The sequence below is a fragment of the Glutamicibacter sp. NPDC087344 genome, assembly GCF_044744225.1.
Classification (GTDB): domain Bacteria; phylum Actinomycetota; class Actinomycetes; order Actinomycetales; family Micrococcaceae; genus Glutamicibacter.
Genome location: NZ_JBIUXY010000001.1, coordinates 514,453 through 625,342, shown reverse-complemented (window position 1 = coordinate 625,342; position 110,890 = coordinate 514,453). Strand labels below are relative to the sequence as shown.

Annotated in this window: 125 protein-coding genes and 1 other RNA gene (1 of these 126 cut by a window edge); 94 read left to right on the top strand and 32 right to left on the bottom strand. The window is 58.8% G+C overall.

What is annotated here, in order from left to right; translation table 11 throughout:
* Positions 1 to 31: 31 nt before the first annotated feature.
* From ACIOWL_RS02880 to ACIOWL_RS02865, 4 genes are all read left to right on the top strand, one after another.
* Positions 32 to 484, top strand: a complete 453-nt coding sequence (locus ACIOWL_RS02880; RefSeq protein ID WP_400381437.1) for an FHA domain-containing protein — start codon at positions 32 to 34, stop codon at positions 482 to 484.
* Positions 485 to 558: 74 nt separating this feature from the next.
* On the top strand, positions 559 to 1,314 hold the full coding sequence (locus ACIOWL_RS02875; RefSeq protein WP_400381435.1) for a MerR family transcriptional regulator: 756 nt from the start codon (positions 559 to 561) through the stop codon (positions 1,312 to 1,314).
* Between the two features lie 41 nt (positions 1,315 to 1,355).
* Entirely contained in the window at positions 1,356 to 1,838 is a 483-nt protein-coding gene (locus ACIOWL_RS02870) for a bifunctional nuclease family protein (RefSeq protein ID WP_400381432.1), read from the top strand.
* A gap of 250 nt (positions 1,839 to 2,088) precedes the next feature.
* Positions 2,089 to 2,679 carry a MerR family transcriptional regulator gene (locus ACIOWL_RS02865; protein WP_400381429.1) on the top strand — a complete coding sequence of 197 codons (591 nt, stop codon included), beginning with the start codon at positions 2,089 to 2,091 and terminating at the stop codon, positions 2,677 to 2,679.
* A 128-nt stretch (positions 2,680 to 2,807) separates the two neighbouring features.
* Here the strand turns inward: ACIOWL_RS02865 and ACIOWL_RS02860 are convergent, their stop codons facing one another.
* Positions 2,808 to 3,623: a ParA family protein gene (locus tag ACIOWL_RS02860; RefSeq protein ID WP_400381426.1), complete on the bottom strand. Its 816-nt coding sequence runs from the start codon at positions 3,621 to 3,623 to the stop codon at positions 2,808 to 2,810.
* 354 nt (positions 3,624 to 3,977) lie between these two features.
* On the opposite strand from ACIOWL_RS02860, the gene ACIOWL_RS02855 reads away from it, so the two are divergent.
* Entirely contained in the window at positions 3,978 to 7,430 is a 3,453-nt protein-coding gene (locus tag ACIOWL_RS02855; RefSeq protein WP_400381423.1) for a pyruvate carboxylase, read from the top strand.
* A gap of 136 nt (positions 7,431 to 7,566) precedes the next feature.
* Entirely contained in the window at positions 7,567 to 8,112 is a 546-nt protein-coding gene (locus tag ACIOWL_RS02850) for a hypothetical protein (protein WP_400381421.1), read from the top strand.
* On the opposite strand, the gene ACIOWL_RS02845 is transcribed toward ACIOWL_RS02850, so the two are convergent.
* The 3 genes from ACIOWL_RS02845 to ACIOWL_RS02835 all read right to left on the bottom strand — a co-directional run bounded on the left by ACIOWL_RS02845 (position 8,085) and on the right by ACIOWL_RS02835 (position 11,210).
* A complete protein-coding gene (locus ACIOWL_RS02845; protein WP_400381420.1) occupies positions 8,085 to 9,896 on the bottom strand; it encodes an AMP-dependent synthetase/ligase in 1,812 nt (603 codons plus the stop codon). The genes ACIOWL_RS02850 and ACIOWL_RS02845 overlap by 28 nt on opposite strands.
* Positions 9,897 to 10,005: 109 nt before the next feature.
* Positions 10,006 to 10,440, bottom strand: a complete 435-nt coding sequence (locus ACIOWL_RS02840; protein WP_400381418.1) for a hypothetical protein — start codon at positions 10,438 to 10,440, stop codon at positions 10,006 to 10,008.
* The gene (locus ACIOWL_RS02835) at positions 10,437 to 11,210 is read right to left on the bottom strand and encodes an alpha/beta hydrolase (protein WP_400381416.1); all 774 of its coding nucleotides are present in this window, start codon (positions 11,208 to 11,210) and stop codon (positions 10,437 to 10,439) included. The genes ACIOWL_RS02840 and ACIOWL_RS02835 overlap by 4 nt, the downstream gene beginning before the upstream one ends.
* Positions 11,211 to 11,354: 144 nt before the next feature.
* Between ACIOWL_RS02835 and ACIOWL_RS02830 the strand changes: the two genes are divergently transcribed.
* Complete coding sequence (locus ACIOWL_RS02830; RefSeq protein ID WP_400381414.1) at positions 11,355 to 12,029, top strand: lysophospholipid acyltransferase family protein; 675 nt, start codon at positions 11,355 to 11,357, stop codon at positions 12,027 to 12,029.
* A 105-nt stretch (positions 12,030 to 12,134) separates the two neighbouring features.
* Entirely contained in the window at positions 12,135 to 13,526 is a 1,392-nt protein-coding gene (locus tag ACIOWL_RS02825; protein WP_400381411.1) for a class II 3-deoxy-7-phosphoheptulonate synthase, read from the top strand.
* Between the two features lie 89 nt (positions 13,527 to 13,615).
* On the opposite strand, the gene ACIOWL_RS02820 is transcribed toward ACIOWL_RS02825, so the two are convergent.
* A complete protein-coding gene (locus tag ACIOWL_RS02820; protein ID WP_400381409.1) occupies positions 13,616 to 15,835 on the bottom strand; it encodes a PASTA domain-containing protein in 2,220 nt (739 codons plus the stop codon).
* 204 nt (positions 15,836 to 16,039) lie between these two features.
* On the bottom strand, positions 16,040 to 16,288 hold the full coding sequence (locus ACIOWL_RS02815) for a WhiB family transcriptional regulator (protein WP_047118688.1): 249 nt from the start codon (positions 16,286 to 16,288) through the stop codon (positions 16,040 to 16,042).
* Positions 16,289 to 16,634: 346 nt separating this feature from the next.
* Here ACIOWL_RS02815 and ACIOWL_RS02810 point away from each other — a divergent pair, with 346 nt between their 5' ends.
* Entirely contained in the window at positions 16,635 to 17,048 is a 414-nt protein-coding gene (locus ACIOWL_RS02810; RefSeq protein WP_400381408.1) for a hypothetical protein, read from the top strand.
* Here the strand turns inward: ACIOWL_RS02810 and ACIOWL_RS02805 are convergent, their stop codons facing one another.
* Positions 17,049 to 20,798 carry an FtsK/SpoIIIE domain-containing protein gene (locus ACIOWL_RS02805; RefSeq protein ID WP_400381406.1) on the bottom strand — a complete coding sequence of 1,250 codons (3,750 nt, stop codon included), beginning with the start codon at positions 20,796 to 20,798 and terminating at the stop codon, positions 17,049 to 17,051. It abuts the gene before it with no gap.
* Between the two features lie 284 nt (positions 20,799 to 21,082).
* Here ACIOWL_RS02805 and ACIOWL_RS02800 point away from each other — a divergent pair, with 284 nt between their 5' ends.
* The 4 genes from ACIOWL_RS02800 to ACIOWL_RS02785 are packed head-to-tail and all read left to right on the top strand — an operon-like array spanning position 21,083 to position 24,284.
* Entirely contained in the window at positions 21,083 to 22,309 is a 1,227-nt protein-coding gene (locus ACIOWL_RS02800) for a CpaF family protein (RefSeq protein WP_400381405.1), read from the top strand.
* Positions 22,306 to 23,157, top strand: coding sequence for a type II secretion system F family protein (locus tag ACIOWL_RS02795; RefSeq protein ID WP_400381403.1), 852 nt, complete (start codon positions 22,306 to 22,308; stop codon positions 23,155 to 23,157). Before ACIOWL_RS02800 ends, ACIOWL_RS02795 begins: the two co-directional genes overlap by 4 nt.
* Positions 23,154 to 24,095 carry a type II secretion system F family protein gene (locus tag ACIOWL_RS02790; RefSeq protein ID WP_400381402.1) on the top strand — a complete coding sequence of 314 codons (942 nt, stop codon included), beginning with the start codon at positions 23,154 to 23,156 and terminating at the stop codon, positions 24,093 to 24,095. The genes ACIOWL_RS02795 and ACIOWL_RS02790 overlap by 4 nt, the downstream gene beginning before the upstream one ends.
* A gap of 57 nt (positions 24,096 to 24,152) precedes the next feature.
* On the top strand, positions 24,153 to 24,284 hold the full coding sequence (locus tag ACIOWL_RS02785; protein WP_400381400.1) for a hypothetical protein: 132 nt from the start codon (positions 24,153 to 24,155) through the stop codon (positions 24,282 to 24,284).
* A gap of 82 nt (positions 24,285 to 24,366) precedes the next feature.
* Here ACIOWL_RS02785 and ACIOWL_RS02780 read toward each other — a convergent pair whose 3' ends face one another.
* Complete coding sequence (locus tag ACIOWL_RS02780) at positions 24,367 to 24,504, bottom strand: SHOCT domain-containing protein (protein ID WP_400381398.1); 138 nt, start codon at positions 24,502 to 24,504, stop codon at positions 24,367 to 24,369.
* 515 nt (positions 24,505 to 25,019) lie between these two features.
* Between ACIOWL_RS02780 and ACIOWL_RS02775 the strand changes: the two genes are divergently transcribed.
* The 3 genes from ACIOWL_RS02775 (at position 25,020) to ACIOWL_RS02765 (ending at position 28,394) form a co-directional block, all read left to right on the top strand.
* Positions 25,020 to 25,565 carry a hypothetical protein gene (locus ACIOWL_RS02775; protein ID WP_400381397.1) on the top strand — a complete coding sequence of 182 codons (546 nt, stop codon included), beginning with the start codon at positions 25,020 to 25,022 and terminating at the stop codon, positions 25,563 to 25,565.
* Positions 25,566 to 26,020: 455 nt separating this feature from the next.
* Positions 26,021 to 27,859, top strand: a complete 1,839-nt coding sequence (locus tag ACIOWL_RS02770) for a class I SAM-dependent DNA methyltransferase (protein ID WP_400381395.1) — start codon at positions 26,021 to 26,023, stop codon at positions 27,857 to 27,859.
* Between the two features lies 1 nt (position 27,860).
* On the top strand, positions 27,861 to 28,394 hold the full coding sequence (locus tag ACIOWL_RS02765) for a restriction endonuclease subunit S (protein WP_400381393.1): 534 nt from the start codon (positions 27,861 to 27,863) through the stop codon (positions 28,392 to 28,394).
* A gap of 118 nt (positions 28,395 to 28,512) precedes the next feature.
* Here ACIOWL_RS02765 and ACIOWL_RS02760 read toward each other — a convergent pair whose 3' ends face one another.
* The 11 genes from ACIOWL_RS02760 to ACIOWL_RS02710 form a co-directional block, all read right to left on the bottom strand.
* Positions 28,513 to 29,169, bottom strand: a complete 657-nt coding sequence (locus ACIOWL_RS02760) for a recombinase family protein (RefSeq protein ID WP_400381391.1) — start codon at positions 29,167 to 29,169, stop codon at positions 28,513 to 28,515.
* Positions 29,170 to 29,445: 276 nt separating this feature from the next.
* Positions 29,446 to 29,700 (bottom strand): hypothetical protein, encoded by a 255-nt coding sequence (locus ACIOWL_RS02755; protein WP_400381390.1) that lies wholly within the window; start codon positions 29,698 to 29,700, stop codon positions 29,446 to 29,448.
* Entirely contained in the window at positions 29,697 to 30,170 is a 474-nt protein-coding gene (locus ACIOWL_RS02750) for a hypothetical protein (RefSeq protein ID WP_400381387.1), read from the bottom strand. Before ACIOWL_RS02750 ends, ACIOWL_RS02755 begins: the two co-directional genes overlap by 4 nt.
* A gap of 442 nt (positions 30,171 to 30,612) precedes the next feature.
* A complete protein-coding gene (locus tag ACIOWL_RS02745) occupies positions 30,613 to 32,193 on the bottom strand; it encodes a hypothetical protein (protein WP_400381385.1) in 1,581 nt (526 codons plus the stop codon).
* On the bottom strand, positions 32,165 to 33,382 hold the full coding sequence (locus ACIOWL_RS02740; protein ID WP_400381384.1) for a hypothetical protein: 1,218 nt from the start codon (positions 33,380 to 33,382) through the stop codon (positions 32,165 to 32,167). The genes ACIOWL_RS02745 and ACIOWL_RS02740 overlap by 29 nt, the downstream gene beginning before the upstream one ends.
* A 444-nt stretch (positions 33,383 to 33,826) precedes the next feature.
* Positions 33,827 to 35,497: a recombinase family protein gene (locus tag ACIOWL_RS02735; RefSeq protein ID WP_400381382.1), complete on the bottom strand. Its 1,671-nt coding sequence runs from the start codon at positions 35,495 to 35,497 to the stop codon at positions 33,827 to 33,829.
* 85 nt (positions 35,498 to 35,582) lie between these two features.
* Entirely contained in the window at positions 35,583 to 37,007 is a 1,425-nt protein-coding gene (locus ACIOWL_RS02730) for a recombinase family protein (RefSeq protein WP_400381379.1), read from the bottom strand.
* 91 nt (positions 37,008 to 37,098) lie between these two features.
* A complete protein-coding gene (locus ACIOWL_RS02725) occupies positions 37,099 to 37,509 on the bottom strand; it encodes an ImmA/IrrE family metallo-endopeptidase (RefSeq protein WP_400381377.1) in 411 nt (136 codons plus the stop codon).
* Positions 37,510 to 37,650: 141 nt separating this feature from the next.
* On the bottom strand, positions 37,651 to 38,412 hold the full coding sequence (locus ACIOWL_RS02720; RefSeq protein ID WP_400381375.1) for a hypothetical protein: 762 nt from the start codon (positions 38,410 to 38,412) through the stop codon (positions 37,651 to 37,653).
* A 56-nt stretch (positions 38,413 to 38,468) separates the two neighbouring features.
* Entirely contained in the window at positions 38,469 to 39,152 is a 684-nt protein-coding gene (locus ACIOWL_RS02715) for a HipA family kinase (RefSeq protein ID WP_400381373.1), read from the bottom strand.
* Positions 39,153 to 39,219: 67 nt separating this feature from the next.
* Entirely contained in the window at positions 39,220 to 39,861 is a 642-nt protein-coding gene (locus ACIOWL_RS02710; RefSeq protein ID WP_400381370.1) for a hypothetical protein, read from the bottom strand.
* A 298-nt stretch (positions 39,862 to 40,159) separates the two neighbouring features.
* Here ACIOWL_RS02710 and ACIOWL_RS02705 point away from each other — a divergent pair, with 298 nt between their 5' ends.
* The 57 genes from ACIOWL_RS02705 to ACIOWL_RS02425 all read left to right on the top strand — a co-directional run bounded on the left by ACIOWL_RS02705 (position 40,160) and on the right by ACIOWL_RS02425 (position 81,127).
* Complete coding sequence (locus tag ACIOWL_RS02705; protein WP_400381369.1) at positions 40,160 to 40,462, top strand: hypothetical protein; 303 nt, start codon at positions 40,160 to 40,162, stop codon at positions 40,460 to 40,462.
* On the top strand, positions 40,459 to 40,644 hold the full coding sequence (locus ACIOWL_RS02700) for a hypothetical protein (RefSeq protein ID WP_400381366.1): 186 nt from the start codon (positions 40,459 to 40,461) through the stop codon (positions 40,642 to 40,644). The genes ACIOWL_RS02705 and ACIOWL_RS02700 overlap by 4 nt, the downstream gene beginning before the upstream one ends.
* Positions 40,641 to 40,958, top strand: a complete 318-nt coding sequence (locus ACIOWL_RS02695) for a hypothetical protein (protein ID WP_400381363.1) — start codon at positions 40,641 to 40,643, stop codon at positions 40,956 to 40,958. Before ACIOWL_RS02700 ends, ACIOWL_RS02695 begins: the two co-directional genes overlap by 4 nt.
* 12 nt (positions 40,959 to 40,970) lie before the next feature.
* Complete coding sequence (locus ACIOWL_RS02690; protein ID WP_400381362.1) at positions 40,971 to 42,272, top strand: hypothetical protein; 1,302 nt, start codon at positions 40,971 to 40,973, stop codon at positions 42,270 to 42,272.
* 59 nt (positions 42,273 to 42,331) lie between these two features.
* Entirely contained in the window at positions 42,332 to 42,520 is a 189-nt protein-coding gene (locus ACIOWL_RS02685) for a hypothetical protein (RefSeq protein ID WP_400381359.1), read from the top strand.
* Positions 42,520 to 42,804 (top strand): hypothetical protein, encoded by a 285-nt coding sequence (locus tag ACIOWL_RS02680; protein WP_400381357.1) that lies wholly within the window; start codon positions 42,520 to 42,522, stop codon positions 42,802 to 42,804. The genes ACIOWL_RS02685 and ACIOWL_RS02680 overlap by 1 nt, the downstream gene beginning before the upstream one ends.
* Positions 42,804 to 43,022 (top strand): hypothetical protein, encoded by a 219-nt coding sequence (locus tag ACIOWL_RS02675; protein WP_400381355.1) that lies wholly within the window; start codon positions 42,804 to 42,806, stop codon positions 43,020 to 43,022. The genes ACIOWL_RS02680 and ACIOWL_RS02675 overlap by 1 nt, the downstream gene beginning before the upstream one ends.
* Before the next feature lie 63 nt (positions 43,023 to 43,085).
* Complete coding sequence (locus tag ACIOWL_RS02670) at positions 43,086 to 44,591, top strand: ParB/RepB/Spo0J family partition protein (RefSeq protein ID WP_400381352.1); 1,506 nt, start codon at positions 43,086 to 43,088, stop codon at positions 44,589 to 44,591.
* 11 nt (positions 44,592 to 44,602) lie between these two features.
* Positions 44,603 to 45,001: a hypothetical protein gene (locus tag ACIOWL_RS02665; RefSeq protein WP_400381350.1), complete on the top strand. Its 399-nt coding sequence runs from the start codon at positions 44,603 to 44,605 to the stop codon at positions 44,999 to 45,001.
* A gap of 17 nt (positions 45,002 to 45,018) precedes the next feature.
* A complete protein-coding gene (locus ACIOWL_RS02660) occupies positions 45,019 to 45,345 on the top strand; it encodes a WhiB family transcriptional regulator (protein ID WP_400381348.1) in 327 nt (108 codons plus the stop codon).
* The gene (locus tag ACIOWL_RS02655) at positions 45,342 to 46,604 is read left to right on the top strand and encodes a hypothetical protein (protein ID WP_400381346.1); all 1,263 of its coding nucleotides are present in this window, start codon (positions 45,342 to 45,344) and stop codon (positions 46,602 to 46,604) included. The genes ACIOWL_RS02660 and ACIOWL_RS02655 overlap by 4 nt, the downstream gene beginning before the upstream one ends.
* Before the next feature lie 55 nt (positions 46,605 to 46,659).
* Positions 46,660 to 47,448, top strand: coding sequence for a BRO family protein (locus ACIOWL_RS02650; RefSeq protein WP_400381345.1), 789 nt, complete (start codon positions 46,660 to 46,662; stop codon positions 47,446 to 47,448).
* The gene (locus tag ACIOWL_RS02645) at positions 47,448 to 47,648 is read left to right on the top strand and encodes a hypothetical protein (protein ID WP_400381343.1); all 201 of its coding nucleotides are present in this window, start codon (positions 47,448 to 47,450) and stop codon (positions 47,646 to 47,648) included. The genes ACIOWL_RS02650 and ACIOWL_RS02645 overlap by 1 nt, the downstream gene beginning before the upstream one ends.
* On the top strand, positions 47,636 to 47,935 hold the full coding sequence (locus tag ACIOWL_RS02640) for a glutaredoxin family protein (RefSeq protein ID WP_400381342.1): 300 nt from the start codon (positions 47,636 to 47,638) through the stop codon (positions 47,933 to 47,935). Before ACIOWL_RS02645 ends, ACIOWL_RS02640 begins: the two co-directional genes overlap by 13 nt.
* 271 nt (positions 47,936 to 48,206) lie before the next feature.
* Positions 48,207 to 48,509 (top strand): hypothetical protein, encoded by a 303-nt coding sequence (locus ACIOWL_RS02635; RefSeq protein WP_400381340.1) that lies wholly within the window; start codon positions 48,207 to 48,209, stop codon positions 48,507 to 48,509.
* Between the two features lie 28 nt (positions 48,510 to 48,537).
* On the top strand, positions 48,538 to 48,861 hold the full coding sequence (locus tag ACIOWL_RS02630; RefSeq protein WP_400381337.1) for a hypothetical protein: 324 nt from the start codon (positions 48,538 to 48,540) through the stop codon (positions 48,859 to 48,861).
* Positions 48,858 to 49,229 (top strand): hypothetical protein, encoded by a 372-nt coding sequence (locus ACIOWL_RS02625; protein WP_400381335.1) that lies wholly within the window; start codon positions 48,858 to 48,860, stop codon positions 49,227 to 49,229. Before ACIOWL_RS02630 ends, ACIOWL_RS02625 begins: the two co-directional genes overlap by 4 nt.
* 19 nt (positions 49,230 to 49,248) lie before the next feature.
* On the top strand, positions 49,249 to 49,455 hold the full coding sequence (locus tag ACIOWL_RS02620; protein WP_400381333.1) for a hypothetical protein: 207 nt from the start codon (positions 49,249 to 49,251) through the stop codon (positions 49,453 to 49,455).
* 291 nt (positions 49,456 to 49,746) lie between these two features.
* Positions 49,747 to 50,061 (top strand): hypothetical protein, encoded by a 315-nt coding sequence (locus ACIOWL_RS02615; protein ID WP_400381330.1) that lies wholly within the window; start codon positions 49,747 to 49,749, stop codon positions 50,059 to 50,061.
* Positions 50,054 to 50,368: a hypothetical protein gene (locus tag ACIOWL_RS02610; RefSeq protein ID WP_400381327.1), complete on the top strand. Its 315-nt coding sequence runs from the start codon at positions 50,054 to 50,056 to the stop codon at positions 50,366 to 50,368. Before ACIOWL_RS02615 ends, ACIOWL_RS02610 begins: the two co-directional genes overlap by 8 nt.
* Positions 50,361 to 50,789, top strand: a complete 429-nt coding sequence (locus tag ACIOWL_RS02605; protein ID WP_400381324.1) for a hypothetical protein — start codon at positions 50,361 to 50,363, stop codon at positions 50,787 to 50,789. Before ACIOWL_RS02610 ends, ACIOWL_RS02605 begins: the two co-directional genes overlap by 8 nt.
* Before the next feature lie 208 nt (positions 50,790 to 50,997).
* A complete protein-coding gene (locus ACIOWL_RS02600; protein WP_400381322.1) occupies positions 50,998 to 51,597 on the top strand; it encodes a hypothetical protein in 600 nt (199 codons plus the stop codon).
* Between the two features lie 460 nt (positions 51,598 to 52,057).
* Complete coding sequence (locus ACIOWL_RS02595; protein WP_400381320.1) at positions 52,058 to 52,441, top strand: hypothetical protein; 384 nt, start codon at positions 52,058 to 52,060, stop codon at positions 52,439 to 52,441.
* Between the two features lie 45 nt (positions 52,442 to 52,486).
* Positions 52,487 to 53,956: a hypothetical protein gene (locus ACIOWL_RS02590; protein WP_400381317.1), complete on the top strand. Its 1,470-nt coding sequence runs from the start codon at positions 52,487 to 52,489 to the stop codon at positions 53,954 to 53,956.
* Positions 53,957 to 54,034: 78 nt separating this feature from the next.
* Positions 54,035 to 54,685, top strand: coding sequence for a hypothetical protein (locus tag ACIOWL_RS02585; RefSeq protein ID WP_400381314.1), 651 nt, complete (start codon positions 54,035 to 54,037; stop codon positions 54,683 to 54,685).
* 157 nt (positions 54,686 to 54,842) lie between these two features.
* Positions 54,843 to 55,145: an HNH endonuclease gene (locus ACIOWL_RS02580; protein ID WP_400381311.1), complete on the top strand. Its 303-nt coding sequence runs from the start codon at positions 54,843 to 54,845 to the stop codon at positions 55,143 to 55,145.
* Between the two features lie 264 nt (positions 55,146 to 55,409).
* Positions 55,410 to 55,967 (top strand): hypothetical protein, encoded by a 558-nt coding sequence (locus ACIOWL_RS02575; protein WP_400381308.1) that lies wholly within the window; start codon positions 55,410 to 55,412, stop codon positions 55,965 to 55,967.
* Positions 55,968 to 56,009: 42 nt separating this feature from the next.
* Positions 56,010 to 56,441: a hypothetical protein gene (locus ACIOWL_RS02570; protein ID WP_400381306.1), complete on the top strand. Its 432-nt coding sequence runs from the start codon at positions 56,010 to 56,012 to the stop codon at positions 56,439 to 56,441.
* Positions 56,435 to 56,884 (top strand): hypothetical protein, encoded by a 450-nt coding sequence (locus ACIOWL_RS02565; RefSeq protein ID WP_400381303.1) that lies wholly within the window; start codon positions 56,435 to 56,437, stop codon positions 56,882 to 56,884. Before ACIOWL_RS02570 ends, ACIOWL_RS02565 begins: the two co-directional genes overlap by 7 nt.
* 10 nt (positions 56,885 to 56,894) lie before the next feature.
* Positions 56,895 to 58,430 (top strand): hypothetical protein, encoded by a 1,536-nt coding sequence (locus tag ACIOWL_RS02560; protein WP_400381301.1) that lies wholly within the window; start codon positions 56,895 to 56,897, stop codon positions 58,428 to 58,430.
* Positions 58,431 to 58,550: 120 nt separating this feature from the next.
* Entirely contained in the window at positions 58,551 to 60,002 is a 1,452-nt protein-coding gene (locus ACIOWL_RS02555; RefSeq protein WP_400381299.1) for a hypothetical protein, read from the top strand.
* Entirely contained in the window at positions 60,003 to 60,743 is a 741-nt protein-coding gene (locus ACIOWL_RS02550; RefSeq protein ID WP_400381296.1) for a hypothetical protein, read from the top strand.
* Between the two features lie 69 nt (positions 60,744 to 60,812).
* Positions 60,813 to 61,493 carry a hypothetical protein gene (locus ACIOWL_RS02545; RefSeq protein ID WP_400381294.1) on the top strand — a complete coding sequence of 227 codons (681 nt, stop codon included), beginning with the start codon at positions 60,813 to 60,815 and terminating at the stop codon, positions 61,491 to 61,493.
* Between the two features lie 11 nt (positions 61,494 to 61,504).
* Positions 61,505 to 61,897: a head decoration protein gene (locus ACIOWL_RS02540; RefSeq protein ID WP_400381291.1), complete on the top strand. Its 393-nt coding sequence runs from the start codon at positions 61,505 to 61,507 to the stop codon at positions 61,895 to 61,897.
* A 15-nt stretch (positions 61,898 to 61,912) separates the two neighbouring features.
* On the top strand, positions 61,913 to 62,932 hold the full coding sequence (locus ACIOWL_RS02535) for a major capsid protein (protein WP_400381288.1): 1,020 nt from the start codon (positions 61,913 to 61,915) through the stop codon (positions 62,930 to 62,932).
* 72 nt (positions 62,933 to 63,004) lie between these two features.
* Positions 63,005 to 63,310 (top strand): hypothetical protein, encoded by a 306-nt coding sequence (locus ACIOWL_RS02530; RefSeq protein WP_400381285.1) that lies wholly within the window; start codon positions 63,005 to 63,007, stop codon positions 63,308 to 63,310.
* Positions 63,311 to 63,319: 9 nt separating this feature from the next.
* Entirely contained in the window at positions 63,320 to 63,709 is a 390-nt protein-coding gene (locus ACIOWL_RS02525; protein ID WP_400381283.1) for a Gp19/Gp15/Gp42 family protein, read from the top strand.
* 4 nt (positions 63,710 to 63,713) lie between these two features.
* Positions 63,714 to 64,052 carry a hypothetical protein gene (locus tag ACIOWL_RS02520; protein WP_400381280.1) on the top strand — a complete coding sequence of 113 codons (339 nt, stop codon included), beginning with the start codon at positions 63,714 to 63,716 and terminating at the stop codon, positions 64,050 to 64,052.
* Positions 64,052 to 64,309 carry a hypothetical protein gene (locus tag ACIOWL_RS02515; protein WP_400381277.1) on the top strand — a complete coding sequence of 86 codons (258 nt, stop codon included), beginning with the start codon at positions 64,052 to 64,054 and terminating at the stop codon, positions 64,307 to 64,309. Before ACIOWL_RS02520 ends, ACIOWL_RS02515 begins: the two co-directional genes overlap by 1 nt.
* Before the next feature lie 119 nt (positions 64,310 to 64,428).
* The gene (locus ACIOWL_RS02510; RefSeq protein WP_400381274.1) at positions 64,429 to 64,719 is read left to right on the top strand and encodes a hypothetical protein; all 291 of its coding nucleotides are present in this window, start codon (positions 64,429 to 64,431) and stop codon (positions 64,717 to 64,719) included.
* Positions 64,720 to 64,728: 9 nt separating this feature from the next.
* Positions 64,729 to 65,301 (top strand): hypothetical protein, encoded by a 573-nt coding sequence (locus tag ACIOWL_RS02505; RefSeq protein ID WP_400381271.1) that lies wholly within the window; start codon positions 64,729 to 64,731, stop codon positions 65,299 to 65,301.
* A gap of 89 nt (positions 65,302 to 65,390) precedes the next feature.
* On the top strand, positions 65,391 to 65,621 hold the full coding sequence (locus ACIOWL_RS02500) for a hypothetical protein (RefSeq protein ID WP_400381268.1): 231 nt from the start codon (positions 65,391 to 65,393) through the stop codon (positions 65,619 to 65,621).
* Positions 65,622 to 65,659: 38 nt separating this feature from the next.
* Positions 65,660 to 65,953, top strand: a complete 294-nt coding sequence (locus tag ACIOWL_RS02495) for a hypothetical protein (RefSeq protein ID WP_400381266.1) — start codon at positions 65,660 to 65,662, stop codon at positions 65,951 to 65,953.
* Between the two features lie 122 nt (positions 65,954 to 66,075).
* Entirely contained in the window at positions 66,076 to 66,342 is a 267-nt protein-coding gene (locus ACIOWL_RS02490; RefSeq protein ID WP_400381264.1) for a hypothetical protein, read from the top strand.
* Positions 66,343 to 66,402: 60 nt separating this feature from the next.
* The gene (locus ACIOWL_RS02485) at positions 66,403 to 70,200 is read left to right on the top strand and encodes a peptidoglycan DD-metalloendopeptidase family protein (RefSeq protein WP_400381261.1); all 3,798 of its coding nucleotides are present in this window, start codon (positions 66,403 to 66,405) and stop codon (positions 70,198 to 70,200) included.
* Positions 70,197 to 70,958 carry a hypothetical protein gene (locus ACIOWL_RS02480; RefSeq protein ID WP_400381258.1) on the top strand — a complete coding sequence of 254 codons (762 nt, stop codon included), beginning with the start codon at positions 70,197 to 70,199 and terminating at the stop codon, positions 70,956 to 70,958. Before ACIOWL_RS02485 ends, ACIOWL_RS02480 begins: the two co-directional genes overlap by 4 nt.
* A 9-nt stretch (positions 70,959 to 70,967) precedes the next feature.
* Positions 70,968 to 73,616 (top strand): phage tail spike protein, encoded by a 2,649-nt coding sequence (locus ACIOWL_RS02475; RefSeq protein ID WP_400381256.1) that lies wholly within the window; start codon positions 70,968 to 70,970, stop codon positions 73,614 to 73,616.
* 225 nt (positions 73,617 to 73,841) lie between these two features.
* Positions 73,842 to 74,348 carry a hypothetical protein gene (locus tag ACIOWL_RS02470; RefSeq protein WP_400381254.1) on the top strand — a complete coding sequence of 169 codons (507 nt, stop codon included), beginning with the start codon at positions 73,842 to 73,844 and terminating at the stop codon, positions 74,346 to 74,348.
* The gene (locus tag ACIOWL_RS02465) at positions 74,348 to 74,728 is read left to right on the top strand and encodes a hypothetical protein (RefSeq protein WP_400381253.1); all 381 of its coding nucleotides are present in this window, start codon (positions 74,348 to 74,350) and stop codon (positions 74,726 to 74,728) included. Before ACIOWL_RS02470 ends, ACIOWL_RS02465 begins: the two co-directional genes overlap by 1 nt.
* Before the next feature lie 2 nt (positions 74,729 to 74,730).
* The gene (locus ACIOWL_RS02460; protein ID WP_400381251.1) at positions 74,731 to 75,093 is read left to right on the top strand and encodes a hypothetical protein; all 363 of its coding nucleotides are present in this window, start codon (positions 74,731 to 74,733) and stop codon (positions 75,091 to 75,093) included.
* Between the two features lies 1 nt (position 75,094).
* Entirely contained in the window at positions 75,095 to 75,487 is a 393-nt protein-coding gene (locus tag ACIOWL_RS02455) for a hypothetical protein (RefSeq protein ID WP_400381249.1), read from the top strand.
* A 440-nt stretch (positions 75,488 to 75,927) separates the two neighbouring features.
* A complete protein-coding gene (locus ACIOWL_RS02450) occupies positions 75,928 to 76,395 on the top strand; it encodes a hypothetical protein (RefSeq protein ID WP_400381246.1) in 468 nt (155 codons plus the stop codon).
* On the top strand, positions 76,395 to 78,485 hold the full coding sequence (locus ACIOWL_RS02445; RefSeq protein ID WP_400381244.1) for a glycosyl hydrolase family 18 protein: 2,091 nt from the start codon (positions 76,395 to 76,397) through the stop codon (positions 78,483 to 78,485). The genes ACIOWL_RS02450 and ACIOWL_RS02445 overlap by 1 nt, the downstream gene beginning before the upstream one ends.
* Positions 78,485 to 78,820, top strand: a complete 336-nt coding sequence (locus tag ACIOWL_RS02440) for a hypothetical protein (protein ID WP_400381242.1) — start codon at positions 78,485 to 78,487, stop codon at positions 78,818 to 78,820. Before ACIOWL_RS02445 ends, ACIOWL_RS02440 begins: the two co-directional genes overlap by 1 nt.
* Before the next feature lie 45 nt (positions 78,821 to 78,865).
* Positions 78,866 to 80,077, top strand: coding sequence for a peptidoglycan DD-metalloendopeptidase family protein (locus ACIOWL_RS02435; RefSeq protein WP_400381240.1), 1,212 nt, complete (start codon positions 78,866 to 78,868; stop codon positions 80,075 to 80,077).
* A gap of 46 nt (positions 80,078 to 80,123) precedes the next feature.
* Entirely contained in the window at positions 80,124 to 80,561 is a 438-nt protein-coding gene (locus tag ACIOWL_RS02430; RefSeq protein ID WP_400381238.1) for a hypothetical protein, read from the top strand.
* 167 nt (positions 80,562 to 80,728) lie between these two features.
* Positions 80,729 to 81,127, top strand: coding sequence for a hypothetical protein (locus ACIOWL_RS02425; protein ID WP_400381237.1), 399 nt, complete (start codon positions 80,729 to 80,731; stop codon positions 81,125 to 81,127).
* Positions 81,128 to 81,169: 42 nt separating this feature from the next.
* Here the strand turns inward: ACIOWL_RS02425 and ACIOWL_RS02420 are convergent, their stop codons facing one another.
* On the bottom strand, positions 81,170 to 81,757 hold the full coding sequence (locus ACIOWL_RS02420) for a hypothetical protein (RefSeq protein WP_400381235.1): 588 nt from the start codon (positions 81,755 to 81,757) through the stop codon (positions 81,170 to 81,172).
* A 42-nt stretch (positions 81,758 to 81,799) separates the two neighbouring features.
* Positions 81,800 to 82,027 carry a helix-turn-helix transcriptional regulator gene (locus tag ACIOWL_RS02415; RefSeq protein ID WP_400381233.1) on the bottom strand — a complete coding sequence of 76 codons (228 nt, stop codon included), beginning with the start codon at positions 82,025 to 82,027 and terminating at the stop codon, positions 81,800 to 81,802.
* A gap of 473 nt (positions 82,028 to 82,500) precedes the next feature.
* Between ACIOWL_RS02415 and ACIOWL_RS02410 the strand changes: the two genes are divergently transcribed.
* The 11 genes from ACIOWL_RS02410 to ACIOWL_RS02360 all read left to right on the top strand — a co-directional run bounded on the left by ACIOWL_RS02410 (position 82,501) and on the right by ACIOWL_RS02360 (position 90,481).
* Entirely contained in the window at positions 82,501 to 82,635 is a 135-nt protein-coding gene (locus tag ACIOWL_RS02410; RefSeq protein WP_400381230.1) for a hypothetical protein, read from the top strand.
* A gap of 6 nt (positions 82,636 to 82,641) precedes the next feature.
* Positions 82,642 to 83,061, top strand: coding sequence for a TadE family protein (locus ACIOWL_RS02405; RefSeq protein ID WP_400381228.1), 420 nt, complete (start codon positions 82,642 to 82,644; stop codon positions 83,059 to 83,061).
* Positions 83,054 to 83,503: a hypothetical protein gene (locus ACIOWL_RS02400; protein ID WP_400381225.1), complete on the top strand. Its 450-nt coding sequence runs from the start codon at positions 83,054 to 83,056 to the stop codon at positions 83,501 to 83,503. Before ACIOWL_RS02405 ends, ACIOWL_RS02400 begins: the two co-directional genes overlap by 8 nt.
* Positions 83,496 to 83,957: a hypothetical protein gene (locus ACIOWL_RS02395; protein WP_400381222.1), complete on the top strand. Its 462-nt coding sequence runs from the start codon at positions 83,496 to 83,498 to the stop codon at positions 83,955 to 83,957. Before ACIOWL_RS02400 ends, ACIOWL_RS02395 begins: the two co-directional genes overlap by 8 nt.
* 49 nt (positions 83,958 to 84,006) lie before the next feature.
* Complete coding sequence (gene prfB / locus ACIOWL_RS02390; protein ID WP_400381219.1) at positions 84,007 to 85,122, top strand: peptide chain release factor 2; 1,116 nt, start codon at positions 84,007 to 84,009, stop codon at positions 85,120 to 85,122.
* 326 nt (positions 85,123 to 85,448) lie between these two features.
* Positions 85,449 to 86,255, top strand: coding sequence for a cell division ATP-binding protein FtsE (ftsE, locus tag ACIOWL_RS02385; RefSeq protein WP_400381216.1), 807 nt, complete (start codon positions 85,449 to 85,451; stop codon positions 86,253 to 86,255).
* Positions 86,252 to 87,166 (top strand): permease-like cell division protein FtsX, encoded by a 915-nt coding sequence (gene ftsX / locus ACIOWL_RS02380; RefSeq protein WP_400381213.1) that lies wholly within the window; start codon positions 86,252 to 86,254, stop codon positions 87,164 to 87,166. The genes ftsE and ftsX overlap by 4 nt, the downstream gene beginning before the upstream one ends.
* Positions 87,167 to 87,223: 57 nt before the next feature.
* Positions 87,224 to 88,657 carry a peptidoglycan DD-metalloendopeptidase family protein gene (locus tag ACIOWL_RS02375; protein WP_400381210.1) on the top strand — a complete coding sequence of 478 codons (1,434 nt, stop codon included), beginning with the start codon at positions 87,224 to 87,226 and terminating at the stop codon, positions 88,655 to 88,657.
* Positions 88,658 to 88,711: 54 nt separating this feature from the next.
* Positions 88,712 to 89,191 (top strand): SsrA-binding protein SmpB, encoded by a 480-nt coding sequence (smpB, locus tag ACIOWL_RS02370; protein ID WP_400381207.1) that lies wholly within the window; start codon positions 88,712 to 88,714, stop codon positions 89,189 to 89,191.
* Positions 89,192 to 89,321: 130 nt separating this feature from the next.
* Positions 89,322 to 89,690: a transfer-messenger RNA gene (gene ssrA, locus ACIOWL_RS02365) on the top strand.
* 329 nt (positions 89,691 to 90,019) lie between these two features.
* Positions 90,020 to 90,481 carry a DUF2568 domain-containing protein gene (locus ACIOWL_RS02360; protein WP_400381204.1) on the top strand — a complete coding sequence of 154 codons (462 nt, stop codon included), beginning with the start codon at positions 90,020 to 90,022 and terminating at the stop codon, positions 90,479 to 90,481.
* 72 nt (positions 90,482 to 90,553) lie between these two features.
* Here the strand turns inward: ACIOWL_RS02360 and crcB are convergent, their stop codons facing one another.
* The 6 genes from crcB to aroA form a co-directional block, all read right to left on the bottom strand.
* The gene (gene crcB / locus ACIOWL_RS02355) at positions 90,554 to 90,931 is read right to left on the bottom strand and encodes a fluoride efflux transporter CrcB (protein WP_400381201.1); all 378 of its coding nucleotides are present in this window, start codon (positions 90,929 to 90,931) and stop codon (positions 90,554 to 90,556) included.
* On the bottom strand, positions 90,928 to 91,404 hold the full coding sequence (locus ACIOWL_RS02350; RefSeq protein WP_400381198.1) for a fluoride efflux transporter FluC: 477 nt from the start codon (positions 91,402 to 91,404) through the stop codon (positions 90,928 to 90,930). Before ACIOWL_RS02350 ends, crcB begins: the two co-directional genes overlap by 4 nt.
* Before the next feature lie 132 nt (positions 91,405 to 91,536).
* Positions 91,537 to 92,163 carry a metal-dependent transcriptional regulator gene (locus ACIOWL_RS02345; RefSeq protein WP_400381195.1) on the bottom strand — a complete coding sequence of 209 codons (627 nt, stop codon included), beginning with the start codon at positions 92,161 to 92,163 and terminating at the stop codon, positions 91,537 to 91,539.
* 5 nt (positions 92,164 to 92,168) lie between these two features.
* Positions 92,169 to 92,972 (bottom strand): inositol monophosphatase family protein, encoded by an 804-nt coding sequence (locus tag ACIOWL_RS02340; protein ID WP_400381193.1) that lies wholly within the window; start codon positions 92,970 to 92,972, stop codon positions 92,169 to 92,171.
* A gap of 14 nt (positions 92,973 to 92,986) precedes the next feature.
* A complete protein-coding gene (locus ACIOWL_RS02335) occupies positions 92,987 to 94,081 on the bottom strand; it encodes a ribosome small subunit-dependent GTPase A (protein WP_400381190.1) in 1,095 nt (364 codons plus the stop codon).
* Positions 94,081 to 95,388, bottom strand: coding sequence for a 3-phosphoshikimate 1-carboxyvinyltransferase (gene aroA / locus ACIOWL_RS02330; RefSeq protein ID WP_400381536.1), 1,308 nt, complete (start codon positions 95,386 to 95,388; stop codon positions 94,081 to 94,083). Before aroA ends, ACIOWL_RS02335 begins: the two co-directional genes overlap by 1 nt.
* 321 nt (positions 95,389 to 95,709) lie before the next feature.
* On the opposite strand from aroA, the gene ACIOWL_RS02325 reads away from it, so the two are divergent.
* Both ACIOWL_RS02325 and rsrA read left to right on the top strand, forming a co-directional pair.
* Complete coding sequence (locus ACIOWL_RS02325; RefSeq protein ID WP_400381534.1) at positions 95,710 to 96,357, top strand: sigma-70 family RNA polymerase sigma factor; 648 nt, start codon at positions 95,710 to 95,712, stop codon at positions 96,355 to 96,357.
* A 1-nt stretch (position 96,358) separates the two neighbouring features.
* Positions 96,359 to 96,619: a mycothiol system anti-sigma-R factor gene (rsrA, locus tag ACIOWL_RS02320; protein WP_400381187.1), complete on the top strand. Its 261-nt coding sequence runs from the start codon at positions 96,359 to 96,361 to the stop codon at positions 96,617 to 96,619.
* A gap of 133 nt (positions 96,620 to 96,752) precedes the next feature.
* Here rsrA and ACIOWL_RS02315 read toward each other — a convergent pair whose 3' ends face one another.
* From ACIOWL_RS02315 to ACIOWL_RS02305, 3 genes are all read right to left on the bottom strand, one after another.
* Positions 96,753 to 96,827 (bottom strand): 50S ribosomal protein bL37, encoded by a 75-nt coding sequence (locus tag ACIOWL_RS02315; protein ID WP_369299107.1) that lies wholly within the window; start codon positions 96,825 to 96,827, stop codon positions 96,753 to 96,755.
* A gap of 124 nt (positions 96,828 to 96,951) precedes the next feature.
* A complete protein-coding gene (locus ACIOWL_RS02310) occupies positions 96,952 to 97,557 on the bottom strand; it encodes a GDSL-type esterase/lipase family protein (RefSeq protein ID WP_400381184.1) in 606 nt (201 codons plus the stop codon).
* Positions 97,558 to 97,724: 167 nt separating this feature from the next.
* Entirely contained in the window at positions 97,725 to 101,468 is a 3,744-nt protein-coding gene (locus ACIOWL_RS02305) for a multifunctional oxoglutarate decarboxylase/oxoglutarate dehydrogenase thiamine pyrophosphate-binding subunit/dihydrolipoyllysine-residue succinyltransferase subunit (RefSeq protein ID WP_400381182.1), read from the bottom strand.
* A 431-nt stretch (positions 101,469 to 101,899) separates the two neighbouring features.
* Between ACIOWL_RS02305 and ACIOWL_RS02300 the strand changes: the two genes are divergently transcribed.
* The 5 genes from ACIOWL_RS02300 to ACIOWL_RS02280 all read left to right on the top strand — a co-directional run bounded on the left by ACIOWL_RS02300 (position 101,900) and on the right by ACIOWL_RS02280 (position 107,061).
* Entirely contained in the window at positions 101,900 to 103,219 is a 1,320-nt protein-coding gene (locus ACIOWL_RS02300) for a hemolysin family protein (protein WP_400381179.1), read from the top strand.
* Entirely contained in the window at positions 103,216 to 104,286 is a 1,071-nt protein-coding gene (locus ACIOWL_RS02295) for a hemolysin family protein (RefSeq protein ID WP_400381176.1), read from the top strand. Before ACIOWL_RS02300 ends, ACIOWL_RS02295 begins: the two co-directional genes overlap by 4 nt.
* Before the next feature lie 196 nt (positions 104,287 to 104,482).
* Positions 104,483 to 105,340: a metal ABC transporter ATP-binding protein gene (locus ACIOWL_RS02290; protein WP_400381173.1), complete on the top strand. Its 858-nt coding sequence runs from the start codon at positions 104,483 to 104,485 to the stop codon at positions 105,338 to 105,340.
* Between the two features lie 2 nt (positions 105,341 to 105,342).
* Complete coding sequence (locus ACIOWL_RS02285; RefSeq protein ID WP_400381170.1) at positions 105,343 to 106,200, top strand: metal ABC transporter permease; 858 nt, start codon at positions 105,343 to 105,345, stop codon at positions 106,198 to 106,200.
* 207 nt (positions 106,201 to 106,407) lie between these two features.
* Positions 106,408 to 107,061 (top strand): maleylpyruvate isomerase family mycothiol-dependent enzyme, encoded by a 654-nt coding sequence (locus tag ACIOWL_RS02280; protein WP_400381167.1) that lies wholly within the window; start codon positions 106,408 to 106,410, stop codon positions 107,059 to 107,061.
* 34 nt (positions 107,062 to 107,095) lie between these two features.
* On the opposite strand, the gene ACIOWL_RS02275 is transcribed toward ACIOWL_RS02280, so the two are convergent.
* A complete protein-coding gene (locus ACIOWL_RS02275; protein ID WP_400381532.1) occupies positions 107,096 to 107,494 on the bottom strand; it encodes a Fur family transcriptional regulator in 399 nt (132 codons plus the stop codon).
* 168 nt (positions 107,495 to 107,662) lie between these two features.
* Here ACIOWL_RS02275 and ACIOWL_RS02270 point away from each other — a divergent pair, with 168 nt between their 5' ends.
* The 3 genes from ACIOWL_RS02270 (at position 107,663) to ACIOWL_RS02260 (ending at position 109,741) form a co-directional block, all read left to right on the top strand.
* Positions 107,663 to 108,403 carry an MBL fold metallo-hydrolase gene (locus ACIOWL_RS02270; RefSeq protein WP_400381165.1) on the top strand — a complete coding sequence of 247 codons (741 nt, stop codon included), beginning with the start codon at positions 107,663 to 107,665 and terminating at the stop codon, positions 108,401 to 108,403.
* On the top strand, positions 108,400 to 109,242 hold the full coding sequence (locus ACIOWL_RS02265) for a sulfurtransferase (RefSeq protein WP_400381163.1): 843 nt from the start codon (positions 108,400 to 108,402) through the stop codon (positions 109,240 to 109,242). The genes ACIOWL_RS02270 and ACIOWL_RS02265 overlap by 4 nt, the downstream gene beginning before the upstream one ends.
* A 70-nt stretch (positions 109,243 to 109,312) precedes the next feature.
* Positions 109,313 to 109,741 carry an HIT family protein gene (locus ACIOWL_RS02260; protein ID WP_400381161.1) on the top strand — a complete coding sequence of 143 codons (429 nt, stop codon included), beginning with the start codon at positions 109,313 to 109,315 and terminating at the stop codon, positions 109,739 to 109,741.
* A 100-nt stretch (positions 109,742 to 109,841) separates the two neighbouring features.
* Here the strand turns inward: ACIOWL_RS02260 and hrpA are convergent, their stop codons facing one another.
* A protein-coding gene (gene hrpA, locus ACIOWL_RS02255; RefSeq protein WP_400381158.1) for an ATP-dependent RNA helicase HrpA crosses the window boundary here: on the bottom strand, positions 109,842 to 110,890 show its final stretch. It continues 2,938 nt past the right edge of the window; only the last 1,049 of its 3,987 coding nucleotides appear in the window; the start codon falls outside the window, past its right edge — the gene reads right to left on this strand; its stop codon occupies positions 109,842 to 109,844.

Sequence of the window (110,890 nt, the reverse complement as noted above, 5' to 3'; positions counted from 1 at the left end):
ACTTAACGCAGAACCTTCTGGAGGACCACAAATGTCGGAAAATGGGCCGGTAACCCCGCACAACGAGTCTGCGTCCGAGACGACGAATATTTCTCTACCCTCATTCCAAAGCTCGGCGGAACCTTCCGTCATCTACACGCTGAATGAAGATGAGAAGAACGCGGTCGCTGCGCTACCAGCTGGTTCAGCCCTTCTGGTTGCCCACACCGGACCCAACAAGGGTGCACGGTTCCTGTTGGATACCGATGAGAGTATTGCAGGACGCCATCCGAATGCCGATATTTTCCTGGATGACGTGACGGTGTCGCGTCGCCATGCGAAGTTCGTTCGTACCGACAACGGATTCACGCTCAGCGACATCGGTTCGCTGAACGGTACCTACATCAACGGTGATCGTATCGATTCCATCTCGTTGACCAACGGTGTTCAGGTGCAGATCGGAAAGTTCCGACTTAATTTCTACCAGAGCGTACCTAACCTTTAAACTTGTTCAGTTAGAGGTTTTACGGCTGGCACTGTTTGTGCCGGCCACCATGTAGTCACCGAGGTGTTTGTTCTTTGCCGATGTTTAACGCAGCCAGTAGCCCACGACTCGAGACGGTACGTCACGAGGGCGTGCGGCAGGCTGCGCTTAACATCGGCGAGGTCCTCGCGGAACTGAAGGATGAATTTCCACGGGTAACCGCGTCGAAAATCCGTTTCCTTGAGGACAAGGGACTGATTATTCCGCAACGCACCTCGGCCGGCTACCGCAAATATAGCGCTACGGACGTGAGCCGGCTACGTTTTATCCTTTCCGTTCAACGAGACCAGTATCTGCCGTTGAAGGTCATCAAGGACCATCTGGATGCGGTGGACCGTGGCGAGTCGCCAGCGGCATTGCCAGGCGGAGCCCCGGTCGCTCCCGTGGCTGTTGGCACGGAGCTTACCGAAGCCGTGGAGAATCATTCGCGGTCCGTGTCGATTTCTGAGCTCCAGGGCATCACCGGTGCCAGTGAATCGTTGATTCACGACCTGATGAAGTTCGGATTGATCGAACCGCTCGGCGGACTATTCGACGCCAACGGCATTCGGATTACAACTTCGGCCGTTCAACTCGCCAACCACGGCATCGAGCCTCGCCACTTGCGTCAGTTTCGCACCGCGGCAGAGCGAGAGTTCTCGTTGATCGAATCCATCGTGGGCAATGAGTTGCGCAAACCCGAGGTCTCTGCCCGGGCGCGCGCTGCCGAGGAAGCCCAAGAGATTTCCCGTCAATGCCTGGAATTGCATGATGCTCTGGTGCAGCGTGCTATTTCGCAGATCGATCGCTAAGCTGTAGTCAGCGACGAGTTTTCAACCCTCAGGGGGCTATTATGCTGGATCTGGAGTTTGCGGGAATTCGCATTCAACTACCGGCGAATCAACCGCTGCTGTTGCTGAAGCAACAAGAAAAAGATCTATATCTGCCGTTATGGATCGGTGCACCCGAAGCCTCGGCCATCGCCATGTCTGAACAAGGATTAACCCCTCCGCGTCCAATGACCCACGACTTGATGATCAATGTTTTCGAAGCCCTGGGTATCACCTTGGAACGTGTGGAGATCGTGTCCGTGCAGAATGCGGTGTTTGCTGCAGAACTTGTCCTGTCCAACGGCAAGCGGGTGGACTCCCGTTCTTCCGATGCGGTGGCGCTCGCGGTTCGTGTGCAGTGCCCCATCCGGTGCACCGATGAAGTGATGCAGGAAGCTGGCATCATCATTGAGAGTGCCTCCGCCGATGAGGAAGCACCGGAAGAGCAGATGCGGGAATTTCGTGAGTTCCTGGACACGATCGACCCCGAAGACTTCTCTTCGTAGCGTCCAATCACCCGGTTTCCGCCCGCCGGCTTCACCATGATTTTCTGCCGGTGGACTTAGGTAAATTCCGACACGGCTTAAAGTTAAGCTTGAAGGTCTTTGACCCTTGTTGAATATCGCCGTACCGTCAGTGTATGGGGATATTTTCCGTTCACCCGATCATGTGAACGTTCACCACTCATAAGCAAGGCAGCGGTGAATATTCTCGACACTCGCAAACGGTACGTGCTTACACGCAAGGAGCAATTGGATGGAGACAAGCCAGACAGGCCCACATCACGGGGCTCACGGCGCAGTTCAAAGATCCAATGTCCAGGGTTTGCTCTTCACCGACGACCTGCCAAAGTTGGATGAGTACGCGGGGTATCGCGGTCCGGTTGTCTGCAAGGCGGCCGGAATCACCTATCGGCAACTCGACTATTGGGCACGTACCGGTTTGGTTGAGCCAGCGGTTCGTGGGGCTCAGGGATCGGGCAGTCATCGGCTGTACTCGTTCCGCGACATTTTGGTCCTCAAAGTTGTCAAGCGCCTGCTGGATACCGGTGTATCGCTGCAGCAGATCCGTACGGCCGTCCTGCACCTGCGTGAACGCGGTGTTGAAGACCTGGCCCAGATCACCTTGATGAGCGACGGGGCGTCCGTTTACGAATGCACCAGCGCGGACGAGGTTATCGATCTGGTCCAAAAGGGCCAAGGGGTATTCGGTATCGCCGTTGGCCGTGTCTGGCGCGAGGTCGAAGGCTCGCTGGCCCAGCTTCCCTCGGAAAGCTCATTGGAGCAGTCTCCGGACGACGAACTCGCGGCGCGTCGCGCAGCCAAGGCCGCCCGCCAGGTGGGATAGCCGCAGCTCTTGAGCCCTGGCTCAATTATTTAGTCTTAAAAGGTTTGGTCCGAACTTCCCTGATGAAGTTCGGACCAAACCTTTTGTGTCTCGGTGTCGCAGCCCAGCGGCGCTTCAGACGGGAACCCCTAGGAGTTCGGCAGTCCGGCCTTATCCATGACGTCCTTGAGCAGACCGTCGAATTGCGCCAGCATGGGCGCGGTGCCCTTGGAAGGCCACAGGTGCACGGCGTAGGCCGCGCCTTGGATCTGCTGCCATTCTGGATGTTCGGGAATCTCGGGCTTGACCATTGAGTCGCCGAACATTTGACGCATTTCCGACAAGCGGAAGACATGCTCGGCCGAATCCTTGCGGACACGGTTGGCGACAACGCTGACGGGCCCCAAAGATGGAGCGAATTCGCGGCGGAATAGTTCCAAAGCGCGCTGCGTGCGCTCGGTGCCGGCGACAGAGAACAGGCTCGGTTCAGCAACGAGGAGCAGCTGATCGGAAGCGCTCCAGGCCATACGCGTCAAACCGTTAAGCGACGGCGGGCAGTCGATGAGCACCAGCTGGTATCCGCTGGTGCGGCTGAGCAGCTGGGTGAGGCGGCGCAGGTCCCTGGTGCGCAGATCCGGGCGATCGTAAATTCCGGTGAAGGCGTCGCCAACGGCTACATCGAGAACGGGAATACGCGTGCGTGATTTCTTCTCGGCCGCTTTGGTTTGCCATGCGGAGGCAACCACATTATCCTGCAGTTTCACCCGCCGGGCATTCTTCAACATTTGACCAATGGGTTGTTTGCCGTTGGCGCGCACACCCAGGCCGGTACTTGCGTCGGCATGGGGGTCGAGATCGATGACGAGGGTCGGAATCCCTGCGGCCAGTGCTGCTGAAGCCAAACCGAGTGTTACGGAAGTTTTCCCTACCCCACCCTTGAGGCTGCTGATGCTCACTACGTGCACGGACCAGACCACGCCTTTCAGTGTTCGAAGCTTGAACGTCCCGCCGAATATTTTAGTCTCTCCTCATCATAGTGTGCCCGCGGCTGAAACCCTGCCTTTGCAACGGCGGTTTTCGTGGTTTGAGCCAACTTAGTGATTAAAACTTCAAGAACGGCGAATATTTCTTGTGGTCTGACCACAGGAAGAAATGTTTGGGTGATCTGCGCCTCGTCCGTGTAGGGTGTTTGAAGAACGTGCTCGAACGAGCATTTTTGAGAGACCCGACACACTGGTCTGAGATGGTCGATACTCGCCGGAGCCGCATTGGCGAGTTGCCGCCTGAGGCCTTGTGTGCTGATTCGATGTAGGGACACTATGTTTGAAAAAATCTTGGTCGCCAACCGCGGTGAAATCGCAATCCGCGCTTTCCGTGCTGGCTACGAACTAGGCGCAAAAACTGTTGCAGTCTACCCGCACGAAGACCGCAACTCGGTTCACCGTCAGAAGGCCGATGAGGCCTACCAGATCGGCGAAGAGGGCCATCCGGTCCGCGCCTACCTGAACATTGAGGAAATCATCCGCGTTGCCAAGGAAGCCGGCGCCGATGCGATTTACCCAGGCTACGGTTTTATGTCGGAAAACCCCGACCTGGCCCGTGCCGCCGCCGAAAACGGCATTAAGTTTGTTGGCCCGAAGGCCGAAATCCTTGAACTTGCAGGCAATAAGGTTGCCGCACTGAAGGCGGCCAAGGCCGCTGGTATCCCAGTGCTGGCATCCTCCGAGCCCAGCGACGATGCTGAGACGCTCATTGCCGAAGCCGATAAGATCGGTTTCCCAATTTTCGTGAAGGCTGTTGCCGGTGGCGGCGGTCGGGGCATGCGCCGCGTGGACAAGCGTGAAGACCTGCCCGAAGCACTTGGCGCCGCGATGCGTGAAGCGGGAACGGCTTTTGGCGATTCCACGGTTTTCCTTGAGCAGGCGGTCTTGCGTCCACGCCATATCGAGGTGCAGATCCTGGCCGATGAGCAGGGGAACATTGTCCACCTGCACGAGCGCGACTGCTCCTTGCAGCGCCGCCACCAGAAGGTGGTGGAGATCGCTCCGGCCCCGAACCTGGATGAAAACATCCGCCAGGCACTGTTCCGCGACGCGGTGAAGTTCGCGCAGGCTCTGGGGTACCAGAACGCCGGTACCGTCGAGTTTTTGGTCGACACCGTCGGCGAGCGTGCCGGACAGCACGTGTTCATCGAAATGAACCCGCGTATCCAGGTCGAGCACACGGTGACCGAAGAAGTTACCGACATCGACCTGGTGCAGGCTCAGATGCGCATCGCCTCCGGTGAATCGCTGGCCGACCTGGGCATCAGCCAGGACACCATCCAGGTGCGCGGCTGGGCCCTGCAGTCCCGCATCACCACCGAGGATCCGGCCAACGGCTTCCGCCCGGATGTTGGAACCATCACGGTGTACCGTTCAGCCGGCGGTTCGGGTGTCCGCCTGGACGGCGGCACCATCTACACCGGCGCCGAGGTTTCTCCGCACTTCGACTCGATGCTGGTCAAGCTCACCTGCCGCGGTCGCGACTACGCTACCGCCGTGGCGCGCGCCCGCCGTGCGCTGGCCGAGTTCCGTGTTCGCGGTGTCGCCACCAACATCCCATTCATCCAGAATGTGCTCAACGACCCGCAATTCATCGCCGGCGACGTGGCCACCGACTTCATTGATTCACGTCCGGATCTGCTCACCGGCAACGAATCCCAGGACCGTGGCACCAAGGCGCTGAACTACCTGGCCCACGTGACGGTGAACCAGCCAAACGGCGAGCGGATCGAGGGCATCGACCCGCGCAAGAAGCTGCCGACCTTCCCCGGGGACAAGGCAGACGAGCCTGAGCGTTCACCATTCGACGGCCCCTCGAAGACCGCGCACCCGGCCGACGGCTGGCGCCAGAAGCTCCTGGAACTAGGCCCGGAAGGCTTCTCCAAGGCACTGCGCGATGCAAATGCCGTAGGGATCACCGACACCACCTTCCGCGATGCACACCAGTCGTTGCTGGCCACCCGTGTACGTACCCGGGATCTGCTGGCCGCGGCCCCGGCTTACGCGCACACCGTGCCGCAGCTGTTCTCCATGGAAGTCTGGGGCGGGGCGACCTACGACGTGTCGCTGCGATTCCTGGGCGAAGATCCGTGGAAGCGTTTGGAACTGCTGCGCGCCGAATTGCCGAACATTCCGCTGCAGATGCTGTTGCGCGGTCGGAACACCGTGGGTTACACCCCGTACCCCACCGAGGTCACCGACGCGTTTGTGAAGCAGGCGGCCTCCGCCGGCATCGATATCTTCCGTATCTTCGATGCGTTGAACGACGTCTCGCAGATGGCGCCGGCCATCAAGGCCGTGCGTGAAACCGGCACCGCAGTCGCCGAGGTGGCCCTGTGCTACACCGGCAACCTGCTGGATTCCAACGAGAAGCTGTACACGCTGGATTACTACCTGAATCTGGCACAGCAGATTGTTGATGCCGGCGCGCACATCATCGCGATCAAGGACATGGCAGGCCTGCTGCGCCCAGCCGCGGCCGCCAAGCTGGTCACCGCGCTGCGTGAGCGTTTCGACCTTCCGGTGCACCTGCACACCCACGACACCGCCGGCGGCCAGCTGGCCACGCTGATGGCCGCCATCAACGCCGGGGTGGACGCGGTGGACGTGGCCAGCGCGGCCATGGCCGGCACCACCTCGCAGCCTTCGGCCTCCGCCCTGGTGGCGGCGCTGGAGAATACCGAACGCGATCCGGGTCTGTCCCTGGACGCCGTGGCCTCGCTGGAGCCGTACTGGGAAGCGGTGCGTGCCATGTACAAGCCGTTCGAGTCCGGGCTTCCAGCGCCAACCGGCCGGGTATACCAGCACGAGATCCCTGGCGGCCAGCTCTCCAACCTGCGCCAGCAGGCCATCGCCTTGGGACTGGGTGAGCGCTTCGAGGCGATCGAGTCGATGTACGCCGCGGTAAACGACATGCTGGGCAACGTGGTGAAGGTGACCCCGTCCTCCAAGGTGGTCGGCGACCTCGCGCTGCAGCTGGTCGGTTCCGGTGTTCCTGCCGCTGATTTTGAAGCGAACCCGCAGAATTACGACATCCCGGATTCGGTCATCCAGTTCCTCTCCGGAGAGCTGGGCAACCCTCCTGGCGGCTGGCCGGAACCGTTCCGCACCAAGGCGTTGCAGGGCCGTAACGTGAAGGCTCACATGGAAGAGCTGAGCGAAGAGGACGCCGCGGCGTTGACCTCCGACTCGGACACCATCCGGGCAACCCTGAACCGGTTGCTGTTCGCCGGTCCAACCCGGGACTTCGCCGCCTCGGTCGAAAATTACGGCGACCTCTCGGTGCTGCACACCCGCGACTACCTGTTCGGTTTGGTCCGTGGCCAGGAGCACGTGATCTCGCTGGGCACCGGTGTGCGCTTGCTGGTGAAGCTGGTTTCGGTGTCCGATGCCGATGAGAAGGGCTTGCGCACCGTGGTGGTCAACCTCAACGGCCAGTCCCGCCAGATCAAGGTCCGCGACGAATCGGTGGAATCCACCGTGAAGTCCGCGCCAAAGGCAGACCCGAACAACGCCGGTCACGTAGCAGCACCGTTCGCCGGGGCCGTGACGGTCAACGTCCAGGTCGGAGACCTGATCGAGGCCGGACAGTCGGTGGCAACCATCGAAGCGATGAAGATGGAAGCCGGCATCACCGCCAACGCCTCGGGTGTCGTCACCCAGGTGACTCTCAGCGGCACCAGCCAGGTGCAAGGCGGAGACCTGCTGCTGGTGATCGATCCGAAGTAACCTTCACGGGGTGAGTCCCCACCGCATCAATAGGCCGTGGCCCGCGACGCAAGTCGTGGGCCACGGCCTATTGATGACATGATTTATGTGGTGCGCCATTCGAATGCATCGGCACCGCAACAACCCAGGAGATCAGATGAAAGCTGGCCGGAATACCTCCGACGGCCTCCCCACCGGGCTTCAAGAGCAGGCCAAGGCGATTACCGCGGTTCACGCAGAACTGGGGGTGCTGCTGTTCAGCCTGTCGGCCGGGCTTCCGCAGGGGCCCGTTGCCGAACGCTTGGCCGAACAGTTTGCCGAACTTGAGTTGAGCTCCCGTGTGGTCTCTGCCGGACCGGCACGTGTAGGCGCGGTCCTGGACGGCAAATTCACCGGGATTCACGTGCTGGTGGTCCTGGGGGACTCCGGTAGCGATACCGAAGACCAGCTGATGGACTTGGTGCACTGGCTCCTGGCCAATGGGCGCCAGCAGCTTGCCGAGAACCTGATTTTCGCCCAGACCGGCAAGCAGAAGGCCAGCGGCTCCACGGCACCGGCCTTTGCCCGGGTCATGCTTGAGCAGAATTTTGTGAGCGCAACACGAAAAAGCGGCCTCAGGTTTCCCTGGGCCGCCTCATCGGATAAGTCATGGGCACTAGCTGGTGCTGTCTTGGACTATGCCACCGGCTTAGCCGCCGAATAGATCTCCTCGATCATTGAGCTGTAGTCGCTGAGCACGACGGCCCGTTTGATCTTCATCGAAGGGGTCAAGTGGCCCGAGGACTCGGTGAAGTCTTCGGGCACCACACGGAATGCACGAATGGATTCCGCCCGGCTGACCGAGGTATTGGCCTTGTCGATGATTTTCTGGATCGTCTCCAAAACGACCGGATGCGCCGACAGCTCACCGATCGAAAGGTTCTTGGTCAGGTGGTGGCGTTCCAGCCAGCCTGGCACGGCTTCTGGATCCAAGGTGACCAAGGCTGAGATGAAGGGGCGCCCCTCGCCGACAACCACACACTGTGAAACCAGGGCGTCGGCGCGAATCTGATCTTCGAGCATGGCCGGGATCACGTTCTTGCCACTGGCGGTGACGATGATTTCCTTTTTGCGGCCGGTGATCTTCAAAAAACCGTCGGCGTCCAACTCGCCAATGTCGCCGGTACGCAGCCAGCCGTCGACGAAGGTTTCCTCGGCCAGGTCCGGGCGATTGTGGTAGCCACGCATCACGCAGACTCCCTTGGCGAGGATTTCTCCGTCGTCGGCAATCCGCACGGCGTTGCCTGGCAATGGTTTGCCCACGGTGCCGATCTTGATGCGCTCCAGGGTGTTCACGGTGACCGGGGCGGTGGTCTCGGTGAGGCCGTAGCCTTCCAAGACCGTGACGCCGATGCCGTTGAAGAAATGGCCGAGCCGTTCGCCCAGCGGGCCGCCGCCGGAGACCGCATGACGGATATTTCCACCCATGGCGTTGCGAAGCTTTTTGTAGAGCAGGACATCAAAAAGTTTGTGTTTCAGGCTCAGTCCCAGCGGGACTTTCCCGTCCTGCTCGGCGCGCGAGTACTTCACCGCAACATCAACACCGGCATGGAAAATTTTTGACTTGCCGCCGTCTTCGGCCTTGAGCATTGCCGAGTTGTAGACCTTCTCGAAAACGCGAGGGACCGCCAGAATGAAGTTCGGCTTAAACGACTGCAGGTCTTCCAGGAGATGTTTGACATCGGGGGTGTGTCCGGTGCGGCAGCCCGCGGCCACATTGAGCACCGAAATAAAGCGGGCGAAAACGTGGGCCAGGGGTAGGAACATGATCGTTGAGGCGCCCGGATACACGGCCTCGGGGAGTTCAGCGGCGGCGTTCTCTGCCAGCTCTACAAAGTTCGAGTGTGTCAGCTCGCAGCCCTTGGGCCGTCCGGTCGTGCCGGAGGTGTAGATGATGGTGGCGATGTCGTTCAGGCTGGCGGAACTGCGACGCTCTTCAAGCTGCTCATCGCTGACGTCTTGGCCGTCCTTGGCCAACTGGGCTAGGCCTTCGTCGAACTGCCACACATGGTTGAGGCCTTCGAGCTGTTCTTGGTGAGCGGCCTGTCTCACGACGGCTTCGTGGGCGGGGGTTTCGACCACGATGGCCACCGTGTTGGAGTCTGCGGCAATCCATGCGACCTGGCTGGGGGAGGACGTCTCATAGATCGGAACCGTGACACAGCCGGCATACCAAATCGCGAAATCAACCAGCGTCCACTCGTAGCGGGTCCGCGCCATGAGTGCGATGCGCTCGCCTGCCTTGATGCCATTGGCGATAAATCCCTTGGCGATGGCTGACGCTTCGGCGGCAAACTGCGAGGCAGTCACGTCCTGCCAGGTTCCTCCTGCCGAGGGTTTGGAGAAAAGCGCCGGATTGGCAGCGGAATTTGCATGGCGCAGCAGCAAATCGGTGATGTTCGACTCTGCCGGCGAGTGGATGCGTAGCGGTGTGCTGTATTCGCGCATCTGTGTCTCATCTCCTGAACTCGGTGTGACCGGGTTGGCAATGCGAGGTAATCCGCATCACATTGTTATTACTCTACAGTAACCTAGTGATCCTCGGGTACAAAGTCGATCAGACCCTTGCTCCATCATCTCCCGGATCGCGCTCGGTCGGTAGCCTTCGAAGCAGGTAAATCACCCCGGCAATGGACAAAGCCACCAGGGCTACATAAACAAACGTCGGTGCCGAGCGGAAAAAGATCACACACAGCAACAGGCCGATGGGACCGCCCACGGCCGTGGTCCATGCCAGGTTGAGCATCGGATTGCCCGAGCCAAGAGCCGCCGGCTCCTGCGGAACAAATTCTTCCTCGGTATCCTCAACCTCGTAATCGCGTGGGCCGGTGACGGCGCCAGGCCCGGTAGAGAACAGGTGGCGCAGCTGAGCCTCGCGTTCGGCGGCGCTTGGTTCACGCGGGGTGCCTTGATCCAGGGTGCGGAAGTTTTCCACCAGCTCGTCCCACCGCGGATCATCGGCCCCCGAGGGTTTGTCATCTGCTGGGGTCATGGCCTGCCCTTCGGTGACTCGGCGACCTGCGCGGCCACCTGGTGAAAGAAGCGTGCGGATTCCTCAAAAATCTGCGCGGCGTCATAGTCAAGGGTCGCCACATGCTTTGAATGCAGCAACTGGTGGTGCTCAACCAGGGTTCCGGGGGTAAGGCCGGCGGTTAACGCCCGCACCGAGGCATCGGAAACGACGTTGTCCACCGTCGAGCGGAACAGCTGTACCGGCGCGGTGACCAGCGCGAGCCGGCGTCGGGTTTGAGCGAAAAGTTGATGCAACTGGTGAACGGCCGCCACCGGGGTGCGCTCGTAGGCGTTTTCATCCGCGCCGCGCTTGGCGATGTCATTGCTGATGGGGGCGACCGAACGCACAACGTGCCGAAGCCACTTGGTGTAGGGGGCAAGTGAGCTGTCGACCACCAGTCCGGGATTAACCAAGGACACGGCGGCGACATTGCGGCGGGTGGCAAGGTGCAGCGCCAGCGCGCCGCCCATGGAGAGCCCCGCAACAAATACCTGATGATGGGTATCAGCGAGCTTGTCGAATGCCTGCTCGGTGGCGTGGATCCATTCGGCGTACGGTCGATTGATCATGTCGTGCCACGTGGTTTCGTGCCCGGGCAACACCGGGGTGAGGGTGTCGAAGCCCGCAGACTCCAGCGCTTGCGCCCACGGTCGCATGGCCGTTGTTGATCCGGTGAATCCGTGGATCAGCAGTACGGCTGGTTTGTCGGCCGGACGACCGGTTGCCTCGGACTGTCCTTCGTGGCTCATCACGTCCCCCTTGAGGTGCTGCGTTGTACTGCATTCTTATTCGAGCGTAGTGCACAATTGAAGGGTGTGGACCCACACCGGGCATCAGGGGTGTGGGTGTGTCCGCCGGCACCACCTGAAGACAAGAAGAAGGAACCACCCATCGTGCTGTATGACTTTCTGAAACGTTTTGCGGTCAGACCGCTGCTGCGGATCTTCTTCAAGATTGACATCCAGGGCATCAATAATATTCCCGCCCAGGGTGGAGCAATCCTGGCCTCCAACCACCTCTCGGTCAGCGATTCGGTGTTCCTGCCGGCGATGCTTGAACGTCCGGTGGTGTTTTTGGCCAAGGACGACTACTTCAACGGCAAAGGACTCAAGGGCCGCATCGTCGCGTGGTTCTTCCGAAATATCAACCAACTGCCTATGGACCGTTCCGGCGGTCGGGGCTCCGCCGCCTCGCTGGCAAGCGCCAATTCAGCCCTGGCCGAAGGAAAACTGCTGGGAATCTATCCCGAGGGCACTCGTTCTCCCGACGGCCGGCTGTACCGCGCGAAACTCGGGGTGGCCAAACTGGCCCTGGAATCCCGGGTGCCGGTGATTCCGATCGCCATGATCAACACCGATCAGGTGCAGCCAATTGGCCAGCGGCTGCCGCACCCGGGACGCATCGGAATCAAGATCGGCAAAGCCCTTGACTTCAGCCACCTGGCCGAGCGCTCCGATGATCCCGAGGTATTGCGCCGGGTTGCCGATGACATCCGCAAGGCCATCAACGTGCTCTCCGGGCAGATCTACGTGGATGTCTACGCGCCGAGCAAGGCCAAAAAGAAGTAGCCGGCCTTCCGCGTCCGGAGGTCGGGCCGGCGAGCTGGCCTGTGTTACGCCCGGTTGTTACATTTCACGCGGTGCTTTCCGCGCCGGGCACGTAGACTTGTCAAGGTGAGCGAAGTAAAACGAACCCCATTGCCAGGCTCCTCTGTAGCCGGCCCCGCCACCGACCCCCAACTTGATCTGTGGCGTGATCTGCCTATTGCCCAACAGCCCACCTGGAGTGAGCACCCGGACTATAGCGCTTCCATTGCTGAACTGGGTTCGCGTCCGCCACTGGTTTTTGCTGGCGAAGTCGACGTTCTGCGTGAACGTTTGGCCGCCGCGGCCCAGGGCAAGGCCTTCCTCCTTCAGGGCGGAGACTGCGCCGAGACCTTTGCCGACGCGACCGCGGACAAGATTTCTGCCCGTGTGCGGACCATCTTGCAGATGGCCGTGGTACTGACCTATGGCGCTTCGATGCCGGTCATCAAGATGGGGCGCATGGCCGGGCAGTTCGCCAAGCCGCGTTCCTCGAACGATGAAACGCGCGACGGAGTGACCTTGCCGGCCTTCCGCGGCGACATTGTCAACGGCTACGAATTCACCCCCGAGTCCCGCGCCCATGATCCCAAGCGTATGGTCGAGGCATACAACACCTCGTCGGCAACGTTGAACCTGATCCGTGCGTTCACCCAGGGAGGCTTCGCCGACCTGCGCAGCGTGCATTCGTGGAACCAGGGGTTCATGGCCAACCCGGCGCACTCGGCCTACGAGCAGCTCGCCGGTGAAATCGATTCCGCCATCCGCTTCATGGACGCCTGCGGGGCCGGTTTCGAGGGTCTGACCCGTACCGAGTTCTTCGCTTCCCACGAGGCGCTGCTGCTGGACTACGAGCGCGCATTGACCCGTACCGACTCGCGTACCGGGTTGCCGTACGACACCAGCGGCCACTTCCTGTGGATCGGTGAGCGTACCCGCCAGTTGGAGAACGCCCACGTTGATTTCCTCTCACGGGTGCGCAACCCCATCGGCGTGAAGCTCGGCCCGAACACCTCGGTCGAAGACACCTTGGCTTTGATCGAGAAACTGGATCCAAACCGCGAACCTGGCCGCCTGACGTTCATCACCCGCATGGGTGCGCAGAACATCCGCGAAAAGCTGCCGAACCTGGTGGAGAAGGTGACCGCCACCGGTGCTCAGGTGCTGTGGGTGACCGATCCGATGCACGGCAACACCGTGACCAGCAAAAACGGCTACAAAACCCGCAACTTCGATGACGTGATGGATGAAGTCCGCGGCTTCTTCGAGGTCCATGATTCGCTGGGAACCAACCCCGGCGGTCTGCACGTGGAAATGACCGGCGACGACGTGGCTGAGTGCCTCGGTGGTGCCGATCCGATCCGCGAAGAGGACTTCGACGAACTTTACGAGTCCGTCTGCGACCCGCGTTTGAACCATCGGCAGTCGCTGGAAATGGCCTTCCTGGTCTCTTCCGCGCTGCAGAGCCGCGCACGCCGCTAGCCGCTGTACTCGCAGCTGAAAAATCTCTGGCCCAGCATCCCGTTGTGGGACGCTGGGCCAGAGATTTTTTGTTGTTCTACCCAGGCTGCCTAGAATGCGTAGATGCTGATCTGGGTGCCCAGCTCAGCTTGTTGGTTCAGCGGCGATTGCATCCGCACGGTTTGTGAAAAACCACCGAGCACATTATGTGTTTTGACGGTGAATCCGGCTTCTTCCAAAATCCTGCTCGCCTCCTCAACACCGAGTCCGATCACCGATGGAATCTCAACAAATTCTGGACCTTGAGAAAGATTCACGGTGACAGCGCTTCCAACCTCGGCGGTGTTGTTGTGCGGTGACTGAGCGGCAACACGCCCCTGTGGTACATCGCTTGAATGCACCGGATCCGCGATCTCCAGGCGCAACCCGACAGATTCAAGCGCGGCGGCGGCCTCCTCCTGGCTCAAACCCAGTAGTTGGGGAACCTCCACCGGTGCCGGCCCCTGAGAAACCGTCAAGGTGATGGTGTCCTTGCGTGCCGCGCTCTTTCCGGCCGCGGGGGAGGACGAAATCACTTTCCCCTTCTCGATGTCGGACGAGTATTCGCTGGTGTTTTTGACCTTGGTTAGTTCGTGCTGCGCCAGTACCTCGGTGGCGGCTTCAAGGCTCTTGCCCTTGAGCTCCGGGATTTCGAACTGCTCCGGGCCCTGGGAGACGATGAGTTCGACCCCCTGGAACTTCATGATGTTCTCACCGGTGGCCGGGTGCGAATTGACGACCCGGCCGATGGCAATGTCGTCGTCGAAAGCTGAACCCAACCGAACCGGTATACCCTGCTCGGACATTTGAGTCACCGCCTGATCCTGCAGCAGGCCGTTTAACGACGGGATGCGGATGACCGTTCCCGGCCCGCGCCCGAAGAACCAACCGGCACCAGCCAATAGTCCTACGATAAGGATCCAGGCCACCACCACCCCGGCCTTCTGCGCCGTGGTTTTCGGTTTGTGCAGGAGGTGGGTTGGCACCTGAGCTTCTTTGCGCCACTGTTTTTGCGCGGCCTTCTCCGCCCGCTTCTGACCGCGATGGGACAGTTCGGATGGTGCTCGCTCTGGCTGTCCGTGGTTACCCTGTCCAAAAGAATCCAGATCACTGCGTGAGTACGCGGCGGTAGCCTCCGGTGCGCCCGAGCTGGCGCCGGAATGGGGAGAATGCACTACCGTGGCCTGCGAATCTCGCAGGTCCAGTACCTCGGTCGCTTCCGAAGCGGCAATGACCGTGGTGGCTTCGGGGTCGACGTCGGTATCCAGAGAATAGTCCTGGACCCCGGCCGAGGCCCCGCGCAGCTGCCATTGGCGTTCGCGTTCCTCTTCGCGCTCGCGCTGCATCGCATCCAGGCGCTGCTGGAGAGTCGTCGGCATGTGTGTGATTGCCCCGGGAGTCAGGTCATCGATCCCACCGAGGGTCTCGGCATCAAAGTCCAACTGCTCGTCACTGAGCGTGGAACGGATCTGGATCACTTCATCAAGAAGCAGCCCTGCATTCTGCGGGCGCTTTTCCGGATCCTTCTCGGTGCACCACTGCACCAGTTCGTCCAGATCCGTGGCGAGACCGGGCACGACGTCGGAGGGCAACGGCATGGGGGAGTCCAGATGGTGTTTCATCAGTGCCGCCGCGTTGGTTTCCGAATAGGGCAGGCGGCCGGTGAGCATCTGATAAATCATGATGCCGACCGCGTAGATGTCGCTGCGCGAATCGGCAGGGGCCCCGGAGACCAGCTCCGGGGACACATGGGAGAGGGTCGCGACGAGCGTCGCCGACTGGGTGTGGGCGCTGGCTGCCCGGGCGAGCCCAAAATCGGTGACCTTAACTTCACCGGAATCGGCCAACAGGACGTTGGCCGGTTTCATGTCGCGGTGGATGATTCCTTCTTGGTGGGCGGCGCTCAGGCCGTTACACACCTGTTCCAGGACGCTGAGCATCTGGCGAGGGGTGAAACGACCACGTTCGGAGATCACCTGTTCAAGGTTCCGCCCGCGGACATATTCCATCACCAGGTAGACGATGTTGTCCGTGACATTGTGGTCGCGGATGGAAACCACATTCGGGTGCGTGATGTTCGCGGCGATCACCGCCTCGGACTCGAATCGCTCACGAACGGTCGCTTCACTGGCGAAGTTGTCATTAAGGATCTTCACAACAATCGCACGGTGGAGCCGTTTGTCCATGCCGCGGTAGATGCGCGACATGCCGCCCAAAGCCAAAAGATGGTCGATCCGGTAACGGTCGTCGAGTGTCGTACCCAGATTAGGGTCGGCAAGAGCAGGGCTCATCGTGCGTGCACCCCTGACTTGGGGTGGTGCGCCAAGTAGGAGAGATTCACCCATGGCTCCTTTCGAACATTATTACTACCTTTTAATGTACCTAGCTGACCTGAGAATTTCCGGTTTAAAGCCGAAATCCGCCAGTGGTGTCTACCTCTGGCGGAATTCGTGTAGCTTCCCGGGGTTGCGAGATCTACCTCGGGAGCGGTTCTCTTAGGATGCGCGGCGGGCGCGTGCAGCGCGGCGCTTCAGAGCGCGACGTTCGTCTTCGCTCATTCCACCCCAAACGCCAGCGTCCTGACCGGACTCGATGGCCCACTGTAAGCAGGTTTCGGTCACTTCGCACCGACGGCAGACGCTTTTGGCCTCTTCGATCTGTAAGAGGGCCGGACCGGTGTTGCCCACCGGGAAGAAGAGTTCCGGGTCCTTATCCAGACACGCCGCGCGGCTACGCCAATCCATGCTTATTGATGCTCCTTGAAATCTTTGAGAGGGACGATAAGCTCTTGATCCGAACACACGAACTCCCACTTTCAATGCTCAGTGGGGGACGGTGATTCGGCCGTAGTGCTTTTCGCATCGTCAGGCTTGAACGACGGGGTCATCGTTTTACCAACCACATAAGGTTTTCATGTTACGGGAAAGTAAACAAGGGTCATTGAACCGAAATATGTCGTATTGCCTGAGTGCTTTCTCACATGGAAAACGATAATGGCTTAGGCTAGTTGGCGCTGATGTGGCGGGGGCTACAGGGGCGCCGGAGTCTCGGCGTTTGAGTTCCTGAATATCCTCAACGAAAATGGTTGGGGTGAGCAACAAAGAAACTATGACCCCACGCCCGAGAAGCGTTATTGCCGTAGCAGCACTGGTGATGTTCGAAGCTTTGGCGGTTATTGCCTACGCCGTTAGCTACACGATCCAACTCAGCTCGGATGGTGCGGTGAACATCGGCGGTCGACTTTTTATGGTCGCCTTGTGCTTGTTCCTGGGTATCTGGCAAGGGTCGGTGGCAATCAACTTTTATCGGGGCAGGGCCTTTACCCGTGCCCCGATCATCGTGTGGCAGTTGTTCCAGCTGATCCTCTCGGTCTCCTTCCTGCAGTCCGATATTCCGTTGGTTATTTTTGCCGCTGTGCTTTCCATCGTCATTGCCGGCGCCAGCGTGGTGTTGCTGTTTGCACCTAAGACGACGGCTTTCCTGGGCGACCGGCCCGCGCAATAGTCACGACTCGATGATGATGGCGCGCGGATGACCAGCAATACTGGTAATCGTGCGCCATTGCTTTTGCTGGTGTTTACCCCCGCGGGTGGCCGGTGCTAACGGGCGCCAGGACAGTGGCAGCAGGTCTTGCGCACACTGGGCTTCTACCGCAAATGCCCGACGATCATCGAGCATGAATCCGGGCAGCCCCAGATCGTAAGCCAGCCGCGGTGAGGGAGGAACAAGCAGCACCATTCGTGAACCCAGTTCCAGAGATCTCTGAAACAATAACGCGATCTCCGGCGAACCGGTGCTCTGTAGATACACGCAGATGGTTGCGCTCCGCGGCCCGGCAGTCCCATGTTCTTCAGACTCAAGCCAGGCAAACCATTGCCCTGCGCCATCCAGGAGTTTCGTATGCCAACGCGCAGCGAGAAGTTCTCCTAGTCTTTTCCGGTCGCGCTCCAACGGGCAAATGAAAAACATGGGCTCGAACGAATCGAGATAGCAGGGGCGACCGAGCAAAAGACTTCGCCCAATCTCAAGTTTCCATTCATCGGCACCAAGCTCATCAGCCGGTGGAATGGCCCAAAAGTCATCAGAAGCAGGCTGTGGTGCGACGCGGAGATCAGGGGGCAACAGCTGAATGGTCATCGGTGCGGCTGTAGGACCGAACCTGATGCCGCGGCCCGGTAACGGGCTGGTCGGCGGCAATTTGGGCCACGCCATTCGCAATTGTTCGGTCGAGTTCAGCGGAAAATACCATTGTTCCGCGCAGAGCCCGGCTGCCTTCAACAAATTCAGGTCTCGGTCTGCCATCACCACAAGCTGCACATTGCTGGCAGAACCTCGACGTAAAACCTCGATCAGCAGCTGGTCGAGTCGCTGAAAAACCAGTGGCTCCAACAGGGACTGCAACCGCGCGATCCCGTGCACCAGCACAAGCAATTGACGATCACTGGGCAACGATTCCAAATAATCGAGTGCTTCCAGAAACAGGTACTGGTCCTCACCCGTCACGGTGCGCAATCCTGGTGCCGGATCGTGGTCGTTGCCGATGGTTTCTCCCAAACAAAGCACCTGTTTGTCTTGTTTCGCCAGATGCTCGAAGAGCTGACGACCGCCGGCATCCGGGAGACCACACACCAAGAGGCCCTGACTGGGATCAACGCATAAATCCGTTAACTGTCCGGCTGGAAGGTCGTCAACCACACCACAAGTCGGCTGCGCTGAGCCAGCGACGGCAGTGTAAACCTGATCGGCCTCGGCGCCAGGTTGTGGCAGTTGCGGGGCGAAAGGGCAGCAAGGAAGCGGGGTGTGTTCCCAGCGTTTTGATACCAGCTGGACGCCACGTTGCAGACTCTTGCCCTGCTGTGGGGCCGTTGCGGTGCCAAAACTGTCAAGCGGGTGCAACAACAGGTTGCCCGGCCCGCGTTCGGAGATGTTTCCCGTCAGGTCGGGATTCACCGCTAATGCGAACTGGAATTGGTGTGCGCTATGGCCGGGCCCGCAAATTACCGCACTGCCCGGATTTCCTAAGTGCGCAGCGATTGGCGATCCCACCAACTCCGTCGATTCGGCCGCATCTTTCACCCGCAGGGCAATAACGGTATTCACGTTGGCCCGGGTTTGCCCCGAGAGCGCCCCGGCCGCCCGTTGGGTGCTCAACAGGAGGTGAATTCCCAACGAGCGGCCCACCGCGGCCAACCGGTCAATCCGTGCGGACGCCTCGCTGAGCGACTCGACAAGCACCCGGAATTCGTCGACTACCACCAGCAATCGAGGCAAGGGTGCAACATCGGGTAGGCGTGAATACTCATTCCGGTCGCTGCATTGATGTTCGGCCAGCATCCGTTCGCGACGGACTACCTCCAACTCCAGTTGGGTTAAGGTGCGCTGTGCCCCCGCAGCATCCAGGTCGCTTGCCGAAAGCTGCACGTGGGGGAGTTGTTCAAAAACGGCCAAACCTGCGCCGCCCTTAAAATCAACCAAGGCAAATGCCAGGTCTTGGGGTGAATAGCGAGCCGACAAATCGGCAATGATGCGCCGCAGCGCTTCGGACTTGCCCGAGCCGGTGGTGCCGCAGATCAGCACGTGCGGCCCGTCCTCTTCAAAGTCCAGCACCTGTTGGGTGTGGTGCGCGTCCTGCCCGAGCACGGCGATCAATTCAAAAGGGTTCGGTGCAGCCAGGTGCGAAGGACCGGGTGTTTGACCTGGAAGCAGCAGCCCTGGGACCCGCATCAGACAGGTCTGGATGATGCGCGAAAGCCGACCTGAATCAAGCTGCGCCGGGGTGTCGAGTCTCAGCTGCTCATCGGGCAAATGGGCCGTTCGCCGCACCGGATCCACCCAGTACTCGGTTAGGTCCGACAGAACCGGGTGCAGGCTGATCACCAAGGTCTGCGCTAATGCCAAGGGGCTGCGTGCGGTGAGGAAAACCTGGGTGATTACCGGTTCTTGCCCAATTTTTTGCCCCGAGTCGATGCCGTTCCTGTTGAGCATTCCGGTGGGAAGGGCCGGAAACGGGACAGTGCGTGCCAGCTGGTCACCGGCCTCCTGCCGGACATTGCGCAACAGCAACAACTCGGCAGGCAAATGGGTCACCGACGGGTCGATGACCAGCTCCACACGCCCCGCCGCGAGCTGCGGCACAAGTCGTGCAATGAGCGAAGCCAGCAGGTTGTCCACCGCCTGATGATCCCCACCCAGGATCTGCCACACTCCGGCGGCCATGGGAGCGAAAACCGGAACCTGGTGCAGCCAAGGGCCTCCTCGGCGGCCGGGGGTCCGCGGTTGGGACAACCGGCGCCGAAGCGCTCCAGGGGAGGAGGGGCCGCTTGCCGGTTGCCAGTTGCCTCGCCCGAAAACCAGCGGAGGCGGACCCACAGGAAGAACTCCCAAAACAGCGCGGTCGATCCCCGCGACGAGGCTGGTCCCCAGCGGACCCGCGAACCGTTCGCGAGCGGCCAGAACACTACGTTGCCGCTCGACCACGGTACGCTTCCACCTCCGACGCTCGCCCAGCAGCTGAAACGCCGGAAAAACTCCGAGCAAGGCCGAAATTCCGGACACCGCCAAAAACAGCATCGACCCGGTTAACAACATCAACAGGACCCCCGAGAGCACCGGGACCAGGGCCGCAACGCACAGCATCACCAGCCGGCCAAGCTCGGGCCGTTGGGGAACGTCGAATCTCAACTGATCGCCATCGATCGCTTCACCCACCCCGCTGCGCGCCGGGTCGCCAACCTCGAAGACCGTTTCGCCAAGTCGGAACCGGCTACCGGACCGAAGCTCCGCCACCCCCTGCAGGAGACGAAACGCTCCCTTCGAATAAACGCTTACCTGCTGCCCCTCCACCCCTTGAAGTCGAATTGAGCGCTCATCAACCACCACCCGTGCGTGCACCCGAGATACCTTTGGATCATTCAGATGCAGCGGAGCGCACCGTCCAATTGGCAAGGAACCGCGTCGCAACGAAACCCAGGCACCAGCGTCCTGTCCCTCGGGAACATACAGTTTCAGCCGCGTGTGACCACCCACCGAGGGCTCCACCGGATGGGGGACATCGGTCAGCAACAACGGATCCCCGGGAGATAAAGCCCGGACATCCTCAAGTACCGTCTCTCCCAGATACCAGCGAGTGTTCGGAACCTGTTTCGCCAAGAGGCCAGCCAACTGCGTCCCGCTCAACGCCGCAGACACCTGCAGCTGCAACTGCAGGGGACGCAACAAGGTGTGAGCCGACAGCAACACTTCGTACTGCAACATTCTTCTCTCCCCGGCAGTTGGATCACCTGTTGACTCAGCCGACCACAACACCGAGCTTTCATGGATCTGAACGCTCCGAGCTGGGGACAACCCGCAACGTTTTATCCACAATTTTGCACAACATCTTGAAAGCCTTTGAACTCACGGCTAGGCTCCACAGTCATAGCCGTAAATAGTCCTCGGAAGCTGCCCGAGGCTCACCGTTGCACCGGCCCTGCGCTCGCCGATGGACCCCGAACCTTACCGGGAACGCCGAACCCCCAATAGGCCCAAAGGATCTTGACGTGGATGCCCTGTCCATCGTGGAAGATGAAGTGCGAGAATTGGTCCGCCGTCGCGGCCTGGACCCAGCCAAGCAACCCGCGTTGATGAAGTCGTTGATCGAGGACGTGGTGCGCGACTATGACGAACGCGCGCTCCTGGGTGCGGTTCCGGCATTGGGCCCGTTGGAACTTGCCCGACGCACGGTGTACGACAATGTTGCCGGCTTTGGCGCGCTGCAACAGCTGCTTGATGACCCCAGTGTGGAAGAGATTTGGTTGAACTCCCCGCATCAGGTGTTTTGCGCTCGGGGTGGCCAAAGCGAGCTGACCCATATCCGCTTGGACTCGGACGAGGTGGCCTCGCTGGTCGAGCGGATGCTTAAATCTTCGGGACGCCGGCTGGATCTATCGCAACCGTTTGTCGACTGCCAACTGCCCGATGGGTCCCGGTTGCATGTGGTGATCCCGGACATCACCCACGAACACTGGGCGGTGAACATCCGCAAGTTCATCGCCCGGGCTTCACGGCTTGAGGATCTGGTGGAGCTCAAGTCGCTGAGCCCCAAGGCTGCGCTGTATCTAGGGTGGGCGATTTCAGCCGGGCTGAACGTCATCGTGACCGGTCCGACCCAGGCCGGCAAAACCACCATGCTAAATGCGCTGTCATCTTCCATCGGCTCACGTGAACGCGTCATCACGATCGAGGAGATCTTCGAACTGAACTTGGCGTTGCGCGACGTGGTGGCGATGCAGACCAGGCTGGCGAATCTGGAAGGTACCGGAGAAATCACCATGCGGCGGCTGGTCAAGGAGGCCTTGCGCATGCGCCCGGATCGGATCATCGTCGGCGAGGTCCGCGAAGCCGAATCCCTGGACATGTTGATCGCCCTGAACTCCGGCATCGCGGGGCTGTGCACGCTGCACGCAAATTCCGCCCGAGACGCAATCACTAAAATCTGCACCCTGCCGTTGTTGGCCGGTCCCAACATCACCTCTGACTTCACCATCAAAACCGTTGCGGGCTGCCTGGACCTGGTCGTGCACTGTGTACGCGACGCGTCGGGAAACCGTTTTGTGAACGAGATCCTCGCGGTTCGCAACAGGGTGGAGGGCGGTGCGATCGAAACTTCCACGCTATTCGAACGCCGGTCTGGTGAATTACTTCCGGCATCCGGCGCGGACTGGTCGCATGAAAAATTCGACCTGGCCGGATTGAACGTCGCCGAACGGCTTGGGCAGGAATCATGAGTATCTTCCTCGGGCTACTGGGCGGATTGGGGATCGCGGTCTTGGCCGACTGGTTATTGTTCGCACCCTGGAAACACTCGCGCAACAGGCATTCGAAAATCGCGCAGGCCCTGCTGCGCGCAGGGGTCACCAGTGTCAGCCCGGCCAAATTCGTGTTGATTTGTTTCGCCAGCGGCGTGGTGTTCGCGCTGGTCACCCTGGGGCTCACCGCATCGTGGTTGTTCGCCAGTGTTTTCAGCATTTTTGGGGTATTGGGGCCCTGGGTTTACCTTCGGCATCAGGCGGCAAAACGCCAAAGCGCGTTGCACGAGCAGTGGCCGGAAGTGGTTGACCACCTGCGCAGCGCAATCCGCGCCGGGATGTCGTTGCCTGAATCGCTGAGCCAGCTGGCCCACATCGGGCCAGAGACACTGCGGCCGGTATTTCGTGATTTCGCCCTGGACTACCGGGCCACGGCGAATTTCAGCACGGCACTGGACCAGCTCGGTGAACGTCTGGCGGACCCGGTGGCAGACAAGATCTTCGCCACCCTGCGCATCACGCGGGAGGTTGGGGGTACCGATCTGGGTGCGACCCTGTCAACCCTGGCCGCGTTTTTGCGCGATGACGTGCGCACCCGCGGCGAACTGGCCGCTCGTCAATCGTGGATTGTTTCCGCCGCCCGGCTTGCCGTCGCCGCCCCCTGGATCCTCCTATTGGTGTTGGGAACCCAACCGGCGGCGAAAGACGCCTACATGACACCGGCCGGGGTGTTTGTGCTGCTGGCCGGGCTGGTCGTGTCATTCCTCTGTTACCGGGTGATGCTCCGGCTTGGCGCACTGCCGATCGAAGAGCGGGTGCTCTCATGAACAGCTACTCGGCGTGGGCCGCATTGTGCGGATTGGGCATAGGTGCCGGGCTGTGGCTGATGATCTTGCGTGTTCCGGCATGGCGCCCCATGTCCTTCACCGATCGGGTCGCCCCGCACATCAGGGTCGGTGTGCGTAGTTCGCGGATGCTGCAGGATTCCTGGCACCAAGATGCTCAGGCTCCGGCGCTCTGGCAACTGCTCCAACCGCTGTTGGAACAGGCGAAAAAACTAGCCAATGTGCATAGTCCTTCGTCAACCACCGTGCGTAAACGCCTGCAGGCTGCGGGTTTGCACCTGAGCCTGGTGGACTACCGTTCGCAAGAACTGCTGTGCGCCTTTACCGGCCTGGTCATCGGCTCGGCGTTAATGGCGGCGTTGGCCTTGCGCCAGTCGGTGGCGCTGCCAATGGCGGTCACCGTGGTTTTGGGTTGCGCGGTGATGGGCTACTTCCTGCGTGGCTGGTGGCTTGGGGAACAGGTCAAACGCCGGGCTCACCGGATCCTGACACAGTTTCCCACCGTCGCGGAGGTGCTCGCGCTGACGATTGGCGCCGGTGAATCAACAACCGGAGCCGTTGAGCGTATTTCCCGCATCTGCCACGGAGAGATCGGTGCAGAATTCACCCACACCCTCAACGATATCCACTCCGGCACCAGCATGGTGCAGGCCATGTCCAACATGTCCGACCGGGTCCAGATCGGCGCGATGACCAGGTTCGTGGACGCGATAGTGGTGGCCACCGAACGTGGCACACCGTTGGGCCAGGTGCTGCGCGATCAAGCGCAAGACGTGCGCGACGCGTCGAAGCGAGAGCTGATGGAAATCGCCGGCAAACGCGAGATTTCCATGCTGGTACCCATCATTTTCGGGGTGCTTCCCTTGACCATCGTTTTCGCGATCTTCCCCGGACTAGCGCTATTGGAGATGAGTTATTGACGACGATCAAGCTATTGCCTTCTCACCGCACCATCTAAACAAAAGGAGGGGCCCGCCATGTCACGGCTCCACATCATGATGTTCAACGTCAGCCTGCTCGTTGTTGATGCAGGCCGGCACCTCTGGGACAAAACTGCCGCCCGGGCCCGCGACCAACGCGGAGATGTGCCCGGTTGGGTCATGATCTGAACTTACCGATGTAGAAAATTCTGTACGTGTGTAGAGATACGAAGAAGCCTGGGGAGTATTGCTCAACCCCGGCCACTTCTAGCTACATGCGATCCAAAAGTTCTTTGCGCTTCGCGTCAAACTCGGCATCGGTGATTAGTCCACTCTTGCGCATACCTTCCAACTCTTCGAGCTTCTTGGTTGTGCTCGGCGCTACAGGTGCTGGAGTCGGAGTAGCCATTACTACAGTCTTGTTCTGGGAACTGCGGATGATGACGGCACTGATTATGAGGAGCACAGCCAGAACTACGAATATCCATGGCCCAACCGAAGCGCTCGTTCCTGCTGTGAAGTTCGGCCCATCGGCTCGGTTATCGGAGAAGGAGCCGCTGAAGATTCCTAGAGCACCGAAAAGGATTCCTGCTACTAGGAGTCCTATCCACAGACAACCACCCTTGGCGGGTTTGGTCTCAGGAGCCGTTCTCGTAGGCTTGATACCTGCGCGACGGTTTGCGAGTTCTTCGCTGTACATATTCGGCTTATCCGGCGTGGACATGGTGCCGCCTCTTTCTCTGCGAGTGATTCCCACTGGTCAAGAGTGGGTTTTGAATCAATATATACGAAAATCATCCGGTTAAGAACTCTGTTTTGGCTTGATGTACTAGTCAGGCCCGTTCTTGGCGAAGCTAGGGTCTAAGGCGTTCTTGTCGGCGTTTTCGGATAAACTTCACCGAACACTCGTAGAAAGGTTTCCCGATGAAACGTAAGGCCTTGTCAGTTGCTCTTCTTGGTGGGCTGTTGCTTACCGGTTGTTCTGGTCTAGCTAAGACCGGCTCGGACATGAACTCCGATGTTCCTGCACAGTTAGGTTCATATAAATTCATCACTTCCGAAGATGTAGCCAAGACCGGGTTCTGTACCGGAAACCTAGGCTACGAGAAGGCCACCGAGAAGGCCGGGGTCACTCAATATGAGGGTGTCTTCCTCTACGCGAAGAATCCTGAGACCCTTCCACGCCGTGACCAGAATTGCTCCAATGTCTCGCCGGTACATGACACCGTTGATGGAATGCTGTTCACTCAGATTTGGCCAACCCCTCACAGCTCCGAGAATTGCCAAGTCTTAGACAGTGGCGCTTATGACTGCATGTTCAATGCTGAGAACACCGGCTTCCGCATGACGATGACCGGCGACGTTGACCAGTCTGCGGCTCTAGAACAGATGAAGGAGTACGCTTCTAAGCTCGTCACCGAAGCCAAGTTCAATATTCCTGAGAATGCCAACGTCGGCTGGAAACACTAAGGCCTTAAACGCCCCTCTGACGGCCTTTAAACCTTTTCCGTGAGCGTTGTTCCGCCGGTGGCTTTGAGGCCGTTAGTCGAACTCTTGAGGCCTCCTGCCTGACTTTTCAGCATATAAAGTCTGCCTAGTAAGCGTAGAAATTGCATTGAACTTCTCGACTGGTCTTCACGCACGACCTTGAGCTGGAGAAAGGTGCCGAAGCTTCCCAAACGGAGTGCGGGCGCTCCAACAGAGGTGTGCGGACAGGGAGGTGCGGTACAGCGGAGACTGGGCAGCCTGAGATTGTGATCATTGTCCAAGATGCTTCATCCAGCTATGATGTCTCAGCATCAGGTCGTCGCATGTAAAGTGTAAGCTGTGCTCGCCGGATCTGGGCAATTGTAAACAGTGCCCCCATCTGGCAAGAGTTGCTAGTGAATGAAGATGCTGGCCAGTTATGACATTAAGGAGACAACTTGATTGAAAAGACCACAGACATGTGGGTGTTCAATGAGCTCATCAGTAAGGGCTTCATTGACGCTTCGTTTAATCCAGTTGATCCAAAAGTGCGAGTGTGGGCTGAGAAATCAGATGTTAAGCTTATCTCTGACTCACTGGCCGTGGCATCGAAGCGAAAAAGTGGCCATGTTGGACGCCCCGAATTTATCATTTTTGACGAAGTTCATAACCTAGTCGTTGTAGTTGAAAACAAAGCCTCGACGAAGAAGCATATTTTCGAAAATGACTTAACCGAGAGAGTCGACGAATACGCAGTAAACGGAGCGCTTTGGTATGCAAGTTTTCTGAAGGAGAACTTCAATGTTCTAGCCGTTGCCTGCTCAGGTATAGATCAGCTAACTAGGCGAATTGATACCTTCGGCTGGAAGCAAGGTGTGGATACCTTCACGAACCTCAACGTGCATGAGATGTTAACTGTTGACGGGTACCGTAACTTGACCGCATCGCCGTCTAAACTGAGCGAGGCTCTTAGTCAGGGTCGTTTGTTGTCTTCTGCAAATGAGATTAACTCATTTATGCATCATGAAATGAATATAATTGAACATAATCGTCTTTATGTAGTCGGCGCAATCCTTTTTGCATTGGAAGACCCTGTATTTAAGACCGCATATTCTCAATATAATAGAAATCGGGATATTGCAGATGTTCTTTGGAATACCCTTGAGCGTCGAATTAAGGGATCTGTTGTGCCGGACAAATCCATTCTCATTGATGAGATGCGCCCGAGGATTTTGTCACTTGCGAGTGATGAGAAACAAGCAATCCGCGATAAATACCCTAAGGGAACTGTTCACAAGCTCATTTCAGACGTTGATAGAATTCTCTATGAACACTACCAAGACAGTGAACTCGATTTAATTTCATTGTTCTTCAACGTTTTTCTTTCGTATTCAACAAAAGGCGGGTCTGATTTAGGGATTGTCCTCACCCCTGGACATATAACAAGGCTGTTCACCGACATTGCTGAAATCGACCTGAACTCTAAAATACTTGATCCGTGTGTTGGCACGGGCGGTTTCCTTACGGCAGCGTGGCGTCGCATTGCCTTATCGGAAGACTATTCTCTTAAAGAAAAGAAAAACTTCAAGGAGAACAATCTTTTCGGCGTAGAACTTGAGAAATCTGTATACTCAATTGTTGCGTTGAACATGTTCCTGAATAAAGATGGCCAATCGCATTTGACAAACACTGACTGTTTCTCAATTGCTGCTGAGATGCGAAAGTACGATTGCAATGTTGGATTCATCAATCCTCCGTATTCAAATGCAACGTATTCGGAGATCTCGTTCGTTGAGCTTATGCTCGATTCGCTTTTGCCAAATTCCATCGGCATCGCCATTGTTCCTGTGAACGCGGTTTCTTCACGAACCAAAAAACATGCTGACAATGACTTTTATAAGGAACGAATTCTAAGTAAGAACAAACTCGTTGCATCAATAGAGATGCCTAAAAATCTCTTTTTCCCTAAAGGTACGGAAACGATAGTTTTGGTCTTCGAAACCGGAGTGAAGCATTCCGGCAAGACATGGATGGCGAAATTTGACGATGCTTTTAACCTAGTAAAACATCAAAAGACTAGAACTCCTACTGGTGGCAGCGAGTTGGCATACCAAGAGTTTATTGATGCCTATCGCAGCAGGCGTGACGGTGATTTTTCTTTCCATGTCGACCTTTCTTATGAAGATCAATGGGTTTACACGCTCTTTAATGAGGAAGATTATGAAATAACGACTGCGGATTTACAAAAATCAGTCAACGAATATATTGCCTATCTGTTTTCAAACCAATATTTGTGAGATGAAAATGCAACGAGTTCCATTAATTGATTTTTTCGAAATTAAGTCGTCGCTACAGGACGACAAGATCAATTTCACCGATGCGGACATTAACGATGTCGACTCACTACCTTTTGTATCTCGAACCGCGCGCAATAACGGTGTAACTGCATATTGTGAGACTGTTGCGGAGAAGGTGAATTCTGGTGGAGTAATAACGCTTGCATTGGACGGAAGCACCGGATCAACGTTCTATCAACACCATTCCTTTTTGAGCGGTCAGAACATCTGGTTACTCATACCGAACAAGGATCGTATCGGAGAGTTAACTCCACAAATTGCTTTATATCTGATTGCAAGTATACGTAAAGCTGTATCTTCTTATACATACAATTTGAGTTTGACTAAAACCCGTCTCAATAAAATTCAGCTTATCCTTCCACTGACAATTGATTCGAAACTTGACAGAAAGGCTGTCGTAGATGCCATGTCTCAAGTGCGCCATGTTGAGTTGATAGAAGAAGTTCCGGAAGAACGCTATCAAATTCTTACTTAGAGAAATTCAACTATCGTATTGTGCGCTTTAGTCAGATTGGGAAAGTGGATTCTTTCAGTTTGAGATCTTTTCGGGCGACTTGAGCTGAGTTAGCTGGGAATATTGTTACGAACTGGATTCAGATCTTTGACCAAATGTCGGACTCCAGCACCTTCTTTATGGTGCTGGGGTACCAACGTTTGCCGCCCTGTGCTGTGGGTACGTTGTCATCTGTTAGACCTTGGGCGATTGCTGAGAGGGTGGAGCCTGTGGCGCGTTCCTGCTTGATGCGTTTTACGATGTCCACAGGCAAAGAAGCCCGCCGTCCTAGCTGTACTCCCTCGGCTTTGCGTTGGGCAAGGCCTGCTTTGGTACGGTCACCAATTAGTCGGCGTTCGTACTGGGCTACGGAGATTTGAACGTTGGCCATGAACTCGCCTTGTGATGTCGTGGTGTCTAGATCCATCTCTGATAGAACCATTGCCCACCCCTGTTTGCGTGAGATGGTCATCAATCGGGCGAACTCTTCGACGTTCCTGGAGATGCGATCAATGCGGACAGCTAACAGATATTGAGCTTCGCCATTTGACAGTTCCTTCAATGCCACGTTCAACAGTGGGCGTGCTCGGGGTGTCATGGACTTACCGGAAGCCTGTTCTCGAATGATTCGAACATTCCAGCCGCGTTCCTCGGCAACCTGAGTGAGGACGTTCACTTGAGCATCGAGAGATGCACCATTTTTTGCCTGCTCCTCAGTGGAGACTCTGGCATAGACGATTGCTGTCTGCTTTTTCATGTCTCCAATTTACACCAAATGACCGTTTGGTGTACGAGGTGGTATGTTTACGCAAAAATTTCACGTGGCCAGTGAGCAGGTTGCCGAGGTCTAAACGGGGCTACGGCCAAAGTTTCGAACAGGCTGACCGCGCCTAGATTTAATGCGGAAAATGCATCGGGGATATTTCTCCCAATTGGCTGGGCGTGGATTAGAGGAAGGGGGTAGGGGGATACCCCCTTCCCGCCCGTTGTGTTCTCTGCCACGGCGATTGAGATTTTCTCCCCACGCGGAAAACTAAACGCCCTGTGCTTCGTTGTAAGCGGTCATTGCCGCTGACTTGAGCACGTCGTTAGGTTGAAGCCAAACAATCAGTACAAAGCCAATACAGCCTGTCTCGTAGCCTGATTTGGTGAAGGTCTTCTCTAGCATCTTCAAGGCTTCTGAGTTCTTAGATTTAATTCGTAGCAAGTAGTCTGTCTGGCTATCCAAGATGCTGAACTCTGTTGTGCCTGCCTGCTTTGCAACGTAGTAGGCGATTGCTTCGATCATCGTTCCCACCGCCCAATGGACGTGAAGGTGAGCAGTGAATCTGAATCTAAGAATCCCTTGGTTGCCCAGTCCTTGTAGACCTGAAAAGTTAATGGGCTGTTCGCCCTACATAGCTCGAAGTAATAGCAAAAGATGTTGTACATCTGATCGTTGGGGAATACATAAGTTAATGGAGGCATGCAAGAACCTGATTGAAAATTGCCGACCCAATAGCCGTGATGGTGAAAGTACCGAAAGTTGAGGATGTCCAAGACTCTGTAGGCGGATTCTTCAGGATAATTGCCCAGCTTCTCCTTCAGGTCTACGGGTGCATATTCGATAGCATCAATCAGTTCTGGAAAGTACTTGTGCAAGTTCTCGAACAGTTCTTCTGAGCGTGGGTGTCGGTGTAGTTCTCCGGCAACTCGCCAGTTCCAATCCTTGACTTCCAGTGACGTGAAGTTTGCCGGGGTTTGTGTCGTGTCGTTCATGTTGAACCTTTCTATTAAATGTGAAGATTGCCGGGAGTCCGGCTCTGAAAATGTGAAGTGATTTGCCGTGGGGAGCGCCGTTTCGAGTGGCGTATGACTTTATGACTTTATGACCCAAAAAAACAAAAGTTTTTTATTTTCATGTCCGTGTTCAGATTCCTGCTACTACTATTTATTTTTAGAAGTTTCATGTAAAAAGTCATAAAGTCATACAGACAGGCTGAAACCCGCGTAAACAAAGGGAAGTAGGCGTATGACTTTTGTATGACTTCCGTATGACTTTAGGACTTTGAGGCAAGAAAACAGGGGTTTTAAGGTGTGCCGGAGCATTCGACGTGCAACAGGATAGGTTGCTACCCCGGCACACCACAGGAGAATTGCTGGATTCAGTCAGCTAAAGTCATAAACTCATACGAAATTGGCGTGACACGTTCCGAAAAATTTATGAAGTGAAACTGAACATCAGGCCAGAAACTCGAACCGTGCCGCCGCCAGAAGTCTTATCAATGACGGTGTATCCCAGACGCTCAATTCGAATTCTGAACATCTTTCGATTGAGGGTTGCTGACTTCTCACCATTCACAGCACACCACTTGTTGTACGCGGTTCGAAGATTGGAGATGCCAACATATTTAGAGTTAATGCCGTGGTCGTTCGAAAGCACTTCGCCCGATTCATCAATGTAAGCCTTGAGGGTATCCTCATCATCGGTCTCAGCCCGGAGCTTGGCTTCCATACCTTCTGAACGGTCGATGCCTTGTTCGAGGGCTAGCTGATATCCGTGGGCGAGAATGTTGATGATGCCGCTGGCTTCGCCCTTGAGCTTTTCCAACAGTAGAGGGTCTTCCGTGTATACCGGATCGTGCTTAGAAAACTCATGTGGCATCTCAACGATTCCAATTCGGCGGTTCAACTGGGATTTGGTCTTGTCCAGCAATAGTCCATCGTTGGATACCATGATCAACATTCCCTGCGGCTTAACCATAATTGGGTTCTTGTACAGCTCTTTGACGTTGTACTCGTCGCCGCCAGAGTAGTTTAGGATAAATCGTTCATCCAACGATTCGGTCACTTCGAGGGCGAAGCCGATGCGAGCATCTGCAAGAACTGCCCTGTCCTGATTCTTCATGTTGGAATCCCCGTACTTGAAAACTGCGTCACCACTTACAGCCACGACATGCTGGGGGAAAAGGTACTTCAGCAGGTCAACAATCATTGATTTGCCAGAATTAGTTACACCCTGCAACGAGATGATCGTCTTGGAGCGGGTGCCGAAACCATGGAATATTGCTGTTCCAAGTGCTTTGAGCAGGTAGGTTCCTTCATCTTCCGTCGCCACAGACTTATGAATGAACTCCTTGAACTGCGGGGCAGTTGCCTTGGGGTCGAAGTCAAACGGGCAAGAGCGATACATGCGCCTGCCGGAGTCATGCGGCACCATCTCGGGAATCGGTTCACCTGCAACAAACGCCAGGGTATCAATAACACCATTGGCGAAGGTGATGTACTGGGCATCATTGGCCTTCTGCGCTTCACGATACAACGGCAGTGCCCTAGACAACATCTCAGCGAGGGACTTCTGACCGGCGTTACCGTTCAATCGTGCAATGAGTTTCTGAATAGGCCTAAGAGTAGTCGCATTCTGACTTTTTACTGCCTTGAGTGCGGCCTGTTCGTCTTCGGTCGGATCCTCGCCTAACTTCGGCAATTTGTGGTGCTCGTAAAAATCTTCGCGGATACCTTCCAGCAGTTCGAGGGCGTAACCCTTGGTCACCACGATTGAAGCATCATCTTCGATTGGACTGTGCACCTGCCCGTTCCAGACGTACCACTGCTTGTCTGGCTTGTCGTAGGAAACATACGGCTTCAACAGCTCAGCAACCAAAGTGGCCAGTGAGTCTTCGCTCCACGGTGCGGCCTTCTTGAAGTCCTCATACGACAGTTTGCCTAGGCGGTCGGTCGTGACATCGAGGCCTGAAAGGTCGATGAGCTGGCTAAGTAGTTCTTGGTTCGTAGCTTTCATTCTGTTTAAAGTTCCTATCTAACATAAAACCTCCTAGTGAGGTACTTGATTTGTTTTTGAATTCTTGAAGTAGCTTCGTGATGTCATCGTTAAAGTAGAGACGCAACAGAACACGAAACTTGGTGAGTGGTTGGCCTGACTGCTTCAAGTCCAGTAGGCCGGTGTCCTCCGAAGAGGAATACAACGACATGACCACGGAGATTTGCCCATCTTCCGGGCGCTCATAGTCTGTCGTAGCGCTTTTTTGCGTGGAGCCGGGGCGAGTCCATTCTCGGGTACCAGAGGAGGTATCCCTAGACTTCCAGCCCAGCGGACGAAGGATTTCGCCCCAGTCCATCGAGTTAATGCGTTCCTCCAACAACAACCGTTGTAAAGGACTGGTAAACGCACGGTCGATGCTCTTGGACACCCGGCGAGCGCTAGAACGGGATTCTTCACAGGCAGTCTTGTAAGAGCTGAAGGCCTGCCCTGCAATGGTTTCGATAGCATCTAGAGGCACCTGCTCGAAAGTGCCACCAGCCAATGAAACAGAACCGTTTTTAGCATCAGCTGTTTTTGGCCAGTAGGTCATGCCGGGTAGTCGGGCAAGCCGGGTGCCAATGTCTGTGAGCCGATCAATGGTTATGCGCTCGCCGTGCTGGTTGAGCGGTGCCTGTTCCTGAAGGTATGCCCACCACATTTGCATGTGGCCGCTGTCGTTGGTGAGCCTGTGGAGGTCTGCATCTAAGATTCGCCAGTAGGCGTGGATGCCGCCGGAAACACCGTTGCGAACAATGGCTGTTGGCTGGACTGGAAGAGTGGCTAGCCAATCAAGGATTTGTTGCTGGGAGTCGAAGGCGTTTTCTTTGCCGATGTCCAAGTCTGCCCATAGTCCACGGGGATTGCCGGTGTTGTCTTTGCCGGGAGACGTCGGCGTAACGAGCTTGGAACTCTTGGCGGGAGTGAAGCGGAAGTACATATCCCGCCGGCCGGTGCTGTTGACTTCGTAGATGTCGCCGGAGTTGGCTAGGAGGTCTGCAACTGAGAAGGCAATCCACTCTCGGGGCTTACCATCAGCCAGTGTGCTGTTTGGTGCTCTGAATGCTCCGAGCACTATTTCATCATCAGGCTTGAACCATGCCCGGATGAATTTCTCTAAGTCACTGTGCTTGTGTACCTGTTCGCCTGCGTAATCACTGAATCTGACCATGTGCTAGCGCCTTCTCCTGCTGGAGCAGGTCTACTAGAAGCCGGTCATTTTCGGCAGTCTCAAGGCGTAGGGTGTCCTGCCTGTTCTTGGCGTGGAAGATGCGTAGTCTCACGCGATTGAGTTCTGAACGGTCATGCTTACCACGAAGGTTGGCACGAGAGTTGAAATTTTGGTTTGACATTATAATCCTTAGTTTTGGGTACACGCTGTTAGGGCGCACCCTAAAAGTGTGTAAGAAGATAAAAGAAAAAGAGACGTTCACCAGACTTGACGTTTTAATAGGCAAAGGGTGATCTGCTGCCGTCTCAAAACAGCGGATCACCCTAGAGCAAGAATCAAGTGGGTAGATAGGGTTGAAAACCTTATAGGAGTATTATATCACACTTTTGAAGTACTTTGCAAATAAGTATTGACAATTCCTGCGTGAGGGGTCTAGAATTCCCTCTAGTCATCCATGAACGGGGTGAGATTATTACTCTCGAACCACGCCCGATACAGCCGTTCGCCCAGTTCTGTGTACTCAAAACTGATGAACTCGGAGACATCAGCCCTGCTACCTTGTGGTCTACGGCTCACCGCGATATTAGAGAACAACGCCTGAAGAAGCTTTCGACGTGCTGAAACATCAGCCGCATTCCAACCGGTCAATTCCTCGGGCACGGGAACTGAGAAAGACTTAGCCTTCTGGTCGGTTACATCCTCCTGCAACACAGTTCGATCTTCCATCTCACCTGTAAACGGATTCAACACCTGCCCAGCACCAGCAACCACAACATGCTTAGCAGGTGTCACCGGCCAATCCCGGCGAGCGCTCGCCGTAGGTGTTGCCGTAGAACCGCCTGTAACGAAGATCGACAGCATCATGTCCTTGTCGAGTGTGGCGAGTTGTGCGTCAATTCTGGAAAGGTCTGTGGTGTGCTGGGCTTCGCGTTGTGCAATGAGCTTGGGGGAGAGGCTAGCTTCGATGGCTTCAGCTAACCATTCCTCCTGCTTGGTTACTAGCTCGGCACGTTCTTTGCGTAGCTTGATGCCGTCTGCCTTGGTGCGTTTGTTGGCCTTATGAAGCTCTGCATCTTGGCTGAGCAACTGCAATGCGTGTTGGCTGATGTAGTACTCACTGCTTTTAGCAACGATGGAAGTGTGTCCAGTGGTCGGGCATTTGTAGGCCTTGGTGTTGTACTTGCCGCCGCGATATGCAACGTTCATGCCCCGGTTGCATGTGTAGGTTTGCCTGGTGGCTTTGTCCTTGACTGGCTCAGTGCATTTGAGAATGCCCGTGAGCAAATGGATGTCGTGCCGTATGGGACTTCGTACGCCTCCACGATTCTTGGCGCTGTTGGACTGTATATAGACCTGCACTGCATCGAATTCGTCTTTGGTAAGCAAAGGTTCCCAGTCGGCCAATGGGTAAAGGGTGCCCTTGTAATCTTGGTAGCCATAGAGTCGTGGCCGGGTGAAGTACTGGCGAACTGTTCCTGCTGTCCAGCTCTTCCCACCTTGCTTGCCAGTCTGCGGAGTCTTAAGGCCTGCATCATTCCACAGCTTGGAGATGCCGTAGAACGTCATGTGGCTTTCGTCGGTGGCAAGCATAGATTTCACTGCATCTTTGACGGCTTGAGCTTCAACAGGCACCTGTGAGCCGTCCCGGTTGTTTCCGAATGGTCGGATACTGCCGCGATACGTGCCCTGTTTGGCTAGCTGGCGATTCTTGGCCAATTGCCGTTCGGTCTTCTGTTCTACTTCATAGGTGGCCATGGTTGCAGTAACTCTTGCCTGCATCTTGCCGGTGGGGGTTTGCAGATCCAACTTACCGGCAGTCACTTGATACACAGTCAGTTCTGCATCAATCACCTTTTGCAGGTCTGTGAGGACTCGCAATAGGCGGTCTTGGTGCCACACCACAACATTCTTATTGGAGTGTTGGAGCAGTTTCTCAAATCCGGGGCGTGGTTTGCCGGAGTAGGCGCTGATGTCGTTGTCAGTGATGACCTCGGCAATAGTATGTCCGTTCGCTGTCGCCCAGTCTCGGATGTCTTCTTCTTGGCGCTCTACTGCTAGGCCTGCCCCGGCCTTGTCCTGCGAGATGCGGCAGTACGCAACAAATTCAATCCCCATGGCTTCAGCATACAGTGGTAAATCCAAATTCCTGTTTGGGTGATGATAACTCTCGTGACTGACCCAAATTGCTCCTAGTCTCTGACTAGGGGATATCTGCCCACATCGGGACAATCTCTACATGAGAACGTGGACGATCCGGAGTCACGACAATCTTTCGAACCAATTTCCCAAGTAACTCGCGCTTGTCGGTAGCTGACATGGAAGGCCAGCGCGTCATTAGGTCAGCGGGTACTTTGACCGGATCTTCACGAATGACCACACGCGCAGCCATCAACTGGGCAGATAATGATGCTTTCTCCGCCATTAACTGATCACGCATCGGCTCATACACCTCCCGCGGAATCACATCATCAAGTAGCTTCAGCGTCAGAGCCTCCAACCGCGCTTCAACCTTGATCAGCGCTCGCCGTAGGTGTGGTGTAGCGTCAACCGGCTTAGGTAGGATCGGGGCGGCTTTGTCGGCCGCCTGGTTGATATTGATTGCAAGTTTGTCGAGCCAGGGGAGAAGTGCCTTCTCAAGGGTGCTCGCCATAACGTAGCCGCCCGTATGTAATTTCAGAGAGGATGTTCCGTGACAACGATATTTGAGGGTGCCGTCGCTTCCGAACCTACCGGCGTACATCGCATGCCCGCAAATACCGCAGAAGATCAGCCCCGTATAGGGGTATTTGTTTTTTGTTGATGTCCGTTGAACGCGCCTGCTGTTTCGTCGGACCTGGTAGGCTTCCCATACTTCTTCGCTAATCAGTGGCTCGTGGATGCCTTGGTGGATCTCGCCATTGCTCGTGAATCGTCCGCTGGCGAAAGGGTTGTCCATCACACGTCGCAATGTTCGAGTCGACCATCGGCCGGGCTTGGGCCCGTCGTAGCCAGAGCCTGGAGCTGTGGGGCCGGCATTTAGGTAGTCTTGAATCTCGTAGAAGGACTTACCCGACAGGTAGAGTCGGTAGCACTCTTGGAGTACTGGTCCTTCTATAGGGTCGGGTGTGAATCCATTCTCGCGGTCGTATTGGTAACCGAACCGTGGTTTACCTGTAGCTGGCCGACCGCTTTCGACGCGCCGTCGGTGAGCTTCCCGCCATACGTCACCGATTCGCTCTGACTCGAAGGCAGCGAACTCAGCGAGCATGCCGCGTGCAAGGCGACCCGTGGACGTGTTGACATCCACTTGCTCGGTAGCAGATTCAATTCGCCCACCCGCAGCTTCGACTTTGTCTACTGCAATGGCCCAGTCCAGTCGATTTCGTGAGAGACGAGACCATTTCCACAGCACGATCACGTCGGCTTCTTGACGCTCGATCATGTCCATGACTCGCTGTACGGCGGGACGCTTCAGCCATGTGCGACCACTGATGCCTTCATCGGATTCGACAGCAACGACGTCGTAACCCATAGCGGTGCAGTATTGGCGCCCAGCGGCTTCTTGCAGCTCCATACTGATGGACTCTTCACGTGCAATCGACTGCCTGAGATAAAGAACTGCCTTCATAGATTGTTTCGTATTCATGGTGGATACTCCTGCGAGTGTCGGATATATATTCAGTTTGCGGGTACAGGAATACCCATGCGGAAAAGAAAATCTGGATGTGGATAACGCGCTATGCGATGAATTCGGAGGGGGGCCAAAGGGTTTGCACCTGGTCGCCATTCAGAGTCTGAATCCGCAGAATCACGAATTCCTCCGTGACGCCGAGCTCGTCAGCCATTTCTTCAGGGCACTTGGACCATCCCGCGACGCGCTGCAGATCCTCAAATGAAATGAGCCGTCGGGCCGCCTCAAGTTGAACGTCTCGCTCAACCGTTGGCGGCTGACACCCCTTGTGGCCACGCTCGAGATGAATGAGCTCGTGGACCAACGCGCACAGGGTTTCATCCTGGGCTAGATCGGGGTCAACATAAATGGCCTTGCCGTCAGTGAAGGCCGGAACTGTCGAGTGCGGACGACTCCAAACAATGAGAGACGTTGCCAGCTCGCGCACGACCCCCCAAGAAGAAAGTGAATGAATCATAGTTCGAATATATGTTCGAGCTAATGCTTATGCAAATCTAACAACCCTGATTTAAATATGTCGGTTACGGCAGAGAAGATGACGGGTTATGGTCCGTCATATTTATGCATTTGTCGAGGCAGTAAGGCGCGTGGAAACGTCTTAAGAGCTTAACGCTTCCAAAAGTGTTTCCTTGGCGTCGGGTTGCTCGATATTCACCGGAAAGGAGCCGGCCTCCAATGGCCGCAACATATCTTCCACGTGTCTAGTCTCCGCTTCCGAGTCGTTAAAACTCGTGATAGCCACGAACATGGCTTGCTTATTGACCCGGTGAACAGCATCGACAGAGGCCTTGAAAGCGTACACCTGATTGTGACGCAACGGAATCGGGGCAATAACCTTTAGTCCTTGGCGAGCCTCTACGCCAAAAGGGAACTCCAGAGCTTGGACTTCGCCGTCATCATCCCACCGACCAGTCAAGGTGACGCGCTCTTGAATTCCGAGTTCAGTGCTTTCCAGGAACCGTCTAACACGATCGTTAAATGATTCGCGACCCTGCGTGGATGAATCCACCATCTCAACGAAATAAGAGTCCGTGAATCTAGCCCAGTCGTCTGTTTCTCTTAGGCTGACCCCAACGCTTCTAGCGATGATATTTGACGGTTTACCGGCCTGAAATTGCAGAACCTCATCCCAAGACCGGGTTCTCGCTGAACGCTCCAAGAAACTCCGCCATTGGCCATAATAGCTGCGAGTGAGATTGAACTTGCGTAGCCACCGAGTATCAATCCCACCGGTGGCGTCTTGCCCACCTAGCCGCAGGTGAACCGTGCCATCAGATTCCTGGACGGCGACACCGATATTTCGTCCTTCATGAAGTCGCAGATCATGAAAATGCTGGATCAAGAACAAGTTGGCTGGCATCGTGGCACCCCTCTCAAGATGTTAACGGCAGTAAGACTAGCCTACGCAACGGACACTTAGAATAGCTGAGGATCGTCCGGCGCGGGTATGGCGCGTCGTGGTGGCTTTCCTGTGATCCCTCTTTTCAGGAAAGACTCGATTAGCTTGGCGCGACTGGTCAGAAAAGAAATGTACTCACGCGAAACCCTCTGAGATACCAGCCCCCGCTTATGCGCCGACTTCAAGGCGCGTTCAGCATAGGACTTCCCATTCGTTCGAATAATGGAGATCCAAGGGGCAAGGTCTTCCTCAGTTAGACCAAGCCGCCGTAAGTGTGTCATACCCAAGGGTTGCAAGGTACATTCCCCGAACCATTCCGAGCGTTCCTCACCCTCTCGATCGCCGCAGAATGCAAGCTCATGGTCAATGGCCCAAAGGCCAATGTCCTCACTCCACACCAAGTTCATTTCATGGCGATCAGCATTGAAGATCCATTGATCGAAAACGAAAATCCCAGTGAGAATATGGCGATCGCTCTTCATCAGCTCATCATATGTGGATGGAGGAAGGACCTTTCCATCCCGCGAAGTAATCCCCGAAACCCAAGCTTCTCGATTTCCTGGAAGAGAAGAAATCTCACCAAAAGGAACGGGGATGCCTAAGTAATTGGCCAATCTCGCGGCAAGGTATTCATGGAGAATGAGCCTCGAACCAGTAGTTCGTTGAGCCTTGACGAAAACATGAGCCAGTCCGCGCCACATGTCGTTTGATGACTCAGCCTCAGCCTCAGGAGTATCTAGCTGCTCGACTCGCAACCCAGTCTTTGGCCTAACCATCGTGATCCCCCAAGTCTTGGCTCTCTTCCCCGCGCTCCCCGTATTTCTCTTCCCACTTCTGGCGCTTGCTCTTGAAGTTGGGATGGGCCGCAATTTGATCGACTGGCGGTGCTTTGGAAGTGTCGATGTTGGCGTCCCAGGGCAGAAGGCCGAGAACTGGGCCACCTGCGGGGTCACTCTTCTGTTGCGAGCCAGGGTGATTTCCGTCAGAATCCACCGATCGCAATTTAGTGCGTGTCGTATCTTTGGGTTCCATTGCTTCTGCATGATCTGCCTTACGAGAAAGGTTGACCAGCTCGCGACCAATTGACCTCAAGGAGTCTGCTGCTGTTTTCGGCAACGTTGATATACCGTCAATGAAGATTAGATCCATGGGGTCCGACTCGATGTTCAAGCCGAGCGAGCGGGCAGATGCAAGGATGATTTCCCTCGTTGAGACTCCGGTTCCTTTGGCGAGATTTCGAATCGACTCAGGGTCGGGAAAATTCTTCAACGAATCGGTGACGTACTGCTGCAGGCGTGCCGCTGTTGGCTTTCCGCCGCAGAGCTTTGATAGCGCCGCGTAAGAAAGTGATTTCTCACCGCCAGAATGACGAGCGCTTTCGATTAGGTCTCCGAGAGTTTTCTCTTGCATCACGAGTCCTATCGTTCGTCGGGCTGATTGCAGATGTCCACCCAGCAATCTTAGGCAGTGCCTAAGGTTAAAAGCTCGTATAACGTCGCTTGATGCCTAAGAAGTTATTTAAGTTTTTTCGCGTTCTGCGTGATTCTGCCGGTAAAGGACTTGCGCAAACGCATTGTGAGTGCCTAATATCGCTTTATAAACATAAAGCGGTACTTGCCAAAAGTGCCTAAGGGAGGGCAAGATGGATATGCGCCAAGCAAAGAACTCGGCAAGGACGAACAGAAGGAGGTGGCCGGCAAAGATGAGAATGAAACTGATCGTCCCTCCGGCAATACTCGCGGATCGCATGGAGGTGAAGGGCTTCTCGAATCGGCGTCTCGCGAAGTATGCCGAAGTGGCACCTGGAACCATTGACAACTTGTTGCGCGGCGCCACAAAGTCGGTAAATAAGGGGCGGACCGCGGAGTTGATTTGCGAAGCTTTGGACGCTCAGCTGGACCTTTATTTTTTGCCTGAGATTTCAAGTGTCGCTGTCGAAAAGAAAACCAACACTGTTCGCGAGGTGTCGGGTCGTTCTAAGGCTCGGGCTGGAAAGTTGCGTGTCGCATGAGTGCTCCAACTCGTGGCGGCCAAGCCGTTCGATTCATCCGGACCGGCGAACTCGGAATCACTACTGACGAGCCGGCGAAGCGTAGTCCGTCAATCGCGGTGCAGCTCCTGGGCCGGCACTACCCGGTGTACCTGGGGCTGGAAGAAATTGAGTTGATCGAGATTGCGGAGTTGACGGCATGAGCGGGTATTGGGAAGAACGCCAGAGGCATGAGAAAGCCTGCGATGCGTCTCGTCGGCTGGCTGAAGACGCTTTAGAAGTTGCGCACCTCGCGGCGATGGATATCGCGGAGTTCGTGATTGCGGACCAGGAGCCCCCGGAAGGTGCGCTGGATACCTACAAGCTAGCGAAAAGCCGCGAAGCGGAAGCCCGGAGCAAAGCCCAAGAAGCATGGAAGAGCTACATCGATTGGGCTCACTCCATCTTGGGGCAGGACAAAGAAAAGCCCCCAGCGGTAGCAGCTGCTGAGGGCAATGAAATTCGAACTAACTGGTAAGAAAGGCAAGCCATGGACTGGAACATTCCGAACAGGCTCGTTGATCAGCGGGTCAAGGAAACTTTGATGCGAGAAGCCCAGCGCGAATTGCGCGATGAAATCTGCATGCGCGACAAGGAGCATTGCCGTTCTTGTGGGAACGAAGTGGTTGTGGACGCCGGTCCACGAGAACGACGCAGCCCAGCGATCGCCGCCCTTGACGACAGCACCCCACCGATTGTTGAGAATCTGGTTCTGGTTCACCGCGGATGCCTTGAACGGCTGCGCGAAGGTGGCGTGGAGCTTAGCGCCAAGCTCCTGAAAGAGAATCGGGGTCTTGCAGCTCGCAACGGATCGCCGGTCGGGCACGGAGGCGTCTGGATCAAAGTACCTGCGAATGTCGTAACGGTTCTGAGCTTTCACCGACTTGTAATCGAGGAAGAGATCGACGGGAAACGAGTACCATCTTCCGGTTTCAATTCTGAATCGTATATTTCGAAACTCACCAGCAGGGTGAAGAACGGTCCTGGTAACGAGTTGATGCCTATGGACCTCGATAAGAAGTTTCGGCAGGCACGAGAATTCCAGAGGGAGCTCGCAAAGGCAGAGTCAGGTCTGCCGCTCCTGCCGGCCGAGTTGGAAGACCGCCTGACCTACTCCGAACAGGCGGAATATGTCAAGGCGGTCTCCGAAGCAGTGGCTGAATCAGATTTCGTCAGTGACATTATCTGGCCAGCAAACCAACAAGAAGCCAAGAAGCCTTCTGGCGAAGCGGCAAAGCAGGTTCCATGCACGGGATACGAAATTTCTCATGCGCCGGTGGGTGATGGTGGGTACGGTGAACTTCTGTCCAGGATTGATTTGACGCTTCGAGAAATCGCTAAGGATCAGCGAGTTATCAAGCGGATCGCGGAAAACCAGCACACCGGGCTTGGCGACTCTCTTGTGTCTCAGGAGGAGCCATACCCGGTGGGTAGCTCGCAGGTTTCATGGAGCATCAGTCAGGTGCCGGGGTGGGAAGGGGACAACGATTTCTCGGTGTCCAGAGTTATCACACGGTTTGAAGGGCTAGGCGTTCTTAATAGCAATGGGTACGCCCGGTGCTATGAGCAGTTCGTAGTGGCCTGTCGTGCTCTGAACATTGATCCACTCGGGTTCGCCAGATTTAAGGATGTCCTCGATCTGCTTGCGGATGGAAAAGGATTCCTCGTTTTGACGGAGCACGATTTGCATCGAGCCATAAAAGAGCTTCGTAGCCATAAAACTTCCTTCTCGGTAGATGGTGCGTCGAGAGACGCGGGTGTAGGAACCTCTGAGTCTACCGAGAAGGGCTAAACCGGGTTGAACTTCCCGGAAATGAAAGGTGCCCCCAGCAGTAGCAGCTGCTGAGGGCAATGAAATCAAAACTAACTGGTAAGAAAGGCGTGATTTCAATGTCTAGTGTATCGAACCTACAGAATAAGGTCGAAGTTCTCTCGCCGGCCGCGCAGGCTGTCAAGGATCGCTGCGTGGCGGAAGCGGGTGCTGTGTTTGCTCGCATCTGTGCGGAGCTTGCTGCGGAGCATGTGGAGGCGGCGGCGTAATGGTCAAGAAAAAGTCAGAGGTGCTTGTGCGCCCGATCCGCTCGGCAAAGATTTCACAGCGCCTGGTCATCGAGCACAGCGACTACCCGAAGTCTGACCGCATCCACAAGGCTGTCAAAGCCGTTGAGCTTTGGGCCCGGGCTTACCCTGCCTACCGAGGGAAAGTTGTCTTAGTCGAAGCTGGCTCGCTTGCAGACAAAGACCAGAGTGAAGGGCTGGGGCGGCTCAACATTGACAGCGTGACCGTCTCTCACTTCTCGGTGATCGCATTGGAGGGGCAGTAGTGACCTCCGCTGAAATCTACCTGTACGCCAAGCGCCGGAGCTTCATCTTGTGGCTTCCGCTAATGAGTGCTGCCGTCATTGGTGTTTACCTCACCGCGCCCATGCCTAACGGGCTTAGTGTGCTCCTCACGATGATCAGCGGGTTGATCGCTTTCGGCCAGGTAGTCGATTGGTTGACTTCCGAGCGTAAAGCGCTCGATACCGAAGCGCAGATCTAGCTTCATTTTTCGCGGATTCTCCGCACGTACTAAACGCATTAAACACACCCTTTGGAGGGCTACGTGTCTCAAAATCCAGGTGAACTGAGAATGGTGCCGACCACGGCAATCCATCCAGATCCAAACAATCCCAGAACCGAAATGGGCGACATTGACCAGCTGGCGCACGAATTGAAACAGCTGGGCCAGATGGACGCAATCACCGTTTACCCGCACCCTACGCTGGCGGGAGACTACAAAATTCAAGGTGGCCACCGCCGCCACGCGGCCGCTCTACGAGCAGGGCTCGAATCAATGAAGTGCGTCATCGTAGACGCTCCGGAGAACGCCACGCTCGACCTCTACACCGAAGCCATGTCCACCGGCACCAATCACCTGCCCCTGGATACCCTGGGCCAGTCCAAGGCGCTGCAGGGAATGCTCACCGAGGGCAAGAGCGAAGCATGGATCTCTAAGAACTTCCACATCGAAAAGGCCGAGGTGAAGCCACGGGCAAGCCTTGCAAGCAACGCCCGAGTGGCGAAGCTCCACGAGACCGGAGTCATCGACCTTCTAGGGGCCGCGCCACTGCTTGAGCTCGAAAAGGAGACCGGCGACGGATCACTTTTTGAGTCCACCTTGGAAGCGTTGGAAGGATCGCGCTACTCCAAAGACCAGACGGAAATTGACCGCCTGATTGAGCAGAAGAAAGCGAACGCTCTTCGCAATAAGGTGCGCTCTGATCTGACCGCCGCCGGTGCGGTGGAGATCGATTCCCAAAACCGATACAGCGGGAAGTGGACCAAGTCCGAGCTTGTACTGTCCGTTGAAGAGCATGTTGCGGCCGGTCACCAATTCGATGTGAGCGCTGCCGATGAGGTGCATTGGTGGGCCAAGACCCGCACAAGCAAGGCTCAAATGTCAGAGGAAGAAAAAGAGCACCGCGAGCGTGTGCGGTACCTGGATACGCATCTGAACATTGCTGCCGAAGCCCGTCGAAAATTCGTTATGCGGAAGATCCAGGACAAAAAAGGGCTTGAGGAACGCAACGCACGTGGACTGCTGATCGACTTGATCTTTCAGCAGGGAGTCAACCGTCCAGCCGACGATGGGGCCATGGCAGTTGGTGACGCCGTGCATATCCCATACCCGAAATTTGACCCAGCTGAAAGCAACTGGTCAGAGCATCGGGAAGCCAGGGGCCAGTGGGCGGCCAAGGTGCGTGTCGCGTTGCAGCGCATGACTTTGCCTCAGCTGTCCTTGCTTCTTGCCTATGCGCCGATCGCTGATGTGGATAAGAAGCTGGCCAAGCATAACTTCTATCTGCGCGATTCTCCCGACAAGGAAGCTCGCTGGGCGCCAATCTCACGGTGGTACCAGCAGCTGATCGACTACGCCGGCTACGTCCCGTCAGATGATGAAGCCGAGGCAATCCGCCTGGGTGAAAAAGATAAGAAGTACGCGGAAAACGACGTTCATCTGAATACTGCGACGTGCAAGAACTGCCGGCAGGAAGTCGTGAAAGACACTCGGTGGACCGGGATCTGCGACGAGTGCGCCCCAGCTATTGACGGAATCGAGGTTGTCTAATGGTGTGGTTAGTGACTAGCCAGGAGACCACTGAGCAGATCGCCAAGCGCAAGTGTCAAGCGTCGCACCCCTCGACGGCCGGCACGGCACCAGTCATCCGGATGGTGAATCTCATCCGCGGGTACGAGCAGATCCAGCCAGGTTGGAAGTATTGGACGGATTACCCACGAGTCACGATCAGGCCGGTGCCAGGTATGGCAGAGGGTGAAACCTTGTGGGTTGCGACTCTCTGGTTCATCCCGGGAAAGCCGGTCCTGGTCAACGGCACGCAGGTTTCGAAAATTTCATCGCACCGCGACGAGCTGTTCTGGTGGGCGCAACGCACCGTGGAGGAGTTCAAGAGCATCAGTGACTTCTTCACCACGGGACAGCTCGGCAGCAAGAGTATGCGATGGGCACCGCAATGGTGAGTAGGCGCATCCCCTCGATGATCCAGCAAGCTCCGGACATCTCGACAGATCCCAGCGCCTGGATGGACGAAGCTGCCTGCGCTGTCATGGCCAGAACATGGAACTTCCGAAAAGACGGAGACCCCTTCTTCCCGATAAGCAAAGCTCCATTCGCTGCCGAACCCGCAAAGAAGATCTGCGCAACCTGTCCTGTAATGAGCATTTGCTACGAGCACGGCGAAGAAACCGGAAACAGCCAAAACTACGGGATCTACGGCGGCCTAGATGAACAACAGCGTAAGAACCGCCGCCGCTTGAAAAGACATGCCGAAGCAAACGAGAAGAAGAAAGCGAGAACGCAATGACTACCACCCTAGAGCGCACCGAAGCTACAACCGACGACCTGAGCCGTGACGCGAAGCTGACCTTGCCGGCACGTGAGCTGATGTCCATGTTGAAGAAAGTCAAAGTGCCAGGGCGCCAGCCGGCGCCGCACCTTGCGCTGACGGCATTGGAGTTTCAAGAGTCTGGTTTCCTCAAGGCTGAGACGTTCGACTACTACACCGGGCTGTGCGTCACTCGCGGCGAGTTAGCAGACGGGCCAACCACCCGCCGGCTGGTGCAAGGCGAGTTCATTATTTCGACGTTGACCACCATTGCGCGAGGCGCTGAGAAGGATCTGGAAGTCACGCTGAGCTGGACATGGATCGAGGAAGACCGGCAGAGCCGTTTGACGATGATCGCTGACGGTTTTGAGATTGGTGTCCCGTCAGTCCTGGCAAACGATTCCCATGAGACAGTTTTCAACGATTTATTGAAACAGCCAGTTCAGCCTCGCGGTCCGCGCCACCAGATCAACCTTGATGTTCAGGCGTTCAAGAATGTCATCGATCAGGTAATGCACGCGATTTCAAAGGACGAGGCACTGCCAGTGCTCACCTGCGTGCTCGTTGAATTCTCAAATGATCGCATTACGACCTGCGCCACCGACCGATACCGTGTCGCCAGAGCATGGGTGCCGACCCGCTGCGATTTCAAAGGGAAAGTTCTGATTCGGCTTTCCGACTGGAAGCGAATTCGACCACTGCTGGATAAGCCCGGTGACATGAAGTTCACAGTGGTCAGCGAGTGGGAGCGCCTGGGCAATTTCCAGCAGATCACGATGCGCGGTGAGCGGTTCGCCGTTTCAGCCATGGGTGTTGAAGGGGAATACCCGATGCTGGGCAGTCTGCTGCAGCGTGAGGGCGAAGCGCACACTGTGGTCTCGGCGGCGTCCATGCTCAGGGCGGCTGAAGTCATCGGCTCCACTTTGGCAAGAAACATACCTCTGCAACTGACCAGCACCAAGGATCGCATGGCGCTGCAGATCACCGGGACGCTGGACGGCGAAAATGCAACCGCGAAGTCCCCACTCATCCCCTCCGACGGTAGCGAAGAAATTCGGACGGCATTCAATCCGACCTTCTACGGCGCGGCGCTGAAGGCAATTCATGGGGACAAAGTCCGTATCAGCACGACCGAGAACGGCAAACCGGTTCGTCTGACTTCCGCGGTCGAACCGCTAGACCAGGTGGTTCTAGAGCAGCTGATCATGCCGGTTCGAATGCCTGTGAACGATCAGTAAACAGAAAAACATTGTTTTCGAATAAACAAACTAAAAGCTTTGTAAGGAGGGGAATGTGAACGACGTTCAGAAATATGTGTTCGAGGGTAACTCGGTTCGCACGTTGCTGGTCGATGGTGAGCCGTGGTTTGTCGCTGCGGACGTGGCAAAGATTCTCGGATACCGAATGGCATCAGATATGACCCGCCGCATTGATGCTGAAGACAGGGGTACGCGTCCAGTGCGTACCCCCTCAGGTGAGCAGCAGATGACGGTGATCAGCGAGCCGGGCCTATACCTCGCAGTGTTGGGTTCGCAAGTGGAAGGCGCGAAGGCCTTCAAACAGTGGATGACTCGTGAAGTGTTGCCGGCGATTCGACGCACGGGGATGTACGAAGTCAAACCAAAGACCTTGGAAGAACGCGCACTGGAAATCGTGGGCGAGCTGCAGTCTGTCGTGGCTAACCAGGCTCAGGAGCTGGAAGCGGCCCGGCCGAAGGTGGCTCAAATCGACATGTACCGGCAGGCCGAAGGATTGCAAACAATCAGCGATCTCGCAAACCAGTTGAAGGTCTGGGCACTGTCCAATGCACCGTCGGTGAAGGTGCTGCATCAGGATGTTTTCGATCTTGCCGGCGAGCTGCACATCATCATCCGCGGGGATACCGTCCGCCGCAACCAGGCCACCGCGCAGGCGGTCAAGTCGGACTGGGTGAAAGTCAAGGAATCAATCATCGGTAGTGGGGACAAGGAGCGTGTTGTGTTCTCAGTCAGACTCACGCACCGCGGGGCCGGGCGTCTCTGGGATGCGGCCGTGGCCAGGATCGCCGCCGGTGAACCAATCTATGGAAAGAAGGCAAGCTAATGACCGTTGAAGAGCTGATGGGAAGCGTGGGAGGGCTCATTGAGCAGTACGGTCCGATCATCATCGTGCTGTACTGCGTTTTCGCTGCCGTAGCGCTCGCCCTGGTAATTGCCGTTTTCGCGTTCGTGCTGAGGCAGTTCTCCCGCATGAATCGTGACTTCGATGATTTCGACCGTCGCCACCGGGGGTGGCGCCGTTGAGTCGCCAAGTCACTGTGTATACGAAGGATGGGTGCGGTGAGTGTGTCCGCACGACCTCCCTCCTGAATCGAAAGAAAGTCCCGTTCGCGACGGTGCACGTCGCAGATGATGACGAAACGATGATCGCAGCACTCAAGGCGGTAGCTGAGGCACAGGGCGTTGCGCCGTCCATGCCCCTGGTGGAAGTTACGGATGACGAATCCGGGGATCGGGTTCAGTGGTTTGGGCATAGACCAGACTACGTCCTGTCCGAAATCTTGAATCCGAGTCGGGGTGTTAGGGCATGACGTGGGAATCCTTGGCCCTTTGGGTGCAGGTGTATGCGCTAGGCGTAGTGGCTTGCTTCGTCGTGCCGCTCCTTTTCATGGGGCTGGTTCTGGTGACTAGCGAGAGCGTTCGCTTTGCGGAGAAGGCTTACCGGATTAGTTCGCGAATCGTCTTGGCTTCGTGGGCATGGCCCCTCGTTGCGGTCGTGCTGGGCGCTTTGGGTATTTGGAAGTTCGCGGAATTCATTGTGGCGACTGCGGACCTCCCGTCGCTGTGGAAGCAGGGGAAGTAATGGCGAATCACATCAATGTCCATGAGCTAGGCGAGGACGGGAACCGGTGGATTGTCATGGGAACCAGCGAGCCGAAGATAGCCGATGAGGCTGTCCGTCAGTTTGTGGAGGGAAAGACCGGTGGCACCCTGGAAGCCTTTTTTGACGCTGACGATCTGGTGGAGCTCGTTCTTTGCCGGCGCGACGATTTGGCCTGGACACCTGCGGACCCTAAGGGCAATCGGGTTCGTGGCTCTGCCCTGATCATTGATTCGACGGGGCGAGCTGCACGACAGTTCTCGGGCTTCTTGGTGGAGGCCTGAGAGGCATGAAAGAAGAAAGGAGAAATCGGTGAGCACGAACATTTCACGGGCCATTGAGCTGGCCAGGAAGAGCGCTCATGCTGAGGCGACAGGGCAACCGCGCTTGAAAGCTTTGTATGAGAAGAACCTGATGCAGGCCTTGCAGGATGCACGGCAGGAGGTTCGCCGGGAGCGAGTCAAAGGGAAGCCATGGTTGGCCTTCAAGTTTCTCGCGGAGGACGTCGAGGAGACCCTAATCAAACCTGCGTACCAGGCATTGAGAGCGATCCGTGGAGATTTGCCGCAGCAGTCGCTCAAGCGTGATTTTGTTTTAGTTGGCCCTTGGGCCACTGGTCAGGTTGGTGCCCTGTGAACGCGAAGCGAGAGCCACGGTTCAGTGAGCAGGTTGTTTCAGCCTACGCAGAGTTGACCAAGCACCAAGCACGCCCGGATGGTCGCGGATGGATCTGTGAAGAATGCGGTTTCAAGGATCAGCGAGGCGATGATGAAAGTTTCGGGTTGCATCAGATTGAGGCGATCCTTCCCCTCTTGCAGTTAGGGGCCGGGGAGCAACTGAAGACCTTCCCAGCGCGAATTCAGGCGGTGGGGGTTGGTGACCGAGAGGACCGGCTGAAGATCGAGCTGGTTGCTCGCACGGGCATCCATCAAGACATGTGGCTTCTGGGCGAGCTGGTTCTTCACAGACTCGTCAGGGTTGAGCTCACCGGATACCGGCAGTAGTCGAAAGGGGAACGTATTCATGAACAACCGTACTCAGAAGTCCGCCGGAGTCGAGGCAGGGGAAAAGCTTCTCGAAAGTTTGGCTGCCGCTGACAGCGGAGTGGATTTTGCGACAGGAATCCGTCAGAAGTTCATCGCGCAGGGCTGGGGCAAGAGCAACGCAGAGAAAATGGTCATCGCAATTTTGGAAAACCAGACCGCAGCCATGCTCAGGGGTGAAGGGTGAGTAGTCTCGCGGACTTATTGGCTCTCGTTTTTGAGACGGATAGCTGGGAGCGCGAGATCTTCCGGCGAGCTTTCAACGACGTGAAGGTAGCTCCGCGAGCCTATCTGGAAAGAGGTGCAGTAATTGCTTTCCACCAGGTGCATCCCCGAACCGCAGTGCCCAGGCATGTTGGGCGCGGCCGGCATGCGCGAGTTCCTAAGCGCCGTTCTCGTTGGCGTTGAGCTTCCCGTGATCTGTGCCAGCACAGAAACGAACAAACCCTTTGGAAACGATCAAGTAAGGAGAGAACTAATGAATGAACCGTTGAAGTTCCGGAAGAAGCCAGAAGTAGTTGAAGCGGTGCAGGTTCTTCCAGAGAATGTCGAGTTGCTGAGAAATTGGATGCCTCAAGGCGCGAGCATTCATATCAAGGGCAACGAAGATCTTTGGATTGAGTGGCGGACGATTTTAGGTCCGACGCGAGTGCCGTCTGGCGATTGGGTACTGCGGAGTGAATCAGGGTTTTTCGAGACCATGAAGCCGCTGCCTTTCGAGGCGAGATATGAGCGTGATGTTTCGGTTGCGCAGCTGACTCACGTTGAGCAGTTTGGTGAAGATAATGAGTGATCACAAGATCAGCGCGGATGGTCTGCGTATCGAATGCCACGCCGCCCAGAACGCGGATTGCCGGACGCGTCCAGGCTGTGAAGCCGAAGGATGGGGCGAGGAGTATTGCATAGGGCATGATCCTGGCCACCCTGTAGCCGGCGGTCATGAATGCTGGCAACTGGCATGGGTGAACAACACGTCGCTAGAGGAGACCTACGACGGCCCTGGCGCACCGGTAACCATCTATCCCGGCCGGGCCGTCCGGATTGTATGGAACGGCTACGAATGCACCTGGGACTACAAGAGGAGAAATGCCAATGCCTGAGTATCCAATGAATCCGGCTTTGCTTGAGCAGGCAGCGCAGGCAGAATACCCGCACTTGTATAACGGGAAGTTCGAAAAATCACTGGCTAAGCTTCCAAATTTCACTATCGAGCAGGCCCGTGAGGGCGTAAAAAAGATGCGCGCAGAGAAAGTCGAAGAAATTGCGCGTCATGCTAGTGCTTACCTCACTGCGGCCAAGCGAGAAGTGACCAAGGTGGAGCAGCTGGAAGCGCTGCCCATCGCAACGGTCGCGATGTTCACGATACCGCCGCTTGTGCGACGTGTGCCGTTCGAGCTATGCACCATTGGTGGCACCGACAGGATCTGGATGCAGGCTGGTGACGGTGCCGGATATCAAAGTGCGTTGATGGCCCGTTATTTGCCTGCCGTCGTTATTCATGAGCCGGGGGTGGATTCATGAAGACGAGGAATATCACTGGGGCGCTTTTCTGGGGTGCAAGTCTGACAAGCGTTGCCACCACTCCTGTTGCAGATTTTGCAGAGGTCGATGGATTCAGCGCTTGGCTTGCTCTGAATGTTTTGCGCCCGGGATCACTTTTGTTGCTTGCGTGGCTGACGGCAAACCAGATTCAGGAAATTTACAAAGCTATTAGACCGGAGGTGGAATCGTGAAAATTCTCGAAATCCTCGAAATGCATCTGCGCGTTATGGGTCAGCGTGGGATCGGTGTTCTGTGTATCTGCGGGTGGCATTCGGGAGCTATCGGCAAGCGGCCGGAAGATCTTCATCGCGCTCATGTTGCTGAGGTCCTAGAACGGCACGTGAGGGAGCAGAAACGCCGCGCTTGGTATGAAGGCTGGGGAGCAGAAGATGCTGACACCGAAAACCCATACGAAGGCGCACCTGATGAGCAGCACGAAGCGACGTGCAGCGGGGAATACACGCCGACAACGGCAGTCGCCCGCGGCACCTACGAGGTGGCATGGGACTCAGTGACAGATCCAGCAGACCTCAAAGAAGTACGTAGTCAGGCACGCGCCGAATTCGACCGTTGGTTGGCCGGGATACGCGCCGTAGCGAAAGCAGAAGCGTTGGAAGAATCGGCCGCGAAGATTCGCTACGTTTACGAATTGCAGTGCCCGGTGAAATCGTCTGAGGACTACGTCCACCCATCAGTGCGCGTAGCCCACCTGTGGTGGCAGAGGGTATTGGGCGGCACGCTCACTGAAATCGAACGCCGCGCCCAGCAGATCCGGGGCATCCAGTGATCGGTTCTTGGTTTTGGGATTTCATCATGACCGCCTACACACACTGGATGCATTCATGGCTGTAGACGACGAAGCGGATAGCAACGAATTGAATTGTGCGCCGGCTGAGCCGGTCTATTTGCTGGACGGCAATCTTGGATCCTCAACTATGGAATACCTGCATTTGTGGGGCAAGGGGCTTGACTACGAAATGGGCTACTGGGCCGGTAGAGCCCGAGTCCGCGGCGGTGCTGCCAGGCTACGTCTGCTGGATCTCGCACAAAGGCGCGGGGGCCAGTATCTGAGAGGTTTCGAAGTTGGCCGGCTGGTCACGAAGAAAGGCGTGCGGCGAGCGCTGCATGGTGTGAGGAGGTGGTGGTGGCCGTGATGGCTAGGTCTTGGGCGACGGTGTGCTGGTTCTTGTTTGGTTGTGTTTGTCGGGTTTTGATCAGGGTTTTGACTTGGAAGGGGAATGGGAGAAGTGAGTAAGTTGCCAGCTTCGGGGAAGCCGCGGCCGCCGGTTGGTTCGTGGGATGTGGTGCAGAAGGTTGATGCGCTGCGGGACATGGAGGAGATCCAGATGGGTCGGTTGAATTTGATTGATCATATGGGGTTGCAGATTCGGGTGACGGGTCGGGATGCGTGGCACGGGATCATTACTGAGGTGTTGCATGGCAACATGTTCACGCATGTGAAGGCGCGGTGGAACGGGAATTTGTTGGAGTGCCGGAATGATCCGCGGATGGTGGTTCGGGTTGAGTCGGTTCTGCCGCGGCCTGGTGATGATCCGCCGTCGTCGCGGGAGTTGCTTGGTTGTCAGGGGATGTCTGATAGGGATTCCCCGAATGATGTTGAGGCGTTGTGATGACGCGGTTAGATCCATTGGAAGATACGAGAAGGACCACCACACATGTCTTGGTTGAAGCAGTCGGATATTGCGGCAGATCATCCGTTGGTCATGCGTATCTTGGAGTGGAAAGACTACGATGACCGGCTGCTGAATGAGATGTATGGGTGGGTGAACCGGTGTGCTACGAAGTCGGCAGCTCATGACATGGATTATGTGGTGCCGACGGGTATTGCCAGGAGTATGGCCTTTGGGCGGTACGAGGAGCTGAAGGCGGCGGCGGTTTTCTGTGGGATCTTTTTTGAGCGGGTTATTCAGGAAGAAATCACGGATGATAAGGGCAATGTGACGGGCACTCAGCCGCGGAGTGTGCTGAAGCTGGTGGAGGAAAAGGACCTCTTCCACATGATTCTTCGCTCTGAGAAGGAGTGGGAAGCGCAGCGTCAGTACGATAACCGTAATTCGGAGCGTACGGGACCTGTGCGGTTGCGTGATGGTGATGAGTGCCGGTGGTGTGGGCGGATTACTCGGTGGGATGCAGACCGCAGATCAGCGCGGATGGGGACTATCGATCATTTGAAGCCTGGTGAAGACGTTTCGACGGATGATCTGGTTGTTGCGTGTAAGTCGTGTAATTCTTCGAGACAAGAGGGTGATAGTTGGGATAAGAAGCTTAGGTCGGTTCCGAGTTCGCCGTACTATAGCGTGGCGACTGCGAAGTGGCTGTTTGAGAAGTGTGGTCATCGCGTTTTAGCGACTGAGCATCGTGTGGAAACTGAGATTCCCGTGGCGCCTGTGGTGGCTGGGAAGCAGAAGGCTGTTGAATCTCCCGCTCAGGCGGTTGAGGTTCCGGCTGAGGCTGTTGAACCTCCCGTGCGCGGTGAGGCTCCGGCTGTTGTTGCTTCTGAGTCGGGCAAGGTTGCTGTGGTTGAGTCTCCTGGTGCGGCGGTTACTGCTGTCCAGGATTACAGATCGCATTCGGATTTGTTGGCGTTCCCGACGGTTGCTGAGTTGGACGATGATCAGCAGGTTGTGAGCTCAGGGTCTCAGGCTCCCGAACCAGGGCGTGCGGTGGAAGCTGCCGCGGGCCCGGGTGAACGGTTGAACCAGAGCGTTGATGTTGGACCTGCTGCGACCGCTGTTGAATCTCCCGCTCCGGCGGTTGAGGTTCCGGCTGAAGCTGTTGAACCTCCCGTGCGCGGTGAGGCTCCGGCTGAAAGCGCTGTTAGAGCGTCAGAAGATCAGAAAGCTATGGATCCCGAACCAGGGCAGGCGATGGATGATTCCAGCGGCCAGGGCGAACGGTTGAACCATGTTGGCGATCAAATGCCGACCGAACAGCGATCAAAACCCGATCAAATGCAGACCACAGGTTCAAGCTATGTCAGATCTGGGTTTGCCGGGTCGGGTAGGGACGGGATGGGTCGGGCTGGGTCTGGTAGGGCCGGGCACGCTGATTCTGGGGCTTCGGTGTCTGCTGATGGGTCTAAGCCTTCTCGTAGACGTAAGAGACCGCGTAAGAGGAAGAGGTGACCTGTGGCTACTGATTGTTCAGGCAGGTCTGGTTGTGGTTGTTGGGGTTGTGTTCAAGAGTCTTTGAGTGGAGTAAGCGTGGAATCGTTGCAGTTGAGTGTTGATCAGCAGTTGAAGCGTGCTAGGACTTGGCGTCTGCGTGATCGGCTGTTGGAGTGGTCGCCTGAGATGTTGCAGGTTGAGGATGAGGGTCTGCGTGTGGGTATGCAGAAGCCGTTGCTGTTGGAGCTGCAGGAGCAGATCAAGCCTTCGGGTGAGGTTGGTTCTGGTGGTGGTGGCGGTGTTGAGCCAGGGTTGCCGGTGTCTGCTGATGCGTTGTCACTAATGCAGGATATTGAGCGTGAGATGAATGAGCGGGTCTGGTTGCTGCCGAATCCTGAGGCGAGACCTGACAAGCTTGCTCCACGTATCCGGTTCTGGGTTGATGCGTTGAATGATCATCCGGAGCTGATCGATGAGTGCCACAAGGTGCTTGGTTCGTGGGTGCGGTCGATTGATGAGCTATTCGATCCTCCGACGGTGGTGCAGATGCGTCGCGTGTGCCCGGCCTGCCATTCGTCTCATGTGATTGAGGATGTGGCTGGTGAGCCGGTTCGAAATCGTGCGGTGGTCGCGGTGATTCGTCCTAAGTCTGATCCGGCGGTGGTGATTGAGTGCAAGGTCTGCGGGGCCAGGTGGCAGGGGTCTAGTATCCATGAGCTTGAGCAGGACACCAGGGAGCAGGACTAGGTGCGGTGTTCTCGGTTTGCATACTCGATGGGGTGATGGTGTATGCTGAAGCCACTTGCTACACGTGTATCCAATACACAGTGACGTGATACTGAAGGAGGGCTGGCCGGATGGCCAGCCCTCCGTTTCGTTAAGGCTCATGTCGTGGGAGGTGCGCATGGCAACCTCCCGGACAGGTACTGCCGAGTGGCGCCGCTTGGTGAAGCGTGTGCGGTGGCGTTGCAGGGTCAACGAGTCGCAGACCAATTGCCCGTTCTGTGATGTGGTGTTGAACTGGACTGTTGCGCAGGTGCCTAACAGTGCTGAGGTGGATCACATCATCCCTTATGCAATGGGTGGCACTGATGACGAGAGCAACCTTTGGGTGATCTGTCGTCGCTGCAATCAGTCGAAGGGTAAAAAGTCGAAACCGGCAACGATCGTTCATCACGCGCCGTTGCGCAATTCCGGGCGCTGGTGATCAGGCATTCCGGGCCGGCGCATTTCTGAATCTGGGGCCTGGGGGGCACCCCCTCCCGGGGGTCCGAACCTCGCCCACCCCGGGCATAGGTTGATATCCCCCCGAGCTTCTGACTTGGAATTTTAGAATTCTACCCCCGGTTGACTAGGTGTTTTATGGTGAGTTTGCGCGCTCGCCGGTGTGCGAGGTGCTGACCTGGGGTTTTGGTTTGAAAAACCGCGTAATTCCGGGCTTTTTACCGTTACAGTTTGGTAGAATAGTCTCATGAAGAAATGCGAGCACTGCGATAAGGATCTGGCGTCATGGCGTAGCAGCCGCGCCCGGTTCTGCTCCGTGCGTTGCCGCGTTTCTCGCCACCGCGCCAGTCGCCGTATGCCGGCCGAACTCAAGAAGCGCACCTGCTGGGTACGCCGTGACGCGATGAAGCGACCGCTGACCACTTCAGGCACCCTGGCATCAGTCAATGCTTCGGACGGTTGGACCACCTACCGTGAGGCCAAGGCCTCCACGGCTGGTGTCGGCATGGGCTTCGTCTTGGACGGCTCCGGAATCGGCGTCATCGACTTGGACCACGCTTTCGACTCGGCCGGCAAACTGCACCCATGGGCTGCCGAAGTCCTGGAAGCGAACCCCGGCACGTTCACCGAAATATCCCAGTCCGGAAACGGTCTCCACATCTGGGGCCATATGGCTCCACGCCGCGGCCAGCGACTCCGAGACGGCCGAAACATCGAAATTTACTCCATGGGTCGATACATGGCCATGGGAACACCGCTTCGTGGCACCACCGCCAAGCTCAAACCGCTCATCATCCCGGTCTAACGCGCCTGCTGTGGCGCTCGCCGGTGCCGCCAGGAGGTTGTGATGAAGAATCGAATGATCGGTAAGGCTCTTGACTTCTTAGAGAACACCGCCGAACGCTTGCGCGCCATGGAACAGAGCAAGCAGATGCTCAAGCACATTGAAGCTCCCGGCTTCCGCGAGGGGGTTGTGCACGTGATCACAGGTTCGCGCCAAGAGGGCAAGACTAAGCTGGCGCTGCAATGGCTCATGGAAGACGAACGCCGCGTGCTGATAACCTGCGACGCTGGCATAGCGCAGTACCACGCCCAGCGCGCCGGTCTACCTCGCAAGCAAGACCGCGTCATCTCTTACCGGCAGCTGCTCCATCGTGGACCTGTCCCCGGTGCCGTGTATGGCATCGACGAAACCGTAGAAATCTTGACCAGAATGTTGGGCCTGCGCGAAGACCTGCATCTGATCACCGTCGCGACCTGTGAGGAATGGCAATGCTGACCGAGAAGGAGAACACTCCTACTGGTCTGGGTGAGCGCGGTTCAAAGCTGTTCCGGTCGCTGACTGAGGGAGAAAGTAATCCGCTGGTTGTCGAGGTGGCGACCGAAGCCGCCCGAGCCGCTGACCGCCTCGATGACCTGGACAAAGCAATTCAGGGCCAAGGTGTCCTTGACTTGATGCGAGCCACCATCGAGGACATGGAGGAGTTCCCCGAGAAGATCGAAATCAAGCTCGACTTCCGCGGCGTGCTCATGGAAGGCCGGCAGCAGCAGGACAACTTCCGCAAACTTGCGGCTGAAGTGCACCGGCTGAAGGCCGCGGCCAGCAAGAGCAATCCAGACGCTCAACCTCAGAATCAACCAACGCCAGAAGCTCCACCATCTGTGGATGACGAACTGGCCGCCAGACGCAAAGCGCGGGAGGCAGCACGCAACAGCGGGTAGGCGGTGAATCATGCTCCTGGGCTCACAAATCCCACGGTTCAACACCACCCCCGAAGGCGCGGAGCTTTCCGACGAGCACGGCGAAGATGCGATCTGGTACGCCCAAAAGTACGGTCTGACCGCTGACCCGTGGCAAGAGACCGTCGTGTGCTCCTGGCTGCGTGTCACAACCGATCAGATGTGGGCCTGCGCAGTATCTGGAGTGACGGTGGCCCGTCAGAACGGCAAAAACGGCGCGTTGGAAATCGTTGAGCTGTACCTCATGGCCCAACTGTCCCGAAAGATTCTGCACACCGCGCAGGAAGTAAAGACCGCCCGTAAAGCGTTCCTGCGACTCAAGCACTTCTTCGGAAACGAAGCCAACGACAAGGCCGCGAAGTTCCCCGAACTCAACGCCATGGTCTCGGAAGTCCGAAACACCAACGGCCAGGAAGCAATCTTCCTGAAAAACGGTGGTTCCATCGAATTCATTGCCCGTTCGAAGAACTCCGGCCGTGGCTTCACCGTAGACGTCTTGGTGCTCGATGAAGCACAGGATCTTCACGAAGACCAGCTGCAGGCCCTCCTGCCCACCATCTCGGCCGGGCCAGCCCAAAACCCGATGACCATCTACATGGGAACCCCACCCTCAACAGAGGAGCTAAGTAAGGGAAACGGCCTTCCTTTCATGCGTGTGCGAACCAACGCGCTCAAGAAGAAGGAAAAGGTGGCCTGGGTAGAGTTCGGCGCTCGCGGATTCGTGGAAGACATGACCCCCGAAGAGTTGGCCCAGTTCGTCCAGGACGTCGAGAACCACGCGAACGGCAACCCCGCCTATAACCGGCGTATCCTGCCCTCAACCATCGCCGGTGAGCTCTCCCAGTTCTCAGCGGAATCATTTGCCCGGGAACGGCTGAACATCTGGCCCAAATCCTTGGACCACATCTCAATCATCCCGGATGAACGATGGAACGACCTTGCCACCGAACCGCCAGCGAAAGCAATTGCCGAAACTTGGCAGACCGGCGCTTTCGGTATCGACATGAGCTTGGAACGAAACAAAGTCTCCATCAGCGTAGGCTCCTACGTCCCCGACGACGAACAAAAGATCGTGGTGGAACTCATCGCCGCTGCACGCTATGACGAGGGCGGCACACCCAAGCTTGTCTCCTACCTCTGGGATCGAGCCAAACGCATCCACCCAATCGTCATCGACGGGCGCTCGCCGGCGGTTTCGCTGGTGCCGCACTTGAAGAAAAAGAAGATGAAAGTTTACGTGCTGGCCGGTTCGGAGTTTGTGGAAGCGTCGATGGGTTTCTATGACGCGGTGATGCGAGATAAGACAATCGAGCATCACAACGAGCCACGTCTTGACCAGTCGGTGGAAGGCCTCGGCAAAGCCAACGTCGATAAGACCGGCAAGCAGTGGAAGTTCGTGCCGATGGACCTAACCAAACCGTTCCACCCCGTCATGAGCGTGGTTTGCGCGCATTACGGAACCGTGAAATTCGTTCGCCGTCGCGTTGGCGAGCTGGCACAGCAAGAAACCGGACATGGATTCGGATAATGAAGGAGGTGGCCAGTGGTTCGGTCCTTGACAGAGGATGAAAGCCAGATTCATTCTGAGCTTCGAAATCGCATCCAGGTGAAGTATCGCCGTAACAAGCTCAAGCTTGATTACTACGATATGAAAAACAAGCTCGATTACATCGGCTTCTCCATACCCGATGACATGAAGAACCTGGAAGTCGTCATCGGTTGGGCCGCCAAGGCCGTGAACGTGCCCTCAGCACGCATTCGCCGCACAGGCTTCGCTGGCGCGCAAAGCGACACTTTGACCGCTCTGCAAGAGCTGGATGAAATGACCGAGTTTCGCCGCCTGGAAAGCTTGGCACAGCATGCGGCCGCGCAGACCTCCTGCAGCTTCATGTTCTTCACACCCGGAGACACGGAGAACGGGGAGCCCGAAGCGATCACGACCGTTCGTGACGCAACCATGGCCTCAGCCATGATCAACCCGCGCACCCACCAGGTCACGGCGGGACTCGAAATCGTGGACCGGAACAACCATCTGCTGTACCTGCCCTACGTGACGCTTAACTTGGAGCTACGCGGCCGCAAATGGGTCGTGGCAGACGAGTACGCCACCAGCACCCGCCGGGTGCGTTGCTCGCCGTACATGTGGGCGCCTGAGCTCCGCCGCCCGTTCGGGTCATCCCGTATCAATCGTGCGGTGATGCGTCACATTGACCGGGCCGTGCGCACGATCCTCCGCCAGGAAACAAACGCGGAATTCTACTCAGCCCCGCGAGGTGTCCTCGAAGACGCTCACCGCAGCGCCTTTTACGACAAGAAGGGAAACCGGATTGACCCCATGCGCGCTATCGGCGCGATCTGGGGCATTCCTGGCTACCGTGACGTCGAAACCGGCGACATGCGCACCCCGGCTTTCAAACAGCTCAGTCAGGCCTCATTCCAGCCTCACTCCGAGCTGCTGAAATCGGTGGCCATGAACTTCCATGCTGAAACCGACATCCCGCTGGGCCAGCTTGGCGTGGTGCACGACAACCCGTCCTCCGCTGACGCGATCCGCGCCGCAGAGGATGGGCTGATCGCCGTGTGCGTCAACCAGAAGGACTATTACGCCTACAGTGCCAAGCGCTCCGCCTTGTCGCTGCTGTCGTTCGGTAAAACTGACAAGGAAATGCAGGACATCGAAAAAGAGATGTCGAAGATCAGGCCGAAATACTCTAACCCGGCAACCCCAACCCCGGGCGCGCAGGCAGACTCCGGCAGCAAGTTCGTGAACGCATTCCCTGATTTGCAAGGCTCTCGCGTGGCCTTGGAACGCTTCGGCATGGACTCCGAAGAGATTGCCGAGATTGACGAGTTTCGCAAGCAGTCGGGACAGAAAAGCATCCTGCAGCAGGCTTTGGAATCAAGCGCCGGCCGACCAGCCCAGCAGGGCGAAGCGGCCAAGACCTTGCATCCGAAGGAAGAGCTCAAGATCAGTGCCGAGATCCTTGGCAACCTGCGTCGCGCCGGCGTCACAGCCGAGTCCGCGGCACAGATCGCCGGAATCACCGGAGCCGAGTTCATCCCCGGCGCACCGGTCACGATCCGCACCACGGAGGAATAGATGGCCAGCCGCGAAGAAGCCGACCGCCTCAGGGAAGCCAATAAAGAGCTGGTTTTCTTGGTCACCGAGGAGCTGGAAAGCATTTTCTACGCGCTGAACCTGAGCAGGCCAGAGCAAGTCCGAGACTCCATGATCGAACTACTCCCGCTGCTAGTGGACAAATACGGCCCACTAGCAGCGGCTGCCTCCGCCGACTGGTACCGGCAAATGATGCCCGGGTCCAGACCTGAGCACATCGCAGGGCCAGCTAACCGCGAGCAGATCGCCGCCACCGTCAGATGGGCCGCCGGTGATCTTTTCACCGACAACCCATTCGCCACGCTCCAAAAGCTTACGGCCTCACTTGGCAAGTGGACCCGCCAGCCAGGTCGAGACACCATCCAGATCAACGCCAACCGTGACAAAGTCGGATGGGCGCGCCAACCCACCGGCGCCACCACGTGCGCTTTCTGCCTCACGCTGGCCAGCCGCTCAGCAGCGTGGCTTTACAACAGCAAAGAAACAGCGCTCCACAGCAAAGACGGCGGCAAGTACCACGGCGAATGCGACTGCCAGCCAATCCTCGTTCGCGGCGCTAACGATCTGCCAGACAATTTCGACCACCAAGGCGCCTACGTCGCCTACACCAAAGCTCGTGAATCCACCGGTTCAGCTAACCCCTCAATCGATGAAATCACGGCGGCGCTACGCCGCATGTACCCCGACATCCTCACCGACGGAGTACACGAACTATCCCACTGAGCTAACCGGGCGCGACGCCCGGACGGCTACACGTCTCGCGATGAGACACCCACCCACAAGGAGTACACCATGCACAAGCGCACCCCAACCTTCTGCGAACCGCTGCCCTACTACATGACCGCGATGGGAATGCAGGGAGCACGATTCATCGAAGCCGGCACCACCGGAACCACCGGAACCACCGGAACCACCGGAACCACCGGAACCACCGACACTACCGGCGCCGCGGGAACGACGAGCCCCGGCGACCAGGGCAAGGCAGCCACCGATGAAGGTGCTAAAGGCGGCGAAAAACTCGAAGAGCCAGGCAAGAAGGCACTCGAAGCTGAACGTAAACGAGCCAACGACCTGGACAAACTACTGAAAGCCGAGCAGGCCAAAACCAAGGCCTTCGAGGACGAAAAACTCAGCGACACCGAACGCAAAGAAAAGCAGCAGAAAGAACGCGACGCAGAGCTAGAAGAGCTTCGCCGAACGAACCTGCGACTTACCGCGCTCGCCGAAGCTGAGAAGCCGATTCCGGCGAAGTATCAGGCGCTGGTGCAGGGTGGAACGGCCGAAGAGCTGGCAGCGTCCGCGGCGCTGGTCGCTGAACTGCTGGCCGGCAAAGAGACCCAGTCCACGAACGAGGGGTACCAGGAACGCCGAAATGGTGACCCTGTGCCTGGTTCCGGCACTGGGAAGGGGCATGACGGCAAGAGCTTTGCTGCCGGCCAAGATCTTTACAACCAACGACACAAGAAGGATTAGGAGAGAATCCCATGGACCTCAACATCAAGCGCAGCTCGGTAGGTAACGAGAACCAGTCCTGGCTAGGCTCCGCGCACGGCACCAACGCCGCCCAGAGCATCACCTTGGACGTTTCGACTTTCACCAAGGCCACCCACTACCCAGACGGTTACCTGAAATCAGGTCTGCCACTCATGGACTTGGGTAATGGAAAGTACGGACTGCATACCGGGCCCGACGCTACACCGGAGGACACCCCAGTGCTGGCCGGTTTCCTGTTCACCACTACTCGTGCACCGCAGGACGTTGCAACGCCAATCGGCGCGGCACTGTTCGAGCATGGCCGGGTGAAGCTGGCAAACCTGCCGGTGGCCCTTGACCCAGCCGTGCAGGCAACCGCCTCCGGCCGAATCATCTTCGCCTAGAAAGGACTATTTCTCATGGCACTAATTCTTGACGATAAGTACGTCTCGCCAGCCGAGCTGACCGGGTACGTTCGAAAAGCGCTGGAAGACCTCCCGCAGAATACGTTCAGCCTGAATCGGTACTTGCCGGATAAGCCAGTTGATGACATCGACTGGCGCGGTCAGACTGGTGGCAATGGCCTGACCCAGGTTGCGCAGTTCCGCAGCTTCGACACGGAATCGCCGATCGGTAGCCGTCCTGGTGTTTCGACCATCTCAGGTGCACTGCCTCCGATCTCGGAGAAGATCCGCTTGGGAGAGTACGACCGCCTCAAGCTTCGCAAGTCCGTTGACGGCATCAAGGACGCGATCCTTGATGACGGGGTGCGTCAGGCACGAAAGATCCTGGCTCGCGCCGAAGTGGCGCGTGGTGAGCTGTTGATGACCGGTAAGGTCACTATCACCGAGAACAAGCTTGGCATCGAAGCTGACTTTGGCCGTAAGGCCTCGCACAGCCCAACGGCTGCGATCTTGTGGTCCGCCGCTGGATCAACTCCGATTGACGATCTGCTGGCATGGGTTGAGGTGTACCGTGCGACGAACGGCATCAAGCCAGAAGTCACTTTGGTGGCTCAGCGGGTCGTGTCCGTGCTGATGCGCAATGCGCAGATCCGCTCCCTGACGCTGCCAGAGAACTCGACGGTCCAGATTGTCACCCTTGACGCGATCCAGGCGCTGTTCCGATCCTTTGGTATTCCGCCTTTGGAAGTCTACGAAGCTCAGGTAGCAGGCGCTGACAACAGTGCAATGGACATCCTGGACCCGACCAAGATCCTGTTCCTGCCGCCAGCAGGAAACGACATCGGCGAAACCCAGTGGGGCGTCACCGCAGAGCAGCAGTCCGAGGACTACAAACTCGACAGCACCGTTGACCCGGGCATCGTTGTCGGCTCGTACTCGGATAACGATCCGGTCGCGCAGTGGACTAAGGCCTCTGCAATCATGCTGCCGATCGCTCCAAACACCAACCTGACCCTTGCCGGCAAGGTGCTCTAGTATCTGACCGGCTCAACGCAATGGCCAGCCCGTTTTCATGGGCTGGCCATTGCAGTTTAAGGAGTACAAAACATGCCGAAGTTTACCGATCATGTTGCACTGCATGACGAGACTGGCAAGCTGCATCAGTTCTCGCCCGACGATATTGCCCCCAACTGGGTTCGCAACCGCGTCGGAGAGCACGTCTTGGACAAGCCGTTTGGCAAGCCTTCAGGTCGAGCGGCCGCGAAGACCAGCCAAAAGCCTGACCCGAAAAAAGAACCGGAGAAGGAGCCTGAGAACCCCGCGGAGGGAAACCAAGAAACCGGGGACCCGGAAGGTGAAGGCTCAGGCGAAGTGGACTTCACCGGCGACGACGATTCCAACGACGAAAAGTAGAGCCTGAAAATGGCTGTACCGTTCGCGACGATCGAGGATCTTCGGAATCACTGGAAAGCGCTGCCAGCTGAGGATGAAGAAGAAGCCGAGCAGAAGCTCAAAGAAGCTTCGCTGATGATCCGCTCAAAGGTCGAAGACATTGATTCCAGGATCGCTACCGGTGACTTGGACCTAGATCTGGTCATTCTCGTAGTGTGCCGCATGGTCAAGCGAGCCATGGATGTGCCGGAAGAAGTTCCGGAGAACATCACACAAATGAGCTTCACCGCAGGCCCGTTCGGGCAGTCGGCCACGTTCCGGAACACTGACGGTGCCCTGTACGTAGGTAAGCAGGATTTGAGCCTACTGGCCCCGAAGAATGACGACGAGGGAACATTCTTCAACCTAATGCCGAGGTGATCCCATGTTTTTCAAATTCGGGGAAAAGATCATTGTGCACCGGTTCAGCGGGGAGCAAGTCAACGGCCACGGCAAGATCACGAAGCTCTTCACCGACGAGCAACTAGATCACGTGGCCGTAGCGCCGTACCAGGTCGCTGAACCTGCCGACGGCGGCCGCGAGCAAATCACCACACGATTCAGCATCTACCTTTCACCAGGCGCCGGCATTAGCCCTCTCGACGAGGTCACGGTGCGCGGTGTGCGATGCGAGGTTGACGGTGCCGTGCCAGGTGAATGGGTGAACCCATTCAACGGGTGGGCGCCCGGTGCAGAAGTGCGACTCAAGGAGGTGGCTGGCTAATGGCACGCAAAGGAATCAAGTGGAAAAAGCAAGCACTTGAAGAGATCCGAAAACTGCCAGAAGTACGTGCCGACTTGAAACGCCGCGGAGAGAAAATAGCCGCGGCCGCCGGTGGCGAGGCCATGGGGTACAAAGTCACCGAGCTTGTCCTTGAAGACCCACGCGGCGCGGTGTCGGTCATGGCCACGGGCAAAGCACGAGCCCACAACCAAAAGCACCATTCATTGATCCGTGCAATCGATGCGGGGCGAGACTGATGCCGGAAATACTGCTCTTCCAAGATCCTATCGCTAGAGCCGTTTCATACCTGTCCCAGTGGGTACCAGCTACCGCTGGTCCGCATCTGGACATTCCGCCGAAATGGAAATGGGGGCCCTTGCTGGTCACTGTGACCGACACCGGCGGACTGGGCGAGAAGGACGTAGTCCTGGACCAAGCCAGAATCACCGTGGACGTGTACCACGAGGATTCGGAGCAAGCCAGTGACGTGGCGCGCAAGCTCCACGGTCTGATCCGGGCTTGGCACACACAAGAAAAGGGCGTCCGGTTCATCTCGACGCTCACCAGACCAACCTACCGTCCGGAAGATGCCAGTGGCACGCCGGGCTTCTTCTTCACCGTGGAGCTGCTTTTCAAAGCAGCTCCTTTCAATTTAACAAGCCTTTAGGAGGCCACCATGGCAATCTCTGCCATTATGACTGGCGCACCGATCACCGCAACTGGTGGCCTGTGCTTCGCAGATCAAAGCGTAGCGTTCCCCGACGACGCAGACACCGCCCTCGACGCTGCCTGGATTCGCGGCGGATACATCGGAGAAGACGGCGTCACCCGCACCACCGACGCGTCAGACGAGAAGATCCGGGCCTGGGGTGGCGACGCGGTCAAGATCGTACGCACCGAGCATTCCATCACCTACACCTGGCAGTTCCTGGAATCCGCCAACGGTGACGTTCTCAAGCTGATCCACGGCGAAGAGAACGTCACGATCACACCGCCAACGTCCACCGTCCGCGGCAAGATCGAGATCAAGCAGACCGCGAAAATCCCGCCACGCAAAGCCTTCTGCTTGGACATGCGCGACGATGAAGCCAGCCTGCGCGAACTGATCAAGGACGGTCAGATCACCACCTCCGGCGACGCCGTATTCGTGCACTCGGACGTGATCCGGTACGAAGTGAGCGTTGAAGCCTTCCCCGACGCGGAAGGTGTCAAGGCGGTTTCCCTGATCGGTATCCCTGTCACAGCCTAACCAAAGCTTCCTGCGCCCGGCCCAGTCGTCAGCTCCGCCGGGCGCAGGACCCCACACCACGGAGCTGACACCCTTCCAAGGAGCTGACCATGTCCACACTATTGGGCGAAATCGAAATCAACCTCTACGCAGGAATCGAAAGCGGAGAAATCCAGCACATCGGTTCCTTGGCCGTCCCCGTTGCCGGCGGCAAAGTCGTGCGCAGTACAACGGGCGTCTCGGTCCCCATCGACGTGGACCGCGCCAAATTCATCGAACGATTCCACAAGTTCGTAGACGAACTAGGCGAACAAATCCACCAAGACCTCACCGGCAACTAGCCGGCAGGACCCCACCACCAAAACACACAGGAGCTGACATGCCAGTATCAAAGAAGCGCAAGTTCGAACGCAAGACCGCCAAGCGCTACGAATTCGTCAAGTTCGAATCCGAACTGTTCGACGGGGAATTCGAATTCCCCAAACTCGACCTAGCGCCGCTACGCGTCGTGGAAGCCATGAACACCGGCGAAGTCCAGAAGGTCTCCCAGTGGCTCACCGAAGCCGGCGTAGACCCCGAAGCGATCGAGGCCTACCGAGACCTTAACCGCAACGAGTTGCAGGACTTCATTAATGCCTGGCAGGACGGGCAGCTGGCCAGCGTCCCAAAATAATCGAACTGGTCGAACTGCACAAAAAACACCCGGCCGCGTTCGAAGCAACACTGATCGAACGCGGCCTGCGGTGGCGGGACGTCGCCACCAAACAGTTCACCTGGTCCGACTGCTACGCACTCATGTCCACGCTGCCCTTTGACGCCCCAATCAACAAAGCGATCAACGGCAAAGACTGGTGGTGGTATCACCCGGTAGTTGACCACATCGTGGGGATCTTCGACTCCCTGGGCGTTATCGCCACAATCATCTCGCAGCGCCCCAAGATCAAGCGCAGCGACGTCCCGAAGCCGACACTCAGGCCCTGGGACAAAACCAAAGAAAAAGAAGTACTCAAGGTCAAAGCATCGCCGATCAGCGCCATGCGCAAACGGCTGGGCTGGGACTAACACCAGAGAGGGCACTAACCAACCGGTTAGTGCCCTCTCAGCTCTTTAAGGGAGGTACACGTGGCCGCTGTCGAACTTGGTGTCGGATACCTGACCCTAGCCGCTGAAACCTCCACGCTTGGCAAGCAGATCGGCGGAATCTTCAAGGGCGTCGAATCCGACGCCTCCAAAACTGGCATCGCCATGGGCAAAGCGATCTCCAAAGGCTTCGAGCAGAACAAGCCCGACGTTGAAAAGCTCACTGCATCCGTCGAGCTCGCTGAAAAGCGAATCGCCGCTCAAGCTGAAGTCTCTGCCCGAAAGCAAGAAGCAGCCAAGCGCAAAGTCGAAATTGCGCAAGCCAAAGTCAACGAAAGCACCGAGAAGTTCGGGACGAAATCCTCCCAAGCCCTCTCCGCCGTGGACCGCCTGGCCACCGCCGAACAAAAACTTGAGATGGAAACCAAGGCGGCCGCAGACGCACAAAACCGGCTGCAGTCCGAACTGGACCAATCCGAAAAAGCACTCAAAGACGCCAGCAAATCCTCCGAAACAGCATCCGCCGGCTACGCCAAAGGCTGGAAAGGCGTAGGCCAACGCCTCAAGGCCGAACTGTCCCGCGGCATGAAGACCGCCACCGACTCCGCCGAAGACCAAGCAGAAGGCGGCGGACGCCGCGCCGGAGGCGGATTCAGCCAAGCCTTCAAGGGCGCGCTCGCCGGTGTAGTAACTTATTTCTCCATTGATGCGATTGCTCGCGGCGTTGGGGAAATGGTGAATCTGGCCGGTCAAGCTGAGCAGTCCGTGGGCGCAATTGACACTGTTTTCAAGGAAAATGCTCAAGTCATGCATGACTGGGCTGCCTCAGCTTCGCAGGCTGTAGGCATCTCATCTAATGAGTACCGCGAGTTGGGAACCCTTCTGGGTTCGCAGCTGAAAAACATGGGAACTCCCATGGATGAGATTGCTGATAAGACCAATGGTCTGATCGGCATGGGCGCGGACATGGCATCGATGTTCGGTGGAACCACTAAGGAAGCGATCGAGGCAATCTCATCGGCCCTGAAGGGCGAGATGGACCCGATCGAGCGGTACGGCATTACGCTGAGTGCCGCGTCCTTGGAAGCTGAAGCGCTGTCCAAGAACATCATCAAGCCGGTGGTCGATTCCGAAAAGGTTGAAGCCGCTGCCACGAAGATGACTCTGGCGCAGAGCAAATACAACGAGGTCATCAAGAAGCATGGCAAGGACTCAGACGAGGCCAAGCGCGCTCAGCTGGCTCTGACCTCTGCTGAGAATGCCTACGAGAAGGCAACCGCCGGCAAGGTGCCTCAGCTGGAAGCCGAGACGAAAGCCTTGGCGGTTCAGTCATCGCTCTATGCCCAGTCAGCTGACGCGCAGGGCAACTTCATGCGCGAGGAAGACACTTTCGAGCATCAGCGTCAGGTGGCTTTGGCCTCCTGGGCGGATCTGAAAGAGACCATTGGTAAGGCTTTCTTGCCGGCGCTCACCAGTGCTTTCCGCTTCGTGAACACCACCGCCATTCCTGCACTTCAAGCATTCACCGGATGGGTGAAAGAGAACCAAGCTTGGCTGAAGCCGCTGGCAATTACGCTTGCTTCCGCGGCCGGCGGATTCATGCTGTTTCGTGGTGCGATTACCGTTGTCACTTCGCTGGCGTCGGCCGTCAAGCTGCTTCAGGGTGGATTCGCGGCGCTGAACTTGGTGATGAAGGCGAACATTTTCGGCTTGATCATCAGTGCTATCGCGGGTCTGGTTGCTGGGTTCATTTACCTCTGGAACACCAATGAAGATTTCAGGAACTTCTTCATCAACATTTGGAACGCTATTTCGGGGTTCTTTGTTGGTATCTGGGAGGGGCTACTCAAGCCGGCGTTTGAGGCCATTGGGCAAGTTTTCGGAGCTGTTGTCGGTGTACTCGTCGGCTTCTGGAATAACACCCTCAAGCCCGTGTTCCAAGCCATAGGTTCAGTATTCAAAGCGATTTGGGAAACTGTAGTCAAAGTTGCCCTCATGGCACTGTCCGTGTACTTCGGAGTGGTGTTCTATGCTCTGAAAACGCTATGGGACAAGGTTCTCAAGCCGGTATTCCAGGCGCTCGGTGACTTCTTCGTTTGGGTTTGGAACACATTACTCAAGCCGGCCGCAACCGCGCTCATGAACTACTGGAAGAACACGTTGGCACCGGCGTTGCAGAACGCCTGGAACAACGTCATTAAGCCGGTGTTCAAGGCCTTGGGTGACTTCTTCAGCTTGGTCTGGAATTCAGTATTGAAGCCAGCGTTCAGTGCGGTGATTTCGTTCTGGCGCGACACTCTTTCGCCAGCGGTCAGCAACGTATGGAACAACGGCATCAAGCCAGTGTTTCAAGCGGTAGGTGACTTCTTCAAGTGGGTTTGGGAGAACGTCCTCAGTCCAGCTTTCAAAAATGTGAAGGCTGGATGGGAAGTCCTCTCGGACGCTGTCAAGTACGTGTGGAACACCTACATTAAGCCCGTATTCCAGGCGCTCGGTGATTTCATCAATGACACGGTCAAGCCAGCCTTTGAAAAAGGTGTCGATGGAATCAAAAAGGTTTGGGACACGGTCAAAGATATCGCGTACAAGCCAATTGATTTTGTCGTAAACACGGTCTACAACAACGGCCTGCGAGACATGATCAACACCATGTCTAGCAAGCTCGGACTTGACTGGACCTTGCCGACAGTCACTCTTCCTGCGTTCGCCAAGGGCGGCCAAATGAAGAACGGCTGGAAGCTCGTTGGTGAAGAAGGCCCTGAGCTTATCAACACTGGTCCGGGCTACGTCTACACCGCCACTGAGACTCAGAAGATGCTCAGTGGCGGTGTGCAAGCGCCAATGGCAGCCCTGCCAGCGATGAACGGTGGGCATGATGAGAAGTCCTCGAAGATGCCTATCGGCGGCTTCTGGTCTAACGTCTGGGGAGGCGTCACCGACACTGTCGGCAAGGTCAAGGACTGGGCTGTTGGCATGTTGTCAGCAGGTGTCCGCGCAGTCACCGAACCGCTGAAGCAATCAATTTCATCCTTCATCCCTGGTGGAGGGTTCAATGAGTTGATTCGCGGTGCCGGGTTCAAGGTGCTGGACGGGCTGACTGGTTGGGCCACGAAGAAAGACGGAGAGGCTGTCGGAAGCGACGGCGCTCTGGTCTTTGACGGGCCGCTGGGGTCCTTTGCGAAACCAGCGTCCGGGCCAATCACCTCAGGATTCGGAACCTCTCGCGGAGCATACCCGCACGCAGGCATCGACTTCGCGGTAGCCATTGGCTCCGCGGTGCATTCGATGCTCAACGGTGTGGTTCGCAAGATCGGCGAAGGGATCGTGACGGGGCGCACCGGCCGGGGAATGGTCGTTGATCACGCTAACGGTATGAGCTCCTACTACGGGCACTTGTCCGGGTGGGTTGCTAAGCCAGGCGATCAAGTGACTGCCGGACAGGTCATTGCCAAGTCTGGAAATACCGGACGCAGTACCGGACCTCACCTGCACGCGGAATTGTGGAAGAACGGTAGCCCGTTCAACTTCATGTCCTACCTGCACGATGAGGGCGGCTGGCTTGGCCCGGGAATCTCCATGATCGAAAACAAGACTCGGAAGCCGGAAGCGATCCTGAATCCCTCCCAATGGGATGCAACGATCAAGGCAATCGAGTTCACCACCAGCCAGGGTGAGAACACCGCAACAATGATCGTCAACGGGCCACTGGTGAACGTGGAACACCAAGAAATCCGTGACGATGACGATCTCACCTTGACGGCACAGGAACTGTGGACCAACGCCCAGCGCGCTTCGCGTGCGCAGGGCAAAAAGAATCTGGAAGGTGTGACGAGCAGTTGAGTTTCATCTACGGAGGAACATCTACAGGCACCCTGGCCGGTGTGACGGCCACTCTTACCGAGTGGCCGTCACTGGCTGGTCTCTCATTGGAGACAACGGACAAACCAGGAAGCGGACGGTACTTCGGGGCCGCCTCACGCACGCACAGTGCATTCACCTTCGACGTACTCATTGAAGGAAGAACCACAACAGAAGTTGCTCAACGACGCGATCAATTCGTGGAGCTGCTAGACCCAGAGCGTGGGCCACGAGACCTCATCGTGGAGATCGACACCGACTGGAAGTATCCAGAGGTCATGGTCTCCGCAGGAATCCAGTGGAGCCGCATGGTGTGGGAGCGCGGGACAGGATTTGTACTGCGCGCCGATGTGAACTTCGAAACGGTGGGGCAGGCCGAAGCCCGACAAGTGACACCCGCGGCGGTGCCCTTCACCACCTCCACAAGTTACACGTTGGCTTTAGGTAACACCGCGGCATACCCGACGATCGAGTTTCCCTCTGGCGCGCAAGCCACAATCACCATTGGATCATTCCAAGTAGTTGTGGCTGCCACACCAGCCGGATTCACGAACGTGCTCAATTATCAGGACTTCGAGTTCTACCGCAAAAACAGTAGCGGGGTGAAGGTCGGCAACCTCATCGCGCAAATGTCCCATTATCGCCGCGCCCAGATCCGCAAAGGCACGGCAACAACGGTCAGCGTCACCGGGGCACCTGCGGGAACACGCAGGCTCTATCCGAACGCTAGACGAATCTAGGAGGCTCATATGTGGGATGACCGTTTCGGCTGGTCTGGTGAAATCCCAACCTCATTCCCCGGCCTGAACCCCGTAGCGTTGCAACGCATCACACCAGGGTCAGGCCTGAATTACTCCGACTCGATCACCCCCTCACGCAACTGGCTGCGCGTCGTTGGCGGCGCCAATGACGGATACGTTCAGGGCAAATGGGGCTATCAAATGGGCCTCAACACGGTTAACCCGGCCACGGACAAGGGCGGCTTCAAGCTGGCGAACTTCGCCGGCCTGTGGCCGTCCTCCGGGAAGCTGCTGGTCGGACTGTGGACTCGACAGAATTACGTCATGGCCCACAGCCCACTCATGTCCACCCGCGGCAGCAACCCGCTGGTGTACCTGGCCACCTATGCCTCCGGCCGCCTACGACACCAGGTGTACAACGCCGCCGGAACAGCAATCCTCGACCAAGCCGAAGATACCCCCTGGGTCCAGACGCTTGAATGGCAATTCGTTGGCCAGCTGCTAGACATGGACGCCAAAACCAGCCAGCTGTTCTCCGTCAACCAGAGCACCAAAGCCACCTGGCTAGGCCCAGTGCGTTCCTTCACCGGAACACCCAACCCAGCCAGCACCGCAGACCTAGACATCTACGCGCTACCCTCCGGCGCAGTCTGGACTACCGGAGTATTCGATGAAGCAGTCGTAGCCCATCCCAGCGCAAGCTTCGACCTAGCCGCATTCACCGACGCCATGTCCCTAGGCCTCTGGGCTGACGGGCAGCTCAACGCCAACAGGACAAACTTCACGCTCACCGAAATTGGCATCACCGCCAACGGCGACCGCGAACTGTCCACCGGCGCAGAACGCGTCTCCTGGGCCACCCTGCCAGTCGTGGACGGAGCACCAGCAGGATCAACCCCCTACTGGTCAAACGACAACGGCGCATCCTGGCAAACCGGCGCGCAGCTACCCGCCGCATTTACCGGACTCCTCCGCTGGACCGTGCCCATCGGCAACGGGCAAACCTTCTCCGGCTTCAACGTCGAAGAACCAGCAGAGCCAGCACCAACGCTGAACCCCATCCCGAACCAAACCCTGGAACAGGGCGGAATACTCAACATCCCGCTGGTCTACAGCAACCAGGGCGCACCAACCTGGACCATCGTCGCACCAAGAATCACCGTCGCAACGATCGCCAGCAGCACCCTCACCCTGGCCGCAGGATTCGAAGTCGGAACCGGCGAAATCAGCATCACCCTCACCGACGAAATTGGGCGGCAAATCACCCGCACATTCATCGTCAACGTCACCGCACGACAATGGGAGGACACACCACCGCCAAGATACCCACACGCCCCAGTGATCCTATGGAACGACGACACCCCCGAAGCCGGAATCATCGACGCCCTCTCAGCGATCATCACCAACGAAGTCAACGGCGAACAAAAATTCGAGCTACAAATCCCGGCCAACCACAAACACGCCCCACTACTCGAAGCCGAACGCCGCATCACCGTCGCAGATGAAACCTACTGGATTCGACGCATCACCAAAGCACGCGCCGGCCGACGAATCCTCCTGGACGTCTACGCCGAAGCCCGATTCTACGAACTCGCCACCAAAGGCCAAATCAACGCCCAAGAATTCCAGCAAGTCACCGCAGGCGACGTCATGACAAAAGCGCTCGCCGGTACGGGGTGGGTTGTTGGAATTGCGAATGTGACAACGTTGCGCACGTGGGGAACGGAAGACACTAACCCATTGGCGTTGCTGCGTGAGGTGCAGAAGAATCATGGAGGAGATCTGCTGTTCGACAACGCCAACCGCCGTGTGTCTTTGGTGGCTTCTAGTGGCCGTGATCAGGGTATCGGCTTTTTCCAGGGCAAGGGGCTGACCGATAGCAAGAGCGTCGTGGACACGACGAGCTTGGTAACCAGGATTTACGCGAAGAACGCCGATGGGCTGACTATCGCGGCGATCAACGGTGGGAAGCCGTACGTAGAGGATTTCTCTTTTACCTCTGAGGTGAAAGAAGCGGTCTACGACTTCAAGTCGGGCACATCGCCGTACACGATGCTCGCCATGACGCAGGCGACGCTGGCGAAGCGCTCCCGGCCTGAACGCTCGTATGAGGTGACAGTCAGTGACTTTAGCGCCCAGACGGATTCTGATCTGGATCGCTTCGACGCTGGCGATTATGTGACCGTCGTTGATGAAGAGGTTGGGATTTCCAGCCGGCAGCGGATCGTCAAGCTCGAATATGACGTGATCCGGCCGTGGACCTCGAAAATCACCTTGTCCGCGAAACTGCGCGAGCTGGGATCTTCTGAGACCACGGACGCCGGCGTGCTTGATACCGGGGCCGGGGTTGGCACCTTTGACTTGGTGCCATTCAACCTTCTGCTGAACGCCAGGTTCGATAACGATCTGGCGCACTGGGCACACTTCGGGGCTGCAGTGGTAGCAGGGAACGGAACCGGGGATAAGGCCGTGAGATTCAGCGGTTCCGGAGAGCGGTGGATCGAGCAGACCGTGAATCCAGATAATCGAGATGCGTACGCCTTTTCGATGAATCTGGAATCGCAGGGTCCCGCGGGATGGGCTCCAAACGTCACGGTTCAAGCGGTAGTCACTTACGAAGACGGCACCAGCGAAACGATCGATCTTGAACTTTCCTAGGGGGCCTGAATGCAAGGTGTCTTGCGAGTCAGTAAAAGACCAGCATTGATCAAACTCCGCACGACAGTCAAGGGACTGCCAAGCGGCGCCACTGTCGATATCACGGACTTGATGTTGCAGCCCGGCGCCGCGGTCTCCGGCTGGCTACCGCATACCACTGAGCTTCCCTGGTCAGCTGGTGTTGTTCCTCCGGAAGGGAGCGATCAAGTGAATGACAGGATCGACATGTTGCAAGATCAGATCGATCAGCAGCAGGAGCATCTGAACAAGATCATGGCACCAGCGCAGGTCTGGCGAGGCGATTCCTCCGGGAACAATGCCTACATCAGCACGCTCTGGGACCCGGACTACGGGTGGATCTCGTGGATTGATGTGGGAGCGCTGCCCGGCACCGGTGACATTGGGTTCTGGTTCCCGTTTGAAGACTCAACCGCCACCGGGTCTAGGCCATTTGCCTGGACGCTCGATGTCCTGTTGCAGGACGTCGTTGGTCTTACCGGTGTGCGGCCCCGGGTGGATTACATGAATGGGTCAACGGTAGCGGGGTCTAACGCACAGCTGACTTTGACGGCTTGGCCTGATTGGTCTTACAAGGTGGAGCACGATTTCATCTTGCCGGCCAATCAGGCAGCGCGCCCTGCATTCTTGATACTGGGAAAAACCAGTGGAGCATCGGGGCGCATTGGGCTCACCCGTCCAAAGCTTGGCACTAGATCGGAGGTGAGCCAGTAGTGGCGCTTGATTTACCTGTGTTGGCTACGCCGTACCCGTCGCTTTACCCGATCTACAACCTGAGCAGCTTTCTTGCCCCTGGCATTGTCACGACGGCGACAGGTGGCGCGTTCTCTTGCTGGGGGCAGATCACCCCGAACACGGTTATGGTGTCCATTCGTGTGAACCCTTCGGGGATCGTAGACGAATCAACCGGAAATATCCTGATTGGGCTTCCCGATGAATTCAAGCCTGTGGTGAACACTCCAGATTCGGCATTGCAGGGAATTTTCTTGATGACGGACGGCAGAATCTGGAAGCGCTCATATGCCCAAACCGGCTGGTACCTCGCTGACCGAACCGAAGTATCCTGCATGTTCACGGCACCTAGAAGGGCGTAGTTGTGATTACCTTACCGATTCTGAACACACGGTTTCCTGCCGCGAATCCACTGTATGACCTGCGCGGATATTTACGTCCGGGCATCGTTGGGTTGGGTGGTTCGACGGGGTGTTGGGCGCAGGTCACCGAGAACCTGATCATCGTTTCGCTACGAGTCAACCCGTCCGGTACGCAGATCATTGACGGGAATATCCTTTACGGTCTACCCGAGGACTTGTGGCCGTCCGTGAACACGCCAGACACAGCCCAACAGCAGCTTTTCCTCATGGCTGACGGGCGCGTGTGGTTACGGTCATCGGCGGACTGGAAGCTTCAAGACCGCACCGAAGTGAACGCAATCTTCATCGCACCACGGAGGGCATGACTTGTCTAGCATTTATGACTTCCCGAAAGTCGATTCGCCGTATCCCGATAAAACAACCTGGTACGACCTATCGAGCTTGACCGTGAACGGGTGGGCAGGAGATGGGCGCACCTTCGTTTTCCTTGCCAAAGTTGAAGATAACCAAGTGAGCTTCTACCTTCGCACGCGCCGAGGTACTAGCAATGTCATTATTGACGATTTGCCCACCGAGCTACGACCGCCGTTCCAAATGGTGTTCAACGCGTACCTCGCGATTAGTGAATCTGGGTATGCGTGCCTGATCACCCCAGAAGGACGCTTGCAAATCTGGGTATCCGGCAATGACTACTCGCGAGTAGCTGACGGTAATCTACTGAACTTCGTAGCCGAATCAACCTACGCAAGGAGGGCATGATGTCAATTGACCTTCCTGTAACTCAGGCTCAGCCCTACCGAGACAAATCGCCTTGGTATGACGTTTCCTCATACCTCCGGGCAGGGCTTACACCGTTTCGTGATGGGTCGGTGGCCGCGGCGCTAGATGGGAATTTCGTCCACTACTCATTCATGATTGCCGTGGACCGGTCGAATCCGAGCCTCTCCGTGAACTATCTAATGAATGCGATTCACCCGTCATTGCGTGTCGCTTCCCAGCAGGCAACAACCGGCTGGTTCAGCCTCACTGCTCAAACGGGCGGCCTAGATACCCCGTACCGTGTGGAGCTATCACCGTCAGGGTGGATAGCAATGCCACGCTTCCCGGCAATGGGTGTCAAAGTTGGGGATTTCAACCTTGTGTCCATGTCGATGATTGCGCCCAGGGCAGCACCCTAGAGCGTTGAGGGGGGCCACTGAATGCGGTTACAGCAGCCGATTCATGTTGACAAGCCGGTGCAGTCCATCAAGCTCCGGATCAGCGCTATTGACGTTCCCCTGTCCGCCGCGGTGCTAGTCACCGACATTCAGCTGCAGTCCGGTGAGCAAGCAAGCGGCGTGGTGCCGAACCCGGCTGAGGTGGGAACGACACCAACGCGTGAGCAGTACCGCAACGGCGTCATCAACCCCGGGCTGAAAGTCGTGGCCTTATCCAACGCCGGTAAAGCCACGCCAGTCACCATGCAAGTCAGAGGGCAAGGCCCGGTAAAGGTCGGGTCCTACCGCTTCGGACCGTTGAACGGGCAAGCAACCGCGGACGGTGTAAAGCACACCGCAAGCCATGGGTACGGGCTCGTACCTATCGTCACCGAACGACAAGACCTGAATCTAGACACTGAGATTACCGCCCGGGCGCACCTGCGACTGGGCTGGATCGAAAGGGAATGATGAGCGAACACGTGTGGGCCTGGGTTGGCCTGTCCTGGACAGAACGAATCCGCATGGCGCTAAACCATTATGGGGATCGCATCACCGACATCAGCATTTTCGGTTGGCGTGTCAACGCTGAAGGCACCCTCACACAAACCTTCGACCCCGTACTTCTGGACGTGTACCGGGCGAAATGGCCACACATCCGCTGGTGGGGTTGCTTCCGAAACATGGAAGACCTCATAGACGGACCGTTCGCGATCTTTGAAGCGCTGCGCAACAGCTCCACCGCACGAAACCATCTGGCCGATGAAGTGCAATCTAAGATGTTCGAAATGTTCCCGTGGCTGTACGGCGTGGATCTCGACATGGAATCCGGAGGCGACTTCCGCTCGGCCGAGTCCGAAGAGGTGTTCCGAGTCGTGGCAAACCGTGCACACTCACTGGGCAAGAAAGCATCCGGCGCCCTGCCGGCACTCACCGCCACCGGATCTGTAGGTGGCGAAAACTGGGTCAGGTACAAGCAGCTGGGCGAAATCCTCGACCACATGAGCATCATGTCCTACGACTTCGCCTGGTCAGGAAGCGCACCCGGCCCAGTAAGCCCCGGATTCTGGCTTGAAGAGGTCTACGACTGGGCCACCTCACAAGTAGACCCAGCCAAGATCAGCATGGGCCTACCGCTCTACGCCTACTTCTGGTCCATCCACGACTACCCATCAAGCTGGGGTGCCACACGCCGCGGCGTCTCCGGAACCTACTACAGCGCCTGGCAATACTTCACCGGTGCCCGGGCCTGGTCCGACACCGGAACCCACCACCCCATCGGCTGGATCTGCTACCGCGACGAATCCAGCAAATCACTCTGGGGATTCCTCGACGTCTACGACTGGAAAGAGCCCACCCAATGGGACAACGCCGTGGGCGTGTACTCCGGAGTCTTCGCGAACCGCAACTACGCGGTCCGCTACGGCCAACCCGCCGGCACCCCACAATGGAGCATCGCTGACAACTCAGTAGGAACCACCTATGCCGAATACCTGATGCGTCCAGACCCAGTCACCGCATCCAACGGTGACCTGGTCTCACCCAAACGTGGATACTCCCTCACCATGGAAGTCATCCAGCGCGACCCGGTAGCGGCAACGATCATCGATGACTACGCCACCAGCCAGCAGCAGCTGAACACGATCTACACGCAACCAGCCGGCACCTGGCAGTTCTCGCAGATCACCGAATCCTACAAGCAGTATCGAGGAAGCGGAACTCTCCGGTTCAACCACGACTTCGGAAACCAACGCCTGTATGCGATGGCAAGATTCCAATTCGCCACCGCCGGCCGATTCAGCATCACCTCGCAAGGCATCACAGCAGACCTCACCAACACTGGCCAGCTGCGACTCATGCGAGGAACCACTGTACTGGCCAGCAAACAAGTCGGAGCTCAACGAGTTGGCGGAGCACCGCAAGTTGGCCGGTGCGTCCTCGCGCTACGCGTGCGCGACGGATCAGCCCGAGTCTACTTCTCCAACGCCGAAACGACCGTGCCCCTGCAGCTCGAAGCACAGACCACCCCACCAGGTGGCCCCACCGAGTACGGCAGCACCGGCACCGCCTGGATCGATCACACCTACCTAGGCGACGCCTGGTGGTACATGCCCCGCGAAGCCCTCGAAGTAGAGATCAACGGGCAAACAGAAATCTTCGGACGCATCCCACGCACCGACGTCACCTGGAACAGCAAAAATCAGTTCAGGCCCAACACCGACGTGGACGAACCAGAGACCCGCGAAACAGGCATCAGCCTGGACTGGGTCTACACCCACTGGAAAGACATCCCCATCAGCACCGGAGTCAACACCCCCGTAAGAGTACGAATCCTGGACCACGACCTATGGCTAGGCCGCATCCACGTACTCGACCGAGACGGAGCCTCCATCGTCTACCTGACCGACGCCACCACCATCACCCACTGGCGAGCCCGAGCACACTTCGATTGGGGAATGGCCGGCATCGCCATGTGGAGCCTGGGGCAAGAAGATTTGAGAATTTGGGAAGCATTCCAAGGCGGAAGGCTCCCACCCGAAACACGAAGAATGGACGAATAATGCCAGCTTGGATTCCTCCCGTCCTCGGCTTCGCAGGCGTACTAATCGGAGTCGTCGCCTCCATGATCGGCTCACGAATCACCGCCCGCAAACACAAGAGCGATCTCCAAATGGCCCTGGTAGACCAGCTACAAGAAGAACGAGACCGACTCGACACAAAGCTCGAAAAACAAGAATCACGCCACGCAGACGACGTAGACAAACTCAACAAAAGAATCACCGGATTCTACGCCGACAAACACAAATCCCGCCTATACATCGCCAGCCTAGAAAACCACATCAACCTCGGAAAACAACCCCCACCACCAGACCCACCCGCAGGATACGTCCCCTAAGCCCCACCCACGGGGCTTTTTTTCATGCCCAAAAGAGGAACACCAATGGCAACACCAGCCGAATTCATAAAAACCCTCAAAAACCACACAGGCACCAAATACACCTGGGGCGGAAAAACACCACACACCGGCTTCGACTGCTCCGGCCTAATCCATTACGCGCTCGCCGAGGTCGGAGTGAAGTTCGTGCACGGATCGCTTCGACAGCTGCAGGAATGCGAACCGATCAGCGTCGCCCAGGCCCTTCGAACTCCCGGCGCTCTGCTGTGGTTCCAGGGCCACGATGCGATCAGCCTAGGCGACGGCAAGACGATCGAAGCAGTCACTAGCCCCGCAAACGGGGTGGGTACGTATCCGCACGGAAACCGATTTACCAAGGCCGGACTAATCCCCGGCATCACCTACGAAGAAGGGAACACCATGGGCATGATCAGTCCCACGAAGGGCACCGTGTCATCCGAATGGTCCAAGAACCGAAAACATCCGGTGACTGGCAAAGTGACCAGCCATGCTGGAATCGACATCGCCGCCCCGACTGGAACCGACGTTGTGGCAGCATTTGGCGGCGTCGTGGAAGAGATCCGCACGGACTCTTACCCAGGGGACAAGCGGCTCTGGAAAGGGTTGAAGTCCGGCAACTTTGTCCGGATCCGCAACACCGACAATGCGCGGCAGTGGTACGGGCACCTGTCCAAAGTGTCTGTGAAAAAAGGCGAGCAAGTAACCGCCGGCCAGAAAATCGGAGAGGTGGGTGCGACCGGTGTTGTCACTGGCGCACACCTGCATTTTGAAACTTGGTCCAACAGCAGCGTTGGAAGCAACTTCAACCCGCGGGTCCTGTTCGACCGATACGACGTGGACCCGGGCAGCGCGCCAGCCTCCGTGATCGTCAAGCCTTCAGGAAAGCCGAGCACATCCAAGCAGCCGACGAACTACACGAAACTGGCCGTCGATGGAAAGTTCGGGGCCAAGACTATCGAGGCGTTGCAGATTGTACTTCGGGCAATCGACAAGTACGACGGCCTAGTAGACGGTAAAGCCGGTGCTCTGACCTGGAAGGCCGTTCAGAGCTGGCTCAGCGGCATGGACTACTACGACCGGGCCATTGACGGTAAAGCAGGCGCTTACACCATCCAGGCGTTGCAGCGGTTCCTACGCAAGAAGGGTCTGTATCCGACCGGCTACCGCATCGACGGCGCTTTCGGACCGGTCACCGTCAAAGCGTTGCAGAAGTACCTCAATTCTCAGCGCGGCTAAGCCGTCGCGTTGCTTCTAATAAACCCCTACCAAGAAAGGCTGACTCATGGCAAAGCATGAAGCAGTAACCACCCAGAGCGCGCACCCGTGGCGCGCCACTGTCCGTACTATCTTCGCCGCGGTGATCGCCCTGGCCGCTCTCGCACCGCTGATCTACTCCTCAGCTGCGCAGCAGTCCCCAGAGCTGGCCACCGGCGCCGTGGGTGGCGTGCTGGTCGCCGCGGGTGCAATCACCCGCATTATGGCGATCCCCGGCGTGGAGGCGTTCCTGCAGCGCTTTCTCCCGTTCTTGTCGGCGGCGCAGCGTGATGATCCGCTGGTGACGGTCAAGGATGTGCAGGTGATGACCGGCACTGAAGTCCAGGAGATTTCCAAAGACCTGCAAGACCGCGCACGGAGCGCCAAACGCGCAGAGGGTACTCAGCCGGTTGTATCGGACGATAACCCGTCCGTCGCTGACCAGGTGCACTACACCGGAGAGTAACCAGTGTGCCGATTAGGCATAACCAAAAGTATCTGCATCTGAAACTTTCGGTGCAGGTGATAAAGCAACCTCGGAGGCCAGATGCCAACGAGGTTTTTTCATGCCCTGTGTCAGATTGACGCCGGGCTTTTCTACGCCCAAGCAAGGGCAGAAATGGAGCCAATACCATGGCTGATCTTCCTTACAAGGCATCCGAAGTGAGCGGATACGTAACCAAGCAGACTGTGGTCAACTTGCAGCGTTGGCTGAAGAAGGTTGGGTACTACGCACAGGGCCGCTCTGTTGATGGATCATGGGGCTACTGGACTACTCTAGGTGTTCAGCAGTACCTGCGCACCAAGTACCTGCCGGGTTATCCCAAGACTCGTTGCTACGCCGGAGCGCTGGATGGAGACTTTGGAACCATGACAAAGAGTGCCATGGGTGATGCCGTTTGGTATGTGATCGGCGCACGTCCGGGAAGCACTATGGGCGGCTATTGTGCCGGCGGTTCATGCACTATCAGCTGGCCGCATGTTGAAGTGGTTAAGTGCTGGCAGTATTTCCTCAACAACAACGCTAAGTAAGTAAAATCCCCCTCGCTGAAAACGCGAGGGGGATTTTCTCATTTAAGAGATGTCCGCAGAGTCTTCGGTGTCATCGGCGTTTTCGCAGCCGTACGAACCTGAAATCTTCCCGTTCTCAGTTGTGAATGTTGTTTTGAAACTTTTTTGATCATCGTTGATCAGAGCACAAGAAATTGTGGTGCCTGGGATCTGCAACTCAGACTCAGACCATTGGTTTCCTTCGATCCTGCCAACAACCTCATTTTCTGAAGGCATGGACCATTCGAGGATCTTCGCCCATTCGCCTTCCTTGCCGGGATCAACTTTTGGCAACATGACAACATGCCCGACTTTGTACGCGCCCCGGAACCGCTGGGAATCCTTTTCGTTGTATTCATCCCACTCAGCATATTTCTCCACTGCTAGAGCCTTTAGGGATTCAGAGGCTCCGTCGAATTCGATTCCAGTATCTTTTGGAACGTGAGTCGATGCAGGGCTAGGTGTTGCCGATGGCTCGGAACTTGCGATTTCGGGTGCGTTGGACGCTGCCGTTGGGCTTGGCGAAGGTTCTGCCGACTGATTGACTGCCGTGCACCCAGTTACTGCGAGAGCGGCCAGCAGAGCGCCGGCGGTGATAATGGTCTTCTTCACTGACTTCCTCCATTTGGTCTAGAAAGAGTATACGGGTCGAAATTATTCTTCGTTCCGCGGTTCCTTGCGTGGCCGGCCGCCGCGACCCGGGCGCGCGGCGTTCCATGCATCGATGGTTTCGGGGAGCCAACCCCGGGTTATGCGCGGCTCCTTGCCGATGATCGCGTCCGGTGCTGGCAGGCGCCCGTCATCCGAGTAGGTCTTAGCTGTGGTTGGCGAGATCCCAACACGCTCAGCTACACCGTTGAGTGATAGGTATCGTGTGGTCATTCTTTCCTCTCTTTGAGTGCTCGGATGAGCAGGCTAGCGCCGATGAGTAGGGCGCCGAGGCCTAACAGTAGTTTGGCTAGTGGTGCGACTGGCAGGAAAAATACGATTACGCCGATCGCTACGAGGATTATTCCGGTCTTGTCCATGTTGTGTCATAGTGGATTGGAGGGGTGCCCCCCGGCTATGTACGGTAGCCGGGGTTCACCTTTACTTTTTCTTCTTCTTGGATTTGGTGGCTGTTATTAGCCTTGCAAGTCCTCCAAGGAAGATTCCTAGCCCCGCTAGGAGTGCTCCAATTTGTTCCACTTTGTACCTCCTTTCTGATAATAAGTTTACCCGCTCAAACTCCAAATAGCAAGTTGGGCAGGTAAATAAATTTATACCGGAAGTGAGGGTTCTCAACGTGGAACCCGAGCGAATTCTTACGCTGAGACTGGTCTGGGTTTAGCCATAACAACGATAGTGAAAGTGACTTGAAAGATGCTAGCAACTGGAGCATCATCACCCTCATGAGCGCCCTGTTGGTTGCCGCACTGCTGGCGATCGCCGGGCCACGGCTCCAAGACCTGTTTAACCAAGCCATCGACAGGGTGTCCGGGTTGGGATAGGCCAGCGTGCGACAGCGGAGAATCCGGCGAACCAAACGGGCCGGGCGCAGGAACTGCAACGGCGACCACGGCTCCGCTGTTGCAGAATTCGTCATGATCACCACGCTCTTGATCGTGCTGGCATTCTCCATCATCCAGCTCGCCCTGGCGCTTCACGTCCGGAACACACTCACCGATGCGGCAGCCAACGGCGCCCACTACGGCGCGTTGGCCAATCGTTCGCCAGCCGACGCGGCCGGGCGCACCCGTACGCTCATTACCGAATCGCTGAACGGTTCCTTTGCCCAGGACGTGTCGGTGGCTACTACCGTGATCGGCGAGAGCCAGCTGGTTACGGTCACGGTCAATACCAGGGTTCCGCTTGTTGGATTCCTGCCCAACGGGTGGAATCTGAGCGTCAGTTCGGATGCGGTGCGTTATGGCTAAGCGCACCCGGTTCACGTTGTTCGCGCTCTCGCGCCGCTGCCGGAGCGATGAGCGGGGCAGCGCCATCGTGGAGTTTATCTTCGCTTCCACGATCCTGCTGATCCCGATGATTTATCTGGTCTTGGCGGCTGCCGCGCTGGAAGCTGGAAGTTACGCCGTGGTTTCCGCGGCCGATCAGGCCGCAAAGGTGTTCGCCCTCGCGCAGAATCCAGCGCAGGCGCACTCCAACGCCCAAGCGGTGGCCGAACGGGCCATGGCGAACTTCGGATTCAGCGGGGCGCACACCAGTATCTCGTGCGATGCGCAGTGCCTGAGCCCCGGCTCCGTGGTGACCGTAACCGTCAGCCTCGATGTTCCGCTGCCAGTGGTTTCCGATTATCTGCGCGCGTCGGCCTTCACCGTTGACTCTACTGCGGCGCAACGAGTTGATCGTTTTGGCTAACACGTGGTTCTCCTGCCTCCGGTGCGCGCTTCGGCGCGAAGAAGGCCAATCATTGGTGCTGGCCATCGGATTGTGCGCCGTCACCTTGCTGACCATTTCGGTGGTGCTCGCCGCGAGTGCGGTGAATCTCAAAGCACGACAACTCCTGTCCCTTGCCGACGGGGCGATCGTCGCGGCGGTGGACGAATTCGAGTTTGTCGCCGATGGCGGCGCCCCGCGCATCCAGCTCACCGCCCAACAGGTTCAGCAAGGTGCTCAGCGTTACCTCGCAGATGTGGGAGCGGCTGGCAGGATCGATAATCTGGCTATCGTCTCCGTTGCGGTGCTGCCCGGGGGACAAGGCGCGGAAATTGCGCTGACTGGGACTGTCACCCCACCCATTGTCGGGTGGGTGGTGCCGTCCGGAATTCCCATCACGGTGCATTCATCGGCACGAACGGTGCTCAGTCGTTAGCGACTCAAAATCTGGAACCACACCGCCAATGGCGTACGCTTAGAAGACCATGGCAAATACTGACTTCTCCGCTGAAATCCGCTCGCTCCGCGCGACCTTCGCCGCCATTGAGGACGTGAGCGACGTTGAGCAAATCAAGGCTGACATCGCTGTCCTTTCCGAGGAAGCCGGGGCTCCGGATCTTTGGAATGATCCGGCCAGCGCGCAGATCGTCACCAGCAAACTCTCTTATCGCCAATCGGAGTTGGAGCGCCTGAACAAGCTTCGCACCCGCATCGATGACCTGGAAGTACTTGTCGAGCTGGCGGAGCTGGAAAACGACGACGATACCCTGGCCGAGGCGGATAAAGAGCTGGTCTCAATCCGCAAGTCCCTCGACGATCTGGAAATCGTGACCCTGCTGAACGGTGAATTCGACGCTCGTGGGGCAGTGGTGACGATTCGTTCCGGTGCTGGCGGCGTCGACGCGGCAGACTTTGCCGAAATGCTGTTGCGGATGTACCTGCGCTGGGCCGAAAAACGTGGTTATAGCGCCACGGTCATGGATACCTCATACGCTGAAGAGGCCGGGCTGAAGTCGGCCACCTTTGAAATCGATGCGCCCTACGCCTTTGGCATCCTTTCGGTAGAAGCCGGCACCCACCGTTTGGTTCGTATTTCCCCCTTCGACAACCAGGGTCGTCGGCAGACCTCGTTCGCGGCGGTGGAAGTTATCCCGCTGATCGAGCAAACTGACTCGATCGAGATCCCGGAGAACGAGATCAAGGTCGACGTCTTCCGTTCTTCGGGCCCCGGCGGCCAGTCGGTGAACACCACCGACTCCGCGGTGCGTATGACCCACATTCCGACCGGCATTGTTGTCTCGATGCAGAACGAGAAGTCGCAGATCCAGAACCGCGCCGCCGCGCTGCGTGTGCTGCAGTCGCGCATTCTGTTGGTGAAGAAGGCCGAGCAGGATGCTCAGAAGAAAGAACTTGCCGGCGACGTCAAAGCCTCGTGGGGCGACCAGATGCGCTCGTACGTGCTGAACCCCTACCAGATGGTTAAAGATCTGCGCACCGAGCATGAGGTCGGCAACACCGCGGCCGTGCTCGACGGTGAGATCGATGACTTCATCGACGCTGGCATCCGCTGGCGGGCCACGCAGCGTCGCCCAGGCAAATAGGACCTATATCGAGCAGTGTCGGCGTGCACCACGACGGTCCGCCGGCACTATCGATCGTGGCGTTTGAGAAAACTCACGTCTCGGTGGCCAAGGTCGGTCTCTGGCTGGCTGGCCGACAAGAACCGCTTGCCAACACAGGGTTCGGTTGAGGAAAAAATAATTTGTGCCAGCTGTTAGTAGCTGATGAATCTGGCAACACACCCACGAATGCCCCTTGATGACCATCCCATCCCGATAAGGTTTGGTTGATTGGCGCATCAGAAGACGTTTGCTCTCGAGATTGGTTTTCGTGGGTCGCGCCCCGACGAGAACTGGCGATTGAAGACATGATTAAATTCGAAAACGTCTCGATGGTTTACGAGCCCAAGCAGAAAAACGCTGCACTGGACGACGTGAGCATCGAGATTAACCGCGGCGAGTTCGCGTTCCTTGTCGGCGAATCCGGCTCCGGAAAATCAACCTTCCTCAGCCTTGTCCTGCGCGAGAAGCGGGCCACCGACGGTGCCGTCTACGTCGCAGGGCAAAACCTTAATCGCATCCCCAGCCGGCGTGTGCCAAAACTCCGTCGCAACATCGGTTTTGTGTTCCAGGACTTCCGCTTGTTGCGCGAACGTACCGTGTTCGACAACGTCGCCTTCGCGATGGAAGTTATCGGTGCCTCCCGCACACAGATCCGCGATCGTGTTCCTGACGCGTTGAAGCTTGTGGGACTGGAGGACAAGGCGCGACGCAAGCCAACCGAATTGTCCGGTGGCGAGCAGCAGCGTGTGGGCATCGCCCGAGCGATCGTGAACAAGCCAGCCATTTTGCTGGCTGATGAGCCTACCGGCAACCTCGACCGCAAAAACAGCATCGAAGTCATGAACGTGCTCGATCGAATTAACCAGAACGGCACAACCGTGCTCATGGCCACCCACGCTCACGAATTGGTCAGCGAATATCGCCATCGAGTAATTGAGCTGAACTCCGGACGTGTTGTCCGCGATGAAGCCGAGGGCCAGTACACACCAATGACAACCGTGGTGAATCAGGACGGCTCGCGGGCACTGCTTTTCGGTGATGCGCCGGATGAAGTGAACGATGAGCGCGTGCTGCCTGAAGTCGCAGACGAAAAGAAGGACGAAGACCAGTGAGACTAGGATTTATCCTGCGCGAAGCCGTCAAGGGGCTGCGCCAGAACGTCGTCATGGTCGTTTCGGTGGTCCTGGTGACTTTTGTGTCCTTGACTTTCGTCGGCGCTTCGGCGCTTTTGCAGTTGCAGATCAACCAGATGAAGGGTTACTGGTACGACCGCATGGAGGTCGCAGTCTACCTCTGCGACGACACCAGCGTCTCGCCCAATTGCGCCGGCAACTCGGTCACCGATGAACAGCGCGAATCCATTAAGACCATGCTTGAGTCGGAGCAGCTTGCCCCGTATGTGAAGGAAATCGCGTACGAGTCCAAGGACGACGCCTTCAAAAATTTCTTGGATCAGTACAAGAACTCATCGCTGGTGGATCAGGTCAAGGCCGATCAGCTTCCCGAATCCTTCCGCGTTGCCCTGGTAGACCCCGAGAAATATCAGGTCATCAACGAAGCGTTCTCTACGGTCGCGGGTGTCGATTCAGTGGTTGACCAACGTGAGCTTTTGGAGAAGGTCTTCCAGCTGGTGCGGGTCGCTTCGGCTGCAGCGGCGATTGTGGCCATCGTGATGATTGCTTGTGCGGTGTTGCTCACCGGCACAACGATTCAACTCTCTGCCATGCACCGGCGGCTGGAAACCACCATCATGCGTTTGGTGGGGGCATCGAAAGCAACAATTCAGCTTCCATTCATCATCGAAGGCGTGATCGCTTCCGTGATTGGCGGCGTGCTGGCCTCCGGGACGCTCTGGTTGCTGATGAAGTTCCTTGTTGAGGACAAACTCGCTAGTGAGAACGTTGGTGTTGCGTTCATTTCCACCAGCGAGGTTTGGCTGGTTGCTCCGCTGCTCTTGATAATCGGTATCGTTTTAGCAACAATTTCATCAGTGGTAACGTTGAAGCGTTACCTGAAGGTTTAGCCTCACCGGCCTCTCACTTCGGTTCCATCCTGTATTTTGCACTTCCAAAGGAGACCTATGCTGTCCAACGCAGTTCGGCGCAAGTTCCTGCGCGCCACCCTCGGTGGAACCATGGCTCTTGCCCTGACGTTGCCAGCAGGTCTCGTGATCGCCGACGAGCTCGATGACAAAAAGGTCGAAGTTCAAGAGAACATCGACAGCCTGGAACAGGACATGGAGTTCCTGGATGCAGACATTCAGGCAACTGATCAGAAGCTGCGAGATCAGCAAGCCCAAGTGCCGGTATTGCAGGCAGCGCTTGCCGACGCGCAGAGCCGCGTCGCCAATGCCCAGGCGGCCGTCGCGGATCTTAACGATCGTTTGATCAGCGCTCAGGGAACCCGGGACAAGGTAGCCGCCGAGATCGAAGCCAATAACGCCGAGATGGCCAAGGCGGAAGACGCGATGGCCAAGATCGCTTCCGAAGCCTACAAGCGTGGCGGAGTATCCGGCGGACTGGACATGATTCTTAACATGGACTCCGCGACCGCCATGGCCGATGGGCTTGATATGGCCAACCGCGCCATGGAATCCCAGAACTCCGCGTACAACGACCTGGCTCAAGAAAAGGCGAATAACGAGAACAACAAGGTCCGCTTGGCCGCGGTGGAGAAGGAAATTTCTTCGCTGAAGTCCCAGGCCGAGGAAGCGTTGGCCCAGGAAGAAGCCGCCCGCAACGCGGCGCAGACCGCCAAGGACGAGCTGGACTCGCTGGTTGCCAGCACCGAATCCCTCAGCGCCCAGCTGGAAGCCCAAAAGCCGCAGATCCAAGCCAAGCTTAGCGCTCAGCAGGCCGAATACGCTCAGGTGCAGGCCGATATCAAGGAACGCCAAGAGCGCCTGCTACGCGAGGAAGCAGAACGCAAACGCAAGGCAGCCGAGGCGGAAGCCAAGCGCAAGGCAGCCTACGAGGCAGAGCAGGCCAAGCTGGCCGCCGAAGCCAAGGCGAAAAAGAAAACCTATACCAAAAAGACCTACGTGCCTGAGGAAACCACCGCTCCAGCGGCACCCAAGAGCTCAGGTTCAAGCGCTTGGGGCCTGGTGAAGCCAACCACCGGTAACCGGATCACCTCCAGTTTCGGTTGGCGCCCAACACCTGCCGGCACCATCGACTACGGGGGACAGGGCGGTTACGTCCACGCCGGAATCGACTGGGGCTTCGGCGGCCAGTGCGGTTCGCCGATCACCGCTGCCGCCGACGGAGAGGTCTGGGTCGCAGGTTGGGGTGGTTCCTCCGGAAACAAGGTGACGATCTCGCACGGCGTCGTCAATGGCAATGCCCTGGCAACGAACTATCATCACATGTCAAAGGTTGCCGTCAGCGTTGGACAAAAGGTCACCCAGGGCCAGGTCATCGGCTACGTGGGTACTACCGGCAACTCCACCGGATGCCACCTGCATTTCGAAACCATCGTCAACGGCCAAGCCGTGAACCCATTGGGACTTCTCTAGCGCTAGACTTGTTACTTGTGCGCGGGAATCCGCCCGCGACATGCAAGGAGTGTCATGGCTAAGAAGAACCAAGAAGATCGTGTGATTGCGAGCAACCGCAAGGCTCGCCACGATTTTGAAATTCTCGACACATTCGAAGCCGGCATGGTGCTGACCGGCACCGAAGTGAAGTCATTGCGCGAGGGCAAGGCATCACTGGTGGACGGCTTTGGTCAGTTCTACCGCGGCGAGTTGTATATCGAGAACTGCTATATCCCGGAGTACCTCAATGGCTCTTGGACAAACCATGCGGCTCGCCGCCGCCGCAAGTTGTTGCTGCACCGCCAGGAACTGCTCAAAATCGAACGTAAGGTCTCCGAGGCGGGCCTGACCATCGTGCCTTTGAGCCTGTACTTCAAATCGGGTCGCGCGAAACTTGAAATCGGCATTGCCCGCGGTAAACGTGAATTCGATAAACGCCAGACGTTGCGTGAAAAGCAGGACAACCGCGAAGCGCAACGAGCCATGCGTGAGCGTAACCGCGGTCATGCCTAATCAGATCGCGGCTTGAGAAAAATCGGTGGCGTACCTCTCGTTGGGTTTCCAACCAGAGGTGCGCTATGATTGTTTAATGCACTTCGGTGCGGTTGTATTCGGGGTAAGCCCGAAACTGACAACAAAATACGGGGATGATCGGTTTCGACGGTGTAAGTCGCGACAGATGAAGCGGGCCGAGGACGCAAAGTTATCTCGTAAACGCTCTTTGCAAAACAATAAGTGCCGAATCTAAGCGCACTGACTTCGCTCTCGCTGCCTAAGCAGCCAGACAGTCCGTAAGCCAGGGGATGCTATCGCCCCTGATCCTTACGTCATTTAGATAGCCACTGTATCCGGCGGTTGTTGCCGCTGTCGGGTACATATTTAGGCAACTGTGCCCGGATCAGCCACTTGTTTGTGTGATGGCTGGGGCAGAGAAAATCCGCTGCAAACTGCGCCCGGAGAAGACCTGGCAACACTACATCGGACGGGAGTTCAATTCTCCCCATCTCCACCATATTAGACCCCGGAAACGTTGAGTTTCCGGGGTTTTCTTTGTGCGCGTAGTCTGGAACGCCGAAAGTGATGCCTAAAACCGGCAATTGATGTTACGCGTTAGAGTCATCCTGGGATGCGATGGCCAGCGCTTGAAATAACCGCTCGGTTGCGGTTTTGGAGCGTGTTCCCGCCCAAAATTGGCTCGCAGGTGCGATAGATCTCGCGCGAGTCTGCTCGCGGGCACCCTCATTAGCACATAGAATTGAGTAGATACCGAGAGCAAACTTGGGCGAAACATGCGGAACTAGAGCGAGGCAGTCAGTGATGGGCAAAAACAAGACCCAGCAAGTGTCACCGATTCTCGCATCGCTATACGCGGCAGTGGCCTTCTTGCTGGAAGTCGGTTTGCTTTTTGCCGCGGCCCTGGCGGCCATTGCCTACGTTCCGTGGCCGACGATCCCGGCGATCCTCGTGGTTGTTGTTCCACTGCTTGTTCTTTGGTCGCTCTTCTTTTCACCTAAAGCAGTCGTCAAGCTTCGCCTCCGCACCCGGTTGACGCTGATTCACCTGATTTACCTGGTTGGCAGCTACGTACTGTGGCTGAGCATCGACCGTTCATTCACCGAACAATCGCAGATTTGGGCGATCGCCATGCTGGCGTTCACCGGGCTCAGTGCCATCCTCATTCTTGCAACCGGCGGGTATGTTGTCCCGCACGATCGAACGAAGCGCGAACCGCAGCTCGTTCCGGCGGCCAGGCAGGATTCATCGGCGCCGCAACCGGCGCGCGGGCGACGCGCCGCACGCTGAAAACCGCGCCACCATTTCTGAGCCAGGCCGTTTGGCCTGGCTCATCGCATCTGGCCGGTCAGCGGTTCTCGGCTACCACCACGACGCGACCAGCAGGCCAAACCCGGCGGCCGCGAGCGCGCCGCAGAGGGTGCCGAAGGCGTTAAACAAACTGGTTATCGGGTAGCCATCGCGTAATAGGCTCACGGTCTGAAAGCTGGCGGTGGAGAAGGTGGTGTAACCGCCCAGGAACCCGGTTCCGATGACCAGCTGCCAAGCCTGGGGCAAAAGATGTTGTGAAACCAGCCCGGTCAGCAGGCCAAGCAAAAACGAGCCGCTGAGGTTGATGAGGATTGTTCCCCAGGGCACTGCGCTGGAAAGCCGGGAGGCGATCAGCCCTTCGATCAGGTAGCGCGCACAGGCCCCGAATCCACCGCACACGCAGAGCATCACAAAAAGCATGGTGTTCATCGGCGCGCACCGAGCACAATGCCAGCCCAGCTGGCGGCGGCCCCGGCAAGGATCGTTCCCACCAGGTAAATGACAGCGGTGCCGGTGGCCGCTGCGCCCAGCAGCAGGGCACCGTCCAGCGCGAAGGTGCTATACGTGGTGAAGCCGCCCAGGAAACCGGTACCTATCAGCAACCTGATCCGCCGGGCACGAGCCCGACCGGCCGCCCCGCGACTTAGCGACTCGTACAACAACCCCAGCAGGAACGCACCGAGGATGTTGATCCCGAAGATGGCCAGCGGAAACGCACCCAGTGAGGGAATCACCAGGCTCAGCGCCGCACGCCCTGCGGTCCCCGCGGCACCGCCGAGGAATACCAGCAGCAGGTCTGCAGGGTGCGCAAGCCGGTGAGAAAACTGGCGGCGCTGCGCATGCTGTGCGGCGCTGTCCTGTGCGGCGCCGGTCTGCGGGGGTTCGGGAACCTGTTCAGCCACGGGGCACCGCCTTGTACGCTCGGGGGCTGGCGCCCAGAAGGTTGCGGGCCCTGGATGCGGCGCGGCGGGTGCTCAACACCTCGCCGCGCCCTAAGGGGCTTGGAAGAGAAAACACGGTGTATGGCCTTCGCTCTAGCCCGGGAGGACCCAGACCAGGGAGGCATCCAGGTAGTTCAGGGTATGCGGCAGCTCGATCGCGGCCCCCGGAACCAATCCCTGGGACTTGGCGCGACGCAAAAAGTCCGGATCCTCATCGCTGATCCGCTCCACGATGGCGCGGCTTCCGGTAAAGCGGTCCAGCCTCACGGCCTTGGTGGCAGGCAGCGAACCGTCGGCAGCGGGGATCACGTCCCCGTGCGGATCGCGTTGCGGCAGGCCGAGGCGCTGGTCCAAGGCGTTGATGAAGCGGTCGGTCACCGTATGCTCCAGCGCCTCGGCTTCATCGTGGACCTCGTCCCACCCGTACCCCAACTCGTCGCGCAGGAAGGTTTCCAGCAACCGGTGGCGGCGCACCATGCGCAGCGCTTCGCGCCGTCCGCTGGCGCTGAGCGTGATCGCGCCGCGCGGGACATGGTTCACCAGCGATTTCGCGGCCAATTTCTGCACCATGGGGGTGGCCGAGGCGGGGGACAGGCCCAGCTGGTCGGCCAGCGCTCCGGTGCTCACCGGGGTGTCTTCCCATTCGGTCAGCAGGTACAGCGCCTTGAGGTAGTCCTCTTCGCTGGTGGTCAGCGCGCGCGGGTCGCGGTTGCGGGGCATGGGGACTAACGATTCAGGTAGGGAAGGATCGCCGGGTGCAGCGCCCCGTTGCTGGCCAGCGCGTTGCCGCCATGGCACCCTTCCACCCCGGCAACCGAGGTGAAACGCCCCCCGGCCTCGCGCACCACCGGCACCAGGGCGGCCATGTCGTAGAGTTCCAGCTCGGGTTCGAACGCGGCGTCGAGCGCGCCTTCGGCCAGCAACATGTAGGAGTAGAAGTCGCCATAACCCCGGGTGCGCCAAGCCTGATCCAGCAACTCAAGGAACCCGTCGAGTTTGCCGGCCTCTTTCCATCCGCTCAGCGACGCGTAGGACAACGACGCGTCGGCGAGCGAGGCGACCCCGGAGACCTGGATTTGCCGGGTGGCGATGGAGCCGGGAACGCCGCCCGGTTCGCTCACATAAGCCCCCAGCCCGGTCGCGGCATGCCAGCGGCGGGTGAGCGCCGGGGCGGAAACCACCCCGAGCACCGGCTCGTCGTCGATCAGCAGCGCGATCAGGGTGGCCCACACCGGAACCCGGCGCACAAAGTTCTTGGTGCCGTCGATCGGGTCGATGACCCAGCGGCGCGAGGAGTCGCCGTGAACCCCGAACTCCTCGCCGAGCACCGAATCGCCCGGGCGGTGCGCGGCAAGCTGCGCGAGGATCAGTTGCTCCGCCCCGCGGTCTGCGTCGGAGACCGGGGTCATGTCCGGTTTGGTATCGACCAGCAGGTCGTTGGCGCCGTAGCGGGCCAGGGTGAACGCATCGACCGCGTCGGCCAGGGCGAGCGCAAAGTCGAGATCTTGCTGCAGGGTGTATTCAGCCATTGGTGGTGCGGCGCCTAGAGGGCGCCGAGCTCCTTTTCGTGCGTAGTTTCCTCGGTGGTGACCAACCGGCGGTAGGAGGCCAGCCGCGAGGCGGCCTGCGCGCCGGTGGATTCGTCGTCGGCCCAGGCTTGCAGGGCACAGCCGGCCTCGCCGGCCGCATGGGTGCACCCGCGCGGGCAGTTCGTGGCGATATCGGCCAGGTCTTCAAAGGCGGCCAGGATGTTTTCCGGGTCCACCAGCCCCAGCCCGAAGGAACGGATTCCAGGGGTGTCGATCAGCCAGGAGCCGGGTCTCTCTCCCAGGCGCAGGGCCAGCGCGTTGGAGGAGGTGTGGCGTCCGCGTCCGGTCACCGCATTCACCTGGCCGGTGGCCCTATCCGCCCCGGTCAGCGCGTTGACCAGGGTGGATTTGCCGACCCCCGAGTGCCCCAGCACCACCGAGACGCACCCCGAGAGCAGCTCGTTCAGCTCCTGCAGGGCGCGCAGGTCCAACCGGGCGCTGGCACCGTCGGCGCTGCGCGCGTCGATCCCCGACGCGCTGGCATCGGTGGTGCGGGAGATCACCACCGGCAAATCCAGCCCCTCGTAGTGGGAGAGGAATTCACCGGGATCCGCCACGTCGGCCTTGGTCACGCACAACACCGGCTGGATTCCCGCGTCGTAGGCGGCGACCAGCGCGCGGTCGACAAATCCGGTGCGCGGTTCCGGGTTGGCGGCGGCCACCACAATCACCAGTTTGTCCACGTTGGCGACCACCACGCGTTCGGTGGCGTCGGTGTCATCCGCGCTGCGGCGCAGCAAGGTGCTGCGCTCTTCGATCCGCACCAGCCGCGCCAGCGTGTCGGGTTTGCCGCTGGTGTCTCCCACCAGCGCCACCATATCCCCGGGCACGATCGCCTGGCGGCGCAGCTCGCGGGCCCGGGCGGCGATGACCAGGCGTTCGTCGGCGGTGTCCTCATCCAGGATCGCGGTGTAGCGCCCGCGGTCCACGGTGATGATGCGGCCGATCACCGCCTGCTCATGGGCCGGACGGTCCTTGGTGCGCGGGCGTGAACCTTTTTTGTTGGGCCGCACCCGAACCGATGACTCGTCGTACTCCGAATACCGCATTATTTGGTGTCCTGCCCGGGCTGCTGGAGCATCGCGTCCCACAGCTGCACGAAGTCCGGCATGGTTTTGGCCGTGGTGGCAATGTTTTCAACCCGCACCCCGTTGATCGCCAGGCCCAGCAACGCGCCAGCGGTGGCCATCCGGTGGTCCTCGTAGCTGTCCAGGTCCGCCGCGCGCAACGGGCCGGGGGTGATCGCCAGCCCGTCCTCGCTCACGCTCACCGCTACCCCGACCTTGCCCAGCTCCTGTTGCAGCGCTGCCAGCCGGTCGGTTTCGTGCCCGCGCAGGTGCCCGATGCCGCTCAGCGTGCTGGGGGAGTCCGCCAAAGCGCACAGCGCGGCCAGGGTGGGGGCCAGCTCGGAGGAATCCGGGTAGTCGATCCCGCGGATCACCCCGGTCCCGCGCACCGTGAGCACCGCATCCTCACCGAGGGTCACCTCGGCGCCCATGGCGGTGAGGATCTGCACCCATTTGCCACCCACCTGGGTGGTTTGCGCCGGCCAGAACGGGACGCGCACCACGCCGCGGGTGGCCAGCGCGGCGGCCAGAAACGGCCCGGCGTTTGACAGGTCGGGTTCCACGGTGGCGGTGAAACCGGCGATCCGCTGCGGCGCGACCTTCCAGCCGCGCCCGTCGGGATCAACCTCCAGCTGAACGCCGAACTCGCGCAGCGTCGCCACGGTCATCGCAATATGATCCGGGGATGCCAGCGGCCCGGGCGCCACCTGCAGGTGCAACCCGCCAGGCAGCGAGGCGGCGCACAATAACAACGCGGAAATGAACTGCGAGCTGGCCGAACCGTCGATGGTGACGGTCTCAGGCAGGGTAGGGGAGCCGGCATCCATGGTGAATGGCAGCATGCCCTCCGCGCCGTGGAAGGTGAACTTCACCCCCAGCTCGGCCAGCGCATCGAGCACCGGTGCCATGGGGCGCACCCGGGCCGCCTCATCGCCGTCGAAGTCCGCCACCGCGCCGGCCACGGCGGCCAGCACCGGGACAAAACGCATCACGGTGCCCGCCAATCCGCAGCTGACCGTCAGCGGGCCGGCGTTCAGCCGCTGTGGCGGGGAAATCACCACGGTGGTTGATCCGTCGGGCTGCTCGATGCGCTCGATTCCCACACCGAAGGCCTCCAGCGCTTCAAGCATCAGCTGCGTGTCGCGGCTGATCAGGGTGTTGTGGATGGTGCTGGGGGAGGAAGCCTGCGCGGCGAGGATCAGGTACCGGTTGGTCAGCGACTTGGAAGCGGGCACCCGCACCGTGGTGTCGACCGGCGCCGCGGCATAGGGCGCGGGCCACCAGTTCAGTTCGTGGCGGGGCGAAGGGGATTCTCCGGTGCTGGGTACGGTGTTGATGTGGCTGATCCTAACTGTGCGGCCTAGCTGCTGCGGCGCTGAAGCAGATACTGTTGCAGGCGCCTGCGCGATGTCCGTCTTCGAGTCGGCGCCTGCTTAAATCCTAGCCGAGATCGGCGCGGGAATAAGGTTTGCGCCCCGATCGTTGAACCCAGTGTGACGACGATTGAAGACACCAGCACCGTGGTAGACCCCGCCGGCGCCGTGCACACCGTGCAGCGCCCGTCCCGTTCCCTGCCCGTAAACGCCGCGCAGCGCGTAGACTTTAGGGCGATGACTAACGAGAGTGTGGACGCGAACCTTCCCGAGACGGGCGCCGAGTCCGAGGCGCAGCGCCGCGAGCGTTTTGAGCGGGATGCACTGGTTTATGTGGACCAGTTGTATTCTGCCGCGCTGCGTATGGCACGCAACCCGTCCGATGCCGAGGACCTGGTCCAGGAAGCCTACACGAAGGCGTATTCGGCCTTCCACCAGTACAAGCCGGGGACCAACCTGAAGGCCTGGCTGTACCGGATCCTGACCAACACCTATATCAACCTGTACCGCAAACGCCAGCGCGAGCCGCTGCGCACCAGCACGGACACCGTTGAGGACTGGCAGATGGCCCAGGCCATGGAGCATTCCCCCTCGGGGTTGCGCTCCGCGGAGGTCGAGGCCCTGGATCACCTGCCGGATTCGGATGTGAAGGCGGCGCTGCAGTCGATCGGCGAGGACTTCCGGCTGGCGGTGTACTTCGTCGACGTCGAGGGTTTCAGCTACAAGGAAGCCTCGGAGATCCTCGGGGTGCCGATCGGCACGGTCATGTCGCGGTTGCACCGCGGGCGCAAGCAACTGAGGGAACTGCTGGCAGACTACGCGGCAGATCGTGGAATCCAGGCGGCGGCCAAATCCGCGGCCAACGTTGATGGAGGGACGAAGTAAGATGGACTGCAATTCTTTGGGGGACTGCTCCGACGCGCGGATCGTGCGGATCTACGAGTACCTCGACGGAGCCCTCACGCTGGCCGACCTGAAAGAGGTCAAAGCCCACCTGGAGCACTGCCCGGAATGCACCGAGCAGTACGACCTGGAATGCATCATCCGCTCGGTGGTGCGCCGCAGCTGCCAGGAGCAGGCCCCGCAGCAGCTCAAGGCCAACATCATCACCCGCATCTCCCAGATCAGGATCGAATCCGGCCACTAGGCTGGTGCCGCCGGCACCCTTGAGCAGACGCCGTCACGCCCCTTGCGGGCATCAAGGCACCAAGGCACAAGAAAAACCCCGTATCGCTCGAAATGCTTCGAGTGCTACGGGGTTCTTCGTCTGTTCGCTTCGCTTAGCTGTTTGGGCGCTTGCCGTGGTTGGCACCGCCACGCTTGCGATCGCGACGCTTACGAGCGCGCTTCGACATGGTGACTCCTTAGAGGGATCAATTTCAACTGCTCGAAGGTTTCGAGCCGACTAATAGTCTTTCACATTTGGGTGGCAAAAACCTAACGGGCACCGTGTGAGGTCGCCGTCCGGTGCCGGGTTGGCTATCCGGCGCTGGGTTCGGGCAGCTGCAGCCAGGAATACCAGCCGCGATGCAGCACCAGCCACGCCATCAAACCGTACCCGGCCTGGCCGGGCACCCCGCCCGAGGCGTTCAAATCCGCGCGCCATTGCGCGTGGGTGCGCAACGGTGCGAAGGTGTCGACATAATGGTGGTTGCGGCGCATCGCCACATCCGCATAGACCCGGTTCAATTCGGCAACCTTGTCATTGCGTTCATCATCCAAACCGGGAGCCGGGCCCACCAGCAACGCCTTGATGTTCATCTGCGAGGCCGAATCCAGGATGTTTGCCAGGTTCAGCCGGCTGCGTGCGGTGCTCACCCCCAGGTCGACGTCGCGATCGGACAGGGCGATCACCAGCCGGTTCTCAAACTGGTCGCTGAACCGCCGCGAGGCCTCGCCCATCCAGCGTTCGGCCAGGGCTTCGGAGCCTTCGGCCGGGGCGGCCAGCACAAATGACTGCAGGCGCAGCGCGGGATCCTGGGTGCGCGCCATGACGCGGCCGAACCAGCCCAGGCCCCGCGGGTCGCCGTGGCCGGCAAGAAGTTCGTCTCCGATGGCGGTGATACGAATGGTGCGTAACTCCAACTTGGCGACCTTTCGTTGGGAGAAGATGTATCGCTGTCAACCTTAGCAGTGTTGCCGTGCCCGATCCGGGAGGTGGCACGGCATTAAATGCCGCAGCCGGCGAACCAGCAGCCCGCTGAGCGGGTGCGGTTCGCCGGCTGCGGCGCCGGGGACGACGTCGAGGCGGCTTAGCGGGCGAAAGCCTGCTGCATCAACACTGCGTTTTCGGCTTCGTGGCGCTTGGCGTTGCCGGCCGAGGTCGCCGCAGATGCCGGGCGCGAGGCCAGGGAGATCTGCTGCTGCAGGTGCGGTGCCACGTACAGGCCGAAGAACGGCCACGGGCCCTGGTTCGCCGGCTCATCCTGGACCCAGGTCGCCTTGGCGTTCGGGTACTTGGCCAGCTGGGCGGCAATCTGCTCCACCGGAGCAGGGTAGAGCTGCTCCACCCGGATGATCGCGGTCTTCTGATCCCCGGCCTTGGTGCGGGCGGCCAGCAGGTCGTAGTACACGCGGCCCGAGCACAACAGCACCTTGTCCACGGAGTTTGCGTCGGTGATCGAGGCGTCGCCGATCACTTCCTGGAAACCGCCGCTGGTGAAGTCCTCCACGGAGCTGGCCGCGGCCTTCAGGCGCAACAGCTGCTTCGGGGTGAAAACGATCAGCGGCTTGCGTGGGCGGGCGTAGGCCTGGCGACGCAGCAGGTGGAAGTGGTTGGCACCGGTGGAAGGCTGGGCCACCACCATGTTGTTCTCCGCGCACAGCTGCAGGAATCGCTCGATGCGGGCCGAGGAGTGATCCGGGCCCTGTCCCTCGTAGCCGTGCGGCAGCAGCATCACCAGGGAGGATGACTGCGACCACTTCTGCTCGGCGGAGGAGATGAACTCGTCGATCACGGTCTGCGCGCCGTTGACGAAGTCGCCGAACTGCGCTTCCCACATCACCAGCGCGTCCGGGCGCTCCACGGAGTAGCCGTATTCGAAGCCCAGGGCCGCGTACTCGGAGAGCAGCGAGTCGTAGATGGAGATCTGCGCCTGGTCCTCGGAGAGGTTCTTCAGCGGGTACCACTCGTTGTCGTTCTCACGATCGTGGAAGACCGCGTGGCGCTGCACAAAGGTGCCGCGGCGCGAATCCTGGCCGGCCAGGCGCACCGGCACACCTTCCATGGACAGCGAGCCCAGGGCGGCCAGCTCGGCGAAGCCCCAGTCGATGCCGCCTTCGCGGGCCATCTTGGTGCGGCGCTCAAGCAGCGACTTCAGCTTGGTGTGCATCACAAAACCCTCGGGGATCTGCGAGTGCACGTCCCCGATGTGGGCCAGGGTCTGCGCGGAGATGGCCGACGGGCGAGCCCCGTCCTGGGTGTTCTCATCGGCGGCCTGGGCGAATGGCTTCTCCAGGTCGTTGATGGTCGAGCCCGGGGTGATGATCGGGATCGGCGAGGTCTGCGCGGCATGGGTCTCGGCGAAGATCCGCTCCAGGGAACCCTTGTACTCGGCCAGTGCGTTGTCCGCCTCTTCCTGCGTGATGTCCCCGCGACCCACCAGGGCCTCGGTGTACAGCTTGCGGGTTGAGCGCTTGGCCTCGATCAGGTTGTACATGATCGGCTGGGTCATCGACGGGTCGTCGCCCTCGTTGTGCCCGCGCCGGCGGTAGCACATCAGGTCGATGACGACGTCCTTGCCGAACTTCTGGCGGTACGCGAAGGCCAGCTGGCCCACGTGCACCACGGCCTCCGGGTCATCCCCGTTGACGTGGAAGATCGGGGCCTGCACGGTGCGGGCCACATCGGAGGCGTAGACCGAGGAACGCGAGGAGCTCGGAGCGGTGGTGAAACCGATCTGGTTGTTCACGATCACGTGCACGGTGCCACCGGTCTTGTACCCCGGCAGCTGGCTCATGGCCAGAACCTCGGAGACCACACCCTGGCCGGCGAATGCCGCGTCGCCGTGCACCAGGATCGGCAGCACCGCATTGCCCGAGCCGAGCTGATCCAGCTTGGCGCGGGTGATTCCCTCGAGGACCGGATCCACGGCTTCCAGGTGCGACGGGTTGGCCGCCAGGTAGACCTTGGTCTGGTTGCCGGCATCCGAGGTGTAGGAACCCTCGGTGCCCAGGTGGTACTTCACGTCGCCCGATCCCTGGACCGAGCCCGGGGTGGCGGTGCCTTCGAATTCGCGGAAAACCTGGGCGTAGGTTTTGCCGGCGATGTTGGTCAGCACGTTCAGGCGGCCGCGGTGGGCCATGCCGATGGCCACCTCGTCGAGCTGCTCATCGGCCGCGTCGGAGATGATCGCGTCCAGCAGCGGAATCAACGATTCGCCGCCTTCCAGCGAGAAGCGCTTCTGCCCGACGAACTTGGTCTGCAAGAAGGTCTCGAACGCCTCGGCGGAGTTCAGCTTGCTCAGGATGCGCAGCTGCTCTTCGCGGGTCGGCTTGGCGTAACCGCTTTCCAGCTTGGCCTGGAACCAGGCACGCTCCACCGGGTCCTGCAGGTGCATGTACTCGGTGCCGATGGTGCGGCAGTAGGCGTCGCGCAGGATGCCCAGGATGTCGCGCAGCTGGGCGCGGTCCTTGCCGCCCAGGCCGTCGGCCAGCCATTCGCGATCCAAATCCCACAGGGTCAGCCCGTAGGTCTGGATGTCCAAATCCGGGTGCTTGCGCTGGACGTATTCCAGCGGGTTGGTGTCCGCCATCAGGTGGCCGCGCACGCGGTAGGAGTTGATCAGGTGCTGAATGCGGGCGACCTTGTTGATCTGCAGGTCGATGTCGACCTGGTTGTCAACGGCCCAGCGCACCGGCTCGTACGGGATGCGCAGCTGCTCGAAGATTTCGTCGTAGAAACCCTGCTCGCCCAACAGCAGCGATTCGACCAGCTTCAGGAACTCGCCCGAACCCGCACCCTGGATGACGCGGTGGTCATAGGTGCTGGTCAGGGTGATGTGCTTGCCTACACCCAGGCGGGCGACGGTGGTTTCGGCCGAGCCGCGGAACTCCGCCGGGTATTCCAGCGCGCCGACGCCGATGATGGCGGCCTGGCCCTTGGACAGGCGCGGCACCGAGTGCACGGTGCCGATGCCGCCGGGGTTGGTCAGCGACACGGTGGTGCCTGCGTAGTCGTCGGCGGTCAGCTTGTTGGCGCGGGCGCGCTTGATCAGGTCCTCGTAGGTGGCCCAGAACTCGTTGAAGCTCAGGGTCTCCGCGGCCTTGATGTTCGGCACGGCCAGCATGCGGGTGCCATCTGGCTTCGGCATGTCGATGGCGATACCGAAGTTCACGTGAGCCGGCTGGATCGCGGTCGGCTTCTTGTCGATGACATCGTAGGTAACATTCATCGACGGGATCTGGCTCAACGCACGAATGACGGCGAAGCCGATCAGGTGGGTGAAGGAGATCTTGCCGCCGCGGGCGCGCTTGAGGTGGTTGTTGATGACGATGCGGTTGTCGATCATCACCTTGGCCGGAACGGCTCGCACGGTGGTGGCCGTCGGGACCGCGAGGCTTGCATCCATGTTGGTTGCGATGGCCTTCATCGGCCCGCGCAAGGCGGTGCGCTTTTCCTCGCCGAACAGTTCGGTCGACGGGGTCGGCTTGGGTGCCTGGGCTGGAATTGGAGCGGTCTTCGGCGACGGCTCGGCCTTCTTGACCGGTGCGGCGGCAGCCGGGGCTGGCTCCGTGGCGCGGGCTTCGGCGGCCGCGCGTGGTGCGGCCGGTGCCGCAGGGGCTGCCGGTGCCGGCGTGGTTGGGGCAGCGGCCGCGGCCGGCTTCGCTGCCGGTGCGGCCGGTACCGACTTTTCAGCGGCGAGGGACTCGAAAATGTCCCACCACTTCTTGTCTACCGAGTTCTTGTCAACGAGATACTGTTCGAATAGCTCATCTACTAGCCATTCGTTTCCACCGAACTCTTCAGTAAGTCGGTGGTGTGCTTGCTCTGGCACGTGCAACGCCTCTTCCCTGATTTCTACGTTGTTCTAGCTTGAGCCGGTGGTCTGACGAGGACGTGATATTGACCGCCGAACTCACTTTGATTTCTAGACCTGCCGACCAGTCTAGTAACTTTTCTACGCACTTGGCCACGGCACGTATCGAAACTCACGAAAGTGGCGCAAATGACACTGCCGTTTATCGGGTTGCTGACACCGTTGAGCGTAAGCCGCGCGGGGTAATGCAGATTTGCCCGCCATTGGCTAGACTGAGTCGCACTATGGAATCACACTCTCCTAGCCGGCCAGACGCCCGTAGGCGCAGCGCCGGCCACGTCAGTCCATCTCCGTTAAGTTCCGGTTCCGCATTGGAGCCTTCTAGTTGCCCCCATCTGGGGCGCGGAGAAACACCATCACAACCATTGCGCGGGTGGAGCTAAACACCCATGGAATGGCTCTATATAGTTTTTGGCCTGCTGTTGATCCTGGGCACCGGCTTTTTTGTGGCCGTGGAATTCGCCCTGGTCGCACTGGATAAAAGTACCGTGCAGCAGGCGGTCGATGCCGGCGAGGGTGGCGCCAAGCCACTGATGCAGTGCCTGACCTCCCTTTCGACACAACTTTCAAGTTGCCAGCTGGGCATCACGCTGACCACATTGCTCACCGGTTACGTGCTGGAACCCTCGCTGAGCAAGCTGCTGGCACCGCTGCTTGAAGCGCTGTCCATCGGCGGCGCCAGCGCCACCGCGATCTCCGTGGTGATTTCTATGGTGATTGCCACACTGCTCTCGATGCTGATCGGCGAACTGGTTCCCAAGAACCTCGCCATCGCCCAGGCCATGGGAGTGGGCAAGGCCCTGGCCCGACCGCATCTGCTGTTCACCGCGATTTTCAAACCAGCCATCGTGGTGCTCAACGGGTTCTCCAACGCGGTGCTTCACCGCTTTTTCGGGCTGGAAGCCAAAGAGGAGATCTCCGCCGCCCGCTCCTCGCAGGAGCTGGCATCCCTGGTGCGCCGTTCGGCGCAGCTAGGCACCCTGGATGTGCAGACCGCTCGTTTTGTGCAGTCGACGATCGAATTTGCCGAGCGCACGGCCGCTGATGTGATGACCCCGCGCACCTCGATGGCCACCATCAACTCGGAGGCGCCGCTGTCCGAACTGATTCAGGCGAGCGCGGAAACCGGTTTTTCACGCTTCCCGGTGATCGAGGGTTCAAGCGATGAAATCCAGGGTGTTTGCCACATCAAGGCGGTGGTTTCGGTGCCGCGCGAACGCCGCGCCGCGCTTCAGGTCGGCGAGTTCGCCCACGATGCGTTGTATGTGCCCGAAACCATCCACCTGGACGTGCTGCTGGAGCAGCTGCGCGAGGCCGAATACCAGCTGGCCATCGTGATGGACGAATACGGCGGAACCGCCGGACTTGTCACCTTGGAAGACCTGGTCGAGGAGATCGTGGGGCAGGTGTCCGACGAACACGACGAGGATGAAGAGGAAGCGGTCACCGGGCCCGACGGCAAGTGGCTCTTCCCGGGGATGTACCGACCGGACGAGGTGAATGAACACGTGGGGCGCGAAGTTGTTCCCGATGATGCGTCCTATGAGACCGTCGGCGGTTACATGCTGGCCGAACTGGGCCGGATGGCGCAACTCGACGACCAGGTGCGCACCGCGGCCGGGGTCTTCACGGTGACCGAATTGGATGGGCGGCGCATCGCCCAGGTCAGCTTTGAACCTGCACCGACCCAGCTTGAGGAGGGCGAATGAGCGACGCCATGGGCCTGATCTGGCTGGTGATCCTGCTTGCCTGCAACGCGTTTTTTGTGGCCGGCGAATTCGCGGTGATGTCCGCGCGCCGCTCGCAGATCGAACCGCTGGCCGAATCGGGCAACAAACGAGCCAAGGTCGCGCTGTATGCGATGGAGCATGTTTCGATCATGCTTGCCGTCTGCCAGCTGGGCATCACGGTCTGCTCCCTGCTGATCCTGAATATCTCCGAGCCGGCCATCCACCACCTGTTGGCCGAACCGCTGATGCTGGTGGGCCTTTCCGAGTCGGTGGCCGATACCGTGGCCTTCTTGATCGCGCTGATCCTGGTCACCTTCCTGCATGTGACCTTCGGCGAGATGGTGCCGAAAAATATTTCGGTCTCCGTGGCGGACAAGGCGGTGCTGCTGCTGGCCATGCCGCTGGTTGGCCTGTCAAAGGTCCTCAAGCCGATCACCGCGCTGTTGAACGGGGCGGCGAACCTGGTGTTGCACGCGTTCGGGATCGAGCCGAAGGACGAGGTCTCCAGTTCCTACACCGCCGCCGAGGTCCGCACCATCATCGACACCTCCTCCGAGGAAGGCGCGCTGGATGAGGAGGACGCGCTGCGGCTGACCAAGGCGCTTGAATTCTCCAGCGTCACCGCCGCAACGTGCATGGTCCCGGTCGAGAACCTGTTCACCCTGGAATGGGGCACCGCCACGGCGCGCGAGTTTGAGAAGAAGGTTGGCAAAACCGGGTTCTCGCGCCTGCTGATCACCCGCGACGATGTCCCGGTGGGTTACTGGCACGTGAAAGACGTGATGCTGATCGACGACGCTCATTCAACGGCCCCGCTGCTGGATGTGGACCTGCACCCGCTGGGCAAGCTGAAGCAGGACACGGAGATCGAGGATGCGCTGGAAACCATGCGCCAGGAGGGAAATCACCTCTCCGCGGTGGTCGACGATCACGGCAGGACCCTGGGGGTGGTGTTCCTGGAGGACATCATCGAGGTCCTGGTGGGCGAGATCAGCGATTCAACCCGGAAACGCGTGGCCCCGCCGCGCAGCAATCCCGGGGTTTAACCCCCTTGCCGCCGCCCGGCGCGGCAGGACGCCCCGAGCCAGGCGCGTAATGCGAATGACTCGCAACTGATAGGATTAACTGCGGTACCGTTCCCACGGTGCCGCAGTTTTTCGTTTCCTGCCCCACCAGTTTCCCGCCGCGAGGCGAGGGACGCGGGTTGGAATATCCCGCAGCACCCACTGAGAAAGCCGTCCGATGAGCCCTACCCCGATCGTTACCTTCGAGCATGCACGGCTTGCCTACGGCCCGCGAGTCCTCTGGGAGGATTTGAACCTGAAGGTTCAGCCGGGGGAGTTTTTGGCGGTGCTGGGCCCCAACGGGTCGGGCAAAACAAGTTTTGTCAACACCATGCTGGGCACCACGGCCCTGGACTCCGGCTCGGTGTCTATTGCCGGAGCCCCGGTGCGCCGCGGGTCGGCGCAGGTCGGGCTCATCCCGCAGCAGCGCCCCTTTGGCGACAATGTGCCGCTGCGCGCCCGCGACCTGGTCGCGCTGGGGATCGACGGCACCAAGCTGGGGATCCGGCTGGCCCGGAAGCAAGTGCACACCCGGGTCGACGAGTTGCTTGAACTGGTCGGCGCCAGCTCTTACGCCAACCGCCCGGTCTCCGACCTCTCCGGCGGCGAGCAGCAAAGGCTGCGGGCGGCCCAGGCGCTGGCTGGCGACCCCAAGGTGCTACTGTGCGATGAACCGCTGCTGTCCCTGGACCTGCACCATCAGCAGGCGATCAGCGAGGTGATCCACCATCAGGCGGTGCGCCGCGGCAGTGCGGTGATTTTTGTCACCCACGAGATCAATCCGATCCTGCCCTACGTGGACCGGGTGCTGTACCTGGCGCAGGGGCGTTTCCACTTGGGCAGCGTGGACGAGGTGATGCGCTCCGAGGTGCTCACCGAGCTGTACGGCGCCCCGGTCCAGGTGCTGCGGGTCAACGGGCGCATCGTGGTGCTCAGCGGGGAAGCGAACCGGGTCTTGCCGCCGGACGGGCACGATCACACCCAGGACGAGGCCGCCGCGGCCGGCGCGCGACGCGACACCGGAAAGCAGGGCTAGGCGTGGATTTCACGAGCTTCATCGAGAAGGCGTTCAACTTCCAGGACTACGCGCAGCTGCTGCCGCTGGTTGGCAATTCGCTGATCGCCGGCGCCGCGCTGGGTGTTGTGGGCGGGCTGATCGGCATCTTCATCATGATGCGCGACATGGCCTTCGCCGTCCACGGGATCGCCGAGCTGTCCTTCGCCGGCGCCGCCTTTGCGCTGCTGATCGGCGCGGATGTGGTGACCGGCTCGGTGTTCGGATCGCTGATTGCCGCACTGATCCTGGGGGTGCTGGGGACCCGGGCACGCGATAGGAACTCCATCACCGGGGTGCTGATGCCCTTCGGGCTGGGCCTTGGCATCTTGTTCCTCTCGCTCTACGAGGGGCGCAGCGCCAATAAGTTCGGGCTGCTCACCGGGCAGATCGTCGCCGTCGACGACGTCCAGCTCTCAGGCATGCTGGTGCTCAGCGCCGTGGTGGTGCTGGCGCTGATCCTGATCTGGCGGCCGCTGACCTTCGCCAGCGTGGACCCGGTCGTCGCCAACGCGCGCGGGGTGCGCACCTCGGGGCTGTCGATCGTATTCATGCTGGTGCTCGCGCTCGCGGTCGCGGTGACGATCCAGGTGGTGGGGGCGCTGCTGGTGCTCGCCCTGCTGATCACCCCGGCCGCCGCGGCCATGCGGGTCAGCTCCAACCCGGTGCTCACCGTGGTGCTCTCGGTGGTGTTCGCCCAGCTGGCGGTGGTGGGCGGGATCCTGCTGGCGCTGGCCGGCGCGTTGCCGATCAGCCCCTACGTCACCACGATCTCCTTCGCGATCTACCTGGTCTGCCGGGGGATCGAGGCGGTGCGTTCGCCGCGCCGGCACCAGGTGTAGCGCACCGGGGAACTATGAGCCGGTGCACGGCATCAGCTCAGCACCCTCACAGCCTGCCGCCGTAATGTAGGAACTACCTCAAAGGTGCGAGTGATGATTCACCGGTGGCCCCGTCAGTCTTGTGACGGGGCCACCGGTGGTTTAACCGCGGTGTTCGAACCGGGCCGTGGTCTTGACCCCCGCCCCGATCCGCACAAGGATCGGAAGATGACGCAGAAACCAGCCACACAGATCTGGTCCCTGGTGCACGCCGAGCGGCAGGCTCTGATCGGCGACCTGCAGGGACTTCACGCCGCCGACTGGGCTAATCCGACGGCTTGCCCGGGATGGAACGTGCACGATGTCGCCGCGCATCTGGTGGATAACGCGCTCACCACACCCCTGGGTTTTCTCCGCAGGCTGGTGGCCGCAAGGCTCGATTTCGACCGGCTGAACCAGCGCGGTGTCGATGCGCTGCGCGCGATGGATCCGGAGCAGCTGCTGCGGCGGTTGCGGCAGGTCGCCGGGCGTCGAACCGGCCCGCCGGCGGCGCCGGCGAGCCGGCTGGTGGAAGAAATTGTGCACGGGGAGGATATCCGCCGGGCGGCGGGGCTGCGCCGCGACTACCCGCACCGGGCGCTGGAACTGGCCCTGGGGTACCAGGCGCACACCGCCCAAGAATTCGGCGGGGCGCGCCAGCTGGCGCAACGGGTGCAGCTGGTCAGCGCGGACGGTGGTTTCAGGCTCGGGCTTGGTCCCGAGCTGCGCGGGCCGCGGCTGGAACTGCTATTGCAGCTCACCGGGCGCAGGGCCCGCCCGGGAAGCCTGAGCGGGGCCGGGCTGGCGCTGCTCGCAGAACACCCGCGGCACCCCGGGGAGTAGCGGCCGGCATGCGGCGGCCGCGGTGCAACCGGACTCAGGAGGCCCGGCAGGCGGCGCAGGTGCCGTAGATCTCCACGGTGTGCTCCGGGTCGCTGAAGTCGTTTTCCGCCGCGACCCGGGCCGCCCAGCGTTCCACGGCGGGAGCGAGCACCTCCACGGTTTTGGAGCACACCCGGCAGATGAGGTGATGGTGATGGGCCTCGGTGATGCAGCGGCGGAACCGTGCCTCGCCGTCCGCGCTGCGCAGCACGTCAACCAGGCCGTCGTCGGACATCGACTGCAGCAAGCGGTACACCGTGGCCAGCGAAACCTTTTTCTCCGCGTCCTGCAACCAGCGGTGCAGCTCCTGCGCGGTGGCGAAGTCATCCACCTGTTCCAGGGCCGCTTCCACCGCGACGCGTTGTTTGGTGATGCGAGTTTCGGGCTGTGTCATACTCATGCACCAGTCCTCTCCTAATGTGGCATGCAAGCTGTGCAGCACCGGCCCGCGGGTGGTCAAAGAAGCCCAGCCACCGGCCGGTTAACCCAATTTTAGCCAACTTTGCCCGCAAGGGTGTGTCTGGTGCTGGCACGGTACGCCGCCGGAGCCTACGCTAATGACATGCGTATCATACCCAGAGGCCATTCGTGCCTGGAACTGAGCACCGTTGACGGCTCGCTGCTGCTCGACCCGGGGTCCTTCAGCGACCTGACCGGTGCGTTCGAGCATAAGCATGCGGTGCTGATCACCCACCAGCACGCGGACCACGCAGACCATGGCGCGCTCACCGCGGCGCTGGTGGCCGATGCCGTGCTTGAGGTCTACGCCCCGGCCGGTCTGGCCGACACCCTGCGTGTCGAACTGCCGCCGGCACGCCGCGCGCAGGTGCATACCGTGCACGCCGGCATGGATTTTGTGGTGGGCGGCATCCGGGTGCGGACCTTCGGCGGGACCCACGCGGTGATCCACCACTCGATCGACCTGGTGGCCAACGTCGGCTACCTGATCGGGGACGCGGCCGTTGGCCGGGTGCAGATCTTCCATCCGGGGGACAGCTATCAGGTGCCGATCGGGGTGCACCCGGATGTGCTGCTGCTGCCGATCATGGCGCCGTGGGGAAAACTTGCCGAAGCCGCGGATTTCGCGATCGCGGTGGGTGCCCCGCTGTGGGTGCCGATCCACGACGGATTGCTCAACGATCGCGGCAGGGCATTGTTCGACCGTCAGCTCGGTGCGCTCGCAACCCGCCACGCCGCCAGCTACCAGCGACTGAAGCCGCGCGGCGAATATCAGGTGGCACAGCTGCTGGCCGACGCGGCGAGCTCGCGCGCCGATGCCGGAGACGGGCAGGGACACGCATGAGCCCGCTGATTTCCGCCCCGCAGCTGTCCGCCCTGCTCCAAGACCCGCAGGCCGCACCGGTGCTGCTGGATGTGCGCTGGTCGCTGGGCCGCGACGACGGGGCCGCGCTGTATGCCGCCGGGCACATTCCCGGGGCGGTGTTCGTGGACCTGGAGCGCGAGCTCTCCGGCGCCCCCGGAGCGCAAACCGGCCGCCACCCGCTGCCGCTGCCGGCGCACTTCGAGGCGGCCGCCCGCCGCTGGGGTATCAACCCCGACTCGCAGGTGGTGGTGTACGACGACTCCGGCGCACTGGCCGCGGCCCGGGCCTGGTGGCTGCTGCGCCACGCCGGATTCGAGAATGTGGCGGTGCTGGACGGCGGGCTGGAAGCCTACCGCGCGCTGCCAGGCGCCGCGCTGGCAGCCGGGGAGCAACACAACACCCCGGGCACCGTCGCCCTGTCGTGGGGGCGGATGCCGGTGATCGAGTTCGCCGACCTGGCCGGGTTTGATTCCACGCTGATCGATTCGCGCGCCACCGCCCGCTACCTGGGAATCGAGGAACCGATCGACCCGGTCGCCGGGCACATTCCCGGGGCGCGCAACCGTCCGACCACCGACAACCTGGATTCGCAGGCGCGCTTCCTGCCCGCCTCCCAGTTGCGCGCGGGTTTCGCCAAGCTCGGGGCCGACGACGGGGGCGCGGCCGCGTACTGCGGCTCCGGGATCACCGCGGCCCACCAGGTGCTTGCCGCGCACGTCGCCGGAATCGGGTTGGCGCTCTACCCTGGCAGCTGGTCCGAATACTGCTCGCACCCCGAGGCGCCGGTTGCCACCAGCGATGAGCAGCACCGCCACTAGAATTCCGTGCCGGCCCGGTGCGGGTCCGGCCCTCAGTTAGCGCCCGCCCGCGCGGGCAGAAAGGCAGCACATGAGTACGCTGTTCACCAAAATCATCAACGGGCAGATCCCCGGCCGCTTCGTCTGGTCCGACGAGCAATGCGTCGGCTTTTTATCGATCGGCCCGTTGAGCGACGGGCACACCCTGGTGGTGCCGCGCGCGGAAATCAACGAATTCACCGACGCGCCCGACGAACTGCTCACCCACCTCACCCTGGTCGCCACCGCCATTGGGCGCACCCAGAAACGGGTGTTCTCCGCCGCGCGCGCCGGGCTGATGATCGCCGGGTTCGAGGTTCCGCACCTGCACGTGCACGTCTGGCCGACCAATTCTCTGGCGGACTTCGATCTGGCGAACGCGGAGGTGAACCCGGATCCGTCCCGGCTGGATGCCAACGCGCAGGGGCTGCGCGAGGGGCTGCGCGCCGATGGCCACAGCCAGTTCGTCCCCGCCGACTAGGCGCCAGCGTCGGCCGCATTCGGCCACCGCGCCCGCCAGCCACCGAGCCTGCCGGCCACCGGCGCCGCCGGGAACATCCTGGCGGCGCCGAACGGCGGGTTTACAACATGGCCAAACCGTCCTTGATGGCCTTGCGGATACGCTTTTCGCTCACCGAGTAGGCGGTCCCCAACTCCTGGGCGAAGAGCGAGATCCGCATCTCTTCCAGCATCCACTTCACCTCGCGCAACGCGGCCGGCAGCCGGGCGCCCTCGGGCACCCGATCCAGCGCGGCATCGTACTCGTCCTCCAGCTTCTGGATTACGGACAGCGCCTGCGAATCGCGGGTGAGCGCACCGCCGGTCAGCTTCTCCAGGCGTTTTTCGATGCCTTCGAGGTAGCGCGGCAGGCGCACCAGGTGGGCGGCACCCGTCGCGGCGATAAACCCGGGATAAATCAGCTGCTCCAGCTGCGAGCGGATATCGCTCAGCGCGCCGTACATCGCCAGCGACCTGGTGGCCTTCAGCGCTTTGGCAATGCGGGTGGACGAGGCGAAAACCTTGGCGACGATCGCGGTGATGGTGAACACCGTGTCGATCTGCTCGGCGCGCACCGCCTCGAAAAGCGCCTCGAATTCTGCGCGATTCATCGGCAAGCGCTCGGGCACCAGCTTGTCCACCGCGGCCAGCGTGCAATCTTCGATCAGGTTGTCGATCGAACCGTGCGGGTTCTGCGTGAACACCAGCTTTTCGGCGTTGTTCAGGTGCGAGATCACAAACTTCGCCGCCGGCGGCAGGCGCAGCATCAGCAAGGCAATCACCCCGGTGCGGTGAGCCGCGTCGCGTTCAACGGGGGATCGGAACACCGTCAGATCCACGCTGCCTGCCTGCGCGATCAAGCCCGGGTACGCGGTGATCTGCTGGCCCATCACGGTGGTGCTCACCTTTGGCGGGAGCGTGTCACCCAGGGTATCCCCGGCGGCTTCAAGCTGCGGCCAGGCCTGGAGTTTTTGCTGGTCCCAGGCCCCGGAACCGCGTTTGCCACCCGCAGCGCCCGCGGCGCCCTTAACACCCTTGGCATCCGCGGAGCGGGCATCTGGTTTGCCGGCGCGACCAGGTTTGCCCGAGGCGCCGGGTTTCCCCTTCAACGCGGCACCGGGGGAGTTCACCC

What these genes read in the sequence shown, in the direction of transcription:
- ACIOWL_RS02880 (WP_400381437.1), top strand. Translation starts at nt 32, where the DNA reads ATGTCGGAAAATGGGCCGGTAACCCCGCACAACGAGTCTGCGTCCGAG.
- ACIOWL_RS02870 (WP_400381432.1), top strand. Translation starts at nt 1,356, where the DNA reads ATGCTGGATCTGGAGTTTGCGGGAATTCGCATTCAACTACCGGCGAAT.
- ACIOWL_RS02865 (WP_400381429.1), top strand. Translation starts at nt 2,089, where the DNA reads ATGGAGACAAGCCAGACAGGCCCACATCACGGGGCTCACGGCGCAGTT.
- ACIOWL_RS02855 (WP_400381423.1), top strand. Translation starts at nt 3,978, where the DNA reads ATGTTTGAAAAAATCTTGGTCGCCAACCGCGGTGAAATCGCAATCCGC.
- ACIOWL_RS02850 (WP_400381421.1), top strand. Translation starts at nt 7,567, where the DNA reads ATGAAAGCTGGCCGGAATACCTCCGACGGCCTCCCCACCGGGCTTCAA.
- ACIOWL_RS02845 (WP_400381420.1), bottom strand. Translation starts at nt 9,896, where the DNA reads ATGCGCGAATACAGCACACCGCTACGCATCCACTCGCCGGCAGAGTCG.
- ACIOWL_RS02840 (WP_400381418.1), bottom strand. Translation starts at nt 10,440, where the DNA reads ATGACCCCAGCAGATGACAAACCCTCGGGGGCCGATGATCCGCGGTGG.
- ACIOWL_RS02835 (WP_400381416.1), bottom strand. Translation starts at nt 11,210, where the DNA reads ATGAGCCACGAAGGACAGTCCGAGGCAACCGGTCGTCCGGCCGACAAA.
- ACIOWL_RS02820 (WP_400381409.1), bottom strand. Translation starts at nt 15,835, where the DNA reads ATGAGCCCTGCTCTTGCCGACCCTAATCTGGGTACGACACTCGACGAC.
- ACIOWL_RS02815 (WP_047118688.1), bottom strand. Translation starts at nt 16,288, where the DNA reads ATGGATTGGCGTAGCCGCGCGGCGTGTCTGGATAAGGACCCGGAACTC.
- ACIOWL_RS02805 (WP_400381406.1), bottom strand. Translation starts at nt 20,798, where the DNA reads ATGTTGCAGTACGAAGTGTTGCTGTCGGCTCACACCTTGTTGCGTCCC.
- ACIOWL_RS02795 (WP_400381403.1), top strand. Translation starts at nt 22,306, where the DNA reads ATGAGTATCTTCCTCGGGCTACTGGGCGGATTGGGGATCGCGGTCTTG.
- ACIOWL_RS02790 (WP_400381402.1), top strand. Translation starts at nt 23,154, where the DNA reads ATGAACAGCTACTCGGCGTGGGCCGCATTGTGCGGATTGGGCATAGGT.
- ACIOWL_RS02785 (WP_400381400.1), top strand. Translation starts at nt 24,153, where the DNA reads ATGTCACGGCTCCACATCATGATGTTCAACGTCAGCCTGCTCGTTGTT.
- ACIOWL_RS02780 (WP_400381398.1), bottom strand. Translation starts at nt 24,504, where the DNA reads ATGGCTACTCCGACTCCAGCACCTGTAGCGCCGAGCACAACCAAGAAG.
- ACIOWL_RS02775 (WP_400381397.1), top strand. Translation starts at nt 25,020, where the DNA reads ATGAAACGTAAGGCCTTGTCAGTTGCTCTTCTTGGTGGGCTGTTGCTT.
- ACIOWL_RS02765 (WP_400381393.1), top strand. Translation starts at nt 27,861, where the DNA reads ATGAAAATGCAACGAGTTCCATTAATTGATTTTTTCGAAATTAAGTCG.
- ACIOWL_RS02760 (WP_400381391.1), bottom strand. Translation starts at nt 29,169, where the DNA reads ATGAAAAAGCAGACAGCAATCGTCTATGCCAGAGTCTCCACTGAGGAG.
- ACIOWL_RS02755 (WP_400381390.1), bottom strand. Translation starts at nt 29,700, where the DNA reads ATGATCGAAGCAATCGCCTACTACGTTGCAAAGCAGGCAGGCACAACA.
- ACIOWL_RS02750 (WP_400381387.1), bottom strand. Translation starts at nt 30,170, where the DNA reads ATGAACGACACGACACAAACCCCGGCAAACTTCACGTCACTGGAAGTC.
- ACIOWL_RS02745 (WP_400381385.1), bottom strand. Translation starts at nt 32,193, where the DNA reads ATGAAAGCTACGAACCAAGAACTACTTAGCCAGCTCATCGACCTTTCA.
- ACIOWL_RS02740 (WP_400381384.1), bottom strand. Translation starts at nt 33,382, where the DNA reads ATGGTCAGATTCAGTGATTACGCAGGCGAACAGGTACACAAGCACAGT.
- ACIOWL_RS02735 (WP_400381382.1), bottom strand. Translation starts at nt 35,497, where the DNA reads ATGGGGATTGAATTTGTTGCGTACTGCCGCATCTCGCAGGACAAGGCC.
- ACIOWL_RS02730 (WP_400381379.1), bottom strand. Translation starts at nt 37,007, where the DNA reads ATGAATACGAAACAATCTATGAAGGCAGTTCTTTATCTCAGGCAGTCG.
- ACIOWL_RS02725 (WP_400381377.1), bottom strand. Translation starts at nt 37,509, where the DNA reads ATGATTCATTCACTTTCTTCTTGGGGGGTCGTGCGCGAGCTGGCAACG.
- ACIOWL_RS02720 (WP_400381375.1), bottom strand. Translation starts at nt 38,412, where the DNA reads ATGCCAGCCAACTTGTTCTTGATCCAGCATTTTCATGATCTGCGACTT.
- ACIOWL_RS02715 (WP_400381373.1), bottom strand. Translation starts at nt 39,152, where the DNA reads ATGTGGCGCGGACTGGCTCATGTTTTCGTCAAGGCTCAACGAACTACT.
- ACIOWL_RS02710 (WP_400381370.1), bottom strand. Translation starts at nt 39,861, where the DNA reads ATGCAAGAGAAAACTCTCGGAGACCTAATCGAAAGCGCTCGTCATTCT.
- ACIOWL_RS02705 (WP_400381369.1), top strand. Translation starts at nt 40,160, where the DNA reads ATGAAACTGATCGTCCCTCCGGCAATACTCGCGGATCGCATGGAGGTG.
- ACIOWL_RS02700 (WP_400381366.1), top strand. Translation starts at nt 40,459, where the DNA reads ATGAGTGCTCCAACTCGTGGCGGCCAAGCCGTTCGATTCATCCGGACC.
- ACIOWL_RS02695 (WP_400381363.1), top strand. Translation starts at nt 40,641, where the DNA reads ATGAGCGGGTATTGGGAAGAACGCCAGAGGCATGAGAAAGCCTGCGAT.
- ACIOWL_RS02690 (WP_400381362.1), top strand. Translation starts at nt 40,971, where the DNA reads ATGGACTGGAACATTCCGAACAGGCTCGTTGATCAGCGGGTCAAGGAA.
- ACIOWL_RS02685 (WP_400381359.1), top strand. Translation starts at nt 42,332, where the DNA reads ATGAAATCAAAACTAACTGGTAAGAAAGGCGTGATTTCAATGTCTAGT.
- ACIOWL_RS02680 (WP_400381357.1), top strand. Translation starts at nt 42,520, where the DNA reads ATGGTCAAGAAAAAGTCAGAGGTGCTTGTGCGCCCGATCCGCTCGGCA.
- ACIOWL_RS02660 (WP_400381348.1), top strand. Translation starts at nt 45,019, where the DNA reads ATGATCCAGCAAGCTCCGGACATCTCGACAGATCCCAGCGCCTGGATG.
- ACIOWL_RS02655 (WP_400381346.1), top strand. Translation starts at nt 45,342, where the DNA reads ATGACTACCACCCTAGAGCGCACCGAAGCTACAACCGACGACCTGAGC.
- ACIOWL_RS02645 (WP_400381343.1), top strand. Translation starts at nt 47,448, where the DNA reads ATGACCGTTGAAGAGCTGATGGGAAGCGTGGGAGGGCTCATTGAGCAG.
- ACIOWL_RS02635 (WP_400381340.1), top strand. Translation starts at nt 48,207, where the DNA reads ATGGCGAATCACATCAATGTCCATGAGCTAGGCGAGGACGGGAACCGG.
- ACIOWL_RS02620 (WP_400381333.1), top strand. Translation starts at nt 49,249, where the DNA reads ATGAACAACCGTACTCAGAAGTCCGCCGGAGTCGAGGCAGGGGAAAAG.
- ACIOWL_RS02615 (WP_400381330.1), top strand. Translation starts at nt 49,747, where the DNA reads ATGAATGAACCGTTGAAGTTCCGGAAGAAGCCAGAAGTAGTTGAAGCG.
- ACIOWL_RS02610 (WP_400381327.1), top strand. Translation starts at nt 50,054, where the DNA reads ATGAGTGATCACAAGATCAGCGCGGATGGTCTGCGTATCGAATGCCAC.
- ACIOWL_RS02605 (WP_400381324.1), top strand. Translation starts at nt 50,361, where the DNA reads ATGCCTGAGTATCCAATGAATCCGGCTTTGCTTGAGCAGGCAGCGCAG.
- ACIOWL_RS02590 (WP_400381317.1), top strand. Translation starts at nt 52,487, where the DNA reads ATGTCTTGGTTGAAGCAGTCGGATATTGCGGCAGATCATCCGTTGGTC.
- ACIOWL_RS02580 (WP_400381311.1), top strand. Translation starts at nt 54,843, where the DNA reads ATGGCAACCTCCCGGACAGGTACTGCCGAGTGGCGCCGCTTGGTGAAG.
- ACIOWL_RS02575 (WP_400381308.1), top strand. Translation starts at nt 55,410, where the DNA reads ATGAAGAAATGCGAGCACTGCGATAAGGATCTGGCGTCATGGCGTAGC.
- ACIOWL_RS02570 (WP_400381306.1), top strand. Translation starts at nt 56,010, where the DNA reads ATGAAGAATCGAATGATCGGTAAGGCTCTTGACTTCTTAGAGAACACC.
- ACIOWL_RS02565 (WP_400381303.1), top strand. Translation starts at nt 56,435, where the DNA reads ATGCTGACCGAGAAGGAGAACACTCCTACTGGTCTGGGTGAGCGCGGT.
- ACIOWL_RS02560 (WP_400381301.1), top strand. Translation starts at nt 56,895, where the DNA reads ATGCTCCTGGGCTCACAAATCCCACGGTTCAACACCACCCCCGAAGGC.
- ACIOWL_RS02555 (WP_400381299.1), top strand. Translation starts at nt 58,551, where the DNA reads ATGAAAAACAAGCTCGATTACATCGGCTTCTCCATACCCGATGACATG.
- ACIOWL_RS02550 (WP_400381296.1), top strand. Translation starts at nt 60,003, where the DNA reads ATGGCCAGCCGCGAAGAAGCCGACCGCCTCAGGGAAGCCAATAAAGAG.
- ACIOWL_RS02545 (WP_400381294.1), top strand. Translation starts at nt 60,813, where the DNA reads ATGCACAAGCGCACCCCAACCTTCTGCGAACCGCTGCCCTACTACATG.
- ACIOWL_RS02540 (WP_400381291.1), top strand. Translation starts at nt 61,505, where the DNA reads ATGGACCTCAACATCAAGCGCAGCTCGGTAGGTAACGAGAACCAGTCC.
- ACIOWL_RS02535 (WP_400381288.1), top strand. Translation starts at nt 61,913, where the DNA reads ATGGCACTAATTCTTGACGATAAGTACGTCTCGCCAGCCGAGCTGACC.
- ACIOWL_RS02530 (WP_400381285.1), top strand. Translation starts at nt 63,005, where the DNA reads ATGCCGAAGTTTACCGATCATGTTGCACTGCATGACGAGACTGGCAAG.
- ACIOWL_RS02525 (WP_400381283.1), top strand. Translation starts at nt 63,320, where the DNA reads ATGGCTGTACCGTTCGCGACGATCGAGGATCTTCGGAATCACTGGAAA.
- ACIOWL_RS02520 (WP_400381280.1), top strand. Translation starts at nt 63,714, where the DNA reads ATGTTTTTCAAATTCGGGGAAAAGATCATTGTGCACCGGTTCAGCGGG.
- ACIOWL_RS02515 (WP_400381277.1), top strand. Translation starts at nt 64,052, where the DNA reads ATGGCACGCAAAGGAATCAAGTGGAAAAAGCAAGCACTTGAAGAGATC.
- ACIOWL_RS02505 (WP_400381271.1), top strand. Translation starts at nt 64,729, where the DNA reads ATGGCAATCTCTGCCATTATGACTGGCGCACCGATCACCGCAACTGGT.
- ACIOWL_RS02500 (WP_400381268.1), top strand. Translation starts at nt 65,391, where the DNA reads ATGTCCACACTATTGGGCGAAATCGAAATCAACCTCTACGCAGGAATC.
- ACIOWL_RS02495 (WP_400381266.1), top strand. Translation starts at nt 65,660, where the DNA reads ATGCCAGTATCAAAGAAGCGCAAGTTCGAACGCAAGACCGCCAAGCGC.
- ACIOWL_RS02490 (WP_400381264.1), top strand. Translation starts at nt 66,076, where the DNA reads ATGTCCACGCTGCCCTTTGACGCCCCAATCAACAAAGCGATCAACGGC.
- ACIOWL_RS02475 (WP_400381256.1), top strand. Translation starts at nt 70,968, where the DNA reads ATGTGGGATGACCGTTTCGGCTGGTCTGGTGAAATCCCAACCTCATTC.
- ACIOWL_RS02470 (WP_400381254.1), top strand. Translation starts at nt 73,842, where the DNA reads ATGTTGCAAGATCAGATCGATCAGCAGCAGGAGCATCTGAACAAGATC.
- ACIOWL_RS02450 (WP_400381246.1), top strand. Translation starts at nt 75,928, where the DNA reads ATGCGGTTACAGCAGCCGATTCATGTTGACAAGCCGGTGCAGTCCATC.
- ACIOWL_RS02445 (WP_400381244.1), top strand. Translation starts at nt 76,395, where the DNA reads ATGAGCGAACACGTGTGGGCCTGGGTTGGCCTGTCCTGGACAGAACGA.
- ACIOWL_RS02440 (WP_400381242.1), top strand. Translation starts at nt 78,485, where the DNA reads ATGCCAGCTTGGATTCCTCCCGTCCTCGGCTTCGCAGGCGTACTAATC.
- ACIOWL_RS02435 (WP_400381240.1), top strand. Translation starts at nt 78,866, where the DNA reads ATGGCAACACCAGCCGAATTCATAAAAACCCTCAAAAACCACACAGGC.
- ACIOWL_RS02430 (WP_400381238.1), top strand. Translation starts at nt 80,124, where the DNA reads ATGGCAAAGCATGAAGCAGTAACCACCCAGAGCGCGCACCCGTGGCGC.
- ACIOWL_RS02425 (WP_400381237.1), top strand. Translation starts at nt 80,729, where the DNA reads ATGGCTGATCTTCCTTACAAGGCATCCGAAGTGAGCGGATACGTAACC.
- ACIOWL_RS02415 (WP_400381233.1), bottom strand. Translation starts at nt 82,027, where the DNA reads ATGACCACACGATACCTATCACTCAACGGTGTAGCTGAGCGTGTTGGG.
- ACIOWL_RS02400 (WP_400381225.1), top strand. Translation starts at nt 83,054, where the DNA reads ATGGCTAAGCGCACCCGGTTCACGTTGTTCGCGCTCTCGCGCCGCTGC.
- prfB (WP_400381219.1), top strand. Translation starts at nt 84,007, where the DNA reads ATGGCAAATACTGACTTCTCCGCTGAAATCCGCTCGCTCCGCGCGACC.
- ftsE (WP_400381216.1), top strand. Translation starts at nt 85,449, where the DNA reads ATGATTAAATTCGAAAACGTCTCGATGGTTTACGAGCCCAAGCAGAAA.
- ACIOWL_RS02375 (WP_400381210.1), top strand. Translation starts at nt 87,224, where the DNA reads ATGCTGTCCAACGCAGTTCGGCGCAAGTTCCTGCGCGCCACCCTCGGT.
- smpB (WP_400381207.1), top strand. Translation starts at nt 88,712, where the DNA reads ATGGCTAAGAAGAACCAAGAAGATCGTGTGATTGCGAGCAACCGCAAG.
- crcB (WP_400381201.1), bottom strand. Translation starts at nt 90,931, where the DNA reads ATGAACACCATGCTTTTTGTGATGCTCTGCGTGTGCGGTGGATTCGGG.
- ACIOWL_RS02345 (WP_400381195.1), bottom strand. Translation starts at nt 92,163, where the DNA reads ATGCCCCGCAACCGCGACCCGCGCGCGCTGACCACCAGCGAAGAGGAC.
- ACIOWL_RS02340 (WP_400381193.1), bottom strand. Translation starts at nt 92,972, where the DNA reads ATGGCTGAATACACCCTGCAGCAAGATCTCGACTTTGCGCTCGCCCTG.
- ACIOWL_RS02335 (WP_400381190.1), bottom strand. Translation starts at nt 94,081, where the DNA reads ATGCGGTATTCGGAGTACGACGAGTCATCGGTTCGGGTGCGGCCCAAC.
- ACIOWL_RS02325 (WP_400381534.1), top strand. Translation starts at nt 95,710, where the DNA reads ATGACTAACGAGAGTGTGGACGCGAACCTTCCCGAGACGGGCGCCGAG.
- rsrA (WP_400381187.1), top strand. Translation starts at nt 96,359, where the DNA reads ATGGACTGCAATTCTTTGGGGGACTGCTCCGACGCGCGGATCGTGCGG.
- ACIOWL_RS02300 (WP_400381179.1), top strand. Translation starts at nt 101,900, where the DNA reads ATGGAATGGCTCTATATAGTTTTTGGCCTGCTGTTGATCCTGGGCACC.
- ACIOWL_RS02295 (WP_400381176.1), top strand. Translation starts at nt 103,216, where the DNA reads ATGAGCGACGCCATGGGCCTGATCTGGCTGGTGATCCTGCTTGCCTGC.
- ACIOWL_RS02290 (WP_400381173.1), top strand. Translation starts at nt 104,483, where the DNA reads ATGAGCCCTACCCCGATCGTTACCTTCGAGCATGCACGGCTTGCCTAC.
- ACIOWL_RS02280 (WP_400381167.1), top strand. Translation starts at nt 106,408, where the DNA reads ATGACGCAGAAACCAGCCACACAGATCTGGTCCCTGGTGCACGCCGAG.
- ACIOWL_RS02275 (WP_400381532.1), bottom strand. Translation starts at nt 107,494, where the DNA reads ATGACACAGCCCGAAACTCGCATCACCAAACAACGCGTCGCGGTGGAA.
- ACIOWL_RS02270 (WP_400381165.1), top strand. Translation starts at nt 107,663, where the DNA reads ATGCGTATCATACCCAGAGGCCATTCGTGCCTGGAACTGAGCACCGTT.
- ACIOWL_RS02265 (WP_400381163.1), top strand. Translation starts at nt 108,400, where the DNA reads ATGAGCCCGCTGATTTCCGCCCCGCAGCTGTCCGCCCTGCTCCAAGAC.
- ACIOWL_RS02260 (WP_400381161.1), top strand. Translation starts at nt 109,313, where the DNA reads ATGAGTACGCTGTTCACCAAAATCATCAACGGGCAGATCCCCGGCCGC.